The sequence below is a fragment of the Lactobacillus sp. PV037 genome, from assembly GCF_014522345.1.
In the GTDB taxonomy this organism is placed as follows: Bacteria; Bacillota; Bacilli; order Lactobacillales; family Lactobacillaceae; genus Lactobacillus.
The window spans coordinates 1,384,114-1,499,456 of sequence record NZ_CP041987.1 but is presented as its reverse complement, the minus strand read 5'-3'; the positions used below and the strand labels follow the sequence as shown (position 1 = coordinate 1,499,456).

Annotated in this window: 106 protein-coding genes, 3 tRNA genes, 3 pseudogenes and 1 riboswitch (1 of these 113 running past the window's edge); of the genes and pseudogenes, 69 read left to right on the top strand and 43 right to left on the bottom strand. The window is 33.7% G+C overall.

Annotated features, from left to right (window positions below; translation table 11 throughout):
• Positions 1–83 precede the first annotated feature (83 nt).
• Entirely contained in the window at positions 84–557 is a 474-nt protein-coding gene (locus FP435_RS07975; protein ID WP_265483754.1) for a helix-turn-helix domain-containing protein, read from the bottom strand.
• Between the two features lie 170 nt (positions 558–727).
• Here FP435_RS07975 and FP435_RS07970 point away from each other — a divergent pair, with 170 nt between their 5' ends.
• The 4 genes from FP435_RS07970 (at position 728) to FP435_RS07955 (ending at position 3,873) form a co-directional block, all read left to right on the top strand.
• Complete coding sequence (locus FP435_RS07970; protein ID WP_265483753.1) at positions 728–1,402, top strand: response regulator transcription factor; 675 nt, start codon at positions 728–730, stop codon at positions 1,400–1,402.
• The gene (locus FP435_RS07965) at positions 1,392–2,366 is read left to right on the top strand and encodes a sensor histidine kinase (protein ID WP_265483752.1); all 975 of its coding nucleotides are present in this window, start codon (positions 1,392–1,394) and stop codon (positions 2,364–2,366) included. Before FP435_RS07970 ends, FP435_RS07965 begins: the two co-directional genes overlap by 11 nt.
• Positions 2,367–2,413: 47 nt before the next feature.
• Positions 2,414–3,451: a sensor histidine kinase gene (locus FP435_RS07960; protein WP_265483751.1), complete on the top strand. Its 1,038-nt coding sequence runs from the start codon at positions 2,414–2,416 to the stop codon at positions 3,449–3,451.
• Between the two features lie 98 nt (positions 3,452–3,549).
• Positions 3,550–3,873: a DMT family transporter gene (locus FP435_RS07955; RefSeq protein WP_265483750.1), complete on the top strand. Its 324-nt coding sequence runs from the start codon at positions 3,550–3,552 to the stop codon at positions 3,871–3,873.
• A gap of 46 nt (positions 3,874–3,919) precedes the next feature.
• On the opposite strand, the gene FP435_RS07950 is transcribed toward FP435_RS07955, so the two are convergent.
• Positions 3,920–5,254, bottom strand: coding sequence for an APC family permease (locus FP435_RS07950; protein WP_265483749.1), 1,335 nt, complete (start codon positions 5,252–5,254; stop codon positions 3,920–3,922).
• A 311-nt stretch (positions 5,255–5,565) separates the two neighbouring features.
• Between FP435_RS07950 and FP435_RS07945 the strand changes: the two genes are divergently transcribed.
• The 12 genes from FP435_RS07945 to FP435_RS07890 all read left to right on the top strand — a co-directional run bounded on the left by FP435_RS07945 (position 5,566) and on the right by FP435_RS07890 (position 13,982).
• Positions 5,566–5,880 (top strand): YxeA family protein, encoded by a 315-nt coding sequence (locus FP435_RS07945; protein ID WP_265483748.1) that lies wholly within the window; start codon positions 5,566–5,568, stop codon positions 5,878–5,880.
• Positions 5,881–6,002: 122 nt separating this feature from the next.
• Entirely contained in the window at positions 6,003–7,103 is a 1,101-nt protein-coding gene (locus FP435_RS07940) for an ATP-binding protein (protein ID WP_265483747.1), read from the top strand.
• Positions 7,104–7,205: 102 nt separating this feature from the next.
• Complete coding sequence (locus FP435_RS07935) at positions 7,206–7,853, top strand: NAD(P)-dependent oxidoreductase (RefSeq protein WP_265483746.1); 648 nt, start codon at positions 7,206–7,208, stop codon at positions 7,851–7,853.
• 256 nt (positions 7,854–8,109) lie between these two features.
• Positions 8,110–8,313: a hypothetical protein gene (locus FP435_RS07930; protein WP_265483745.1), complete on the top strand. Its 204-nt coding sequence runs from the start codon at positions 8,110–8,112 to the stop codon at positions 8,311–8,313.
• Positions 8,314–8,409: 96 nt separating this feature from the next.
• Positions 8,410–8,482: transfer RNA gene (locus FP435_RS07925), tRNA-Thr, on the top strand.
• A 170-nt stretch (positions 8,483–8,652) separates the two neighbouring features.
• The gene (locus FP435_RS07920; protein ID WP_265483744.1) at positions 8,653–8,895 is read left to right on the top strand and encodes a TetR/AcrR family transcriptional regulator; all 243 of its coding nucleotides are present in this window, start codon (positions 8,653–8,655) and stop codon (positions 8,893–8,895) included.
• A 47-nt stretch (positions 8,896–8,942) separates the two neighbouring features.
• A complete protein-coding gene (locus tag FP435_RS07915) occupies positions 8,943–9,197 on the top strand; it encodes a hypothetical protein (RefSeq protein ID WP_265483743.1) in 255 nt (84 codons plus the stop codon).
• Positions 9,198–9,316: 119 nt separating this feature from the next.
• Positions 9,317–10,762 carry an MMPL family transporter gene (locus FP435_RS07910; protein WP_265483742.1) on the top strand — a complete coding sequence of 482 codons (1,446 nt, stop codon included), beginning with the start codon at positions 9,317–9,319 and terminating at the stop codon, positions 10,760–10,762.
• Between the two features lie 76 nt (positions 10,763–10,838).
• Complete coding sequence (locus FP435_RS07905) at positions 10,839–11,891, top strand: MMPL family transporter (protein WP_265483741.1); 1,053 nt, start codon at positions 10,839–10,841, stop codon at positions 11,889–11,891.
• A 42-nt stretch (positions 11,892–11,933) separates the two neighbouring features.
• Entirely contained in the window at positions 11,934–12,260 is a 327-nt protein-coding gene (locus FP435_RS07900) for a putative quinol monooxygenase (protein WP_265483740.1), read from the top strand.
• Between the two features lie 246 nt (positions 12,261–12,506).
• On the top strand, positions 12,507–13,436 hold the full coding sequence (gene trxB / locus FP435_RS07895) for a thioredoxin-disulfide reductase (RefSeq protein WP_265483739.1): 930 nt from the start codon (positions 12,507–12,509) through the stop codon (positions 13,434–13,436).
• A 285-nt stretch (positions 13,437–13,721) separates the two neighbouring features.
• Positions 13,722–13,982 (top strand): hypothetical protein, encoded by a 261-nt coding sequence (locus FP435_RS07890; protein ID WP_265483738.1) that lies wholly within the window; start codon positions 13,722–13,724, stop codon positions 13,980–13,982.
• A 132-nt stretch (positions 13,983–14,114) separates the two neighbouring features.
• Here the strand turns inward: FP435_RS07890 and FP435_RS07885 are convergent, their stop codons facing one another.
• Positions 14,115–14,978, bottom strand: coding sequence for an SEC10/PgrA surface exclusion domain-containing protein (locus tag FP435_RS07885; protein WP_265483737.1), 864 nt, complete (start codon positions 14,976–14,978; stop codon positions 14,115–14,117).
• 344 nt (positions 14,979–15,322) lie between these two features.
• Between FP435_RS07885 and FP435_RS07880 the strand changes: the two genes are divergently transcribed.
• Positions 15,323–15,859 carry an SLAP domain-containing protein gene (locus FP435_RS07880; RefSeq protein WP_265483736.1) on the top strand — a complete coding sequence of 179 codons (537 nt, stop codon included), beginning with the start codon at positions 15,323–15,325 and terminating at the stop codon, positions 15,857–15,859.
• Positions 15,860–15,897: 38 nt separating this feature from the next.
• On the opposite strand, the gene FP435_RS07875 is transcribed toward FP435_RS07880, so the two are convergent.
• Positions 15,898–16,737, bottom strand: coding sequence for a DegV family protein (locus tag FP435_RS07875; RefSeq protein ID WP_265483735.1), 840 nt, complete (start codon positions 16,735–16,737; stop codon positions 15,898–15,900).
• Between the two features lie 132 nt (positions 16,738–16,869).
• Here FP435_RS07875 and FP435_RS07870 point away from each other — a divergent pair, with 132 nt between their 5' ends.
• Both FP435_RS07870 and FP435_RS07865 read left to right on the top strand, forming a co-directional pair.
• Complete coding sequence (locus FP435_RS07870) at positions 16,870–17,913, top strand: AI-2E family transporter (RefSeq protein WP_265483734.1); 1,044 nt, start codon at positions 16,870–16,872, stop codon at positions 17,911–17,913.
• A gap of 136 nt (positions 17,914–18,049) precedes the next feature.
• Positions 18,050–19,438 (top strand): IS3 family transposase, encoded by a 1,389-nt coding sequence (locus FP435_RS07865; protein ID WP_265482988.1) that lies wholly within the window; start codon positions 18,050–18,052, stop codon positions 19,436–19,438.
• A gap of 31 nt (positions 19,439–19,469) precedes the next feature.
• Here FP435_RS07865 and FP435_RS07860 read toward each other — a convergent pair.
• From FP435_RS07860 to FP435_RS07840, 5 genes are all read right to left on the bottom strand, one after another.
• A protein-coding gene (locus FP435_RS07860; protein ID WP_265483733.1) for an IS3 family transposase occupies positions 19,470–20,848 on the bottom strand; the annotation gives its coding sequence in 2 pieces (ribosomal slippage) (positions 19,470–20,368 and positions 20,368–20,848; 1,380 coding nt in all).
• Between the two features lie 73 nt (positions 20,849–20,921).
• Complete coding sequence (locus FP435_RS07855) at positions 20,922–21,686, bottom strand: ABC transporter ATP-binding protein (RefSeq protein ID WP_265483732.1); 765 nt, start codon at positions 21,684–21,686, stop codon at positions 20,922–20,924.
• Positions 21,683–22,579 (bottom strand): ABC transporter permease, encoded by an 897-nt coding sequence (locus FP435_RS07850; RefSeq protein ID WP_265483731.1) that lies wholly within the window; start codon positions 22,577–22,579, stop codon positions 21,683–21,685. The genes FP435_RS07855 and FP435_RS07850 overlap by 4 nt, the downstream gene beginning before the upstream one ends.
• Positions 22,576–23,574 carry a tryptophan ABC transporter substrate-binding protein gene (gene trpX / locus FP435_RS07845; protein ID WP_265483730.1) on the bottom strand — a complete coding sequence of 333 codons (999 nt, stop codon included), beginning with the start codon at positions 23,572–23,574 and terminating at the stop codon, positions 22,576–22,578. The genes FP435_RS07850 and trpX overlap by 4 nt, the downstream gene beginning before the upstream one ends.
• A gap of 290 nt (positions 23,575–23,864) precedes the next feature.
• Complete coding sequence (locus tag FP435_RS07840; RefSeq protein WP_265484658.1) at positions 23,865–24,380, bottom strand: chloride channel protein; 516 nt, start codon at positions 24,378–24,380, stop codon at positions 23,865–23,867.
• A gap of 135 nt (positions 24,381–24,515) precedes the next feature.
• Between FP435_RS07840 and FP435_RS07835 the strand changes: the two genes are divergently transcribed.
• Entirely contained in the window at positions 24,516–25,118 is a 603-nt protein-coding gene (locus FP435_RS07835) for an IS607 family transposase (protein ID WP_265483729.1), read from the top strand.
• A gap of 30 nt (positions 25,119–25,148) precedes the next feature.
• Positions 25,149–26,477, top strand: a complete 1,329-nt coding sequence (locus FP435_RS07830) for an RNA-guided endonuclease InsQ/TnpB family protein (RefSeq protein ID WP_265483728.1) — start codon at positions 25,149–25,151, stop codon at positions 26,475–26,477.
• Between the two features lie 217 nt (positions 26,478–26,694).
• On the opposite strand, the gene FP435_RS07825 is transcribed toward FP435_RS07830, so the two are convergent.
• A complete protein-coding gene (locus tag FP435_RS07825; RefSeq protein WP_265483727.1) occupies positions 26,695–27,510 on the bottom strand; it encodes a chloride channel protein in 816 nt (271 codons plus the stop codon).
• 739 nt (positions 27,511–28,249) lie between these two features.
• Here FP435_RS07825 and FP435_RS07820 point away from each other — a divergent pair.
• The 8 genes from FP435_RS07820 to FP435_RS07785 all read left to right on the top strand — a co-directional run bounded on the left by FP435_RS07820 (position 28,250) and on the right by FP435_RS07785 (position 35,787).
• Positions 28,250–28,402 carry a CsbD family protein gene (locus FP435_RS07820; protein ID WP_265483726.1) on the top strand — a complete coding sequence of 51 codons (153 nt, stop codon included), beginning with the start codon at positions 28,250–28,252 and terminating at the stop codon, positions 28,400–28,402.
• Between the two features lie 38 nt (positions 28,403–28,440).
• A complete protein-coding gene (locus FP435_RS07815; RefSeq protein WP_265483725.1) occupies positions 28,441–28,692 on the top strand; it encodes a GlsB/YeaQ/YmgE family stress response membrane protein in 252 nt (83 codons plus the stop codon).
• Between the two features lie 115 nt (positions 28,693–28,807).
• Positions 28,808–29,635, top strand: coding sequence for an exodeoxyribonuclease III (locus tag FP435_RS07810; RefSeq protein ID WP_265483724.1), 828 nt, complete (start codon positions 28,808–28,810; stop codon positions 29,633–29,635).
• A gap of 12 nt (positions 29,636–29,647) precedes the next feature.
• Positions 29,648–30,562, top strand: a complete 915-nt coding sequence (locus FP435_RS07805) for an amidohydrolase family protein (protein WP_265483723.1) — start codon at positions 29,648–29,650, stop codon at positions 30,560–30,562.
• A 2-nt stretch (positions 30,563–30,564) separates the two neighbouring features.
• On the top strand, positions 30,565–31,416 hold the full coding sequence (locus FP435_RS07800; RefSeq protein WP_265483722.1) for an alpha/beta hydrolase: 852 nt from the start codon (positions 30,565–30,567) through the stop codon (positions 31,414–31,416).
• A 56-nt stretch (positions 31,417–31,472) separates the two neighbouring features.
• On the top strand, positions 31,473–34,241 hold the full coding sequence (locus FP435_RS07795; protein ID WP_265483721.1) for a DEAD/DEAH box helicase: 2,769 nt from the start codon (positions 31,473–31,475) through the stop codon (positions 34,239–34,241).
• Between the two features lie 105 nt (positions 34,242–34,346).
• Complete coding sequence (locus FP435_RS07790; protein WP_265483720.1) at positions 34,347–34,784, top strand: Rrf2 family transcriptional regulator; 438 nt, start codon at positions 34,347–34,349, stop codon at positions 34,782–34,784.
• Positions 34,774–35,787 (top strand): NADP-dependent oxidoreductase, encoded by a 1,014-nt coding sequence (locus tag FP435_RS07785; protein ID WP_265483719.1) that lies wholly within the window; start codon positions 34,774–34,776, stop codon positions 35,785–35,787. Before FP435_RS07790 ends, FP435_RS07785 begins: the two co-directional genes overlap by 11 nt.
• A gap of 41 nt (positions 35,788–35,828) precedes the next feature.
• Here the strand turns inward: FP435_RS07785 and FP435_RS07780 are convergent, their stop codons facing one another.
• Positions 35,829–36,185: a helix-turn-helix domain-containing protein gene (locus tag FP435_RS07780; RefSeq protein ID WP_265483718.1), complete on the bottom strand. Its 357-nt coding sequence runs from the start codon at positions 36,183–36,185 to the stop codon at positions 35,829–35,831.
• A 156-nt stretch (positions 36,186–36,341) separates the two neighbouring features.
• Here FP435_RS07780 and FP435_RS07775 point away from each other — a divergent pair, with 156 nt between their 5' ends.
• The 3 genes from FP435_RS07775 (at position 36,342) to FP435_RS07765 (ending at position 38,738) form a co-directional block, all read left to right on the top strand.
• Positions 36,342–36,503, top strand: coding sequence for a hypothetical protein (locus FP435_RS07775; RefSeq protein WP_265483717.1), 162 nt, complete (start codon positions 36,342–36,344; stop codon positions 36,501–36,503).
• A 175-nt stretch (positions 36,504–36,678) separates the two neighbouring features.
• Positions 36,679–37,704: a helveticin J family class III bacteriocin gene (locus tag FP435_RS07770; RefSeq protein WP_265483716.1), complete on the top strand. Its 1,026-nt coding sequence runs from the start codon at positions 36,679–36,681 to the stop codon at positions 37,702–37,704.
• Positions 37,705–37,787: 83 nt separating this feature from the next.
• On the top strand, positions 37,788–38,738 hold the full coding sequence (locus FP435_RS07765; protein ID WP_265483715.1) for an SLAP domain-containing protein: 951 nt from the start codon (positions 37,788–37,790) through the stop codon (positions 38,736–38,738).
• A 200-nt stretch (positions 38,739–38,938) separates the two neighbouring features.
• On the opposite strand, the gene FP435_RS07760 is transcribed toward FP435_RS07765, so the two are convergent.
• Complete coding sequence (locus FP435_RS07760) at positions 38,939–39,115, bottom strand: hypothetical protein (protein ID WP_265483714.1); 177 nt, start codon at positions 39,113–39,115, stop codon at positions 38,939–38,941.
• A 503-nt stretch (positions 39,116–39,618) separates the two neighbouring features.
• Between FP435_RS07760 and FP435_RS07755 the strand changes: the two genes are divergently transcribed.
• The 3 genes from FP435_RS07755 (at position 39,619) to FP435_RS07745 (ending at position 41,917) form a co-directional block, all read left to right on the top strand.
• A complete protein-coding gene (locus tag FP435_RS07755) occupies positions 39,619–39,813 on the top strand; it encodes a helveticin J family class III bacteriocin (RefSeq protein ID WP_265483713.1) in 195 nt (64 codons plus the stop codon).
• An 82-nt stretch (positions 39,814–39,895) separates the two neighbouring features.
• Entirely contained in the window at positions 39,896–40,861 is a 966-nt protein-coding gene (locus FP435_RS07750) for an SLAP domain-containing protein (RefSeq protein ID WP_265483712.1), read from the top strand.
• Positions 40,862–40,951: 90 nt separating this feature from the next.
• Positions 40,952–41,917 carry an SLAP domain-containing protein gene (locus FP435_RS07745; RefSeq protein ID WP_265483711.1) on the top strand — a complete coding sequence of 322 codons (966 nt, stop codon included), beginning with the start codon at positions 40,952–40,954 and terminating at the stop codon, positions 41,915–41,917.
• A 29-nt stretch (positions 41,918–41,946) separates the two neighbouring features.
• Here FP435_RS07745 and FP435_RS07740 read toward each other — a convergent pair whose 3' ends face one another.
• Positions 41,947–42,438, bottom strand: coding sequence for an ImmA/IrrE family metallo-endopeptidase (locus FP435_RS07740; protein WP_265483710.1), 492 nt, complete (start codon positions 42,436–42,438; stop codon positions 41,947–41,949).
• Between the two features lie 429 nt (positions 42,439–42,867).
• On the opposite strand from FP435_RS07740, the gene FP435_RS07735 reads away from it, so the two are divergent.
• From FP435_RS07735 to FP435_RS07720, 4 genes are all read left to right on the top strand, one after another.
• On the top strand, positions 42,868–43,182 hold the full coding sequence (locus FP435_RS07735) for a phage holin, LLH family (protein WP_265483709.1): 315 nt from the start codon (positions 42,868–42,870) through the stop codon (positions 43,180–43,182).
• 5 nt (positions 43,183–43,187) lie between these two features.
• A complete protein-coding gene (locus FP435_RS07730) occupies positions 43,188–44,165 on the top strand; it encodes a helveticin J family class III bacteriocin (protein WP_265483708.1) in 978 nt (325 codons plus the stop codon).
• A 247-nt stretch (positions 44,166–44,412) separates the two neighbouring features.
• Entirely contained in the window at positions 44,413–46,077 is a 1,665-nt protein-coding gene (locus tag FP435_RS07725; protein ID WP_265483707.1) for an SLAP domain-containing protein, read from the top strand.
• Positions 46,078–46,197: 120 nt separating this feature from the next.
• Positions 46,198–46,470, top strand: coding sequence for a hypothetical protein (locus FP435_RS07720; RefSeq protein WP_265483706.1), 273 nt, complete (start codon positions 46,198–46,200; stop codon positions 46,468–46,470).
• A 201-nt stretch (positions 46,471–46,671) separates the two neighbouring features.
• On the opposite strand, the gene FP435_RS07715 is transcribed toward FP435_RS07720, so the two are convergent.
• On the bottom strand, positions 46,672–47,796 hold the full coding sequence (locus tag FP435_RS07715) for a low temperature requirement protein A (protein WP_265483705.1): 1,125 nt from the start codon (positions 47,794–47,796) through the stop codon (positions 46,672–46,674).
• 131 nt (positions 47,797–47,927) lie between these two features.
• Here FP435_RS07715 and FP435_RS07710 point away from each other — a divergent pair, with 131 nt between their 5' ends.
• Together FP435_RS07710 and cysK are read left to right on the top strand one after the other, a co-directional pair.
• The gene (locus FP435_RS07710) at positions 47,928–48,755 is read left to right on the top strand and encodes a homoserine O-acetyltransferase/O-succinyltransferase family protein (RefSeq protein ID WP_265483704.1); all 828 of its coding nucleotides are present in this window, start codon (positions 47,928–47,930) and stop codon (positions 48,753–48,755) included.
• Positions 48,727–49,659, top strand: a complete 933-nt coding sequence (gene cysK, locus FP435_RS07705; RefSeq protein WP_265483703.1) for a cysteine synthase A — start codon at positions 48,727–48,729, stop codon at positions 49,657–49,659. The genes FP435_RS07710 and cysK overlap by 29 nt, the downstream gene beginning before the upstream one ends.
• Positions 49,660–49,700: 41 nt before the next feature.
• Here cysK and FP435_RS07700 read toward each other — a convergent pair whose 3' ends face one another.
• On the bottom strand, positions 49,701–50,024 hold the full coding sequence (locus tag FP435_RS07700; protein WP_265483702.1) for a toxin-antitoxin system: 324 nt from the start codon (positions 50,022–50,024) through the stop codon (positions 49,701–49,703).
• 187 nt (positions 50,025–50,211) lie between these two features.
• Here FP435_RS07700 and FP435_RS07695 point away from each other — a divergent pair, with 187 nt between their 5' ends.
• Positions 50,212–51,087: an alpha/beta hydrolase gene (locus FP435_RS07695; protein WP_265483701.1), complete on the top strand. Its 876-nt coding sequence runs from the start codon at positions 50,212–50,214 to the stop codon at positions 51,085–51,087.
• Between the two features lie 93 nt (positions 51,088–51,180).
• On the opposite strand, the gene FP435_RS07690 is transcribed toward FP435_RS07695, so the two are convergent.
• The 3 genes from FP435_RS07690 to FP435_RS07680 all read right to left on the bottom strand — a co-directional run bounded on the left by FP435_RS07690 (position 51,181) and on the right by FP435_RS07680 (position 54,236).
• Positions 51,181–52,317 carry a serine hydrolase domain-containing protein gene (locus FP435_RS07690; protein ID WP_265483700.1) on the bottom strand — a complete coding sequence of 379 codons (1,137 nt, stop codon included), beginning with the start codon at positions 52,315–52,317 and terminating at the stop codon, positions 51,181–51,183.
• 105 nt (positions 52,318–52,422) lie between these two features.
• Positions 52,423–53,556, bottom strand: a complete 1,134-nt coding sequence (locus FP435_RS07685; RefSeq protein ID WP_416202974.1) for a serine hydrolase domain-containing protein — start codon at positions 53,554–53,556, stop codon at positions 52,423–52,425.
• A 104-nt stretch (positions 53,557–53,660) separates the two neighbouring features.
• Positions 53,661–54,236 (bottom strand): GDSL-type esterase/lipase family protein, encoded by a 576-nt coding sequence (locus tag FP435_RS07680; RefSeq protein ID WP_265483699.1) that lies wholly within the window; start codon positions 54,234–54,236, stop codon positions 53,661–53,663.
• A 236-nt stretch (positions 54,237–54,472) separates the two neighbouring features.
• On the opposite strand from FP435_RS07680, the gene FP435_RS07675 reads away from it, so the two are divergent.
• From FP435_RS07675 to FP435_RS07655, 5 genes are all read left to right on the top strand, one after another.
• Positions 54,473–55,906: an amino acid permease gene (locus FP435_RS07675; RefSeq protein ID WP_265483698.1), complete on the top strand. Its 1,434-nt coding sequence runs from the start codon at positions 54,473–54,475 to the stop codon at positions 55,904–55,906.
• Between the two features lie 644 nt (positions 55,907–56,550).
• Entirely contained in the window at positions 56,551–62,940 is a 6,390-nt protein-coding gene (locus tag FP435_RS07670) for a Rib/alpha-like domain-containing protein (protein ID WP_265483697.1), read from the top strand.
• Between the two features lie 193 nt (positions 62,941–63,133).
• The gene (gene brnQ, locus FP435_RS07665) at positions 63,134–64,492 is read left to right on the top strand and encodes a branched-chain amino acid transport system II carrier protein (protein ID WP_265483696.1); all 1,359 of its coding nucleotides are present in this window, start codon (positions 63,134–63,136) and stop codon (positions 64,490–64,492) included.
• A 78-nt stretch (positions 64,493–64,570) separates the two neighbouring features.
• Positions 64,571–65,218: a nitroreductase gene (locus FP435_RS07660; protein WP_265483695.1), complete on the top strand. Its 648-nt coding sequence runs from the start codon at positions 64,571–64,573 to the stop codon at positions 65,216–65,218.
• 313 nt (positions 65,219–65,531) lie between these two features.
• Positions 65,532–66,446, top strand: coding sequence for a proline-specific peptidase family protein (locus FP435_RS07655; protein ID WP_265483694.1), 915 nt, complete (start codon positions 65,532–65,534; stop codon positions 66,444–66,446).
• 419 nt (positions 66,447–66,865) lie between these two features.
• Here FP435_RS07655 and FP435_RS07650 read toward each other — a convergent pair whose 3' ends face one another.
• The gene (locus FP435_RS07650) at positions 66,866–67,201 is read right to left on the bottom strand and encodes a hypothetical protein (RefSeq protein ID WP_265483693.1); all 336 of its coding nucleotides are present in this window, start codon (positions 67,199–67,201) and stop codon (positions 66,866–66,868) included.
• Positions 67,202–67,375: 174 nt separating this feature from the next.
• Here FP435_RS07650 and FP435_RS07645 point away from each other — a divergent pair, with 174 nt between their 5' ends.
• Entirely contained in the window at positions 67,376–67,987 is a 612-nt protein-coding gene (locus FP435_RS07645) for a PepSY domain-containing protein (protein ID WP_265483692.1), read from the top strand.
• Positions 67,988–68,071: 84 nt separating this feature from the next.
• Here FP435_RS07645 and FP435_RS07640 read toward each other — a convergent pair whose 3' ends face one another.
• The 7 genes from FP435_RS07640 to FP435_RS07610 form a co-directional block, all read right to left on the bottom strand.
• The gene (locus tag FP435_RS07640; protein WP_265483691.1) at positions 68,072–68,929 is read right to left on the bottom strand and encodes a lysophospholipid acyltransferase family protein; all 858 of its coding nucleotides are present in this window, start codon (positions 68,927–68,929) and stop codon (positions 68,072–68,074) included.
• On the bottom strand, positions 68,926–69,879 hold the full coding sequence (locus tag FP435_RS07635) for a glycosyltransferase family 8 protein (RefSeq protein WP_265483690.1): 954 nt from the start codon (positions 69,877–69,879) through the stop codon (positions 68,926–68,928). Before FP435_RS07635 ends, FP435_RS07640 begins: the two co-directional genes overlap by 4 nt.
• An 81-nt stretch (positions 69,880–69,960) precedes the next feature.
• The gene (locus tag FP435_RS07630; RefSeq protein WP_265483689.1) at positions 69,961–70,797 is read right to left on the bottom strand and encodes a glycosyltransferase; all 837 of its coding nucleotides are present in this window, start codon (positions 70,795–70,797) and stop codon (positions 69,961–69,963) included.
• Between the two features lie 13 nt (positions 70,798–70,810).
• The gene (locus FP435_RS07625; protein ID WP_265483688.1) at positions 70,811–71,557 is read right to left on the bottom strand and encodes a 1-acyl-sn-glycerol-3-phosphate acyltransferase; all 747 of its coding nucleotides are present in this window, start codon (positions 71,555–71,557) and stop codon (positions 70,811–70,813) included.
• 114 nt (positions 71,558–71,671) lie between these two features.
• A complete protein-coding gene (locus FP435_RS07620; RefSeq protein ID WP_265483687.1) occupies positions 71,672–73,012 on the bottom strand; it encodes an FAD-dependent oxidoreductase in 1,341 nt (446 codons plus the stop codon).
• Positions 73,013–73,131: 119 nt separating this feature from the next.
• Positions 73,132–73,204: transfer RNA gene (locus FP435_RS07615), tRNA-Lys, on the bottom strand.
• Positions 73,205–73,311: 107 nt separating this feature from the next.
• Positions 73,312–73,384: transfer RNA gene (locus FP435_RS07610), tRNA-Lys, on the bottom strand.
• A gap of 132 nt (positions 73,385–73,516) precedes the next feature.
• Here FP435_RS07610 and yycF point away from each other — a divergent pair.
• The 7 genes from yycF to rlmH all read left to right on the top strand — a co-directional run bounded on the left by yycF (position 73,517) and on the right by rlmH (position 80,866).
• The gene (yycF, locus tag FP435_RS07605; RefSeq protein WP_265483686.1) at positions 73,517–74,224 is read left to right on the top strand and encodes a response regulator YycF; all 708 of its coding nucleotides are present in this window, start codon (positions 73,517–73,519) and stop codon (positions 74,222–74,224) included.
• Between the two features lie 45 nt (positions 74,225–74,269).
• The gene (gene walK / locus FP435_RS07600) at positions 74,270–76,120 is read left to right on the top strand and encodes a cell wall metabolism sensor histidine kinase WalK (protein ID WP_265483685.1); all 1,851 of its coding nucleotides are present in this window, start codon (positions 74,270–74,272) and stop codon (positions 76,118–76,120) included.
• Positions 76,110–77,405: a YycH family regulatory protein gene (locus FP435_RS07595; protein ID WP_265483684.1), complete on the top strand. Its 1,296-nt coding sequence runs from the start codon at positions 76,110–76,112 to the stop codon at positions 77,403–77,405. Before walK ends, FP435_RS07595 begins: the two co-directional genes overlap by 11 nt.
• Before the next feature lie 6 nt (positions 77,406–77,411).
• Positions 77,412–78,236, top strand: a complete 825-nt coding sequence (locus tag FP435_RS07590) for a two-component system regulatory protein YycI (RefSeq protein WP_265483683.1) — start codon at positions 77,412–77,414, stop codon at positions 78,234–78,236.
• Positions 78,237–78,238: 2 nt separating this feature from the next.
• Positions 78,239–79,036 carry an MBL fold metallo-hydrolase gene (locus FP435_RS07585; protein WP_265483682.1) on the top strand — a complete coding sequence of 266 codons (798 nt, stop codon included), beginning with the start codon at positions 78,239–78,241 and terminating at the stop codon, positions 79,034–79,036.
• Positions 79,037–79,118: 82 nt separating this feature from the next.
• The gene (locus tag FP435_RS07580; RefSeq protein ID WP_265483681.1) at positions 79,119–80,315 is read left to right on the top strand and encodes a S1C family serine protease; all 1,197 of its coding nucleotides are present in this window, start codon (positions 79,119–79,121) and stop codon (positions 80,313–80,315) included.
• A 71-nt stretch (positions 80,316–80,386) separates the two neighbouring features.
• Positions 80,387–80,866 (top strand): 23S rRNA (pseudouridine(1915)-N(3))-methyltransferase RlmH, encoded by a 480-nt coding sequence (gene rlmH / locus FP435_RS07575; protein ID WP_265483680.1) that lies wholly within the window; start codon positions 80,387–80,389, stop codon positions 80,864–80,866.
• Here rlmH and FP435_RS07570 read toward each other — a convergent pair.
• The 5 genes and pseudogenes from FP435_RS07570 to FP435_RS07555 all read right to left on the bottom strand — a co-directional run bounded on the left by FP435_RS07570 (position 80,857) and on the right by FP435_RS07555 (position 83,383).
• On the bottom strand, positions 80,857–81,522 hold the full coding sequence (locus FP435_RS07570; protein ID WP_265483679.1) for an energy-coupling factor transporter transmembrane component T family protein: 666 nt from the start codon (positions 81,520–81,522) through the stop codon (positions 80,857–80,859). The two genes, rlmH and FP435_RS07570, sit on opposite strands and share 10 nt — an antisense overlap.
• Positions 81,512–82,420 (bottom strand): ATPase, T2SS/T4P/T4SS family, encoded by a 909-nt coding sequence (locus tag FP435_RS07565; RefSeq protein WP_265483678.1) that lies wholly within the window; start codon positions 82,418–82,420, stop codon positions 81,512–81,514. The genes FP435_RS07570 and FP435_RS07565 overlap by 11 nt, the downstream gene beginning before the upstream one ends.
• Positions 82,421–82,444: 24 nt before the next feature.
• Positions 82,445–82,528: pseudogene (locus tag FP435_RS08450) on the bottom strand (hypothetical protein); the annotation flags it as partial.
• Complete coding sequence (locus FP435_RS07560) at positions 82,516–82,830, bottom strand: ATP-binding cassette domain-containing protein (protein ID WP_265483677.1); 315 nt, start codon at positions 82,828–82,830, stop codon at positions 82,516–82,518. The gene FP435_RS07560 and the pseudogene FP435_RS08450, both read right to left, overlap by 13 nt.
• Positions 82,820–83,383 (bottom strand): ECF transporter S component, encoded by a 564-nt coding sequence (locus FP435_RS07555; protein ID WP_265483676.1) that lies wholly within the window; start codon positions 83,381–83,383, stop codon positions 82,820–82,822. Before FP435_RS07555 ends, FP435_RS07560 begins: the two co-directional genes overlap by 11 nt.
• 386 nt (positions 83,384–83,769) lie before the next feature.
• Here FP435_RS07555 and FP435_RS07550 point away from each other — a divergent pair, with 386 nt between their 5' ends.
• From FP435_RS07550 to FP435_RS07535, 4 genes are all read left to right on the top strand, one after another.
• Positions 83,770–93,501: a Rib/alpha-like domain-containing protein gene (locus FP435_RS07550; RefSeq protein ID WP_265483675.1), complete on the top strand. Its 9,732-nt coding sequence runs from the start codon at positions 83,770–83,772 to the stop codon at positions 93,499–93,501.
• A 119-nt stretch (positions 93,502–93,620) separates the two neighbouring features.
• Positions 93,621–94,508: a helix-turn-helix domain-containing protein gene (locus FP435_RS07545; protein WP_265483674.1), complete on the top strand. Its 888-nt coding sequence runs from the start codon at positions 93,621–93,623 to the stop codon at positions 94,506–94,508.
• A 237-nt stretch (positions 94,509–94,745) separates the two neighbouring features.
• Positions 94,746–96,893: a pectate lyase-like adhesive domain-containing protein gene (locus FP435_RS07540; RefSeq protein ID WP_265483673.1), complete on the top strand. Its 2,148-nt coding sequence runs from the start codon at positions 94,746–94,748 to the stop codon at positions 96,891–96,893.
• A gap of 265 nt (positions 96,894–97,158) precedes the next feature.
• Positions 97,159–97,419, top strand: a complete 261-nt coding sequence (locus FP435_RS07535; RefSeq protein WP_265483672.1) for a hypothetical protein — start codon at positions 97,159–97,161, stop codon at positions 97,417–97,419.
• A gap of 108 nt (positions 97,420–97,527) precedes the next feature.
• On the opposite strand, the gene htpX is transcribed toward FP435_RS07535, so the two are convergent.
• The 3 genes from htpX to FP435_RS07520 all read right to left on the bottom strand — a co-directional run bounded on the left by htpX (position 97,528) and on the right by FP435_RS07520 (position 100,204).
• Positions 97,528–98,412: a zinc metalloprotease HtpX gene (gene htpX, locus FP435_RS07530; RefSeq protein ID WP_265483671.1), complete on the bottom strand. Its 885-nt coding sequence runs from the start codon at positions 98,410–98,412 to the stop codon at positions 97,528–97,530.
• Complete coding sequence (locus FP435_RS07525) at positions 98,412–98,969, bottom strand: LemA family protein (RefSeq protein ID WP_265483670.1); 558 nt, start codon at positions 98,967–98,969, stop codon at positions 98,412–98,414. The genes htpX and FP435_RS07525 overlap by 1 nt, the downstream gene beginning before the upstream one ends.
• A 128-nt stretch (positions 98,970–99,097) precedes the next feature.
• Entirely contained in the window at positions 99,098–100,204 is a 1,107-nt protein-coding gene (locus FP435_RS07520) for an SLC13 family permease (protein WP_265483669.1), read from the bottom strand.
• A 185-nt stretch (positions 100,205–100,389) separates the two neighbouring features.
• On the opposite strand from FP435_RS07520, the gene FP435_RS07515 reads away from it, so the two are divergent.
• The 4 genes from FP435_RS07515 to FP435_RS07500 all read left to right on the top strand — a co-directional run bounded on the left by FP435_RS07515 (position 100,390) and on the right by FP435_RS07500 (position 102,705).
• Positions 100,390–100,800, top strand: coding sequence for an iron-sulfur cluster biosynthesis family protein (locus tag FP435_RS07515; protein ID WP_265483668.1), 411 nt, complete (start codon positions 100,390–100,392; stop codon positions 100,798–100,800).
• Between the two features lie 86 nt (positions 100,801–100,886).
• Entirely contained in the window at positions 100,887–101,021 is a 135-nt protein-coding gene (locus tag FP435_RS07510) for a hypothetical protein (RefSeq protein WP_265483667.1), read from the top strand.
• Positions 101,022–101,137: 116 nt separating this feature from the next.
• Positions 101,138–101,788, top strand: a complete 651-nt coding sequence (locus FP435_RS07505; RefSeq protein ID WP_265483666.1) for a YfbR-like 5'-deoxynucleotidase — start codon at positions 101,138–101,140, stop codon at positions 101,786–101,788.
• Entirely contained in the window at positions 101,785–102,705 is a 921-nt protein-coding gene (locus FP435_RS07500) for an HNH endonuclease (protein WP_265483665.1), read from the top strand. Before FP435_RS07505 ends, FP435_RS07500 begins: the two co-directional genes overlap by 4 nt.
• Positions 102,706–102,781: 76 nt before the next feature.
• On the opposite strand, the gene FP435_RS07495 is transcribed toward FP435_RS07500, so the two are convergent.
• The 4 genes from FP435_RS07495 to FP435_RS07480 form a co-directional block, all read right to left on the bottom strand.
• Positions 102,782–103,039: a hypothetical protein gene (locus FP435_RS07495; protein ID WP_265483664.1), complete on the bottom strand. Its 258-nt coding sequence runs from the start codon at positions 103,037–103,039 to the stop codon at positions 102,782–102,784.
• Positions 103,040–103,174: 135 nt separating this feature from the next.
• Positions 103,175–103,930: an amino acid ABC transporter ATP-binding protein gene (locus FP435_RS07490; protein WP_265483663.1), complete on the bottom strand. Its 756-nt coding sequence runs from the start codon at positions 103,928–103,930 to the stop codon at positions 103,175–103,177.
• The gene (locus FP435_RS07485; protein ID WP_265483662.1) at positions 103,920–105,524 is read right to left on the bottom strand and encodes an ABC transporter permease subunit; all 1,605 of its coding nucleotides are present in this window, start codon (positions 105,522–105,524) and stop codon (positions 103,920–103,922) included. The genes FP435_RS07490 and FP435_RS07485 overlap by 11 nt, the downstream gene beginning before the upstream one ends.
• A 97-nt stretch (positions 105,525–105,621) precedes the next feature.
• Positions 105,622–105,798, bottom strand: a riboswitch (Lysine riboswitch).
• A 36-nt stretch (positions 105,799–105,834) separates the two neighbouring features.
• On the bottom strand, positions 105,835–106,467 hold the full coding sequence (locus tag FP435_RS07480; RefSeq protein ID WP_265483661.1) for a DNA-3-methyladenine glycosylase: 633 nt from the start codon (positions 106,465–106,467) through the stop codon (positions 105,835–105,837).
• Between the two features lie 53 nt (positions 106,468–106,520).
• Here FP435_RS07480 and FP435_RS07475 point away from each other — a divergent pair, with 53 nt between their 5' ends.
• Positions 106,521–106,895: a DUF488 domain-containing protein gene (locus FP435_RS07475; RefSeq protein WP_265483660.1), complete on the top strand. Its 375-nt coding sequence runs from the start codon at positions 106,521–106,523 to the stop codon at positions 106,893–106,895.
• On the opposite strand, the gene FP435_RS07470 is transcribed toward FP435_RS07475, so the two are convergent.
• A complete protein-coding gene (locus FP435_RS07470; protein WP_265483659.1) occupies positions 106,879–107,658 on the bottom strand; it encodes a TerC family protein in 780 nt (259 codons plus the stop codon). The two genes, FP435_RS07475 and FP435_RS07470, sit on opposite strands and share 17 nt — an antisense overlap.
• A 164-nt stretch (positions 107,659–107,822) precedes the next feature.
• Between FP435_RS07470 and FP435_RS07465 the strand changes: the two genes are divergently transcribed.
• Entirely contained in the window at positions 107,823–108,299 is a 477-nt protein-coding gene (locus FP435_RS07465) for a hypothetical protein (RefSeq protein ID WP_265483658.1), read from the top strand.
• Positions 108,300–108,329: 30 nt separating this feature from the next.
• Here FP435_RS07465 and cls read toward each other — a convergent pair.
• A pseudogene (gene cls / locus FP435_RS07460) lies at positions 108,330–109,788 on the bottom strand (cardiolipin synthase).
• A gap of 3 nt (positions 109,789–109,791) precedes the next feature.
• On the bottom strand, positions 109,792–110,745 hold the full coding sequence (locus tag FP435_RS07455; protein WP_265483657.1) for an alpha/beta hydrolase: 954 nt from the start codon (positions 110,743–110,745) through the stop codon (positions 109,792–109,794).
• A gap of 101 nt (positions 110,746–110,846) precedes the next feature.
• Here FP435_RS07455 and FP435_RS07450 point away from each other — a divergent pair.
• A pseudogene (locus tag FP435_RS07450) lies at positions 110,847–111,505 on the top strand (ribonuclease H family protein).
• Positions 111,506–111,523: 18 nt separating this feature from the next.
• On the opposite strand, the gene FP435_RS07445 reads toward FP435_RS07450, so the two are convergent.
• On the bottom strand, positions 111,524–112,495 hold the full coding sequence (locus FP435_RS07445) for a DUF1002 domain-containing protein (protein ID WP_265483656.1): 972 nt from the start codon (positions 112,493–112,495) through the stop codon (positions 111,524–111,526).
• Between the two features lie 123 nt (positions 112,496–112,618).
• Here FP435_RS07445 and FP435_RS07440 point away from each other — a divergent pair, with 123 nt between their 5' ends.
• Entirely contained in the window at positions 112,619–113,455 is an 837-nt protein-coding gene (locus FP435_RS07440) for a glycosyltransferase family 2 protein (protein WP_265483655.1), read from the top strand.
• Here FP435_RS07440 and FP435_RS07435 read toward each other — a convergent pair.
• Positions 113,452–113,670 (bottom strand): hypothetical protein, encoded by a 219-nt coding sequence (locus tag FP435_RS07435; protein WP_265483654.1) that lies wholly within the window; start codon positions 113,668–113,670, stop codon positions 113,452–113,454. The two genes, FP435_RS07440 and FP435_RS07435, sit on opposite strands and share 4 nt — an antisense overlap.
• A 97-nt stretch (positions 113,671–113,767) precedes the next feature.
• Here FP435_RS07435 and FP435_RS07430 point away from each other — a divergent pair, with 97 nt between their 5' ends.
• The gene (locus FP435_RS07430) at positions 113,768–114,424 is read left to right on the top strand and encodes an alpha/beta fold hydrolase (protein WP_265483653.1); all 657 of its coding nucleotides are present in this window, start codon (positions 113,768–113,770) and stop codon (positions 114,422–114,424) included.
• Between the two features lie 82 nt (positions 114,425–114,506).
• A protein-coding gene (locus FP435_RS07425) for a ribose-phosphate diphosphokinase (RefSeq protein ID WP_265483652.1) crosses the window boundary here: on the top strand, positions 114,507–115,343 show its 5' portion. Its footprint extends 153 nt past the window's final position; the window shows 837 of its 990 coding nt (coding positions 1–837); the start codon lies at positions 114,507–114,509; its stop codon lies off the right edge, out of view.

Below are 115,343 nucleotides of genomic sequence, written 5' to 3'. Positions count from 1 at the left end.
ACTCAGTCAAATGACTGAGTTTTTTTGTATAAAAAAAGAAAAAGTAATCAAAACTACTTTTTCTTTTTCTTTTTAGCCTCTGTTCATGAAACTAAATTCTTTAAATAATTATTTTCTTGAATTAGAGCATTAATTTGTTTTCTTAACTGTTCCAGTTCAGTTCTTTCGCTAGAAGAAAGTGATTGGACAGGAGTTTGTTCAAGAGCAGGACGACCACGCTTTTTAGTGGAATTTAATAGTTCTCCCTTATTTAGAAGTCGTTGCCATTGATAAATAATTGATGGACTTGAGATACCAAATTTGAGAGCAGTTGCTTCATAAGTAGCTTCATTATCTTTCTTCCATTGAAGTACTTTTAATTTGAAGTTTTTATTGTAGCCCTTGTGGTTACGCTTTTCTTTTAGAGCACTTGCGCCATGGGCTTTATATTGTTTAACCCAAAATAGTAATTGAGCGTTAGTTCTAATATTGAGTTCATCAATTATTTTTTTACTACTTTCTCCATTTAAGTATGATTTAACGGCGCTAAGCTTTTGCTCATAACTAACTTTACTCAAGTTAAAAATACTTTCTAAATATTTGTACTTTCTTTTCTCTATCTCTTTTATTAACTTTGAATTGAAATTGATATTATAACTTCGTTTCTTGTATGGAAGTTACTCGATATTTATAATATAAGGGACAAAGGTAAAATAAACGTAAACTTAGAAAAAATAAAAAATAAATTATGAAGATATTAATAGCAGAAGACGATAAAAATATTCAAACACTGTTGAAAGCTTATTTAGAAAATGATTATCAAATTGTACAAGCTATTGATGGTCAAGAAGCTATAAATTACTTGGAAAAGTATCCAGTTAATCTTTTAATTACAGATATCATGATGCCGAAGGTAGATGGTTTTGAATTAGTAAAGAAAGTTCGTCAGGCAGGATATGATTTCCCAATTATGATGTTAACCGCTAAAGATTCAATTCAAGATAAAACAATTGGTTTTGAAAATGGTGTAGATGACTACATGACTAAGCCGATTAATTATCAAGAATTAAAGTTGCGTTTAGTGGCTTTAATTCGAAGAGCTAATATTCAACATCCCCAGCAATTAGAAATTAAAGATATAGTGATAAATAAACAAACGTATAAGTTAGTACGTGGAAAAGAAGAAGTGGAATTTTCTAAAAAGGAATTTAAATTGCTTTATAAGTTGCTTTCCTCGCCAGACCAAATTTTTACTAAGGAACAATTGTTAGACGCAGTTTGGGGAAGGGATTCATTCAGTACAGAAGATACTGTTAAAACTCACATTAGTAAATTAAGAAAATTATGCGCTTCATATGAAGATGCATTTAAAATAGTTACTGTTAGAGGATTAGGTTATAAGGGGGAAATCATTGAAAAATAAAAGTACTTCTTTCTCTTTTTTAATAGTTGTTTACTCTGCATTTCTTGCACTGGTAGTAGCACCATTATTTGGCGGTGCAGTGGGAGTATCGGTGTATACGGGTAAAAGTCCCCATATTATTGGCTGGTTAATGATTACTCTATTGTTTGTGCTAAGCTTTATTGTGAATTATCTTGTATTAACATATTTATTTACTTACGTTAATAAACTGACACAAGCAATTAAACAAGTAGCTAATGGTGATTTTAGAATAAGATTAGAAAGAAATAGATTTAATCCATTAGACTCAACTTTTTCTGACTTTAATCAGATGGTTTCTGAATTAGATAGCACAAAAGTTATGAAGGAAGATTTTATTAGTAAGTTTTCTCATGAATTTAAAACTCCAATTACTTCAATTCATGGTTTTGCAGATTTACTTTTAAATCAAGAATTATCAAAACAAAAGCAAAAAGAATACTTGAAAATAATTGCAGAAGAATCGAATCGTTTAAGTCAACTTTCAACACAAATAATGAAACTAACGAATTTAGAAAATAAAAAAATAGTAACAAATAAGAAAAAAATAGAAGTTGACGAAGAGTTGCGAAAAGTCCTCATTTCTTTATTTGCGACTATTGAAAAAAAGAAACTTAAGTATAAGGTAAATTTAGAAAAAGTAACTTATTTTACAGATCCAGAATTGTTAAAGGGTGTCTGGGTTAATTTGTTAAATAATGCAATTAAATTTGCTCCTGAAAAAGGAACTATCTTTGTAAGTTGCTATAAAAGAGATAAGCAAGTTGAAGTAATTATTGGTAATAACGGGGAAAAGATTAATGATAAAGAAAAAGAAAAGATATTTGAAAAGTTTTATCAAGGTGATCACCCTAAGCAATCTCTTGGTTTAGGATTAGGTTTAACAGTAGTCAAGCAACTCCTAGAGATTCTAGGGGGGGGAGATAGGTGTCATGTCAACATATGATGGTATAGAAGGAACATTTTTTAAGGTTAGGTTAGGATAATGATAAAGTGAAAAATAAGAAAAAATTGTATTCAAGATCAGCAATAGGATACTCAGTAATAATTGCTTTTATAGCAGTAATCATCATTGATCTACTACTATTTTTCTGGGTACTTCATGCGCCCTATGGCTTGATGCCTCCTGGTACAGCACCATTTGTAGTCGGAGCGGTGGCAACCCTTCTTTTGCTTATAGTTATTTTTATTGCAGTTTATTTAGTGCTAAATCCCCTTATTAAGGCTTTAAATAAGTTAATTAAGAGTATGCAAGAAGTAGCTGACGGTAATCTTTCAACTCGTTTAGAAACTAATTCTACTAATTTATTAAACAAGGCTTTTGAAAACTTTAATAAAATGGTAGCTGACTTAAATGGGCTAGAATTATTAAAAGAAGATTTTATTAGTAAATTTTCTCATGAATTTAAAACACCAATTGCATCAATTAATGGCTTTGCTCAATTATTAACAGATCCAAATATTCCAGTTAACAAAAAAGAAGAATATAGTAAAATTATTGCTGAAGAATCAGAGAGGTTAAGTAAATTATCTGGGCAAATAATGTTGCTTACTAACTTGGAAAATAAAACAATTATTAGTGAAAAAGAAAATGTAGAAATTGATGAGGAGCTAAGAAAGGCAGTTATTTCGCTGTTACCAAGTTTAGAAGCTAAAGAACTATCTTATGAATTAGATGTACAAAAAGCTACTTTTTATTCGAACGCAGAATTATTAAGAGAGATATGGATTAATTTGTTAAACAATTCTATTAAATTTACGCCTAAAGGAGGAACGATTTTTATAAGTTGTAAAGAAAAAAGAGGAGGAAAAGTTAGTGTAATAATCGGTAATAATGGACCGATAATAGCTGAAAAAGAAAAAAATAAGATTTTTCAAAAGTTCTATCAAGGTAATTATGATCAGAAAAATCAAGGCTTAGGACTAGGTTTAAGTATTGTTAAGCAAATTTTAGACTTAGTAGGTGGCAAAATTACCGTTAAAACTAGTTATAAAAATACTTCAGGAACTTTCTTTGAAGTAATTTTGTAGTAACCACGCGAGAACTTTAAAAAATATAAGTCTATTTTTTAAAGATAAAATTGCTAAAATATCCTTATAATATTTCACAATTAAGAGAGGATTTTAAAATGGGATATTTGGAATTAGCAATTGCGATTGTAGCAGAAGTAATTGGAACAAACTTCATGAAAGCATCAGTCGGATTTACTAAATTATGGCCTTCAGTTATTACTGTTATATCGTATTTGATATGTTTCTATGCCTTAAGTCTTTCTTTGAAAACTTTAAACCTAAGCGTAGCTTATGCGACATGGGGTGGAGTTGGAATAATTTTAACTACAATTATTGGGATTATGTTTTGGCATCAAAACATTTCTTTAGCTCAGGTAATAGGAATTACCCTGATAGTAATTGGTGTAGTAATTACTAATCTATTTTCCACTGGACATTAAAAGCTTTAGCTTGAAAGTAAGCTAAAGCTTTTTTCATCTATTCATTTTAATTAATTGTATTTTTTGAATAGTATCTTTTTACTAAATATAAAATAGGGAGGCCAATAATAACCATTCCTAGGAATAAACCAACGCCAGCTGGATCGTTGATAATTTCACTTACTATGATATAAAGACCACCAAGAATGGCAATAATTGGAACAAGAGGATAAAGAGGTGTACTAAAAGGTCGATGATTGTGTTTCTTTCTTAAAATGAAAATCCCAAAAAATGCTAATACGTAAAAGCAGTAGATAGTAAAGACACATAAATCTGAAAGATGATCTGGATCGAAAAAAATCATCATTAAAGTAGCTAGTCCGACAATCAAAGCAGTAGCTGTTAAGGGAGATTTACCTTTTGGAGTTAAGAAGGAAAGAAATTTTGAAAAAGGGATGTCTTTTCTTTCAGCCATGGCATAAACAATTCTAGGGAAGGTGATAATTTTTCCATTTAAAGTTCCCATCATTGAAACGATAATTCCTGCAGTTAGAAGTTTACCTCCAATTTCACCAAAAGCTTTGGTAGCAAGATAAGCAGTCGTATTTTCACCAAGTCTGTGGATCATATCAACAGGAATAAATCGCAAAATCCCCGCAGTAATTAATGTATAAACAATTAATACAGCGGTAATTCCCAAAATAATGGCTTTAGGTAAAACCTTTTGAGGATTTTTCATTTCACCACCCAATGTGGCAATTAAAATCCAACCATCATAACCAAAGAGGGTTGCTAGGACTGCTACCCCAAAGCCACCGCCGGTATGGTTGATTTGACTAAGTGTTTGCCCAAAGGCGTCTTGTTTACCCCAAAAGATACCAAAAATAATGATTGCTGCAATTGGAATCATTTTCCCGATTGTCGTAATCACAGAAAAAGCAGATCCAACTTTGTTATCAAAAAAGTTAAGAATTCCGATAAAAATAATAGTAATGAGAGCTAAAGGAATACGCCAAGCACTTGAGAGACCAAAGAAGTTAGCCATTAAAATACTCATAAATCCAGCAACTGAAGCAATGATCGCAGGACCGTAAACAATTACTTGCATCCAACCTGCTAAAAAGCCAGCAATACGACCGTAGAGACGCTCAATATAAACGTAAAGTCCCCCAGTGTAAGGCATTTGAGCTCCGATTTCTGCAATAGTGAGTCCGCCAGTTAAAGTAATAATTCCTCCCAAGACCCAGGCGAAGATTGTCATTGTAGAAGTTTTAGCACTATCTAAAACAGATGCTTGTTTAAAAAAGATTCCTGATCCAATAATTGTTCCAATCACAATTGATAAGGCTGACCAAAAGCCAATTGAACGCTTAAGCTTATCAGCAGGTGGTTGATTATTCATTTCGATTCCCCCTAAAAACAAAAGAAAAAGCCCAATTCACTACTTCACTTAAAGTGATGAGAGTGAGTTGGACTTAAAAAGTTATTATTTTCAGCACACCAAATCACTCAATCCCATTAGAGGAGATTGAGGAGGAAGATGAATTTACATGATTTATTGTGTAATTCATAAGTGTACCTCTTTAATTTAAAAATCTTATAAGAAAAGAATAGCATGGATGAAATTAGATTGCAATTAACAAGTTGATCTTGCTAAAAACCCCCCACTTATTTAAAATAAAAATACTACATAAAGGAGATTAATAGGAAAGAATGAAAATACAAGAATTAATTCTTAGTATAGTTGGAGCAGTAGCAGTTATAGTAGGGGTAAAATCCCATGCAGCTACATATATTGACCGCATTAATCCATTTGTGGTACAAACAGTTAGCTATGCAAAAGTAGAAAAAGGAACGCAACGGTATCATAACGTAGAAATTATTGATCCAAATACTAAAAAGACACGAGCTTATAAGCTCAATAATGTTGGTGGTTATGACCCAGATGAACAATACATTAAGATTAATCATAAAGGCCAATATGTAAAAGAAATTCGTTACATTTCTAAAAAAGAATTTGAAAAATAATAATTATAAAGTCTCACTTTTGTCTAAGTGAGACTTTTAATTTTTAAAATGGTAAGATATAAAGAGATATAAAAAGATATAAAAGAAAAACAAAGATATAAATAGATATAAAGGAGATACTAGTGCATAATCCATTTAATCCTAGTTTTGGGAAAATTCCCCCAGTTTTATTGGGAAGAAAGGAAATTCAAGAAGACTATCTGGAAGAGTTAGATAATCCGAATACACCGTATCAAACAGCAATTGTTTATGGAATGAGGGGTGTAGGAAAAACAACTTTTTTAACGGAAGTAAGTCAAAAATTATCTAAAAAAGAAGATTGGTTAGTAGTAGATTTAGCAATGGGTAATAACTTGTTAGAGAACTTAATTGATGATTTGTATCGAAAATCTACTAATAAAATAAAAAAGATTTTGGATACATTAAAAGGAATTAGTTTTTCAGCTGTAGGATTACAAATTTCTGCTTCTTTAGGTAAGCCGACAGTTTCCACTTATCAAGGTATCTTGCAAAGCATACTTATGACTTTAACTAATCAGGGAATACACGTATTGATTACAATTGATGAAGTGAAAGCTACAAAAGAATTACGGTCTTTTGTCGCATTTTATCAGTTATTAATTAGGAAAAATCTTTTTGTAAATTTGTTAATGACAGGCTTACCAGAAAATGTTTCTGAATTACAAAACGAAGATGTACTAACCTTTTTATTAAGAAGTCCCAGAATAGGACTTTCAGCACTAAGTCTTTTTGAAATTAATTTGGCTTATAAAAAAGTTTTTTCACAATCTAGAATTGAGTTAAGTGATGAAGTGGCAGAGATGATGACTAAAATGACTAAAGGATATTCATATGCATTTCAATTGCTTGGTTATTTGGCATGGAAAAAAGGAAAAAAAATAGGGGAAGTGACGGCTGACGTGCTGAGTGATCTTCTTCCAACTTACATAGCTGAATTAGAAAAAAATTCTTATACAAAGATTTATCAGGAATTCTCGGAAAAAGATCAAGAATTTTTGCAAGCAATGGCAATGATGGATGAAAATGTTATTTCAGTAACAGAAATTAGAAATAAGCTAGGAAAAAGTAGCGGTTATATTTCCATGTATCGTAGACGTTTGTTAGATGCGCAAGTAATTGAAACGAGAGGATACGGGAAAATTACCTTTACCTTGCCGTACTTTAAAGAATTTGTAAATGAGATGGAAAAATTTAAATGGTAATAGGAATAAAACTACTTACAATTCATAAGCAAAAAATTATCTTTTTTTATCATTGATGCGTTAAAGTAGTAATGTAAGATTTTACGCAAAGAAGGTAATAAAATGATTAAAGTCGGAATTATTGGTGCTTCTGGAATGGCAGGAAGTGCAATTTATAAATTAGCAAGCAAACAAGAAAAACTCGAAGTAACTGGAATTGTTCGTAATAAGGACAAAGCAGTAAAGGTATTAGGAGCAGAAGCCAATTTATTAATTGGGGATGTATTATCAATGGATGCTGCGCTTTTACAGGATTTTGACGTATTAGTAGATGCATTTGGAACTGCCCCAGCTGATGCAGGGGAGCAAGTTACGCTTGCTAAGAAGCTGGTAGATTTAGCCAAGGATCACGATGAACGAGTAATTTTCATCTTAGGTGCAGGAAGTTTGCAAACAGGCGACGATCACCACTTGCTAGTAGAAGACATTGAAAAGATGCCGGGAAGTCAAGAATGGGTAAATACACCAAAGCAACAATTAAAGGAATTAGAATACTTACGTGGTGTAAAAGATGTAGATTGGGTAGGAATTTCACCATCAATGGAATTTGAAGCTGGTGCTGAAACCAAGTTTAAGCTTGGACATGATGAATTATTATTTAACGATGCCAAAGAGTCCAAGGTAACTTCTGGAACGATGGCACGAGTAGTAGTAAATGAAATTTTAGATCCTAAGCATCATCAAGAAAGAATTACTGTAGTAAATGAATAATGGAAAAAGAAGATGAGAGGCTTCTTTTTTAGTAGGAAAAGCAAAATAATTGAGAGAGAGCAAAAGAAAGTTAAAATTAAGTCAGAAAATCAATGGAAATATACAGGTTGGAGATACCAACATTAGGTAAGAAGTTATGAAAAAGTTTTGGCAGAGATATACAATAGATGCAGCAAAGCAAGTAGAGAGTAAGTATTATAAGCCGTTAGTAATCTCTTTGATTATTTCTTTTATTTTGTTTATGATTTTCACTTGTATGCCTGGAAAAATAGCGAACATGCTTGCGTGGGGATTTGATGGCTGGGTGATCTTTATGTTTGAATATACGATGACTTCATGGTTATGCAGTAAAAGGGTCGTCTTTTGGTTAAGTGCAATAATCTCATTTATCTTAATGATTATTATTGGATTACTTTCGATTGTGTGGATGGTTATTGCAGGAGGATACATAATGAATTAAGTTTTAGAAGAGAGACAGATAAGTTTCTCTTTTTTCTTTTAATTTATTCTTGGCAAATAAAAAATATTTTGATATACTATTATTTGTTGAAAAAATGCTGACTTAGCTCAGTTGGCAGAGCACGTCACTAGTAATGATGAGGTCGAAGGTTCGAATCCTTTAGTCAGCATTAAATAGAATATAAACTAGGATTAACCTTTATTTGTCGATAGTTTACTAAGATAAATAAAGGTTAATTTTTTGCATATATTAAAACTACAGACAATTATTGCTTAGACTTTTTGTCATAGTTTTGTCTAATTTGATGATAAGTCATCAGTTGAAAAGAAAAGAGAAAGCATGGTATTAACTAATCGTCAAAAAAGAACGCAATTAGATTTAATTAGGACAATGGAAAGTTTATTAAATCGAAAAAAATTTGAGGATATTACAATCAATGATATCTGTTCAAATGCCTTAATAACACGAGGAACGTTTTATCGCTATTTTAAAGATAAATATGAATTAACTCAAGCAGTACTAGAATATATTGGTGAAAGAGATCTAAAAGATAATACAGAAGAAACATTTTTTAAAATCTAGAAGTATTTACACAAAAAAATAGTCGCCTGATTAAAAACATCAATCCCTTGAACCAGAATCGACTAAATTTTTATAATGAATTTTTTAAAATTATTGAACAAGTAATTATAAGTTATGCAAATCAAGAAGAAAAAAGTAAGAAAGCTTTCTTAAAACCTGCCTTGAATAATACTACTAATCAAGAAAAGTTAATTAAATTTATTTCGGGAGGAATAGCGTCTTTATTAATCACTACATCAATAGCTGATGAAAAAGAAAATCTTGAATTTATAATGGATTTGATGAAAAAATTATCCAAATAATACATTTTAAGACAAATGTATTATTTTTATACAAAGACATATTTTGTAGCTGTAATTGACAATTTTTCTATATTAAAATTAAAATCAATATTTTAAGAAAGGAAAGTTGAAAATTATAGATGAATAGAATATTCAGTAAATGGGCAAAAAATATCTTTAAACATTCCAAGTTATATATTGCTATTATTGGAGCCTTAACAGTTATCTTTGGGATTGGATTAAGTAGAATTCAAATGAAAATGGGAAATGATGTTTTTGTTAGCCCTAAGTCAGCTATTTACAAAAATACTCAGACCTATCAGAAAAACTTTGGTGGGGATGCTGCCTATGTAATGTTAAGCGGCAAGCAAAAGAGAATTATTTCTCATAATACTATGCAAAAGGTAGCTACTTTTAGTAAAAATGCTAGTAAAATCAAAAATGTGAAATCCACTACTAGTGTTGTTAGCTTACTAAATGACTTAATTCAGAAATCTGATTTTTCTACTATGATGTCACAAAGTGATTCAGCTAGTAATGAAAAGCTTCAAAAAGACTTATTTGCAAATTTAAGTGATAAGCAGAAAAATGAGTTACAAAAAAATTTACAATCATCTTTGTCGAAAGCGCAACTTGCTAAAGTTCAAGCTTATACTCAGAGTCTTTTAACAACTCCACAGCAAGCTAAAATAGGTGAGCTTGTTCAAGCAGGAACTAATCAAAATCAGGCGTTGCAAGAAACTTTAACTGCTAAGCAAAATCAACAATTGCAAGCATATACGTTATCCTTATTAACTTCAAAACAAAGAAATATTATTGTGGCTAAAGTAGTTAAAATGCTACCTAGCGTGGAAAAAATGTCTACACCATTATTACGAGACATTATGCTAGATAATAATGGGAAAGTGCGTAAGGAGTTTGACCAATTATTACCTAAAAATGGTAAAAACCTTTTAATAATGGTTAACACCACTGATAAAACCAGTGATATGTCGACTAATGTACAACTTAGACAAGATCTTAAAAAGGCTCTCAAAAACACTCACTTTAATTCGGCTTATGAAGTAAATCTTGCTGGTCAACCAATCATTATGGGTGAAATTAAAACCAGTGTAATGTCAACAATGGTTAAAATGGTTATAATTGCTGTTATCTTGATGATTGCGGTTCTTACTATTTTATTTGCAGTCCGCCGTCGATTATTTTCTCTTTTCTTTGTGTTAATTGGAATGATTTGGACGTTTGGAATCATGGGATGGCTTAATATTCCAATTACTTTAGCCACTATGGCTACACTCCCAATTATTATTGGTTTAGGAACTGATTTTGGTGTGCAGTTCCATAATCGTTATGAAGAAGAATTTCGAAAAGAACAAATCTCTGACCAAGCATCACAAACAGCTGCTAAAAATATTGGGCCTGCGGTTGGTACAGCTGTAATTATGATGGCTTTAAGCTTTTTGACGATGTTGTTATCTAAAGCACCAATGATGCAGCAATTTGGGATTACTTTAGCTATTGGGGTAGTGTGTTTACTTAGTAGAATTTATTCTTATCTTTGCTGTCTTACCTCTTTTAGATACTAAGACAAAAGTTAAAAAGGTTAAAACTGAAAGACCTAATAAAATTGGTCAATTACTAGGTCGTTATGCCAATTTTATTATGAATCATGCTGGAGTTACATTAATTATTGGAGTCATCATTGCAATTTTCGGATTTGCAGTTGAGGGAAAGATAACTACAGAAACCAATATGACTAAGTTGATTCCTGAAAATCTTCCCTCTTTAGTTCAAACGAAAAAGCTTCAAAAGAAAGTCGGATCAACTACATACCTAACTTATTTAGCTAAAGCTGATAATATTAAGGATAAAAACACTCTTAAGGAAATTCAAAGTATTGGAAATAAAGTAAAGAAAGACAATAAAGATGTTGAAAGTGTTCAAAGTATTTCAACAGCTTATACACAATTTGGAGGAAAATATACTACTTCTCAGGAAAACATTAATAGAATCATTAATAATTTACCTGCTTCAATGAAGGATACTTTTATTAGTCCAAACAATCATTATGCAGCAATTCAGTTTAAGATTAAAAATAATCTTTCTTCTGATGAGCAGTCGAAATTAATGAATCGAATTAATAAAGAAATTAATGGCCAGCATAAATATGTTAATATCTCAGCAGCTGGAGCTACTATGATGCAATTAGTTGGAATTAAGAATATGACTTCGAATCATTATCTAATTATCGGAGCAGGTTTAGCAATTATCTTTATAGTTTTACTTGTGGTATATAGAAACTGGAAAGTTGCACTATATCCACTTGTTCCAATCATTATCGTTCTTGGGGCTTCACCTTTAACTTTATGGGCAAGAGGAGGACAATATAATCCAGTAACTGTAACGTTAAGTTCATTAATTTTAGGTGTTGGAATTGAATTCACAATTTTGATTTTAGAGCGCTACCAAGAGGAAATTAAAACGCATGATACCAAGGAAGCTATCATAACAGCAATTTCTTCAGTTGGAGCAGCAATTACGGTGTCTGGATTAACAGTAATCGTTGGATTTTCAGCAATAATTTTTGCAGATTTTCCTGCCTTAAGTGCCTTTGGGGCAAGCACAGTAACAGATACAGCCTATTCTTTAATTGCAGCTCTTACTTTCATGCCAGCAATTATCTATCTTTTTGGTAAATCTAAAAGTAAGCAGTGATACAATAAACTAATAAGTTTTATAGAGAAGAGGTACAGTAATTTGAGTTTAACCATCAATCTTTACTATACTGGAAAAAATGGTAGTGCACGTAAGTTTGTAAAGGAAATGGAAGAAAGCGGGTTGGCTGATAAGATTAGACATGAACCAGGTAACGAACGCTATGAATATTTCTACCCAGCAGATGATTTAGATACAGTACTTTTAATTGATAGTTGGATTAACCAAGAAGCTATTGATAAACACCATAAAAGTCCCATGATGGCTGAATTAGCAAAATTACGTGAAAAGTACGATCTTCACATGAAAGTTGAAAGATTTATTCCAGCTCCAAAAATTAAAAGTGATGAAAAATTTATCAGAAAGTAGCTAAAGCGAAAAGAAATAAAATAAGACAAGTCCCGTAAATGACTTGTCTTATTTTTTACCAAATATTACCGTATATGTACTTTGTGTACGCTTTCAGTATATTATGATATAAGAAAATTATAAAGTAAAACGACTTACAAGATTTCAGTTTTTTACATTGACTTATTAAAAGTAAGTAGTATTATATAAATATAATTAAAAGCAGAAGATGTATTAAATACAGTGTAATTTAATAGGAGAAGACAAATGAAAAAATATGATGTAGCAGTTATTGGAGCAGGTCCTGGTGGAATGACTGCAGCATTATATGCTGCTAGGGCCAACTTAAAGGTTGCAATGATTGATCGAGGAGTTTATGGCGGTCAAATGAATAATACAGCTGAGGTTGAAAATTACCCTGGTTTTCCTTCAATTATGGGCCCCGAATTGGGAGAAAAAATGTACCAAAGTACTGTAAAGCAAAATGTAGAATTTGTTTATGGTGATGTAAAGGGACTTAAACTTGATGGGCAGAAGCGCATTGTTCAGATGGATCCAGAAGATATTGAAGCCACTGTGGTAATCATTGCAACAGGTTCTAATAACCGAAAATTAGAAATTCCTGGAGAACAAGAATATAGTGGCCGTGGGGTTTCTTACTGCGCAGTATGTGATGGAGCTTTCTTCAAAGATGAAGATGTAGTTGTAGTTGGCGGTGGAGACTCAGCAGTTTCTGAAGGTCTTTACTTAGCTAATGTAACTGATGATGTAAATCTAATTCATAGACGTGATCAGTTAAGAGCAGAAAAGATTCTCCAAGATCGTGCTTTTAAAAATGATAAAATGCACTTTACTTGGGATAGTGAAGTTAAAGAAATCATTGGTGATGGTGAAAAAATGACTGGTGTCAAAGTCCATAATAACCAAACCAATGAAGATACAGTGGTAAAGGCATCTGGAGCATTTATTTATATTGGAAATGTACCAAATACTGAACCATTTAAAGACTTGGACATCACTGATAAAGATGGCTGGATCATTACTAATGATCGAATGGAAACTTCTATTCCTGGTATTTATGCAATTGGAGATGTACGTCAAAAAGAACTCCGTCAAATCATTACTGCTGTTGGTGATGGTGGAGTTGCAGGACAAAATGCATTTGAATATATTGAAACCCTAAAAGTAGCCGAATAATAATTTCTGATAATATTTCTAATATCTCCCTTATTGGAAATAACATGCTTACTAAAAGAACTTAACGATAAAGTTAAGTTCTTTTTTGTTATAAAAAGGTTATTAATATAACAATGCTATCGTTATATTAATTCGGATAAATGTTGATATATCAATACTTTGAGCAAAATAAAGAAAATTATAAATTTTTATATAACAGGTGTTGTAATATGTAATTTAAAGTGCTATTATAATAAGTGAAGTGAGAGAGATAAGTAAATTTAAAAGATTGGAAAGAAGATTATTATGAAATTACGTAAAACAGTTATTAGCTTAGTAAGTTTATTATCAGTTGGAACTATGTTTGCATCAAACGTAGCAAGTGCTCAAGCTGCAACAGTAGAAGAAAGTTACCCAGCATTAGCAAAGGCAGAAGATGCTCCAACTAACCCAGCAGCAAGCCAAGCTCCAAAGGGTAAACATGTGACAAAGAAGAGTAAAAAGACTACTAAGAAGCACGCTAAAAAGCATGCTAAGAAGACTGTAAAACGTAACGTACGTAAGTAAGAAATAATAATATCTGTTGGTATTCGTAAAGAGTACTATGATTCTTAATTTTCAATTTTAAATATAAAAAAGAGGATTTGTTTTAAAACAAATCCTCTTTTTACACTAAGAGTTATTTTGAAAGAAGTTTAATTAAAGGTTAGCGTGAATATTGAATTTCTTAGTATTCTTGATGTAACGCTTTGCAACACCCATGAAGTGAACGCTAATCTTAGAGTGATCATTTGGTAAATCTGAGAAACTCATGCCAAAGTACTTAGTTGGAGCATCGTAACCCTTAAGAGAACGACAACCTAATAAGTCACCTGCGTGTTCCCATTCAGTGTAGTAAGCAGTGTTATCAGCTTGAGATTCAGTACCATAGTAACCACCGAATAACATTTGTTTAATATTGAAGTAAACTTGACGCTTTAAAGCATACATAGAACGAGTAGAACCAGAGAATTCAGAAGTAATAGGAAGACCAGATTCATCTTCGTAAACTTGACCAGCGTTCTTTAAGCCAGAAGCAACAGCAGCACGAGTAATACCTGCAACGTAGTGATCAGAATCCCAAACGCTACGGCCATTGTCATGGTATTGCTTAGCAACTTTATCAGCAAAATCCATAGCAGATTTGTTTAAAACCCAAGGCTTTTTGTTAAGTTGACTACGAGCTGAGTTAATCAAGCGAAGAGCAAAACGGTTGATTTCAAGCTTTTGGCTGGAAGATAACTTAGTTACATCAACCATAACATTTTTGTCAGCATCGTCACCAACAAATTGGTTTTCTTTAACCCCTTTAACAGAAGCGTTAATTAAAGCTTTTTTGTTTTTAGCAGAAATCTTATTATTATCAACTTGAGCAATACGTTTAGCAGTGTAACCACTAGGTAAAGTAATGGAAGTTGATTCAGCTTTTACAGAAGTTGAATTAATTGAAGTAGCAACAACGAATCCAATAACAAATAAAATAATAGTAAATACATTTTTTAATAACAACTTAGTGTTTTTCATAATATTTTTACTCCTTTTGGGGTCATATAAATATAATTTTTTCTTTAATTCAATCTACAAATGCTATTATATCAACATTAAATGACATTGCAATTTTAATAACATATTTACGGACATAAAATAACCAGTATTTACCATATTATATTAAATAAAATAAGCGCTTACATATTATTATAATGGGATAAATAACGCATTATTATTTAAATAACATATTATAAGGATAATTTTTTAAAAATAATTTTTGAAGATATTTTTGAACAAGTGTTATTAAATAGAAACTTTACAAACAAAGAAATAAATAGTAACCTACTAATATCTCTTTGAACTAAAAATGGAGGAATTTGATGTTTTCTAAAAATGCCGTTAAAGCAAAACTTTTGGCAATTATATTGGCTTTAGTGATAGCTCTAGGAATGAGTTGGCTCGCAAGTCAACGTGTAAATGCAAGTATTAAAGAAACGGCAATGCATGGAAAGATTATTGTAAAGTACTCAGGTAAGGGAAAAGTACATTTACTTAACGAGGATGGAAAGTATATTAAGAAGTATGCTAAAAAAGATTCCAAATGGAAGGTTTATGCTAAAGCAACCATTCGAAAACAATTGATGTATCGTATTGGCAAGAATACTTGGATTCCCGCAAAATATACTAAAAAAGCCTCCACTAAAACTGCAGCTAGTGCTCCAGTTCAATGGAAGGCAAAAAGTAGTGAAAAAGGTTTTTTAGTAAATACAAGTTCTGTAGGAAAAATAATTGGTAATAAAACAACTAAGAAATTTTATTTACCGGGTAAAAAAAATCATAAAATTCTATCTTTAAATATGGTATTTTTTTCTTCTAAAAAAGAAGCTGAGGAGGCAGGTTATAAGTTAGCAAATTAAAAAGGTCTACCTTCAAATAAGGTAAACCTTTTTAATTGTTATTTGCTTTCGTAACCAATCATTAAACCACCATTTTCGACATAGTAGCTACATAAACCACCGCATTTTCCAATGGTGATTTTTGCATCAGGGAATTTACTTAAAAGTAAATTCTCAATTGCTTCAGCACCGGCTAAATTATCAACATGGTCGATAGCAACTTTTCCGCCATTGTAACCATATTCAATCATTTTCTTTACAATTTGACTGTAGGTTTTTTTAGCCCCCCGTGCTTTGCCAATGGATTCAAATTTTCCCTGAACACTAGCGCGCCCGATAACATTTAATTTAAGCATCCCCATTACCTTAGCAGCAGCGCCAGATACACGCCCACTATTTACAAGATTAGTTAAATCTTGTAAGGCAAAAATTAAATTAAGATGTTCTTGGTAATCTTCAATTTTTTTGACTATTTCTTTAAAAGAGAGTCCTTCTTTAATAAGCTCACCAGTTTTTTCGGCAAGTAATTTGACTTGTGGGCCGGCTGAGTGACTATCAAAAACAAGAATTTTAGCTTTAGGGTGAGTAGTATGATATTCTGTTGCGGCTTGCTTAGCAGCATTGTAGCTTCCCGATAGTGCCCCTGAAATGGTAAAGACAAAGATTTCATCACTATCGCCAAAAGCAGTTAGCCAATCATGGATATTAGGACAGGAAGTGGTAGTTTTAACACTATTTTCACTTAGAGCTTCTTTAAGTAAAGTTGGATCAATGTGACCATCATCGCGCCAAGACTTATTTCCCACTTGAATAGTCAAAGGTACGTTTTCATGAGGAGTACCTGAACATTCAGAAGTTAAAAGATTAGCACTGGAGTCTGTAAGAATTTTAGCTGTCATGATTATCCTCACTATATTTAATCAAATTATTATACTTTTATTAATATAAGCTTAGGCAAAAAAGTGAATTGTGTCAATTAAAACGAATGTTATACTTTGTAGTAGAAAACACAAAGTAGAATGGGTAGAAAAATGAATAATCCTTGGAGTAAACTAAAACAAAATGATCTATTAAGACGTTTTTTTGTACTTTTAATAATTGGAATAATTTTATATGAAGCACGAGCGATGATTGATACAATTTTGCTGACATTCATCTTTACATATATTGTGATTCATATAATCAAAAAAGTTCAAAGTATAATTCCTCGCTTCCCGACGAAACTAATTGTGGGGATCATCTATCTTTTATTATTTGGATTGCTGTATTTTGTAGTCACTATTTATATTCCTTTGTTGGCTAAACAAATTACTAAAATTGTACGCTCAATGATTAGTTTTTATCAAAGTCATCAAATGACAGGCATATTAAAAGATATTGAAAAATATATCAACCGAGAAGAAATAGTAAGTTCAGCTCGTCATGGGATGAATTTTATTATTCATACAATTACAAATGTGGGTACTTTAACAGTTGCGTTATTGATGTCAGTATTTTTGAGTTTCTTTTATACTTTTGAATTGAAAAAAATGCATCAATTTTCACATTTATTTGTAACAGAAGGAAGTTTTAAGTGGTTTTTTGAAGATTTAAAATTTTTAGGACAAAAATTTGCTGATACTTTTGGAGTAGTACTAGAAGCACAATTTTTTATTGCTATCTGTAATACGATTCTGACAATGATTGGACTAATTATATTGAAAATGCCGCAGATTGTGGCTTTAGGATTGATGATCTTTGTTTTAAGTTTAATCCCAGTTGCAGGAGTTATAATTTCACTGATTCCCTTAAGTCTAGTCGCATATTCAGTAGGTGGTATAAAAGATGTAGTTTATATCTTAATTTTAATTTTGATCATTCATGCTATTGAAGCCTACTTTCTTAATCCAAAATTTATGGCTAGCAAAACCCAATTACCAATTTTTTATACTTTTTTGATTCTTTTAGTGGCTGAAAAATTCTGGGGAACTTGGGGGTTAATTGTAGGTGTACCACTTTTTACTTTCTTTATTGAATTAATTGGGATTAATCCTAGAAAAGATAAAAAGAAGAAACGAAAAACAAAAATTTTCTAGTAAAAAAGATATCTGGAAACTGAAGTGCCATAAGAAAGTTAGACACTTTATAAAATTTTAAATACTTGATAATACACGATTTCTGTATTTTGATATGAACCCCGAAATTCGGACAAGAATTTCGAGGTTTTTTATTATGACTAAACTGTCTAAACAAGATAAAATTGATATTTATAATAATTGGAAATATTACGGTAAATCTTCTCTTCAATTAGGAAAAGAATATGGAATTACCTCTGATAGTCTTAGATACTTATTTAAATTAATCGATAAATATGGATTAGAAATCCTAGATAAGCCCTATACTTTTTATTCAATAGAATTTAAAGAAAAGGCAATTAGAAGGGTTCTTTCAGGAGACGAAACTATGTCCCAAATATCATTAGATCTTGGTTTACGTAGTAGGGCCATGCTTTACAATTGGGTTCGCAAATACAAAGAAAATGGGTATAATGTCATTAATCATAAGAAAGGTAGAAGATCTAATGCAGAACAAAGACAAACAGATTCAAGAACTTCAAAAGCAAATCAAGGACCTCAAACAAAAGAATTTAGAGCTTACTGTCGAGAACGAATTTATAAAAAAATTAGATGCCTTAGTGGCACAAAGAATCAGAAACCAAAAGCACAAGAAATAGTTTCTGCAGTCACACAGCTAAGGCAAGAACTTCATGTGACTGTGAGTTTTGTGCTTAAAGTGATCAATTCTAAACCTGACCTTCCTCACCTATCTAGGAGTAATTATTACTATGTTCAAGGACATGATGATAAAGATAGGAAAAACCAAAATATCATGGAAAGGATCAAAGAAGTATATGAAGAGCACAAACATCGCTACGGTTATAGAAGAATTACTGCACAACTTCAACGTGAAGGACTTAAAATCAATCATAAGAAAGTAAAACGTCTAATGACTAAAATGCACTTATATGGCATTGCCATTAGACGTAAGCATAAATATTCAAGCTATCGTGGAACTGTAGGTAAGATCAAAAGTAACTTGATTAAACGTAATTTCAAGTCTGTAATTCCAAATAAAAAGTGGTATTCAGATGTGACGGAATTTCATTTGAATGGTGAAAAGCTTTATCTATCCCCAATTATGGACGGTTGCACACAAGAGATTGTCTCTTATACTCTAAGTCGTCATCCTGTTTTAAAACAAGTAATGGATATGTTAAAGCTGGCCTATAAAAAGTATCCGGCCCTTAATGGTTTAGTATTTCATACTGATCAAGGCTGGCAATATCAACATCCTCTCTTTCAATCATGGCTTAAAAATCATGGCATAACCCAAAGTATGTCACGTAAAGGTAATTCTTTAGATGATGGCATGATGGAGGGTTTCTTTGGCATACTTAAAAGAGAAATGTTTTATGGATTCGAAAATAATTTTAGTAATTTAGATGAGTTAGAAGAAGCCATCAAAGAATATATTGAATATTACAATACTAAACGAATTAAAACTGTACTAAAAAATCGCACACCGATTGAATATCGGAATGCGATTATGAATCAAAGCTAATTAATAATATGTCCTAATTTTAGGGTTCATATCATTTTACAGGAGTCGTGTATTTTAATTTATTGGAACGACGAATATTATTAAACCAAGTGACATACTTACTTAACACTTGCTTCATCTCTTCAAGAGAGCCAATCTTAAGTCGATTTAGGCATTCTCTTTTCATTAGGTTGAATATAGTTTCACCTGGCGCATTATCATGACAATTTCCTTTTCTAGACATGCTTTGTGTAATATTCATTTCTTTAAGACGGGCTTGATAACCAGCATTTTGATATTGAAAACCTTGATCAGAATGTAAAATTGGTCGTGCATCTTTTGGTAAATTTACTTCAAGTTCATCAAGCATCCTATAAATAGTCTTCATCTCAGGAGAGTAACTAACTGCACAAGCCAGTATTTCCAGAGATGCTTCATCAACTATTGGTGAAATATAGACTTTTTTGCCATTAGTTAATTTGTATTCTGTTACATCGGTATGCAAGACCTTATAAGGGATAGTCTCATCAAAGATCTGATTAAGAATATTAGGAGCCTTTTTGCCAACGCTACCTTTATAAGAACTGTACTTAGCTGTATTCTTATGATAAATCATGGTTTTAATACCCATATCACGCATAATTTTACGAACAGTTTCCTTAGCAAGATTGATACCAGTATCTTTTAAAGCGCCCCAAATACGCCGATAACCGTATGTTTCATTACTTTCATCATAATAAATATGATTAATTTCTTTCTTAACTTTAGCGTATTTATCGCACTTATTAATTCGATTTTTTAAGTTATCATAATATGTTTTTCGATTAAGCTTAAGCAGACTAAATAAGGTATTCAGCTTTACAGTTGGCACTTTAGCCCGAATATCCTTGATAATTAGCGTTTTTTCTTTGTTGGATAGCGAGGATATCGGGCAGCCACTTTTTTTAAGACAAGATTCTCCAGTTTTAATTTTTCGATTTCCGCTTCTTGTTTAATAATCTTCTCTTCATATTTTTGCTTCTCACTAAGTTTTATCTTTTGAGCTTGTTTCTTTTTAGGTTTCTTAGGCATGTTGGATGGATGTCCTTTCTGCTTAGGAAGTAAACCAGCCATACCTTCTTTTTTAAACTTATTAACCCAAGTGTAAACCTGAGAAGAATTTATATTGAACTTGGCAGCTACTGGAGTTATTCCTAAATTAGGATTATTTAAATAATAGCGTACCACATTTAACTTAAACTCAGGAGAATAGTTCATCTTCTTATGTTTAATTTTAAGAGATTCAAGGCCATTTTCATCAGCCTGATGAATCCATTTATATACCATAGAGTAAGGAATATTGTACTTTCTACTTAATCCCTTTATTGAATCTTGATGATTAAAGAATTCAGAAACAATCTTAATTTTGAACCCATTAGAATATTTAGTCATAAAAAATACCTCACAATCGTTAGATCTATGTCTAACAATTATGAGGCACTTCAAACAACGCCCAGATATCTTTTTAGTTAGCAAAATATTTTAAAATCTTTTCTTCAGTTAAATTATTTCTTTCTTGTCCTGTAACATCTAAAACAACTTGTCCATCCTTTAAAATTATGGTGCGATTGCCATACAATAAAGCATCTTTAAGTTGATGAGTGATCATAATACAAGTTAAATTATCTGTTTTAACTACTTTATCTGTCAATTCTAGTAGTCCGCGACTTGTATTAGGATCTAAAGCAGCAGTATGCTCGTCTAATAGTAATACATCTGGCCGAGTGATAGTAGCCATTAAAAAACTAAGTGTTTGACGTTGCCCACCAGATAAATTACCTGCAAAGGTATTTAACCGCTCCTGTAATCCATTAGGAAGTTGGGCGGTTTTTTCTTTGAAGAAGTCCAGCTGTTGGTCAAGTTTTCTTAATTTTAAGGTGCGGCGTTGACCACGCTTAGTAGCTAGTAATAAGTTTTCAGCTACTGTCATTCTAGGTGCGGTTCCCATTTTAGGATCTTGAAAAACTTGGGCAATATATTTTGTTCTTTTGACATCGTTTAAGCGAGTAATATTTTTTCCTTTAAGAAAAACTTCACCACTAGCTGGCATCAAGGAGCCATTGATAACATTTAATAAAGTAGATTTTCCCGCCCCATTAGTTCCGAGTAAGGTAACAAAGTCTCCTTGATGAAGAGTAAGATTTAAATTCTTTAGGATCTTTTTTTCATCACTGCTGCCCGCATTAACAACGGTGTTAATATTTTTAAGTTTTAAAATCTCTTGGTTCATGGCTTTTCTACTCCTTTCTTAATTGATTTACGTAAATGAAATTTATTTTCAAAAAGTGGCAACATTAAGCAAATTGCTAAAATGATTGCTGAGAGTAATTTAAAGTCATTAGTACTAAATCCGAGTTGTAAAACAATTAATAAAACAAAGCGATAAAGAATGCTACCGACGACAACAGCAATTAAACGTGCTGTTAACGAAAGATTGCGATAAAAAACTTCTCCGATGATAATTGCAGCTAGTCCAATAACAATTGTCCCGATTCCTTGGTTAACATCAGCGTAACCACTATTTTGGGCGATGAGGCCACCACTTAGCCCAATTAAACCATTTGAAATCATGAGGCCTAAAATCTTCATGTTATCAGTATTAATTCCTAGAGAACGAGCCATTTTTTCATTGTCACCAGTTGCAATAAAACTTTGACCTAATTCTGTATTAAGAAACAAAGCAACCAAAATTACAATTACTACTGCAGCGATTAAACCAACTGTTACACTGGCAAAACCATCTGGCAAATTAGCTAAAAACTTTCCACTAAAAAGTGTGGCATGGTTTAAAAGTCCAACATTAGCTTTACCTAAAATGTGGAGGTTAACTGAGTAAATTCCTGTCATAGTTAAAATTCCGGCTAGTAAAACTGGAATTTTCCCTTTGGTATAAAGTAAACCAGTGACTGCTCCAGTGATTAAACCAGCAATAAAAGAAAGCAGGGTAGCAACCCAAGGATTAACGCCGTGGACTAAAGAACTCACACAAACAGCTGCACCAAAAGGAAAAGTTCCTTCAACAGTCATATCAGCAATATCTAAAATTCGAAAACTTAAGTAAAGACCTAAAGCTAAAATTGCCCAAATTAATCCTTGACCAATGGTTGAGGTAATTAAACTCATTTAATAATACTTCCTTTCTTTTGTGCTTGTTTAATAATTGCGGTTGGAATTTGAAGATGCAACTCATTTGCAGCTTTTTCGTTGATGATTGTGGAATAGTTGTGGATAACTTTAACTGGAATTTCACTAGGATTTTTTCCTTTTAAAACTTCAGCAGCAATTTTTCCAGTAGCTTTTCCCATATCAAATTGGCTAACATAAGTTGCAGCAACCCCACCACTTTTTACCATTGCATCAACGGCCGGGAAAACGGGTAGGTGAGCTTGATTAGTGATTTTAATTAAGCTCGAAAATCCTGAAGCTACTGTATTATCAGTTGGGACATAAACTGCTTGAACTTGGCCAGCCATGGTTTGAGCTACTTGCTGGATATCATTGGTTGAAGTAATAGTATAGGGATGCACACGTAACTTGCGTTGCTGGGCAAGTCTTTTGAATTCTTTAAATTCTGAGGTAGAAGAATCATCACTTGAAGTATAAAGAACGCCAATGTCTTTTAATTTAGGAAGAAAAGCTTGAATTAAATCGAGTTGTTGCTTAATTGGTTGCATATCTTTAACTCCAGTAACTTTTCCACCGGGGTGTTCTAGACTATGGACAAGTCCACTACCAATTGGATCACTGATTGCTCCCATAATAACTGGTGTTTTTCCTGGCTCATTAGCTAGTGCTTGAGCAGCTGGAGTAGCAATACCAATAGTAACTTTAGCGTTTTTTTGAATAAAACGGTCACTCATTGATTTTAAGTTGCTTTGATCTCCTTGGGCATTTTCAAAATCAATAGTAATGTTTTTGTGGTTAACGTACCCATCTTCTTTAAGTCCAGCAATAATTCCACGATGGATTTCATCTAAAGAGGGATGGCTAACAGTTTGTAAAATTCCCACTATTGGTTTACTAGCAGAATTATTAGTAGCATTATCGTTGGATTCAACAAAAAATGCTGTTATTAAAAATATAAATAAAAGTATGATAGTTGTGACTAATTTTTTCATATAAATAGCTCCAAGTAAAAAAGCATCCCCTGCTAATAAAACAGGAGATGCAGTAAAAGCAAAACCCGCAGCAGGGTAAAAAGATACTCTGTGCGGGTTTAAATTATAAAAGAAAATTACCAGCACAGATACGAAACCTACTTGGGTCGTATCTGTTTACCAGAAACAACCCTAATGCTGGAATTGCCAACGAAGATTTGTTTGAGCTTGCATAGTAATTTTCCTTTCTAAGAAATTGATTTAATATTTGATTTTATTATATCAATTATTTTTTTTAATTCAAATATATTTTAGACTTTAAAGCCCATCTGTTTTCTCAAACTAGCATACAGTGGACGACCACCTAAGGTTGAAAGAACTACTGAAGCAATAAAGACAGCCATAATCATGGGTAACACTTGCTCTACGGTTCCTACGATTTCTGTCAAAAGCATGATTGCAGTGAAAGGAGCATGGAGACAGGCACCTAAGTAGGCAGCCATTGATACAATAATAATGTTAGTATAATTTGCACTGGGAATTAAGTGGAGGTGGATTAAAATAGTAGAAAAAATTAATCCTAAAAGCGAGCCTAAAACTAAATTAGGCATAAAAATCCCACCTGGTAAGGAACTGGCATAACAAATCATTGAAAAAACAAAACGTAAAATGAAGAAAATAATTGGAATTAATAACCAGGTCAGATCACCTAAACGTTCTTGCTTAACAATAATGGGATTGTGGTAGAGAATATCGATTAAAGAATGAGATCCACCTAAGGTCCGCGGAAAAATTAATCCGATGGGGATAACTAAAAGAAAAGGAATAATACTATGATATAGTTAGAAAATATTATGTAGATTATATCAAATACTAGTTATTGAATTAATAACTAGTATTTTTTAAATTGAAAAATAATATTTTGATATATTATGATATAATAAAATGAGAAAGGAGGATTTATGAAGGCAAGAGAAGTTCTTACTACATTAAATATTAGTCGCTCAACATTAATGCGTTATCGAAGACGTGGATATATCCGTGCTAAGGAACTACCTAACGGTCATTTTGACTTTAATGCAGATGACGTTTTTGCATTAAAGCTTAAGGGCAAGAAGCGTATTTCACTAGCTTATGCACGTGTTTCTACTTATAAACAAAAAAATGACTTAAAACATCAAGCTGAGGAATTAAGAGAATTTGCTGAAGCTAAGGGAATTGAATTAACTCAAGTCTATCAAGATATTGCTTCAGGTATTTCCTTTAAGAACCGTGATGATTTTTTTAAACTTTTAGACTTAGTTTTACAAGGGAAAGTTAAACAAGTAGTTATTACTCATAAAGATCGCTTATCACGTGTTGGCTTTGATCTATTTAAGTATTTATTTGACCGCTATAATACAGAAATTGTAGTAATTTCAGATGAAGAAAATCCTAAAACAGACCAACAAGAACTTTTTGAAGAGATTATCAGTTTGCTTCACTGTTTTTCAATGAGAATGTATTCTCATCGTAGATCTGAAAGAAAAAAACTTGAAAAGCGTTTAAAGGATTTGAAAGATTAAGCTTGTACTTTTAGAAAGGAGGTGAAAATTTTGACAAGAAAAAAGGTTGTTTCAAGAAGTTCTACTCAGTATGAATATCTAGCTAGCACTTATTATGTTAAAGGCAATCATTTACTTGATCAGGCAAGCCAGAGCGCTCATAAACTCTATAATGCAGCGCTTTATCAGTTAAGACAAAGTTTGTTTAAGCGTAAAGGCTGGTTATCTTATCAAGACTTAAATAGAATTTTTAAGCAAAAGTATGAGCAACGTGAAAGCATGCTCTACCACGCTTTTCCTTATGTTCAATCTGCTCAACAGACTTTAAAAGAAACTACTCATATTTGGAAAGCTTGGGCTGCTGCTTTAAAAGCTTATCAGGTAAACCCGAGTAAATTTAGTGGTAGACCTAGAATACCTAGATATCTTAAAGGTAGCGTACGTCATGCATTTTATGTAACTAATCAAAACGCTAAGATTAAGGACGGATATTTAGTGATTCCAAAACTTGATTTTAAATTAAAATTGCAAGCAAATATCGAAAAAATTCAAAGAGTAATTTTTAAACCAGTCTTTGGTGGATATAAAGTAATAGTTCCTTATAAGACTAATAAGAAAATCGCCTACTTACCTGACAATCATAATTATATTGGTATTGATCCAGGTATTGACAATGCTTTTGCTTGTGTATCAAATAATGGTCAAAAACCATTATTAATCAATGGTAAAGCTTTAAAATCAATCAATCAGTATTACAATAAAGAACGTTCAAGACTAAAAAGTTTGCAAGCTAAATATCATCAATTAGAAACTATTATAAATACTAAACAAGGACAAAAGCCAGTTTATCAAGAAACTAAGGCTATGAAACATTTAACCAATTGGCGTAATCGCAAGATAGAACAATTTGCACACAAAGCATCTAAGCGTATCGTTGAATATGCGCTAAGCTGTGATGCAAATACAATTGTGATTGGTAAGAATAAAAATTGGAAAAGAAGTGCTGATATGGGGAAAAGAAATAACCAAAATTTCATTGGTATTCCTCATGATAAAATGATCCAGTTGATCAAATATAAGGCTAATTTAGTAGGAATAACTGTGATAGCTACTAATGAAGCTTATACCAGTCAAACAAGCTTTTTAGATCAAGAAAAACCTTGTTGGAATAATGGTAATAATAGCCGTAAAAAGCAAGGAATCCATCCAGCTAATAGACGCATTCATCGAGGACTTTTCAAAAGTAATGATGGAAAGTTAATAAATGCGGACGTTAATGGAGCTTTTCAAATAATCAAAAAAGTATTCCCTAAAGCAGAATTTGCCAAAGGGATAGCGGGCTTAGTGTTAAGTCCAGTTAAATGGAATCCTGTTATTTAAACAGGCACTTAACAAAGAAAATAATTGACTTAATGAGTAGTCGAATCGTTGATTTTCAAGTAAAGTTGTCTATTAGTTTTGCTTAAAGGAAAAATTAAGTAGAGCGTTATAAAGTAGTTTTGAAATGATATGAGAGATAAAAATTAAGTATTCTTATATACAAAGGCCTTAAAATGTATTCAAATAATACAATTTGATATAATGTACATAATATTTTCTAACATTGACGTGGAATGATTTTTAATTTGCTAAAAATCCATTTAGCATTGAGCAAACTCCACTGGTATGAATAAGCCAGAAGACCAGCTCCAATCCCTACTAATACTAATGACCAATAAGAAGAAACAGGTAATTTATGGGCGATGGGTAAATATAGTACTGGGCGATTTCCAAAGAAAATTAAAGTAACTAAATCAGCAGAGGCAGCTGCAGCTAGTGCAGTCAGTACTTCTTTGGGTTTAAATGAAGAAGAAATTTCTTCAACTAAGAAGAAAACACCTGCAAAAGGGGCACTAACAGCTGCACTTAAACCAGCCGCAATTCCAGCATATTGCAGAATTTTAGTATCTTGCGGATTAGTGTAAAAGAAATCATTTGCATAACCAGTCGCAATCATTGCTCCCATTTCAATACAAGGACCTTCACGACCCAAGAATAATCCAGGCGCAAGTGCTAAAAGAGTCCCAATAAATTTGCGCCAAAGAATTGTAAACCAAGGCATGGAATTTTCATCTAAGAGCATGGCTTGAAGTTGAGAAATTCCTGAACCAGCCAAATTATTAATTTGTGGCTTAATAATTTGTCCCACTACAAAACAGAGCAAGATGGTAAAGATAATAAATGGAAGTATCCAAACTGGGTGGGAAGATAAATAGGGATACAAAACATACAATAATTTGATACTGTGATCTAATAGAATTCTAAAAATGCTGACAACAAGTCCAATACTCAAACCTATGAAAATACCTTGGCCTAATATTCTTAATATAGTAGAGGTAAAAGGCTTAGCGAGAATTTTTTTCGCAGGTAACACAAAATTCCTCTTTTCTAATGAAAATACTTAGAATATTATATAGCGACACCTGTTTCATATGAAACTATTTTTTAAAATAATACTTATTATTTTATTTTTTCAAGTAAGGGTGGTATTGTAAAGATGAAGGCAGAAAGATAAACCTTTTTCCTTCCTATTACAAGCTAGTAATAGTTCATATTTAGATAGAATCCAACTATCTTATTCATATTATTTTCCCCCAAAAAATTACTTTCCTAGTTATACTTAATTAACTATGAAAAAAGGTACTATCAAATCAGATTGATAGTGCCTTTTCATTTGGAATTATAAAATTAATTTTCCCAGTAAGAAGATTACGAGAATAATAAGTAGGGGAACTAAAATATAAGCTGCTATAGAAAAAATTATAATCGCAGCAATTATAAAAAAGACAATTTTAATGATACCAATCCCTAGCTTAAGCAAGAGCCAGATGATCAAAATTGCTAGTAAAAATGATAAAAGAGAAATCATGAATAACTCCTTCTAAATAATAAGCTTAAGTTTATTATACAAAAATAGATAGGAAAAAGTTTTAGAAAAAGAAAATTTAGGGCTTTTTAAATATATATCCATAAAAGTATCTCATATATTTTTAATAGATTAAGGAATTCGTAAGAAGCTATAATTAAATGCATATAAATTACTTAATTGACCAGAATTAGGTAATATTAAGATACAGACAAACAGAAAAAGAAATATGAGAGGAAAATAATTTATGAATAAAGATTCGGGCTTAAAAGACAAATTAAAAGGAAAAGCAAAAGAAGTTGAAGGAAAGGCACAACAACTTAAAGGAAAAGCAAAAGAAAAAGCAGAGAAGCTTAAAGAAGATTTAGAAAAGAAAAAAGCAGAATTGGAAGAGAAATAATAGATAATTTAAAATTAAAAATTTAAAGGAGGTTCACTATGTTACATTGGATTTGGGTACTAATTGTTGGAGGCCTGATTGGAGTAATTGCAGGAGCAATTACTCACAAAGGTGGCTCAATGAATTGGATTTTGAATATTATTGCTGGTTTAATTGGGTCTTCGGTAGGTGAATGGTTACTTGGTGCATGGGGACCTCAATTAGCAGGAATGGCAATTATTCCTTCGATATTAGGAGCAGTAATTTTGGTAATAGTTGTATCATGGATTTTGAATATGGCAAGAAAGTAGCTGAAAGGCTGCTTTTTAATTTGGAGAAAAAGAATTTCTATTTTTCTATTCTGCGCTAAGAAAAAATAACGAGTATAATATTTTTGAAAGAATTGAAATAAAGTAGGTAAAAATAATGATTTTAATTTCATGGAATATTGATTCTCTAAATGCTGCATTAACCAGTGATTCAGATAGAGCTAAAGAAACACGTAAAGTTTTACAAACTATTACTGCTAATAATCCCGATGTAATTGCAATTCAAGAAACAAAATTACGTTCTACTGGTCCTACAAAAAAACATCAAGAAATTTTAGGACAAATGTTTCCAGAATATAATTATGTCTGGCGCTCATCGGAAGAACCAGCTAGAAAAGGTTATGCTGGAACAATGTTTTTATATAAAAATACTTATGCACCGCAAGCCTCTTATCCAGTAATTGATGCCCCAGATACAATGGATTATGAAGGAAGAATTTTAACTTTAGAATTTGAAAAGTTTTTTGTGACCCAAGTATATACTCCTAATTCTGGTAATGAATTAAAACGCTTAGAAGATCGACAAATTTGGGATCAGCAATATACTGAGTATTTAAAAAAACTTGATGCTCAAAAGCCGGTTATTGCAAGTGGTGACTACAATGTGGCCCATGAAGAGATTGATTTGAAGCATCCCGCAAACAATCATCATAATGCTGGCTTTACTGATAAAGAACGCTCAGGCTTTCATAAATTATTAGAAGCTGGCTTTACTGATACCTTTAGAAAAGTTAATGGAAAAGTGGAAGGACAGTATACTTGGTGGGCACAAAGAGTTCGTACTAGTAAACAAAATAATTCAGGGTGGCGGATTGATTATTACCTCGTTTCCAACCGAATTGCTGCTAATATTAAACGCTCAGAAATGATTGACAGTGGTGAAAGAAAAGATCACTGTCCAATTTTATTAGAAATTGAAATATAAGGGAGTAATAAAATGAAAAAAATTGATAGTTTTGCCCATATTTTACCTAAAAATTATTATCAAGAGATGCTAAAAATTGATAAAACAATTCCTCAGAAGTTCCCTTTTATTAATATTCCAGCACTAGTCGATTTAGATGAAAGAATCAAAACATGGCCAGCTAAAGATATAAAACAGGTACTTTCTTTTGCAAATATTAATGCTGAAGATTTTGCAGAATCTAATGAAGCAGCACAGTTAGCTCAAGCAGGTAATCGAGAACTGGCAAAGATTATTGAAAAATTTCCGGATTATTTTGAAAGTGGAGTAGGAATGTTGGCCTTAAATAATGTAAAGGCTAGTTGTGACATTTTAGAAGAGATTGCACATTCCTCTTCTTTGGTGGGAGCTCAAATTTTCACTCGTCATTTAGGTAAAAGTATTGCTGCACCTGAATATGAGCCAATTTTTGCAACTGCTGCTAAATTAAATGTGCCACTTTGGCTACATCCAGTATTTGACGTGCGTAAACCAGATAATAATTTAGTATTTTCTTGGGAATATGAATTATCGCAAGCAATGCTGCAATTAGTACAGGCAAATATTTTTGAAAAATATCCCACAATAAAAATTATTATCCATCATGCTGGAGCAATGGTACCATTTTTTGCTGGAAGAATTAATCATATTTTGCCTCAAGAGCAGGCAGCAGATTTTAAAAAGTTCTATGTTGATACTGCTATTTTGGGTAATGCGCCAGCTCTTAAATTAGCATTAGATTACTATGGAAGTGATCATGTACTGTTTGGGACTGATGCCCCATTTGGGGTAAAACCAGCAGGTGCAACTAAGATTATTGTAGATGCACTTGAAGAGTTAAACTTACCAGTTACCAAGATGGAGGATATTTTTTATAAAAATTATCAAAAGCTGGTTAGTGGTGAATAGTAATGAAGAAAAAAATATTTTTGCTTAGTTTACTAACTACTATATTAGCTATTTTAACAACTGGTTGTGGAAATCAAAATTTATCAGCTAAAACTACCAAAGTTACTGCAACACCAACATTATTTTTTCATGGTGGAGGTAGCTCTTATCATGCTGAAGAGCAGATGGTTCAAGCTGCAGAAAAAGCGGGAGTTACTCATTCAGTAATTCGAGCAAATGTTGATAAAAAGGGCAAAGTCTCTTTAATTGGTACTTGGTCAAAAAATGCAAAAAATCCGATTGTCGAAGTAAATTATGAAAATAACCGCAATATGAATTTTAAAGTGTACGGACAATATGCTACAAATGTGGTAAAGACATTACAAAAGACATATGGTATTAAAAAGATGAATATGGTTGGACATTCTGCAGGAAATATTTCAATTATCTACTATATGTTACAAAATGGTCAAAATAAAAAAATGCCGCAGCTACAAAAACAAGTAGATATTGCAGGACATTTTGCAGGACTTGATTTTGCTCGGGCTCCTAAGAGTATTCGTCAACCAGCTAACTTGAAGCTAAATAGTGCAGGTAAACCAAATAAGATGAATGCATCGTATAAAGAAATGACAAAAGTTAGAAAAATTTATCCTAAAAACCAGGTTGCCGTTTTGAATATTATTGGTGATATTGGTGGAAAAACAGATGGAACTGTACCTAATGTATCTTCTTTATCATTAAAGTATTTAGTAGCAACTAGAGCAAAATCATATAAAGTTGTTAAGTTTACAGGAAAAAACGCCCAACATTCAAAATTACATGAAAATAAACAAGTCGATAAAGTATTGATAAAATTTTTATGGAATAAATAAAGTGAAATCTCAACTACAGAAAAAGTAGTTGAGGTTTTTTAGAAAGAGACAAGGCTATGGGACAAAAAGATGAATTACTATTAAATACTAACAAGCAAAACATTTGGACTCGTATCAAAGAAGAGCTAAAAGCGGCTAGTTCATTTACTTGGGTAGTAGCATTTATTAGTGAAAATATGCTGACACCACTTAAGGTAATCTTGGAAGATTTAGCCGAAAATAACGTAACAGGCACACTGATTACTGGTAGTTATTTAAATTTCAATAGTCCTAAAGTATTTGAAGAATTACAAAAAATTCCCAATTTAACTGTAAAAATTGCTCAAGAAGATGGTTTTCACGCAAAAGGCTACTTATTTGATCATCCGAATCGACAAACCATAATTATTGGCAGTGCCAACTTTACGCGCAGCGCCTTACTAAAAAATTATGAATGGTCACTAAAAGTAGATTCGTTAGAAAACGAAGTGCTAACCCAGCAACTAAAACAGGAAATACTAAATCTATCGCAAACTTCTATTCCCCTAACAACTAAATGGCTTAAAGAGTATGCACGTAATTGGCAACCGATAAAACAAGTAGCTTTGTCTAAACATACTGAAAAAATTACTCCTAATGCTATGCAACAAGCAGCCTTAGAAAAATTAACTGAGTTAATGAAACAAAAGAAAAATAAAGCTTTGATTGTTTCAGCTACAGGAACAGGGAAAACATATCTAGGAGCTTTTGCAGTCAAAAAATTTCAACCACAAAAATTTTTATACCTTGTTCATCGCCAACAAATTGCAGAAAAATCTCTAACTAGTTTTGAAAAAGTGCTGGATGAAACTAAAGAAAAATTTGGGATTTTTAGCGGAACTAGTCATGATTTAAGTAAAAAATATACTTTTGCGACTGTGCAAAGTATGAGCCAAGATGAAATCTTAGCAAAAATTCCTCCTGAAACGTATGACTATATTTTAATTGATGAAGCGCATCGGACGGCGGCGCCGAGCTACCAAAAAATTATGCGGCATTTTAAACCGAAATTTTGGTTAGGGATGACAGCAACTCCTGAACGAATGGATGAACAAAATATTTTTGAAATATTTGATTATAATTTAGCTTTTGAAATTAGATTAGCAGATGCTTTAAAGCAAGGAATGTTAACTCCATTTCATTATGTGGGAGTACAGGATTATGAGGCTAATGATGAAGTAATTACTGAAACTAGTAATTTGCGTAAGTTAACTTCAGAGGCGCGAGTAAATTATCTATTAAAGGAAATTCAATACTATGGCTATTCAGGAGAAAAAGCAAGAGGTCTAGTTTTTTGTAGTAAGCTTGACGAAGCAGCAGAGTTAGCAAAACTTTTTACACAAAATGGTCACCCAGCATTCGCTTTAACAAATGCTGATAGCAACAAAAGACGTCAAGAGGTTGTTAACCAACTAAAATCAGGAGCGATAGAATATATTTTTACGGTGGATTTGTTTAATGAAGGAATCGATATTCCAGAATTAAATCAAATTATTATGCTCCGCAACACGCAGTCGAGCATCGTTTTTTTGCAACAGCTTGGAAGAGGATTACGTAAATACCCCAAAAAAGATTTTGTAACGGTAATTGACTTTATTGGAAATTATAAAAATAATTATCTAATTCCGATGACATTTAATGAAAAAGCGCAGTTGGATAAAGATCGATTGCGTAATAAGGTGCGTTTTCCAGAAACAATTGATGTCTCGACGATTAACTTTACGCAAATAGCAAGTCAAAAAATTTTAAACTCTTTAGCAAAAATTAAACTAGATTCAATTGCAAATTTACGCCAGCAATATTTAGAAGTTAAAAATCGCCTTGGGCGGGTGCCATATTTGCAGGATCTCTATCAAGTGCAACCATCCCTGCCAATGTTATATGCAAATAATAAATTGTTAAACCACTACGGAGACTTTTTACAAAAAATGGGTGAAGAAGTACTACTAACTGATTGGCAGAATCAGGTATTAACTTTTCTAACTAAAGAATTACTAAATGGAAAAAGAATTCATGAGTTATTGTTGTTAAAAATGCTATTGAAAAATAAGATGGTCGAGTTGGCGGAATTCAAAGCTGAACTTAAAAAAGCCCCAGCTTACTACAATGAAGAAATTTTATCGTCGATAATACACATCTTGTCGCTTAATTTTTTTGATGTCAAACAAGGCAAAACTACTAAAAAACAACAGTATGGCAATCAAAGCTTGATAGAGTTTAGTAAAAATAACTTCTCTTTAAACAAGGAATTAAATGCCAGTTTAAAAAATCCAGAATTTAAAAAATTATTTCAGGATGTAGTAGAAACAGGACTACTATTGAGTAAGGATTATCACCAAACTCAACAATTTACTTTATATCAAAAATATTCACGCAAAGATGTTTGTCGCTTGCTAAATTGGCCAAAAGATGTTTCTGCACCAATGTATGGCTATCGTGTAGATGAAAAAGAGACCCCAATTTTTGTTACTTATCAAAAACAAGATGAGACTAAGAGAAATGCTGTTTATAAAAATAATTTAAGTGATGGCAAAAGATTGCGTTGGTATACTCGCAGTCCGCGGCATTTAAATTCACCAGAGGTTGATAAATTGCTGAATACGCCTAATATGAAAATTCATGTTTTTATTAAAGAAAGTGATGCTTGGGGAAAGCAATTTAGTTATTTGGGACAAGCCACAATAGATAGAGAAACGATCAAAGAAGAAGTAATTGGGCCAAAGAAAAAATCAGTGGTAGGAATGGACTTACTATTAGCGACTCCTTTAACCGAAAGCAAAAAAGAAGAAGTATTGGGAGAAAATTAATAATTTAAAAACACTAACTAAAAATTAGTGTTTTTTATTGCAAAAAAGGTAAAATTATTGAATAATGTATCTATAATTGATACATTTAAATTGGAAAGAAATAATATGAATGATATTAAATTCTCAGTAGCTATTCACATTTTAGTGATGGTAGCTACAAGCTCTAAACCATTAAATTCAGAAGATTTAGCTAAAAGTATTGGGACTAATGCAAGTTATGTTAGAAAAGTTTTAGCCTTATTAAAAAAGGGAGAACTTGTTGAAAGTCACCGGGGGAAGTCTGGAATTAATTTAATAAAGAATCCAGCTGAAATATCACTTTTGGAAATTTATGAAACAGTGGAGCAAAAGAAACCAACATTCTTTGAAATTCACCAAAATTCTAATCCTGAGTGTATAGTTGGAAAAAATATTAAAGAAGTAGTTTTCCCAATTGAAAGTAATTTGGAAAAACAAATTGCCCAAAGTTTAGCTGCAGAAAACTTAGTTGATGTAATAAATCGTTTAAAAGTAATAGTAAAGGATGAAAAAAATGGAAACTAAAGCCGCAAAATTATTTAAAGTTAGTAAAACCAACCCAATTATCAAAATAGTTGAAACACAAGTAAAACCAGTTCAAGCAGATGAAGTCTTAGTGAAAGTACTTAATGCTGGTGTAAATCCAGTTGATAATTTGATTGCTCATGATATTAGTATGAAGATCGCCATGCCTTACAAGTTACCCCAAACTTTGGGTAATGAGTTCGTGGGTGAAATAGAGCAAGTTGGTAGTCAAGTAACAGATTTTAAAGTTGGTGATCGAATTTTTGCTCGTAATCCTTTGGATGATATTGGGGCCTTTACGCAAAAATTAGTTATTAAGCAAAACGCTATTGCAAAAGTTCCAGAATATTTAACCAATTCTGAAGCTGCTGCCGTTCCATTAACCGCGTTGACTGCAATGCAAGCATTAGAATTAATGGATGTTAAACCGGGTCAAAGTTTATTTATTGCTGGTGGAACAGGAAGTTTTGGCGCAATGGCAATTCCACTTGCAGTAGCAAAAGGCTTAAAAGTAATTGTTAATGGTAGTAGCGCTAAAAAAGCAGAAGTTGAAAAGCTTGGTGTAAGTCAATTTATTGATTATAAAAAAGAAAATTATTGGGATGTATTATCCAATGTTGATTTTGTAATTGATGCCTTAGGTGGAGATAATATTGAAAAAGAAATGAGTATTATGAAACCAGGTGGAGTATTAGTTTCGCTCATTGGAACACCGAATAAGGCTTTTGCTAAGTCAATGGGGATTGGGAAAATTAAGACTTTCTTGTTAGGAGCTGCTGGAGCAAAAATGGATCGCTTGGCTAAAAAATATGGTGTTAGTTATCGCTTTATTTTAGTGCGTGCCAATGGTAAGCAACTACAAGAAGCAGCAGAAATTCTTGCGCAAAAGCAGATTCGTCCGGCTTTGGGTGATCATTATCCTTTAGATCAAGCTCAACAAGCTATGCAAAGAGTAGCGCAGGGCCACAATAAGGGAAAAGTAATTTTAGATATTAATGAGTAAATTTAGTAAATAGAAAAAAGTCTGGAAAATTCCAGACTTTTTTAGTTTAATTTTTTCTTTTTCAATTCGGGATGCTCTTCTAAGTAGACTTTAGCGAAGGTTTGCATAGTATTTTTGAAATCATCGGGAATTATTCCACCATATGGCATACCAAAATCTGCCCAAGTTAGGTCTTTGTTAGAGTTCATTCCACTAGGACGTGGATCATCAGTAGCACCTGTTAAGTAATCAAGGGAAGTATTTAATATTTTGGCAACTGCCGCTAAGGCATGAGAACCAGGCTTTTTGGTTTTCCAGTTGTAGATAGAGTTGGTTCCAAATCCTGCGCGAGTGTTTAATTCTCTAAGAGTAATATTTCTTAATTTTGCTAATTCTTTTGTGCGTTCAAATTCAATCATATCAATCTTTCTAAAAAATAACTAAAAAAACTAAAATAATTGTTGACAATTTAGTCTAAAGATATAATAATAGATGATGTCAACGGGATAAATAAAAGTTCTCTTTAATAAAGTACGCAATAAATGTCTAAAAATTACAGTGAGCTTAGATAATTTATGCTTATTTATTATACTTTTATTGTAGTTTTTTTACTTAATAAAGTCAATGCTTTAGTTTATTGCGTTGAAGAAATGATGCATCAAAATTTAGAAAAAGAAGGTAATAAAACTGTAATGAAAATTAAGGATTACATTGAGTTGGTTTCAGCAATTCTATGAATTTAAGTTTAGTAGAGTGGGAACTTTAAGTGGGTGACACTTTAAACATAAGAAGTTGTAGATAAGATTTCTCTTCAATTGCAAAGGATAGGAATGAGATTACAAGTGAAGAGATTAAAGAAATTTTCTTAAAGTAGAAAAAGTAGTTAATTTAAAGAAAGAATGAGGTAATTAAATGAGAACAATTACTAATGCAACAGCAACAAAATTATATGATTTGAATGGGGTTAATCAAGTTGTAGTGCAAAAAGGTAATGTCGGCAGTAAGTACATTTATGCTTTGCAACTTTTGCATAATCAAATTGATACTGTAGTATATCGAGCAAGACCTGGTCAGAATTTCGTAAAATTGTCAGGTAGTAATCCAAGTGCAACAGATGTAGCAAGAGTTGGTTGTCTATACTTAAAAGGAATAACAAATTCTAATGGAAAACAAGCCGCAGGAGGTCATACCCAAACTTGGGAATATGCGGGAACTTCAAACGAAAATAATAACGGTGGCTGGTTTATTGGAACAAAGCCTAAAGTAACTGATGGTATTAAATGGGATACGCAGATTGCACGTGTGCCTTTTCATGCAGCGTATTATACACGTAATACTGAGTTGCCAAGAATTTCAAATTTGAACGCTGCAGGTAGAAATTGGGATATTAATTATTCTGGTGATAACTTAGTACGTGCAGAAGCAGCAGTAGCTCCAGGAATGTCAGGCAAGGAATACCAATGGCTATTAATAGCAACAGTAGATAAAGCTGGTACAGGATACTTTTCATTATATGATTTAGCTGAAATGAATGCGGCTATAAATACAGCGGGAACGTCAGATGTAAATCTTGCTAAAGATGCAATTGGTGGAAGAGCAAAAAAAGCCTTTAAAATTCCAGGATTTGTAGACAAGGTAGGATCAATTCAGGGGTATGATATTGATAAGAATCTAAATATTTATGTGTCAAGTCAGTATGCTCCTAAGGGTAGTGCGACTGCTAGAAGTATTGTTAAAATTCCATGGGGGTCAATCGATAGTGATTCTTGGACTAAGATAGATCTTCGGGATAATAATAGCCTTGATATTAACGGCTTTTACACTGAGTTTGAAGGAATTCAAGTAATTAGTGAAAATAGCCTATATTTAACTGTTGCGTATCATGATGCCAATAGTGGTACTACTAAAAAGAATAGAATCTATCGAGTAAATTGGTAGAACTAAAAGGGATTAAGTGATTAAAAATATCACCTAACCCTTTTTTTGCTATAATGCTAGTAGTAGAAAAAGGAGATAGAAAAATGAAAAGTAAAAAAATAACTTTGGTATTTTTAATAGGCTTATTTTTCTTATTAGTAAGTCCTAAAAAAGTTAATGCTGCCAGCAATACTCTAAAGCTAAATCATAATTCTTATATATACAATAGTAAGGGGAAGCGAGTAGGAAAAACGGTAATAAAGAAAAATAAAAAGATTAATCCAGTAAAAAAAGTTGAAAAAGTAAATAAAGAAAAAAGATACTTTATTTTTATAAATAAAATAGGTGTTGGAGTCTTTGATAAACAATCTTTATATTGGTTACCATATAAAAAAATCAAAAATAATTATTACTACCAAATTGGTGAAAATAAGTATATTAAGTGTGCTAATGTTGAAACGATTGGTAAGTCCTATGTTTATACTAGCGAAGCAAGGATAAAAATAAAATTGTCTAATTATGCCTATAATGATAAAGATAAAAAGACTAATTATAAGGTAAAAGAAAATAAAACGTATATAGTTGATAGAAAAAGGATATTCTCTCATGATATTCTAAGTTCATATCGTATTAAAGGAACAAATTATTGGATTAATCAAGGATTTGTTGAAGATAATCCACGTCAGTTATTACTAAGCGCTGATATATCAAAGACTCCTTACGCAAAATTTTCTGTTTCTAAAACAACTCCAATATATGATATACAAGGAAAACCTGAACAAGGATTAATGGTATCCCCCGGTCCTAGTCCGGTGTATACAACAAAAAAACAACTATATATTTGGAATCCAATTGATAATCAGGGAGAACTATATTATCAAGTTTTGAATGAAGAAATTTATGTTAAGAAGAGTAATGGAGACACTGATTACCTCTTAATTAAAGAAGGATATATTAAAGCATCAAGTGGAAAAATAGTAGCTGGTAGTGAATTATCACCGTCCAACACACCGGAACAAGCTAAAGCAGCTTATGAAGCATCCCTAGCAAAATAGAAAGAGTCTGGGAAAAACTCTTAAATAAAAGAAAGTGCTGATAATCTTCGTTTTTTAAACGTTGATATATCAGCACTTTTGTTTTATCTATTTATATAATTTAGGCTAAAAGATTAGTTTTTTACCAGACACTTTTTGTTCAAAATTAACATAAGGTAGAATCGAGATTATACCTTGAAAAAAGTTTTCAAGTCAATGATTTAGCTCTGTTTTCTTTGTCTAATATAATTTTCGATTTTTGCAATATCTTCTGCTGTTGCATCTTTTAGAATGAAATTTTTGGTAACTGATCTTCTATTTAGATATTGCTTTCTACTTTTATTATTATTATCCCACTTTTTATTTGCTTTAATTCTAGCTTCACTTAAACTATTCAATTTATTTTATCCACCTCACTACAAACAATATTAGTGCAATTAACGCTATAACTAATGCTACTGTATTAATATTATTAGTAACTCTATTATATTTTTTTTCTTCATCCATTTTTATAGACCTTCTTAGATAATTTATAGTATAATAAAACACACAAGGAAGTTAAGCCTTGTGTGTTGGATTTAGTGGATTAATCCAACTAGTGAAGCAATAAACATAATTACCGCTGTTATCAAATTGATAATGGCGGTTTTTCTGTTATAACGAGCTTCTCTTGAAACTCGTTTGTACTGCTTTTTCACTTGGCATCACCACCTTGTAAGAATTATGAGTAAAATCTCATTACTTCTTACAATGCATATAATACACTAATATGAGTACAAATACAACAAAAATTATTTGAAATCTATTTTTACTTAGTAGATTTTGTGATTTTAAACATTTATGTGTCAAGTCAGTATGCTCCTAAAGGTAGTGCGACTGCTAGAAGTATTGTTAAAATTCCATGGGGTCAATCGATAGTAATTCTTGGACTAAGATAAATCTTCATGATACTAATAGCCTTGATATTAATGGCTTTTATACTGAACTTGAAGGAATTCAAGTAATTAGTGAAAATAGCCTATATTTAACTATTGCATATCATGATGTAAAGAGTGGCACCACTAAAAAGAATAGAATCTATCGAGTAAATTGGTAGAACTAAAAAGGATTAAGTGATTAAAAATATCACCTAACCCTTTTTTTGCTACAATACTAGTGGTATAAAAAGGAGATACAAAATGAAAAGTAAAAAAATAACTTTGATATTTTTAATAGGCTTATTTTTCTTATTAGTAAGTCCTAAAAAAGTTAATGCTGCCAGCAATACTCTAAAGTTAAATCATAATAGTTATGTATATAATAACAAGGGCAAGCGAGTTGGAAAGACAGTAATAAAAAGAAATAAAAAGGTTAATCCAGTAAAAAAAGTTGAAAAAGTAAATAAAGAAAAAAGATACTTTATTTTTAGAAGTGAAGTAGGAAAAGAGCCTGTGAGAAATATTCCCTCATTGTATTGGCTACCATATAAAAAAATAAAAAATAATTATTATTATGAGATTGGAAAAAATAAATATATCAAATGTGCTAATGTGGAGCGTATTGGGTCGTCATACTTATTTGTAAGCGAAGTAAAGATAAAAATAGATTTAAGTTATGCTGCTGGATCTCCCTATGCTATTACTTCTAATGGAGCAACAACAAATTATAAGTTAATAAATGGAAAAGACTATATTGTTGATTATTTTAGACATTTACCTTACGGAAATTTAGTCTCATACCATATTAAGGGAACAAAATATTGGATTTATAGTACATCTACTGCAGCTAATCCAGGACAATTTCGCCAATCTTTATTAAATGAAAAGTTAGTAAGATATCCTTTTTGCTTTATTAAAACTATAATAGATGAAGTTCCTGTATATAATCGAAGCGGTCAAATAACAAATAATAAACCGCTTGATAAAAACTGGTCCTATAAATCTAAAAAAATATTATATATTTGGAATAACAAAGAAAATAAAGCAGAATTATACTATCAATTGTTAAATCAGAATGTTTATTCTAATTTTACTGATACTGGGAGCTATATTTTAAAGGAGGGGTATGTGAAAGCAAGTGATGTACTAGTTAATGGTAATAAATTAATCCCTTCCAACACACCGGAACAAGCTAAAGCAGCTTATGAAGCATCCCTAGCAAAGTAGAAAAGATGTAGTCGTTCGACTACATCTTTTTAAGTATACTAATAGTAAGGAATTCAGAAATCATAGTATGGGAGAAAAAGGAGATACAAAATGAAAAGTAAAAAAATAACTTTGGTATTTTTAATAGGCTTATTTTTCTTATTAGTAAGTCCTAAAAAAGTTAATGCTGCCAGCAATACTCTAAAGTTAAATCATAATAGTTATGTATATAATAACAAGGGCAAGCGAATTGGAAAGACAGTAATAAAAAGAAATAAAAAGGTTAAATCGGTTAAAAAATTAGAAAAGATAAGTAAGGAAAAAAGATATTTTATTTTTTTAAATAAAATAGGTAGTGGAGTCTTTGATAAACAATCTTTATATTGGTTACCATATAAAAAAATCAAAAATAATTATTACTACCAAATTGGTGAAAATAAGTATATTAAGTGTGCTAATGTTAAAACTATTGGTGAGTCTTATGTTTACACTAGTGAAACAAGAATAAAAATAAAAAAAGGGTGGTCTATTTATACCGATGATAGCAAAGGCAAAGAAATTAACTATAAAGTAAAAGAGAACGAAGAATATACAGTCGATAGAGAAAAGGTTTTGCCTCATCAAATTTTAAGTTCATATCGTATTAAAGGAACAAATTACTGGATAAATGTAGCTTATATTGAAAGTAAGCCACGACAATGGTTATTACCTTTTAGCATAAGCAAATCTCCCTATGCCTTCATTACAATTTCAAAAGATAATACTTTGATATATGATGCATCTAGAAATCCACAACTAAATATTATTTTACCAAGTGATCCGCTGGTAGATTATAGGACACAAAAGAAGGTATATATTTGGAATTCAGTAAGTAATAAGGCAGAATTATATTATCAATTATTGAATACAAAAGTTGAAGGAAGAGATAATATAAATAAGGATAACAGTAAAAATGTTTTTGTTAAAGAAGGATATATTAAGGTCTCGAATGTAAAAATAGAAGCTGGTAGTGAATTATCACCGTCCAACACACCAGAACAAGCCAAAGCAGCTTATGAAGCATCCCTAGCAAAATAGAAAAGATGTAGTCGTTCGACTACATCTTTTTAGTATATTGAGTTAAAATGCTTAACTTCTGTTAATAAATAATAGTATTTATTTGGAATATTAAAGCATTGAGCAAATTGATAGATAGAAGAATAATGGTAATTTCTTTCAGAAGCATAAGAATCAATAAGATTGATTGCAAAAAGATTTGCTTGGCGTTCTTCTTGTGAAATTCCATTGTGTAAATAGATGAAATTATCAGGATTGCCCTCTAAAATATGCCCAATTTCATGTGCAACCATAAACGGAATCTCTAATGGTTTGTAATATTCCAAATTGATAAAAATACAAGGAAACCCATATATTGTATTTGGAAAAGAAAATGAAGGTACCTGAGAAGTATCGGATACGGAATTAGAAATATGTCCAAGTGTATTTTTAATTTCTTGATTAGTGAAGTTAACTACCCTAATGTGATGTTTTGTACAAAAATTATATAAATACTCTAACATTTCATCATAATTTTGTTTATTTGTCCAACTTAAATTCAACTTAATCACTCTTTTCATAGAAATAATCTTGCGTTAAGATCGTATGTTCTATTGTATTGAGTATAGTATATCAGTCTTTAGAATTACTTTCAAATTATTATTTAGTTTTAAGAGAAATAATTATTTGAAAATTTAGGTACTCAAATTCAATTAAGTTGAGTGTTCTAAAAAAATAACTAAAAAAACTAAAATAATTATTGACAATTTAGTCTAAAGGTATAATAATAGATAATGTCAATGGGATAAATGAAATCTCTCTTTAATAAACTACGCAATAAATATCTAAGAATTAGAGTGAACTTAGACAATTTATGCTTATTTTCTATACTTTTGCTGTAGTTTTTTTACTTAATAAAGTAAATGATTTAGTTTATTACATTGAATAAATGATGCATCAAAATTTAAAAAAAGAAGGTGATAAAAACTGTAATGAGAATTAATGATTACATTGACTTAGTTTCAGTAATTCTATGGATTTTAAGTTTATTTGGAGTTGCAATCTTAAGTCGGTTGCACTTTAAACATAAAAAGTTAGAGAAAATTCGTTTGGTAACTACTAACCTCTTAACTAGCTATTTATATCTATATGATACAAACGTGCTAAATAATCAGCAACAGTTAAATGAAGCTGCTAAAGAAGTAGCTGATTACCTGCAAAATAAAGGGATTAAGATCACAGACGAAGAGGTAAAGAAGATTTTTCTGGAAATAGAAGAATCAGTAACAGATTTAAAGAAAGATTGAGGTAAATGACAAAAATGAGAGAAGCTACTAACGTTTCAATTAGTCATACTGCTGATTTAAATACAAATTATATGGCGGTAGCACAAAAAGGAAATGTAGGTTCAAAGTATATTTATGCAGAACAATTAAGAAATAACCAAACAGAAAACCATATCTTGCGTGGTTACGCTGGTAATGTTACTACTCCGGTATTAACTTTATATGGAAGTGCTGGTGGACATAGCCAAACTTGGGAATATTCTGGCAGAAGTGGTAAGTGGTTTGTGGGTACTAAACCTAGAACAGATACTAAAACTCTTTGGGATAAGCAAATTGCTCGTGTAGATATTAGATATAATGGGGGTTCGCATTATTCAAACACTGACTTTCCACGTTTAGCATATTTAGATCGTGCAGGAGCAGATAGAGATCATTGTGGAAGTCCAGAGGATATGGAACGTTCAGAAGCCGCTGTTTCACCATCATATACTAAATTCTTAATTGCTACTGTTGAAACAGATGGAACAGGTCACTTTATTATTTATGATATGGATACCATTAACAATTTGTTAGATGATGCGGAATCAAGTAATGATTATGTGGATTTACGTAATGTTTCATATTTAGAAAGTTTTACTGTCAGGAATTTCACAGGTGATGGGGCAATTATTAACTCTGTTCAAGGATATGATTTAGATGATGCAGGAAATATTTATGTTTCAAGTCAGTTGGCACCAGATTTTGATAAAAATACGGGTAAATATACAGCACACCATAAGCAAATTGTTAAAATTCCTGTAAATAATCGACAAGATGTTTCTCAATGGGAAACAGTTAACTTAAGCTCAGATGGACGTTTAGATATTACGGGACAACATACTGAATTGGAAGGTATTCAAATCCTCAATGAAAACCACTGCTACTTAACAGTTGCTTATCATGCAAATGTTAGTGGCAAAAACAAAACTGTTTCTAATAAGATTTTTGAAATCTCTTGGAATTAAGTGAAAAGTGTCTGGAAAACATTAATTTTGTATAATTTTTGAATAGACGAGTAAATAAAAATGCTGGCATATCAACGTTTGATAATATGAACGAAGATTGTCAGCATTTTTTAGTTTTAAAATTTTCTTTAGACGTTTTCTATGTTAAGCCTCTAGTTTTATTCCAGCCACTTTTGTATTGACAAAAGTTTTTTAAGGCTGATAATTAAGTTAAAACTTAGTGGATTTAGGAATGGAGAAATCAATTATGAAAATAAATAAATTAGTGCTTTTTTCGGGAGTAGCCCTTTTAAGTGCAGGAATATTAAGTGCAAAAAGTGTACAAGCAGATACTACTAATAACCTAGTTACAAAGACAGTAATGCATACCTCTCTTATTTATGATAAAAATGGAAAGAGTACAGGTAAACTTTACAAGGCATATCAACATGTTAAAGTAACCAGTCCAGTTGAGATTAATGGTGCAAAGTACTATAAAATTGGTGACAATCAATATATCAAAGTTTCTAATGTTGATGGAGTTAGTCGAAAAATAACTCATAATGCTTATATTTATGCTACAAGTACTAAACGTGCTAATAAAGTATTACTAAAAAAAGGACAAATAATTAGCACTTATGGTGGATCTTTTAAATTTAAGAATGGTAAGAGCTACTACAGAATTGGTGGACCAACTAAGTTATATGTAAAGGCTTATAACTTGAGTGGAATTGTTGCTCAAAAAGACTCTACTTCTTCAAATGAAGAAAAAAGTAATGCTAATAAAAATACCATTACTACAAATTCTCAAACTTCAACAGGAACTATAATTACTAAAAGCGCCTTAATTTATAACGAGAATGGCAAACCTTTTATGGGAGAAATTAGTGATAGTTCTTCAATAAGTGGAGCCGAAGGGAATAAATTCTTTCGATCTGGAACAAAACTGAGTTTCGAGGGTACAAAAAATATTTCTGGCCAAATTTACTATAATGTTGGTAATGGAATGTACATTAAAAAATCTGAAATTCGAGAAATTGTTGGTCAGGTTTTATTGAAACTAAAAAAAGGTAGTAAAATCTATGATAAAGCTGGAAGTGTAGTTTCAACAAAATTACCAGAAGGAAATGTAATCAATTACACAGGTAAAGTAAATAATATTGATAAAGCTACAAAATATTACTTTATTAATAACGAAGGACAACCACAAGAAATTCCATATGTTTCTATTAAAGGAATTGATTATTATAATCTTGGAAAGTCTCAATATGTCAAAGTATCAGATGTTAATACAGTTAATGGTAATCAGATTTTGACGGATTATCTTACTGTAACTACTACTAAACAAGCTCCTTTGTATAATATGAAGGGTGAAAAAACTAAAGACACTATAGCAAAGAATAAGAAGATTCAAGTAGAAGACGAAGTAACCAATCCACAAAATTTGGAAGACATTGATGATACAGGTTGGACTTATTACTTCTATAAATTAAAAGGAGAAGATAAATTAATTAATGTTGGGGATGTGGATAGGGATAAGCAAAATCCACCATTTCCAGTAATGTATTTTGATGAAAATTCACCAATAGATTTATCAGTAAGTTTTCCAAAAGATACAATTGTTTATAATGAACAAGGAGAAGTGAAGTATAAAGGTTGGGTTCTTCCTCATACTAATGGTGGATCATATCATGTTGTTAAATTAATGTACATTTATATTCCAAGTGAACAAAAAGCAGAACTTTTCTATGAAATGGCATCACATCACTTACGATTAGAAAATCCTGCTGACCATACCGTTATGGCAGGTGAAGATACAGGTACTGTCTATGTAAAAGCAAGTGATACAAACTACTCTGCTGGAATTGCTATCAAGCCATCCAACACACCAGAACAAGCCAAAGCAGCTTATGGAGTAAGTTTAAATAAATAGAATGTAATATGTATGATTTGAATGTTAGCAGAAGTGCGCCCTTATAAGGCTGGTAGAGTTTATAAAATTCGTAGTTGGCGTTATGCTGGCTGGCGTTATCAATAAAAGGAAGGTTTTGACATGCGTCATGCAATACTCGATGATAATGCATATAAAGTAGTAAAGTATGGTTTGATTATTGCTACACTGATTATTTTAGTTTTGCCGTGGATTAATAAAAAGCAGCTAAACTACTGGTTAATTGGGACTTATTTACTTATATTTGGAGATTGGCTAGCTACTTTCTTTCAACATCACTCTGTTAATGTAGTACTAGCATTAGTTCTAGGCTATCTTATTGATATAATTGTATGTGTTGGGCTGCTTTTTTATACTATGATTATTAATGTTTAAGTTGGTTCTAATCACACCAGAACAAGCCAAAGCAGCTTGTGAAGCATCCCTAGCAAAGTAGAAAAGTATCTGGGAAAAATATAAAATAAAAATGCTGAATTATCTTCGTTTATAAAACGTCGATACGTCAGCATTTTTATTTCCACCTTTATTCGGAAATTAGACAAAAGTTGTTTTCCCTAGTACTTTTAAGTATCCAGGTTAAACTGAAATTTTTTCCCGTGGACTAAGAGAAACATGGATTAATTGCAAAGCATTGATTAAAACTACAACAAAACCTGTAATGGCAATCACAGTAAAATGAGGTACGATAAGGCAGAGAGCAAACCCAAGTAAGGTAGAAACAGAAAAAACTCCAATAGTAAATTTTGAAAGTTTAAATTCTTTCTTATTATATGTAGTTGAAAGAGCCAAACCAAAGTAAAAGAGTAAAATTCCACCAAATAAGCAACTTACTGCAAACCAAGATAAAGCTTCTTCTTCGTGAATAAACTTCAAGCTGACTGTAATCAGACTAATTCCAAAAATAATAAAGTAATGTAAATAAATTAGCAAGGTACTGGTGGCATCTGGTTGGTCTTCTTGAATAATCCAATCAAATTGCAGTACATAAGTTAAAAAGAGCAATGCTACCATAATAAAAAGCAAAACAGAGAAGACAGATAAAGTTTGTGGACGGAAATAATCTGCAATGCCAATTATTGTTTCACCAAAAATTACAATTACTAAAAGATTTAACCGCTCTAAAAAATGAGGGAAAATAATTGGATGTTTAATGGTAGTTTTATTCATTAAAAGAGGCATCAGCCAGCTTAGACCTAGACCAACAATTGCGATAATAAATCCCCAAATATTGTCTAAAATACCCCCAATAATTAAACAGATTGCTCTAAAAATAAGAAATCCAAAGTAGGTTTTAGTGATTTTTTTATCAATTTCACTTTTGACTTGAAAAAATGTGATGAGATAATGCAAAGCTAAGGTACTAGATAAACAACCAGCTGAAATAAATAAAACTCGCATTTCAGTTAAATTGTTAGTGTCAAAAGAATTAGACATAAATAAAACAATCATCATATCGACAAAATAAAAGGCAATGTCTAGCCACGAAGAATGCCCGTAGCGATTGGTAAAGGTTGTTTGTACCATCCAAGAACTAATGAAAATAAGCATAATAATTACAAATAATCCAAATGAAATTGGATTCACTAAGCCATGATCTAAATGGTGCATAATTTCTGTTGTTTTGGAAATCATGTAAACAAAAACTAAATCATAAAAAAGAGCTATTTTTGATACTTTTTTCTCTGGTAAATGATTTAACATAGTAAATAAACCAACTTTCTATAAGGTTACTTCTCAATTCTAACATTATTCATACTTTAAAAGTTTTCAAATACAAGCACTAATTATTTGTAAGTGGTATAATTGAATAAATTGGAAAGGAGGGCAAGTAAATGAAACCAATTAAAATAGGAATCTTGAATTTAATGCATGATAAAGAAGATACGCAGAAACGTTTTGAAAAAATATTCAAAAATTCAAAAAATGATATAAAAGTAGAATTCTTTTATCCCAAGACAAAATATCAAGATAAAGAAGTTCCAGAAAATGTTAAAGCCATTTCACAACCACTAGACTTAACAAAAGTTGCTGATTTTGATGGATTTATTATTACAGGGGCTCCAATTGAGCATTTTGATTTTAAAGATGTGACCTACATTGAAGAAATTCGATGTTTACTTTCTGAATTGGATCGAAACCACGTGCAACAATTATATTTATGTTGGGGTGCGATGGCAGCTTTAAATTATTTTTATGGAATTAAAAAAGTACCCCTATCTCAGAAAATTTTTGGTATTTATCCTAATGAAATTTTGAAAGCCCATCCTTTACTAGCTGGGTTAAGTAAAGACTTTTTAGCGCCTCATGCACGATATGCAGATATGGATATTGAACAAATCGCCCAAGATCCACGATTGGAAATTAACAGTCTATCTAAGAATAGAAACTTACTTTTAGTGACTTCGCCTCCATATCCAGAAAGAACATTTTTGTTTGCTCACTTAGAGTATGGAAGAAATGCTCTTAGAAAAGAGTATCAACGAGAAATAAATGCTCATCCAGAAAGAAATTATCAAAAGCCTGAAAATTATTTTTCACGTGAAACACCAAATTTACCAGAATTTAAATGGAAAAATACCCAGGAGCATTTTTTTAAAAATTGGATTAATGAATTAATTAAGGAGAAAAATTATGGCAGAAATTTACAACTCAGTTACTGAATTAGTAGGAAACACTCCCTTATTGAAATTGAATAATATTACTGATGACAACATGGCTGACATTTATGTGAAGCTAGAGTCAAAAAATCCTGCAGGATCAGTGAAAGATAGAATTGCCTTGGCAATGATTGAAAAGGCTGAACGTGAAGGCAAAATCAAGCCAGGTGACACTATTGTAGAACCAACCTCTGGTAATACTGGAATTGGATTAGCCAGCATGGGAGCTGCTAAGGGCTACAAGGTAATTATTGTAATGCCTGAAAGTATGAGTGTTGAAAGAAGAAAATTGATGAAGGGTTATGGAGCAGAATTAATTTTAACTCCTGCTGCTGAAGGGATGAAAGGTTCAATTGCTAAGGCAGAAGAATTAGTTAAAAATCATGGTTACTTTATGCCAATGCAATTTGATAATCCAGAAAATCCTAATATTCATGAATTGACCACTGGTCCGGAAATTATTGGCGCATTTCAAGGATTGGGAAAAAAGATTGATGCCTTTGTAGCAGGTGTTGGTACTGGAGGAACTTTATCAGGAATTGGACGTGCCTTAAAGCAAGCTGATCCTGAAACTAAAGTCTATGCTTTAGAGCCAGCTGAATCACCACTTTTAAAGGATGGTAAGACTGGAAAACATGGTATTCAAGGAATTTCTGCTGGTTTTATTCCAAAGAATTTAGATCAGGAAGTTTATGATGATGTGGTAGAAATTTCCACTGATCAAGCAATGAAAACAGCTCGTCAAGTTGGTCGCAAAGAGGGATTTTTGCCAGGAATTTCAGCCGGTGCTAATATTGCGGGTGCAATTGAGCTAGCTAAAAAATTAGGCGCAGGTCATACTGTAGTCACTGTTGCTCCAGATGGTGGAGATCGTTATTTATCAACAGCCTTATTTAACGAAGAATAAATGAAGATAGAAAAAATCATAATTTCTCATTGAAAGAGGAATTATGATTTTTTTGTTGCTTTAACGCCTAAGTTTACTTGGAGACCAAATTCTTTCATGGCCTGCTCTTTAGAAAGGGGGGAAGTTTTTCTTGCTTCACTTTCTAATTCTTCTAAACCAAGAGGTATATTATTTTTCATTAAGCGAAATTGTTTAATGAGTTCATTCCCCTCGTAGCCTTGACTAATTAAGTCTTTTAATATTTCTTCATCAAAATCAAAAAAGTCATCAGCTTCTACAAATTCATAAAAAATACCCTTTTTAGTTAGTTTAGGTCTAAGTTTTGTCCCAGATGATATATTGAATGCTTTGGGAATAGCAACCATTAATGAATTCCCTTGTTTGCGTACTTGTAAAATTTCCCTTAGTATTCACCTCATAATTATTATAATTTTTGCTTTTTATAATTATAAGTAATTACTTTTTAATAAAATAATTTTATTGCTTTTTTAACCTCTACTTAAAAAAATAGTGGTATTATCTGAAAAAAGGCTAACATTGAGGAAGAGAATAGTGAAAAAAATATCTTTAATCTTAGTATTGTTTCTGGTTTTAGGATTAGCAGCTTGCAGTAAAGCTAAACCACAAGCTGCTAAAAATCCTGAAACTCAAGTAGCAAAAGTACATTTTTCTAAAAAATATCAAGTAAAATCAACGCCCACACTTATTTTTCATGGTGCAATGAGCAATTATCATGCAGAAGAAAGTTTAGTAAAAAAAGCTCAACGCTTAGGTTTTACGAATAATGTAATTCGGGCCAATGTTGATCCAGATGGTAAGGTGACTTTTGTTGGCACCTTGAAGCAAAATGCAATTAATCCAATTGTGGAGGTTAATTATGAAAATAATATTCAATTCAATCTCCCTAAGGCAGGGATGTATGCGGTAAATGTTGTAAAGGCACTTAAACAACAATATAGTATTAAAAAAGTAAATATGGTCGCTCACTCTTTAGGAAATATGTCAGTCATGTATTATTTACTTGCCAGTCAACGAGAAAAATTACCTACTTTGAACAAACAAGTAGCAATTGCAGGACTATTTGATGGTGTTAACCTTCCGGGAGCAACAGAAGATATGGCTGAACCCAAGAATTTAAGGTTGAATGAAGCCGGTAAGCCAAACAAAATGAATTCAACTTACAAACAACTTTTGCAGTTACGTAAATTATATAGCCAAACCCAACTTCCTGTATTAAATATTGTTGGCAATAAAGCAGATAATTCAGATGGGTTAGTTTCAAATGTATCTTCTGAATCATTAAAATATTTAGTTGGTAGTGATCCAAATTATCAATTACAAAAATATTATGGCCCTAACGCAGATCATGGACGTCTAACTTATAATTCGCAAGTAACAACAAGGATTACCAATTTTTTGTGGGATTAAATTAAATAAGTAAAAAGAAATAGCCAATATATCAAGGTTTTAGAAAACCAAGAATATTGGCTATTTGTGATTTAAGAATTTTAGATTCTGTTATTACTTGTTAACGAAAGTATTAGCTTTAATGTGATTCAAAATTTCATAACCAGCAGCTTTACTATTATCTTTACCATTGTAAGTTTGGTTTAAGAACATAATAATTCCGTTTTGGTTATCATAAGTTAATTGAACCCAACTATTAAAGTGAACCCCGTAGATACTACCAAAGGCAGTCTTTAAATTACCATTGTTGTAGAGATAGAGACCACCAGAATAATCGCGATCTTTACTCATTGATGCAAGGTGAGTTAAGTAATGGAAATCACTACTACTTAAAATTTGTCCATTCATCATCCCTTGTAAGATGCGGTAGTATTCGAGAGGTGTCGTAAATAAATTCCCAGCTCCTACAATTTGAGAGGCAACGGTACTCTTAATGTAGTCGGCATCTTGATAGTTTTTATTTTGCCAGATGTAAGAAATAGCATCTGTCTTCCAACTAGGAATATCTTCATAAAGGTAGGTATTAGTTAAGCCTAAACGATTTATAATTCTGGAATTGAAATTACTTTGATATGATTGGTTAGTTTCTTTACGAATAATTCCTGCCAAAAGCATGTAGTTGGCATTGTTATAGTAGTAACCACCTGGTTCATTTTCAGGAGTAGTATTAATCTTGTCGATTATCCAATCAATAGCACCTTGTTCTGAATAATTAATGCCACGATTATATTCAGTTCCTGTGGCCACAATTCCAGAAGTGTGGGTTAAAAGCTGTCCTACACTAATCTTGTCAGCATTCTTTAAGTTAGGGTACCAACGAGAAATCTTAGTGTATTGAGAAAAACTTTGACTAGTATTATTTTTTTCGTTGATTAACTGAACGATCATTGCCCCAGTGATGACCTTTTGTAAGGAAGCGGTAGGGTAAACAATATTTGAGCGTCCATTACCATAACGCTTGCCGTACCAAGCATAACCATAATTAATAGGTTGGGCAATTCCATCTTTAACTACTAAGACACTACCACGAACCTTATACTTAGCCATAGTGGATCTTACAAAAGTTCTCATTTCTGATTGATCATAGCTTGCTGCTTGAACTGGTTGGCTTGTTTTGCTGTTAAATAAAGTAGCTGCAGGACTAAGACCGAGGGCAAGGGCTGCAGATAAAGCCATAAACTTCTTTTTCACTGTTAATATCCCTTCAATATTTACTTATTTACTTCTAAATTAAACTCAATTAACATTGTATGCTTAATTTTAGCGAAATAGTTAATCGTAACAGAAATTTAAAGATTATTTTTTACTAAAGTAATTTTTCTTAATATGATTCAAGACCTGATAACCAACAGCTTTTTCGGTATTTTTATTATTATTAGTCTGATTTAAAAACATGACAATTCCATTTTTATTGTCATTGCTTAGTTGGACCCAAGTTCCAAAGTGAGTATTTTTAATATCACCATAGGCTAATTTAAGCTTGTCGTTTTGCTTAATGTAGAGTCCGCCGGAGTAGGAACCTTTGCGACTACTTAAGTGAGTCATATTATAGAATTGGGTCTGGGTAAGAATCTGCCCATTGGTTAAACCAACTTGAATCTTGTAATATTCGCTTGGAGTTGTATAGAGGTTACCAGCTCCTACAATTTGGGAAGCAACAGTGTTTTTCATTGTAATACCATTTTGGTAATTATGTTTATTCCAATTATAAGAGACTGCTTTAATTTTGCTGGTAGGTACTTGTGAAGCAACAAAAGTTCTACTTAAGCCAAGCTTATTACTGATTCGTTCATTGAGGTTAGTTGCATAAGACTTGCCTGTTATTTTAGAAATAAGGCCAGCTAGAAGAATGTAGTTAGCATTATTATAGAGAAATTCTTTGTTAGGTTCTTTTAAAGAAGCTGCATTAGCTTGGTTAATTACCCAGTTAACTGCATCTTCTTCAGAATAATTGACTCCACGGTTAGTTTCAGTGTTAGCTACATCAATTCCGGAAGTATGAGTTAGGAGGTTGCCAACAGTGATTTTAGTGGAATTTTTAAGTTGAGGATACCAACGTGAAACAGGTGTGTTTTGGTCAAATTGTTGGCTGGTATTCTTTTTTTCTTCCATTAATTGCATAACCATGGCAGCAGTAATGACTTTTTGAAGGGAGGCAGAAGGATAAACAAGTTGAGCGTTATTATTGTTTATCCGATGGCCCCAGTAACCATAACCATAGGTAATATTTTGTGTTTTACCATTTTTAACAACCAAAATATCTCCACGAACGTGATATTTTTGCATCACATTTCTAACATAGGTACGCATTGAGGTTTTGCTAGCAGCGTGAACAGTTTGAGCATTAGTAAAACTGGCAGCTAGTGGAGTAGTAGCTAATCCAATTGAAGCAGCCAGAGTAATTATCTTTTTATATAAAATTTTGAACATATCCTTCCACTTATAAGATATAAGTTTTCACTATACAAAACCTATTATACTAGTCCCTGTGCTGAAAAGGATATGTTTTCCTTTACAAAAAAATAGTTTTTCTGTTACAAAGTTTTTTCAATCGCAGTAGCTAAAAGGTCGCTGAGTAATAAATAGCCAGCTTCTCCAAAGTGCAAACCATCATTTTTTAAGCCGTGGCATAACTCTGGTAAGTTGCCATGTTCAAGCATTGCTTTAAATAAATCAATATGAGTTAACTGATATTGGTCACACACTTCTATTATTACTTGACTATATTTTTCAACTAATGTATTTGAACGAACTTCTTGCTTGGTTTCATCAACAGCAGGTGGTGAGACAAAAATGACTCGCTTAGGAGAGTAACGCCAGATAATACTGGAGACTAAAAACTGGAGATTAGCCTTAAATTGCTCAAGGGGAACTTGTTTATGAGTTGCTAAATCATTGGTGCCAATTAAAATGACTAAATAATCGCATTTTTCTGGTTGTAGAATTCGTTTATTAGCACTCACGCAAAGTCCCCCACTATTTAGACCAGGGTAAGCGGTATTAATTAGCTTAGCCTGGGGAAACTTTTGAGATAAAAAATGGTTGATTGCAGGTTCGTCAAATTCTTCATGGCGCGCCAAGATACTGTCGCCAGTTAAAAGTATTTTCAAGATGTTATTCCTTTCAGATTTTGCTAGGTCTTAATTTTTGGTCACTATCATCATAGAAGCTAACAAGTAATAAAGCAAATTGGAAAAGACCAATTTTAACTAATAATCAAAAATATCTTCTTAATTATTGCTATAAAGGCAATTATTTTTTTAAAAAAATTAGACCAATTTGTAAAATAGCTCTTAAAGTAGTGTATAATTAGACAACGTTAAGATAATTTTAGGAGGAAATCATCGTGAACGACAGTAGCGAGACACAGATTAAGTTAGAAGAAGATCAGAAATATAATCGGCTGACAGGACTGAAACTCTTTGCCATGACATCTTCCATGGTTATTTCAGTTAATGAACTAGCACCCTTTGGTAAAACAGGTCCAACAGCTTTGTTCTATATTCTGTTAGCAGGAATTTTATGGTTTATCCCCATTACTCAGATGGCAGGAGAAATGGCCTCTGTTAAAGGTTGGGAAAAGGGAGGAATTTTTACCTGGGTAAAGGGAACCTTAGGAGAAAAAACCGGTTGGGTTACCCTCTTTTACCAATGGATTCACATTACAATTGGAATGAATATGATGATGTATGTCATTATTGGGGCAATGTCAATTACTTTAAATGTTCCAGCCTTTAATACTACCCCATGGATTCGTTTTGTATTAATGATGATTATCTTATGGAGTATTACTTTAGTAGAATATGTAGGTGTTAAAAAAATTGGCCGGATTGCAGAATGGTTATTTGGAGTAGGAATTGCCCTGCCAGTTGTTTTATTAATCATTGCTTTCATTATTTACTTAATTCAAGGAAGACCAATTTATTTCCACCTTTCTTTAAGTAATATGATCCCTCATGATCTTTCAGGAGCAACTTTAGTAGCATTTGTTCCATTTATATTAGCTTTTTGTGGGGGCGAAGCGAGTGCACCACACGTGCAACATTTACGTCATCCAAAAGTTTACTCAAAGGTAATGTGGGGCTTAGCTTTAACAGCAATGTGTTTTGACTTACTAGGTAGTTTAGCAATTGGAATGGCTGTACCTAAAGATCAAATTACAAATAGTACAGGCTTTGTTTATGCATTTGGTAAGATTATTGATTCAATTGGCTTACCAGGGGACTTAATTCAAAAGATTATTGGTGTGCTTCTAGCATTAGGAATTGTTGGAGAACTTGGTAATTGGTTGTCTGGACCTAGTCAAGGGATGTTTGTGGCAGCTAATGAAGGTTATATGCCTAAGTATTTTGCGCAATCTACTAAGAGGGATGTCCCAATGCGCTTAATTATCCTACAATCATTAATTGTCACAGTTTCAGCAGTAATTTTAACTTTTTCAAGTGGAAGTAATAGTGATTTTGCCTTTAATGTTTCAATGGCCTCAACTACTGCACAATATTTGATTGTTTATATTTTAATGTTGATTGCTTACATGAACTTAAAGATTAAACATGATGATTTACCTCGTAGCTATTATATGAGTAAGAATCGTATTTGGAGCATTGTTGTTTCAATTGTAGCTTTGATTATTACCATTATTGCTTTCTTTGTTAGTTTTATTCCAGCAGATGGGACACCAGCTAACTTAAGAATGCTCTATATTGGAATAATGGTTGGAATTTGTATTGTGGTAACAATTTTACCGTTAGTAATTTATCATTATCGTGATAAATATTAGTTAGAAAAGATAACAGAAGAAAGAAAAGAGTGATTAGAAAGTAATTCTAATCACTATTTTTATGTATAAGTATCGGTAATACATAGAAAATAAGTAAAAAACAGCAAAAAAATAATGCCTAAACAAAAAAATCTCAAATTCGTATAGAAAATAAGTGTTTTTTAATATAGAGTGTTATTTTAAAAATAAAATGAGAATAAAGGATCTATATTGAAAAGAAAATAGCAGTTAAAATAAGTAATTAGCGGTCTTATTATACTAAGACATATATATTTATATAGTGGAAATTAAATTACTTAAAAATTAAAATTAAAATGTCATTTAATAAAATAGTGTTTTTTATTATATATTTTTATTTTATATAGGTATAAAATAACAACAAATCGGTAAAATCAGAATAAAAATACAAAAAATCAAAAAATAAAATAATTTATATAAAACGCTGTAAATCGTTGATACCAAAGAATAATAAGGGTAAAAATAACTTAAAAAATAAAAAACATTTTGAACAAAATATTTTAAATAACAATCGAAATACTTGAAAAAAATAAAAAAAGGTTTAAAGTAAGAACCGTAATGAAATTGATATAACTTTTAAGTCTCTTGGATGTAAGAGAAAGATGAAGAAAGGAAGTTTATTTTAGATGTTATCTAAAAAGAATTATAAAGAACGCTTACGCAAGATGGAAGCAAAGAAAGAACGTTTCTCTATTCGTAAGTTTTCTGTAGGTGCTGCTTCAGTATTAATCGGTTTCTTCTTAACAGGAATCGGTAGTCAACAAGCTCACGCAGCAACTACTGATAATGCTCCAGCAACTGAAAAAGTTGCAGCTAATGCTAATAAGGATGAAAATGTTGCTAGTTCAGCAGCAGTTAAGTCAGAAGCTCCAGCTTCAAGCGCAGCAAGTTCAGCAACAACTGAAAAAGCAAGTTCAGCTGCTTCAAGCGCAAGCTCATCAGTAGCAAGTGCAGCTGTTAAGAGTGAAGCAACTTCATCATCAGCAGTTAAGTCAGAAGCTCCAGCCTCAAGTGCTGCAGTAAAATCTGATGCTAAAGTAGCAACTTCAAACGCAAGTTCATCAGCAGCTGAAAGTGAAGAACTTAAGTCATTAGCTGCTAAGGGTGCTGTAATTGGTAAGAACGCCCAAGGTACTTACGCAATGTTAGATACTACTCAACCTGCTGATCCAGATGCTCCAGTTTACAAGAACTCACAAGATGTTCAAGACTGGGCTGGCTTCATCAGCGCATTGAGCGACGCAAATGTTGATCACATCAACATTACTAAAGATATTACTGTTACTGGTCAGGTAAACGGTACTGCTATTCACAGAAGTGCGTTAGGTTTAGAACAAAAAGTATTATATGCTGGTTCTCAAGATCTCGATGGTAAAGATATTGCTCGTAAAGTTACTATTAGTGGTAATAACAACACCATTGACTTTACTAATCAAAACTTAAACCTTGTTGATAAAAACCAAGGTGATAACCACGCAGCTTGGGATATGACTTTTGAAGATGTAACTATTAAGGCTGATGAATTAAAGGCAGCTAAGTCTCAAACTGATTACTCTTCATATTCACCAATTTCACTTACCCGTGTTAGTGCAGACAAACAAGCTCTTGATACCATTACTTTCAAGAACGTAACTGCAGAAGTTAACGGTCGTCCAGTAATTACTGGTATGACTACTAACTCAGCAGCTGCTGCAAACACTGGTTACGAAAAATACACTTTAGTATTAAAGGGTAACAACAACTTAACTAGTAAAGCCTACACTGGTGGTGCAACCCCAGGTGATGATGGTGATGCTATTTCAGCAGGTTACATTGGAGTTGAAGATGGTACTACTACTGTTAATATGCCACAAACTAGCAGCTACAACTTACAATACGGTGGTGCTGCAGTTCGTGCTAACGGTGACTATGTAAAAGACAAAGCTACTGGTCAATTTACTAAGTCTCCATTAGACGTTAAAGAAGGCGCAACTTTAAACATCAAAGGTGGTAAGGATGTTAAGGGTATCGTTGCTTTAGGTACTGGTGCTCAATTAGTTGGTGGTAGTGTTAACATCGACGGTAACGTTAACATGGACTTAGCTGACGGTCACTCAATCGCTGTTTACTCAGGTAACTTAATTACTGGTAAGACTGGTAACTTAGACATCACTACTAAGATGAGTGCTTACGAAGGCGGTCTTGGACATTTAGCAATGGCTAACTTTAATGGTACCCAATTTGGTGTTCTTTCAATCGGTACTGGTATTCCAGGTGCTGCAGCCATAATTACTAGTGATAACCGTATTGAAGACAACGGTTCAATTAAGATTGTACGTAACACCACTGATAAGGGTGCTAACCCAATGATTACTATGGGTACTGGTGCTTCATCTGGTAACACTACTTTAAGAATTGATGTTAACGAAGGTGCTACCTTAGACTTACAAGATCACGAACAACAAACTGCTCTTGGTATGATCTTTATGCCAGGTTGGGTCGGTGGACCAGCTGGTGAAAACTTAGCAGGTTACGTAAACTTCAACAACCCTGAATACGTAAACTTACAACGTTTGAACCCAACTCTTCCAGAAATTGGTGGTTCATTCATCTTCAACCAACGTCAAAAACAACAAGATACTATTACTAACACTCCAGTTGCTCAATGGAACAGAGCTAACTTAAGTGACAACCCTGACTACACTTGGATGATTACCAACTCACAATCACGTGGTCGTGTATCAATGAGTGCTGACGGATTTGCTCCAATCGGCTTTAACCCACAAGCACTTGCTCCAATTCAAAAGGCTGCTTCATCATACTTAACTTCAAACGGTTCAGTTGTGATGGGTGCAACTCAAGGTGCTGGTCAATACAACGGTTCACAAAAGGCTAACGAAAACACTAACCAAGGTACTATTACTGCTGGTGCTAACAGCCAATACTTAAACAGCTTCTTAAACAACTTTAGCTGGTGGACTCCACAACGTATCGCAATGGGTAGCAAGCTTCTTGAAAAGGATTCTCCAGTTAAGTCATCAGACAAAGACTTATACGATCCAGAAGTTCAAACTATCGATGGTACTACCCAACAAAGCTTGAAGAACTTAGATCCTAATAAGGGTATCAAAGATCTTTTAGAAGCTAAGGTAACTACTGACGAAAACGGTAAGCAAGTAATGGGTTCAACTCCAGTGGCTAACTGGCAAGACCTTGTTTCAAGCGTAACTTGGTACGACTCAGCTAAAGATGCTGCAGAATGGGACAAGGAAATGGTTGATGCTGAAGGTAAGCCAGAAGCACAACCTCAAAACCCAACTGGTCAATTAAAGACAACTGATAAATCAGCTTGGGCAAAAGTTACCTACAAAGATGGTTCTGTTGACTTTGTTAATATTCCATTAAATATTACTGCTCCTTACGGAAATGTTTACCAACCAAGTTACAAGGATACTACTGTAACTATTGGTAAGAGTGTTCAAGTTCCTGTAACTATTACTAAGGATGGCAAGACTGTAGATGCTGCTCCAGAAGGAACTAAGTATGCTATTGATCAAACTTACTTAAACGATATTCCAGCTGGAATTAAGGTTGAAGTAAACAATACTACTGGTAAACTTTCTGTTGAAACTACTCCTGATGCAAAACCTATTAACTTAGAAATTCCAGTTGTTGTAAGTTATCCAGATGGTTCTGCAGATACTACTACTGCTAAGGTAAACGTTGTTCCATCTGATGCTAACGAATACCAACCATCATACAAGCCTGTAAATGTAAAACAAGGTGAAAGCGTTGAAACTGGTGTCCCAACTTACACTGACGCAGATGGTAAGACTGCTAAGGCTCCAAAAGGAACTACTTACAAGATTCCAGAAGGAACTAAATTACCAGAAGGCGTAACTGCTAAGGTAGATCCAAACACTGGTAACGTAACTGTAACTACTAGTTCAAACACTCCAGCAGGTCCTGTATTTGTACCAGTAACAGTAACTTACCCAGATGGTTCAAGCGAAACTGTTGATGCACCAATCGCTGTAGGTCCTAACACCTTCATCGGTACTGATTACACTGTAACTGTTACCCAATCATTAAAGAACCTTCACGAAACTACTGCTAACAGCATGTATCCAGATCCAATGTCAACTGTTGATAGCATTATTTGGTGGAACAACAACGATGTACGTAATGGTAAAGATGTAGCTGGTCACAAGATTACTAACTACAGCGATGTTAAAGCTGAATGGATTATTCCAATCAATACTAACGTAGACAAGGCTTCTATGGAAGCTCCACTTCCAGGTGTTACTGAATTAAGTGCTGATGCATCTAAGAATCCATCAATTAAACTTACATTTGGTCAAAACAGTGAATTAATCAAAGAAACTGGTACTAACTTATTTGCAACTCCTGAACACTCATTAACTTTATCAGGTGGTTGGTATGGTCCAGCTATCGAAATGCAAGGTGCTGCTCCAGTTGCTGATGCCGCTTCTAAGAAGGCTGAAGTAGCTCCAGCTAAAGCAGGTGACAAGTTAACTGATGCTGAATTAGCATTAATTAATACTACTAACTTAGACAAGTTAACTGCTAACAAGCCTGTATCATACACTTGGGCAAACGACCTTAAGGCTGGCGATACTAAGGGTACTGTACGTATCACTTTCCAAGACAAGGATAAGAATGGTCAACCAACTTACTTAGACGTTGAATTACCAGCAGGTTCACTTAACGTTGTAAATCCTAAGACTGATGCTGACAAGTACACTCCACAAGGCCAAGATGTTCATACTAAGGTTGGTGGACACCCAGAAGCATCACAAGGTATTGCAAACATTCCATCACTTCCAACAGGTACTAAGTACACTTGGAAAGATGGCGAACCAGATACCAAGACTCCAGGAACTAAGCCAGCAACTGTTGTTGTAACTTACCCAGATGGTTCTAAGGATGAAGTTCCAGTTAAGGTTATCGTTGATCAACCAGGTAAGACTTACTCAGAAAACGCAACTGGTACTCCAATTGTTACTCCTAAGGGTGTAATGCCAAACCCATCACAAGGTATTGGTAACAAGGGTGATTTAGATCCTGATACTAAGTACACGTGGACTAACGGTGAACCAGATGTTAACAAGATTGGTAAGACTACTGTTTCAATCACTGTAACTTACCCAGATGGCAAGACTCAAGTTGTTGATACTCCATTAATCGTTACTGGTACTGAAAAACCAGGTGACCCAGGTATCACTAACCCAGATGATCCTGCTTACTCAGACTTGTTCAAGACTGTAACTAGAACTATCGTAACTGAAACCACAAATTCAGATGGTTCTAAGACTGAAGCTACAAGTGTACAAAAGGTAGTATTCGGTAGATCTAAGACTGTTGATAACCAAGGTAACACTACTTACAGTGGTTACACTATTTACGACACTACTACTAACAAGTTAACTAATGATAAGACTGGTACCTTTACTAAGGTTGTTGTACCTCAACACGATGGTTACGTATCACAAGTTAACGGTGTTGAATCTAAAGAAGTTCCAGAAGTAACTGGTGTTACTGCTGAAACTCCAAACTCAACTGTAACTATTACTTACGTTAAGGCTGGTTCAGATGCTGCTAAGTACACTCCAGAAGGACAACCTGTAAACACTAAACAAGGTGTAGTTCCTCCTGCAGAAGATGGTATTAAGAACAAGACTGATTTACCAACAGGTACTAAGTACAGCTGGAAGAAGACTCCAGATGTAACTACTTCAGGTAGCCACCCAGCAGTAGTTGTTGTAACTTACCCAGATGGTTCACAAGATGAAGTTCCTGTAACTGTTAACGTTCCAGCTCCAGAAGGTCAAAACATCAACACTCCACAAGGTGTAGTTCCAAACCCAGAACAAGGTATTAAGAACCCACAAGATATGCCAGAAGGTACTAAGTACACTTGGAAGGATACTCCAGATGTAAATACTATTGGTGAACATCCAGCAGTAGTTGTAGTAACTTACCCAGATGGTAAGACTGAAGAAGTACCAGTAACTGTAACTGTAACTACTCCATCAACTCCAGTTGTAACTCCAACTGATGCTGATCAATACACTCCACAAGGACAAGATGTACCTACTGTAATTGGTACTGTTCCAAATGCAGCAGATGGTATCAAGAACAAGACTGAATTACCAGGTGGTACTACTTACACTTGGAAGGACACTCCAGATGTAAACACTCCAGGTTCACACGATGCAACTATCATCGTAACTTACCCAGATGGTTCACAAGATGAAGTTCCAGTTAAGGTTGTTGTAACTGCTCCAGAAGGACAAGATATTCACACTCCACAAGGTGTGGTACCAAATCCAGAAGACGGTATTAAGAATAGAACTGATTTACCATCAGGTACTAAGTACACTTGGAAAGATACTCCAGATGTATCAACTCCAGGTAACCACCCAGCAGTAGTTATCGTAACTCTTCCAAATGGTAAGACTGTTGAAGTACCAGTAACTGTAACTGTAGATAACCCAACTCCAGAAGGACAAGACATCCACACTCCACAAGGTGTACTTCCAAACCCTTCAGAAGGTATCAAGAACAAGGATGATATGCCATCAGGTACTAAGTACGAATGGGAAAAGAAACCAGATGTTAAGACACCTGGTAAGCACGAAGGTACTATCCGTGTAATCTTCCCTAACGGTGAAACTGTTGATGTTCCTGTAACTGTTGTAGTTGCTCCTAAGTCTGACCGCGATGACATTGCTGGTGTTCACGGCCAAGGTAACGAAAACGGCGATAACAACGGCAACAGCAATGGTAGTGAAGTTGTAGCAGGTGTTAAGGGTACTCACGAAGGTATCTCAACTGGTAACAACGGTAACGGTAACACTAATGGTAACAACTCAGGTAAGTCATACATGGACTCACGTTCTAAGACTTTACCACAAACCGGTGCTAATGACGGTGCAGCAGCAATGCTTGGACTTATGATTGCTAGTGTAGGTGCAATTCTTGGCTTAGCTGTTGAAAAGAAACGTAGAAATTAATATTCCTTTCTTAAAAATTTCATCTAACAAACTTACTCTTTCTAATTAATTTCTATGGAAGATATTAGCGTAGATAACATAAAAAAACGGTTCGCTTAGGCGAACCGTTTTTTTGTATTATTTTTAACTGAAGGCTACCCGATAAGGGATTTTTTTGTTAAAATTAAAAAAATAATAAAATTAGGAGGAAATTATGAAAGATAAAGAAAAATTGTCTACTAAACAATATTTAGTAGTAGCATCAATGATTTTTGCACTATTTTTTGGTGCAGGAAATTTAATTTTCCCCCTTCATTTAGGACAACTTGCGGGTGCTGCTTGGTTACAAGCTGCAGTAGGTTTTCTTCTAACTGGGGTTGCGTTGCCACTACTTTCGTTGTTAGCAATTGCAATTACTCGTAGTAATGGGGTTTATGATTTAAGTAAACCAGTGGGAGGATTTTTTGCTTTAGCATTTATGACCCTTATTCAATTGACAATTGGACCTCTGTATGCCACACCACGTTTAGCAACTGTGTCTTACACTGTCGGTGTTAAAGCACTCTTACCTAAGCAATTTCAAGGAATTGGATTAATTATCTTTGTAGTATTATTTTTTGCGGTTGTTTATGGTATTGCTTTTAAGCAAAGTGACATCTTGTCTAGTTTAGGTAAGGTATTAAATCCTATCTTTTTAGTGGCTCTCTTTTTAGTATTTGTAGTAGCATTTGCTAAGCCACTTGGTAACCCAGCTGCAGCACCTGTAACACCTGAATACGCTCATGGTGCGTTTATTAATGGATTTTTGCAGGGGTATAATACTTTAGATGCATTAGCTGGTTTAGTGTTTGGGGTTGCAATTGTAACAGCTATTAAAACGATGGGTGTGAAAAAGGAAGCCAAGATTGCAGCAATTACGGTGAAGTCAGGGACAATTGGAATGCTAGCAATTGGAGTTATCTATGTTGCTTTAGTCTTAATGGGCGCAATGTCTTTAGGACATTTTAAAGTATCTGCTGACGGTGGTCAGGCGTTCTCACAAATTGTTACCTATTATGCTGGGGTCTTTGGTCAAGCCTTCTTAGCCTTTTTGATAGTTTTAACTTGTTTAACAACCGCAGTTGGGTTAGTAGCTTCATTTGCAGAAGATTTCCAATCTCACTTTGGTGGATTATCTTACCGTGGTTGGTTAACTGTTACTTGCGGATTTTCAGCCTTATTTGCTTGTTTTGGATTAGATGAATTAATCAAGTGGTCAGTACCTGTTTTAATGTTTCTTTATCCCTTAGCAATCGTAGTTATTGTTTTATCAATGATTTCACCATTAATTAAGAAAGATCATGTGGTTTACAAGATTACCATTATTTTAACTTTAATTCCAAGTGTACTAGATTTCATTTATTCTCTTCCAGAACCGCTTAAGAGTAGTAACTTCGTTAAAAGTGTAGATGCCTTCCGCTTGCACTATTTCCCATTAGCTAATTTGGGAATTACTTGGATGGTACCAGCAATAATTGGAATTATTTTAGGAATTTTGGTTCACATTTATCGACGCAAAACTTCCCAAATTTAGTGATTGTCTTTCTTTGAATTTTTTTAGTTTCAGGGCTTATAATGAAACTGAGAAGATAAAAGAAAGAAGGGATAATCGATGTCATTTAAAGAATTGATGGAGAAGCGTCATGCAGTACGTGAATTTTCTGATAAGAAGGTTCGCAAAGAAGACATTGAAGATATCTTAACAGAAGCTAGTTTTGCTCCTTCCTGGGAGAATGCTCAACCTTGGCATGTACATGTTGCGATAGGTGAAGCTTTAGAAGCAATTAAGAAGGAACACTTGGAATTAGCAGATAAAGGAACGATTAGTTGGACAGATATTAAGCCAATTACGCCAGATGATATGGATCGCTATTCAAGTGATAATGTTGGTAAATTTACTGAGGAATTGAGTGATTTTACCAAGGCAGACTATAGCTTTTTTGAAGACCGTCAAAGACATTTATATAATGCGCAAGCTTTAATTTACATCACAGTAGATGAAAAGGCTGTTCCTTATATGTTTTATGACTTAGGAGCATTTGGTCAAAGCATTTTGCTAGCAGCTGCTGAAAAGGGAATTGATTCAATTCCAGCTTATGAAATTGTCCGTTTCCCTGATTCAATTAGAAAGCATATTGATATTCCAGAGCATGAGAAGATTTTCATGGGAATTGCATTAGGATATGCTGATGACGAACGTATAAATGAATTTAAGCCAAGTCGACGTAAGTTAGAAGACTTTGCTAAATTTAGTGAATAAGAGAAAGCATTACCTCAATCATATGTCCTAATTTTAGGGTTCATATCAGGAAGGGTAATGCTTTTTTATTGGCTGTTAGTGTTTATCGTGGCGATCCATCTAGCGCTCAACTAGTCCCACAATAAATGGTGCGATAACCCATGATAATAATTGAATAAAAGAGTATAATAAAATTACAATGATATTATGTTCGTCTATCATCAGACGTGAAGGCATTACCTCAATTTAGTGGAAGGGTAATGCTTTTTGCTTTTAGAAAATGAAGTGCTAATACGTTACAATAGTAATAAGAAGAATCGTAAAGGAGATTTTTATGCAAACAGGTTCAAAAATTATTACCTTAGACAATGGTTATCATTTATGGACAAATACTCAAGGTCAAGGGGATATTCATCTTTTGGCACTTCATGGTGGTCCTGGTGGTAATCATGAATATTGGGAAGATGCAGCTGCTCAATTAAAGAAACAAGGTCTTGATGTGCAAGTAACGATGTATGACCAATTAGGTTCCTTGTATTCTGATCAACCAGATTATTCTGATCCCGAAATTGCCAAAAAGTATTTAACTTACGAATACTTTTTAGATGAAGTAGATGAAGTTCGAGAAAAGCTTGGCCTTGATAACTTTTATTTAATTGGTCAAAGCTGGGGTGGACTTTTAGTTCAAGAATATGCTGTTAAGTATGGTCAACACTTAAAAGGAGCAATTGTTTCCTCAATGGTTGATGAAATTGATGAATATGTTGAAGCAGTTAACCGCCGACGTCAGGAAGTCCTTCCTCAAACTGAAATTGATTTCATGCATGAATGTGAAGAAAAAGGTGACTATGATAATCAACGTTACCAAGATGATGTCCAAATCTTGAATATTAACTTTGTTGATCGTAAGCAACCTTCTAAGCTCTATCACTTAAAAGATCTTGGTGGAACTGCTGTTTATAATGCCTTTCAAGGTGATAATGAATTTGTTATTACTGGTAAGTTGAAGGACTGGCACTTTAGAGACCAGTTGAAGAATATTAAGGTGCCAACTTTGCTTACTTTTGGTGAAAATGAAACAATGCCAATTTCAACTGCTAAGACTATGCAAAAAGAAATTCCAAATTCACGTTTAGTCACTACACCAGATGGAGGTCACCACCACATGGTTGATAACCCAGATGTTTATTACAAGCACCTAGCTGACTTTATCCGCAGTGTGGAAGATGGAAGTTTTAAAGGCGAATAAGTCAAAAGCAACTTGAAGCTAACCCCTAAAATTGGACGTTAGTTTTAAATATATTTCTAAGGCAAGATTCCAATATTCCATTGGGGTCTTGTCTTTTAATGTATGGCGAATTCCCTCAAAGTTGTAATATCTTAAATATTTTTCATAGTTTCTTATAAATTCAGGAGTAAAGTTAATTTCGGCCATTTTTAATTATCTAATTTTTTAAACAATTCATCAGTAGAGTGGACTGTTTGATAATCTCCTCTTGCATACTCTGCTAATGATTTTTCAATACTATTTTCTAACTCAGGACTCATTTTTACCATCTCCTTATATATAAAAGCATAAAATGTTTTAATTTGTGACCTTTTTGTGATAAAAAATACCTCATAATTGTTAGATTTATGTCTAACAATTATGAGGCACTTCATTTTTGTTTATTCTTCGTTTTCATGTTTTCTAATTTCAAAGATAACTGCAATAATTGTTAAAATGATACCGATGATTGCAAAACAAATTGAGATGGGATGATCAGTACCAGCGCCAAAAGGTGATTTAAAGTAACTATCGAACCAGATAGCTGAAATTACACCTTCAAAGATTGCCCAGGCATATTGTCCAGTCCGCATGAAGTAGTAGTAAACTGCATAAATGGCAATTAGTAAAATAAGGTTAACTGGGAAGTACCAAACAGATAGTGGAGAAATAAAAATACTAATAATTAATAAGATGGTAAATACTATCCAAAAAGTGTTCATTGTTTGTCTATTCATATGTGAAGTCCTCCATTAAAATTCTCTACCTTTATCATTGTAACTTTATTTATTAATTTTTGAAAAAATAAGGGCTTAGATTGGTTAAAATGAATTGTTTATTATATAATAATTATATATATAAATGTAAGCGGTATATTTAATGGATGATGTTATATAATTAAGGAGAAACCTATGGCAAAAAAATGGACAAAATTAGTTGGTAGCATTACTTTAGCTGGTGCGCTTTTGTTAACAGCAACAGCTTGTTCCGATAATTCAAGCTCAGATACTAAGAGTTCTCAATCGTCTCCTAGCTCAAGTGCAAGTAATAAGAGCAGCGCTAAAAAGACAGCTAGCACTGCTGTAAAAACTGCCCAAATTAAGCTTAGTCAAACTGATGCAATCAATAAGTTCCATGAAAAATATAAGGGAAAAGAAGTTAAAGAAATTTCTCTAGAAAAAGAAAATGGAAGCTATGTTTATAATATTGATGGTTTTGATAAAACCCATGAATATGAAGTAAAAGTTAATGCAACTAGTGGAAAAATCCTTTCAAACAAGACAGAAAAAGCTGATTTGGATGAAATGAATGAAAAAGCTTTAGATGTTGACAACTTAATTAGTCGCAATGAAGCAACTAAGATTGCAGAAAAGAAAGTAAGTGGCACAGCAGATAAGTGGGACTTGAAGCAAAGTGGTAAAAATACCATTTGGGAAATTGAAGTAGTAGATGGTACTACTAAACATGAAGTGCAAATTAATGCTAAAACTAAAGAAGTACTAAAAGTAGAGAAGGAAAATTAATTATTCCTAGCTAAAATTATTGGTTAACCAAAAAGAGCGTTTTGAGGAACGCTCTTTTTTTGTAGGCAAAAATTTGATTGAAATTTATTTTTTGCGATAACCTGCAATATCAGTATAAGAAAAGTTATAGTCTAATTTTTTTCCATAAGCTTTTTCATAGGCAGCTATTTTTTGCTCATAATCTTTTTGACACATTAATTTGGCGTTTTGCTCAACACTGAGTTTAGGATTAGGATAAATCGTTGGTAAAACATGTAGAATAGTTTGAGTTTTGAAAAAGTTGGGATCACTTTTTTCAATGCTTTTGGTATCTCTAATTTCAGTAAAACAAGAAATAATTGGTACGTTAAGTTTAGCGGCGTAATAGTAGGTACCTTTTTGCATTGGACGAGGTTTGCGATAATTGAACCACATTTCTTGCTCAGGATAAATTAAAATCCAATTATTTTTACTTAATACGTCATTTAAATGCTTAGGAAAGTCTCGCCCTAAATAACGAATGCTGCGACTTAGTGGGATTGTAGGTAAATGTTTCATGAGAAAACCAATCCAGCTAGGTAAAAGCAAATTGGTGTCTTCAATAACAAAGTACAAATTTTTATGATTTTTGCTGGCAAGGCGGGCAATTGGCAAGCTATCTAGTTGGTTAAAGTGATTTGAAGTGACAAAAGCCCGAGGAATTTTGCGTAAATCTTGAGGATTATCAATTTTATCATTTTTGCCTAGCAATTGAGCTGCTTGTTTAAAAAATTGCTTGGTAAAAAAGCTGGTCACTTTATCAGTATTTTTTTTCTTTGTTTTCCAAAAATCGTTCACTAACTTTAAGCTGTCAGCGTTACTAATTTTTGGATCACCAATTTCTGCTTTTGCGTGAAAATCGTTGTTTAAGACATTTTTTTTGATATTTTCAATAACTTTTTCGCGGTTACCGCCAATAATCATAGTTTAATTTTTTCTCCTTGTTGTTTCACTTTTGCCCAAGTATTGGTCTGTTCAATTTCTTTGACACGTTGGGCCATTTTTTCTAAGTCATCACGTTGCTTTTGACGGTCAGCATCAGTAAAATTGGCTAATTCTTGTTTTAATGTTTCATAAAAAGGAGTTTCTTTTGCGACATCCCAGAAGTAGTTACCATATTGTACATCTTCAAAATGCCATGGCTTAAAGAAAAGATTATAGTGGACAATTTTGGGATCCTTGATAGGAGGGATACTTTCGTTAGGCATAGTATCCCATTTGCCATCTAAGTGATAAATATAATCTTCACAAATTTCATTCATATAAGCTTGATCAGGATCAAGATTATCAAATTGATATTTGCCTAAGAGATACAAGAATCTGTCGATAAATTTTTTCTCTCTAAAAGCTTTTAAGTTGAACAAAATCACACCGTTATTGATATATTTTTCAGGTGGGAAGATTCCTTGACATTGTTTAATATATTCTTGGAGTAGTGGCATGTAACGGATTGAGAGATCAGGAGCAGAGCCAAACATGTTATTGCCAAGGTCAGTATCATATAATTCAGCAATATCTGTATTGACAATTGTGTCTGCATCTAAATAGATACTTTTATCATATTGTGGGAATAATTCAGGAATAAATAAACGATAAAAAATCGCCATTGTGAAAAATTGTCCCCTTAAGTAGTTTTCTTTGGTATTAGTGATTGGCTTTAACAATTCATCGTCAATATGAAAGATATTGATATGAACATTATCTGTGGCAAGATTCTTGAGTGCTTGCTTGTGCTGCTCACTAATTTCTTGGACTAAAACATAGATAGTGTAATCACGGTTAGGGTTTGCGTGGTTAATAAGTGACTGAATTGAGACTCCAGCGTAAGGAGTATAGTTATCAGTAATAGTATAAAAAACTGGAATAGTAGTCATTAACATTCATCCTTTAATATTAATTATAGTTGGGTCAAGAGTACCAGACTAAGGAAGATTAAGCAAGTAGGCTTAGGATTCTTACTTAGTCTGTCCTTTAAGTTTGGGTTTTAAAGCTAGATACTTATTCAAAATATCATCATATTCATAAATATTTAAATCTTTGTGGACTTTTTCAACTTGCCAAGGCTTGATAGTAACGGTGTGAAAGTAGGGGAAAAAACGAAAACTAGTAGTAAAGTGTTGAATTACAGTATCATTTTGCAGTCGATGTTGTTCATTATATTTTCGAGGTGCAATTCTTTTTTCAGTAGCAAGTTTATTAATAGCTGCTTGATCAGGTAGTAACATTTCCCGTTTTTTAATTAAGTGACGTACTTTTTCAAAGAGATGAGTTTTCTTAATTTCAGCCATATTTAAAAGTAAAACACCAGAGTTAACGTAGTCAAAGGCTTTGAATTCATCATGGTAAAACCAGCGACCGTAGTAATCAAGTACGCCAACGAATTCTACATTAGTTAAGTCTTGATTATAGAATTCTGTAATGTCTTTTCGGACAATAATGTCATCATCTAAGTAAAGGATGCGATCAGGTAAATTAGGAATTTCATCTGCATAGAGACGGATTAAGGCATAAGGAGTAAAGCGAGTATTTTGGTTAGCAAGTGGAGGATTTTTTTGGTAAAGATCTGTAATATCAATTAATTCAATGCTACTTTTATCATTTACTTCTTTAAGTTGTTGGTTAATTACCTTAATTGCTTGCATACTAAAAGGACTAAAAGTTTTAGTATCATTTTTAGCTGTCATTGTTAAAACATATAAATGGAGTGGTTTTTGGTAATTTTTTAAAAGAGACAAAGTGGCAATTAAAACTCCGTCTTCGGCATGAGAATCACCGCAAAATAAAATATTCACTTGAAATCACTTTCTAATTTACTTTTTGATAATGATAGTATTGATAGTTACTTGATTTGGCACGCTTTTGCATGACTTGATAAATTTCATCATGTAATTTAGCTTGTTGAACCTTTTTAGGTAATGAGGTATCTGGGAGAAAAGGCCCATCGATATAGACAATAATTTGAGGCTTTTTGCCATGTTTAGGCGCTTGATAAGTTGTTGTCATGACAAAACTTGGTGCCTTGAGAGAAACAGGAAAATTCATACTTGTTTCAGGAAAAGGACGAATCTGGGTATAGTACGGCCAAACATGGGCTTCTGGATAAATGACAATATGATTGCCAGTTTTGATGAGCTTTTTGATAGCATTGATTAATTTAATTGATTGCTTTAGATCATTGCCAACAGGCAAAGCCCCATAAGGAAGGATATGTTTGCCTAAGATGGGAATTCCCCAGTTTGCTTGGTCAGCAATGGCATAGTATTGTTTTTTGCCAAAAAGCAAAATTGGCATAAAGGCATCATTCATTGGTTGAGTATGATTTGCAAAAACAAAATACCCTTGATTTTGATAAGGAACTAGTTTTTGACGGCCAACAATTTTAACTCTTAAATATCCATAGGTTAAAAGAGCTGCAAAATCTTTGGCGAGAGTCCTGACTAATCCATTAGGAAATTTTTGATTAATGATTTGATAATTATCGCTTAGTTTAAAATTTTGTTTTTTACTTTTAACTAGATCATCAGCTAGAGTATGATAATAAAATTTTTTCATATCCTTAATTATAAAGGATTTCTAAAGATAAACATAGTATTGTTGCCGAAATGCTCAAAGATAACAAAAAAGAAGCAAAGACATTCTTTGCTTCTAAAAATAAACTGAGTTTGATTATTTTTTAGCTTTGGCAACTGCTTGTTGACCTAAAAGATTAATAAAGTTAAATGGCCGGTCAAAGTTAGGTTGGAATAACATGTCAACCATTGCCATAAAGTTAATTGTATTATGGTTTTGAATCATTACAGAAACGGCATTGGCATACATCGAAATATCATAAGTACTCATGAATTGAGCCCCTAAAATTTGGTTGTTACTCTTATCCCATACTACGGTACCTAACACCTTTTTGTTATTAGGCATAAATTCTGGACGATAGTTATCTTCAAAGGTAACGCTATCAGCATCAAAGCCAGCCTTAAGAGCGGCTTGGAGAGTCATTCCTGTTGAAGACATTGAATTATCAAAAAGTTGTAAGCCAGAGGTTGATTGAGTTCCCATGTAAACTTCTTGATTGCCGAAAATATTAGTTCCTACTAAAATACCTTGACGGACGGCATTGGTTGCCAAAGGAACGTAAGCTTCGTGGTTAGTAGGGTTAAAGTGAACCGCTACCGCATCACCGGCGCCATAAACATCAGGATTAGAAGTTTGCATATAGCCATTAGTTTTAATTGAACCATCTGGATTAAATTCAAGTTGGTCTTTGAATAAGACAGTGTTAGGACGGAAACCAATACAAAGAATGGCCATGTCAGCGTGATAAGAATTATTATTAGTTTTTACCGTAATACCTGTTGCGTCATCTTCAAAGCCAGCAACCATTTCGTTAAATGCTAGTTTAACATTATGCTCTTCAAAATCACGACTTACGATATCGGTGTAACGCTTATCATAGTATTTGCTTAACATGCGATCTTGGCCATCAATCAAGGTAACATTCTTACCTTGAGTGCTGTAAGCTTCTACTAATTCGACACCAATGTAACCACCACCAATTACAATAATGTTTTTAGCATTTTGAGCTTGTTTAAAGAGCTTTTTAGCATGATTATAATTTTTGCATAGGTAAACATTTTTGCTATTGATTCCAGGTAAATTAGGAATAATTGGCCAAGAACCAGTAGTAACTACTAATTTATCATATGAATCAGTATGTGTTTGGTTAGTGGTTAAATCAGTGACAGTTAAAGTTTTATTCTTTAAATCAACACTGGTTACTTCGTGTTTTAATTTAACACTTGCACCAAGCTTAGTTAATACTTCAGGACTGGAATAAAACATGTCATCAATGTTTTTGGTAATACCACCTAAATAAGTAGCAATTCCACAAGATAGGAAAGAAACATTATCATTTTTTTCGTAAATAGTTACTTCAGTGTCAGGATGATTGGTTAGAATTTGTGTTGCACTGATGGTTCCAGCATGAGTACAACCAATAATAGCAACTTTCATAAAAAGCCTCCTTAAGGAAAATCTGATTTACTTTTATTCTAACAACAAAGACTGAAGAAAAAAATTAAAAAAGTGTAAAATAAAAGCACTACATTCTGTAGTGCTAAAATATGAAGTAGTGGGTGGTCAGGGGATCGAACCCTGGACCCACGGATTAAGAGTCCGTTGCTCTGCCAGCTGAGCTAACCACCCATTGGATAACCAACAAATATTATTATGCCATAAGAAAATAAAAAAGCAAGAAGTTTTTGAGTAAAAATAAAATAAAAGCGTTACCTCAGGTAACGCTTTATCAAAGATGGGTGGTCAGGGGATCGAACCCTGGACCCACGGATTAAGAGTCCGTTGCTCTGCCAGCTGAGCTAACCACCCATTGGATAACCAACAAATATTATTATGCCATAAGAAAATAAAAAAGCAAGAAGTTTTTAAAATTTTTTTGCAAATTTCAAAAAAGTCGATAAACCAGTATAATAAAAGTAGAAGAAATAGGAGGAAAATCTAATGCCGAAAAAAATTTTAGTGGTAGATGATGAAAAACCAATTTCGGATATCATCAAATTTAACCTTACTAAAGAAGGCTTTGAAGTAGAAACCGCTTATGATGGTGAAGAAGCATTAGAGCGTGTTGAAGAGTATAATCCTGATTTAATGATTTTAGACTTGATGCTTCCTAAAAAAGATGGACTAGAAGTAGCAAGAGAAGTTAGAAAAACACATGATATGCCAATTATCATGGTAACTGCAAAAGATACAGAAATTGATAAAGTCCTTGGATTGGAAATGGGTGCAGATGATTATGTAACTAAGCCTTTTTCTAATCGTGAATTAGTAGCACGTGTAAAGGCCAATTTACGGCGACGTGATCTTAGTCAAAAAGCAACTGAAGATGACGAAAATAAAAATATCACAATTGGTAATTTAGTAATTATGCCTGAGGCCTATATTGCTGAAAAAAATGGAGAAAAGATTGAATTGACTCATCGAGAATTTGAATTACTTCATTATTTAGCTCAATATATGGATCAAGTAATGACACGTGAACACTTACTACAAACAGTTTGGGGCTATGATTATTTTGGAGATGTAAGAACAGTTGATGTAACTGTACGACGTCTAAGAGAAAAGATAGAAGACAATCCTTCTTCACCAACCATTTTGGTAACTAGGCGTGGAGTAGGGTATTATGTAAAAAATCCAGCTGATGATTAAGGAAGGTAAGGTCACTAAATTTAGTGGCCTTCTTTTGTGGGGAAAATGAAAAAATTAAAACAAATTGCTAATTCAATAAATTTTAAAATTGCAATGATTTTTATGTTACTGCTGTTAGCCACAATTGAAATAATTGGTGCTTATTTTACTAGGCAGCTAGAGCAAAGTTCTATTCAAAACTTTGAAACTTCTATTCAAGTACCAAGTATCATTAGTAATCAAATTGCAAACCAGTTGAGTCGAGCAAACACTCAAAGTGCTAACAAGCAACTGAGTAAAATTGTTACAAATTACAATAATGATGCAATTAATCAAATGATAATTGTGGATAATAAACAAGTAATTAGAGCAGTTTCTAATGTTAATGATCAAGCACGTGTTGGTCAAAGAGATACTAGTAACGAGATTAAAGATGCGATTACCAATGGAAAACAAATTTCACAAGTTGAAAATGAAAATGGTAATAATATGATTCAAATTACGCCTCTAACTGCAACTAATGGTACTAATACTAATGTGGGGGCAATTTATGTTCGGGCTAGTATGCAAAGCGTGTTCAATAATATCCGCAATGTATCTTTGACTTTTTTAACTGCTTCTTTGGTGGCGGCGTTATTAGGAGCAATCGTTTCATTAGTAATTTCACGAGCCATTACACGGCCAATTGAAGAAATTCGTCAGCGGGCGATGCGAATTGCAGATGGTGATTATTCAGGGAAAGTAAAAGTTTATGCAAATGATGAGCTAGGACAACTTGCTAAAGCATTTAATACATTGTCAGTTAGAATTGAGAAAACGCAAGAAGCAACTGATAGCGAACGTCGGCGCTTAGACAGCGTCTTGTCTCATATGACTGATGGCGTAATTGCAACTGATCGTCATGGAAATATTACTATTATTAACGAAACGGCTTTGAATTTTTTGGAAAAACCTGAATCTGAGGTTATTGGAAAATCAATTATTAAGGTCTTAGGTTTAAAAGATATCACAATGCAGGATTTAATGAGTAACCAGCAAGAGCTACTGGTAACAATTAATCCTAACAGTCCTGATGAATTAATCTTGCATGCCAACTTTTCTTTAATTAAAAGAGTAACTGGCTTTGTTTCAGGGATGGTGTGTGTTTTACATGATGTAACAGAACAACAAAAAAATGAACGTGAGCAGCAACAATTTGTTTCAAATGTCTCACACGAATTAAGAACGCCCCTAACTAGTCTCCAAGCCTATGTAGAAGCTTTGAATGATGGAGCTTGGAAAGATCCAAAGATTGCCCCACATTTCTTAAAGGTTATTCAAGATGAAACCCAGCGAATGATTAGAATGATTAATGATTTGCTGGTTTTATCACGTATGGATCGTGGAGTAGCTAAGATGGATCTTGAATGGGTCAATATTAATGACTTTGTAAGCCATATTTTGAATCGGTTTGATATGATGATCAAAACTGATGAAAAAAATGATCATCATAAAAAATACACAATTAAGCGCGAGTTGAATAATCAAGATCTGTGGGTTGAAATTGATACAGATAAATTAATGCAAGTAATTGATAATATTATGAATAATGCAATTAAATATTCACCTGATGGTGGAGTAATTACAGTGCGCTTACTAAAAGCTAAAGATCATATTATTTTAAGTATCTCTGATCAAGGATTAGGAATTCCACGCAAAGCCTTAAATAAAATTTTTGATCGTTTCTACCGGGTTGATAAGGCTCGTTCAAGAAAGCAAGGAGGAACGGGCTTAGGATTGGCAATTTCTAAAGAAATTGTTGAAGCTCACAATGGTAGAATCTGGGCTGATAGTGCTGAAGGTCACGGCTCAACTTTCTACATTTCACTACCATTTGAATCAATGGCAGAGGAAGGAGACAATTGGGATGAAATCTAAAAATAAAATTAGTGATCATGCGTTAACAATTGCATTAGTTGTTATGATTCTAACTTCACTTGGCTTATCTGGCTATATTTGGAGTTCAGATTCTAGATTTACAAAAATTGAGCAAACTTCTAATCAATCTCCTAATAAACAGGTGGGACAAAAATCTCTGCGAGAAATTTATATGCCAACAAAGATTATGTACTATAAAGGTAGTCAACTTTATCAAGTATATGCAGGGCGGGGAAATTTACCTTTGCAATTTTCTAATATGACTCAAAGTCTAAAAAGTGTAATCCCAGAAAAAATTGGAAAATCAAAATCTGAATATGATGACTTACTAAAAAATCAAAATTATGTTCAATTAACTTACCCAGATCAAATTACAATTTCTTTATTTTTAACAGGATTAAAGAAGATAAACAATGGCCAATTTAATCGGTTTTTTGTTCCAGTTAATGGTCAAAAATATATTTATTTAGGTAATGACGCAGATTATTGCTTATATAAAATTCCAGTTAATAAAGTAAAATTTGATAATTTTTATCAAAAGATTCGTGAAACGAAAACTCAGTTGCCAGTTAGTCTCTACCGTCTGGATAACATGTATTTAACCTTTTTTGAAAAGTCAACTTCTTTACCAATTTATAGTTATTTGACTGATCACCAGGCTGACTCTTATTTTGTATATCGCTTATTAGGAACAGGCTCAATTAATCAAAGAAATTCTACTAATTCAATTACTTATTCAAATGGAGTTTATGAACGTTTAATTGCTTCTAAGAAAAATAATGACTACGAATATGTAAACTATGGTGAAACAAAGAGCCCGAAATCGGTGACAGATAAATTGACTTCTAGTTTATATTACGTAAGAAAAATTGGCTTGAGTGAACCAGATTTACACTTTTTTGATGCTGATAATAATGTTTTGATTTATCAAAATTATGTTGAAGAATACCCAGTCTTTTTAACTGGTAAATATAATTCTCGCGCTAAAATTAATTTTGCGACGAATGGTTTAAAAATAAACTTTAATAGTTTAGACTTACAAATTCCAATTCCAAATGATGGCAGTAAGAAAAAATTACAGCCAACAGCAGAAGCATTAAATCAATTAGAAGCAGCTGGCTATGATAAAAGTAAAATTTCTCGTATTATAGTCGGTTATACCAGTAAAGTAGATAATGATAAATCTGCCCGGTTGGTAACTTTGACACCAGCATACTACGTTAAGATCAACGGTAAATGGCAGTCAATGAATGAATGGATCACTCAAGCTCAAGGAAAGGAGTAAGAAAGAATGGATTTTAAGCGAATAAAATGGATTTTCTTGATTGTTTTTATTGGAATAAATATCTTTCTTGGAGTCGAAATTATTCAAGCACCGAAATTACTTTCTAATACTCCTAAGTATAATTTAAAAAATTCAACTACTTTGGCTAAAGAACTGCAAAATAATAATATTAAAGTTCCAGCTACTAATAATCAACAGTCAGGTGGCTATTATTTGGCAGCTTCTAGTGATAGTAAATGGATAACTCAAGCTAAAAAGCAACTAGATGGTGAAGCTTTGATACTTGCCCCAAATACTAACGAAAAAAGTTTGACAGCAAAGTTGGCTGAACCAATTGAGGTCAGTAAAAATAAAAAAGAAGCTTTAAAAGAAATAGAAAAATTTAAAGACAATTCTCAGTATGTTTATAATGGGAAAGATTATGTGTATGTAGCTGATTTATCCAGTAAACAAGATTATGTTTTTTTACAAAAAACGCCTTATGGAGTTCTTTATGCAAACCGAGCAAGACTTCATATTAACTTAAAAGATAATCAAATTGTTTCCTATTATCAACGCTACACTAATAAAGTATTTCCAGTTAGAGAAAGACAAACAACGATTAGTTCTCAAGCAGCGATTCGTTCTTTGTATACATACAGTGAGTTGCCAAATAATTCCAAAGTATTGTGGATTAAATTTGCTTATACGAAGTTAGTCCAAGTACGTGGAAGTGTGATTTTTTTACCAAGTTGGGTAGCGGCGATTGAAAATAACGACAATAAATCAGTTACTTACAAAAAAGTAAACGCCTTTACAGGGGCAATGATTAATGATCAAAAGGGAATGTAGAATTGAAAGTTTCTGTTTTAGCTAGTGGATCAACTGGCAATGTAAGTTTAATTCAAACTAAGCAGCATAATATTTTGATGGATGCAGGTCTTTCTGGAAAAAAGACAAAACTACTTTTAGAAAAAGTAGGAGTGGACATTAAAACAATTGACATGGTATTTCTGAGCCACGATCATCATGATCATTCGGGAGGACTAGGAGTGTTAATGCGCCGTTATCCTCAAATCAATGCTTATGCTAATTCTGGGACATGGCAGTACTTAAATGAAACTGGTAAGATTGGGAAATTGCCCGTAAATCAAATTAATGCTTTTGAACCAGGAAAGACCAAAACTTTTGGGGATCTAGAAGTCACTAGCTTTGCTACAAGTCATGATGCAGCTCAACCTCAATATTATGTTTTTAAAAGTGATGGTAAAAGATTTGCCTGCTTGACTGATACTGGTTATGTTTCTAGTAAAGTAAAGAGTGAGATTGCTGCAGCAGATGGTTACCTGATTGAATTTAATTATGATGATGAATTATTACGTAATGGTCCATATTCATGGGATTTAAAGCATCGAATTTTGTCAGATGTAGGTCATTTATCTAACCAGCAAGCTGGTGAGGCACTTTTAGATGTGGTGAAGCCTAATACAGAACACATTTTTTTAGCACACCGCAGTCAGGAGAATAATACAAAGTTTAAGGCTCATGATGCAGCTGAAAAGATCTTAGTTCAAGGGGATGCAAATTTACCTGCTGATGTCGAGATTATTGATACAGCTGTAGAAACTCCAACTAACTTAATTGAAATTTAAAAAAATCGGAGAAGAAATTCACTATTTTTTCAAATTTAGTTCTTAAGCTATATAATTAAGAAAAACGAGGAAGAAGATATTTATGACTGAAAAGAAGACAAATAATTTAGTAAAAACAGGAATTATCGGTGTAGTAGCAGGACTTTTAGGTGGTGGAGTTGCTTATGCTGGGTTATCACAAGTTAATAATGATAGTGCTAGTCAATCTGGTACTCCAATTGTAAAAACTGTTAAAAATACTAGTAAAAATTCAGGTGAAATGACAGCGGCTTACAATACAGTTAAAAATACTGTTGTTTCAGTGGTGAATTTAAAGCGTCAAAGTTCTACTAGTAGTTCAGATCCTTTTGGAATTTTTGGTGATTCTTCAAGTTCTTCTAAATCAAGTTCTAAATCAGATCTTGAAACTTACAGTGAAGGCTCAGGAGTTATCTACATGAAATCTAATGGTAAAGGTTATATTGTAACTAATAATCATGTGGTTTCAGGTAGTGATGCTTTACAAGTAATTTTAAGCAATGGTAAAAAAGTAACTGCCAAAAAAGTTGGAGCTGATGCTGAAACTGACTTAGCTGTTTTAACAATTGATGGCAAATATGTAACTCAAACTGCTCAGTTTGGTAATTCAAAAAATCTTGAACCTGGTCAACCTGTAATAGCAGTTGGTTCTCCTTTAGGTAGTCAATATGCAAGTAGTGTAACTCAAGGAATTATTTCTGCAAAAAGTAGAACAATTGATGTAACTAATTCAAATGGTCAAGTTACTAACCAGGCGACAGTAATTCAAACAGATGCTGCGATTAATCCTGGTAACTCAGGTGGTCCTCTTGTTAATGAATCAGGCCAAGTAATTGGGATTAACTCAATGAAGCTTTCTTCATCAGGCGATGGTACTTCGGTTGAAGGAATGGGTTTTGCAATTCCTAGTGATGAAGTAGTAACGATTATTAATGAATTAGTTAAAAATGGTAAGATTACCCGTCCGCAATTAGGAATTAGAGTTGCCTCAATCAGTGAGTTAACTGATTATGCTAAGAAACAACTGGGTGTATCTTCCAATGTAAAAAGTGGTGTTTTAGTAGCTTCAGTGACCAAGAATGGCACTGCTGCTAAAGCAGGGATTAAAGCTGGAGATGTAATTACTAAGGTTGATAATAAAAATATTAGTGATGTAGCAAGTCTTCACACTGTGCTTTATGCCCATAAAGTTGGCGATCATGTTACAGTACAAGTTATTCGTGATGGTAAAAGTAAAGACATTAATGTAACCTTAAATTAGACAGTTAAAAAGCTACAAAGTTTTGCTTTGTAGCTTTTTGTATAAATTTTTAAAGAAGGAAAGAAGTAAAATTGAATATTAAAATTGTTTGCGTTGGTAAGCTCAAGGAAAAGTACTTTAAAGATGGAATTGCTGAATACTTGAAGCGGATGGATCGTTATGCCAAGATGCAAATTGTACAAGTGCCGGATGAAAGAGCTCCCGAAAAGTTAAGCCCCGCTGAAATGGAAAAAGTAAAAGAAATTGAAGGAAAGCGAATTTTAAGTAAGATTAAGGATAAAGAATATGTTTTTGTAACAGCGATTAAAGGTAAAGAAAGAACTAGTGAAGAATTTGCTAAAGAAATTTCTGATTTAGCTACCTATGGTCATTCTGATATTACTTTTGTCATTGGAGGAAGTTTAGGCACTAGTAAGGCTGTTAATAAACGAGCAGATCAATTAATTAGCTTTGGTAAGTTCACGATGCCTCATCAATTGATGCGGTTGGTACTTAGTGAGCAAATTTATCGTGCTTTCATGATAAATAACGGTAGTCCGTATCATAAGTAAAATTTTGTACAAAAAATAAAAAATATTTGGATAAAAAGCAAAAAGAAAATAAAAATAAGCCAGTCTTTCCAAGTGAGAGGGATGGTTTTTATTTTGCTACGTTTTGAATAACGACCAAAGCCGTGAGCTAACATTCCTTCACTTAATTCTTCACTATGAGCTAAGGCAGGTAGAATAGCTTTAAAATATAAACTTGGTGACCACCAAGAAAGATTTTGCCCCCGCATTAATGTGGCAACTTTAATTTTTTTGAGTTCTACTTGCATTTGTGGAATAAAGTTGAAAGCAGCTAGCCAGCCATAAACAAGTTTAGTAGGGAGATGAAAGTTTTGCTCTAATGAACGAGCGAGCGTAAGAGGAGGAGTGGTGTTAATTAGGATAACTCCTAAAAAGATTAAGACATACATTCTTGTAAAGAGTGTCCAAGCTGCTATTAAGTTTGGCTCATCACTAAACCAATAAAGGGAGCTAAAGATTGCAAAGGCAGCTGGAAAGGCAAAGACAATAATGAGAGCAAGTTTTTTGAGAGAATATTTGCTTATAAAAAGATAAAGTAAAGAACCTGCCAAAAAAGTTAGGTTAATAACCAAATTGGGGATAAAAGATATTTCAAGAGAAATTATTAAAAATAAGAAGAATTTTAAACTAGGATTCAAGGTTAAGACTACTTTCAAAAACTAAATTTTGATCTTTTAAGTGTAAGTGATAGTTGATAATTTCACTTAAAGGACCAACTTGATGACTAATAATTACAATATTTTTAGAGCGAGCACTTTTTTTGAGCCACTTACAAACAAGTTGTTGACTATCGTAATCAAGTCCAGTCAAAGGCTCATCTAGCAAAAGAACACGATGATTTTCTAACAACATTAAAAGAATTTGGAGCTTCTTTTTTTGACCGCCTGATAAAGTATAAATGGATTGATCTAAATCAGGAAGGTTGAGTTCTTTAATCATTTGGTCAATTTCTTTTTGCGAAAAAAACTTTGTTTTTCGTCTAGCTGTAGCAATTTCTGCGGCAGCAGTAAGCTTTAAAAATTGAGGAGTGCTATCAGTAAATACTTCACCAACTGTGGTGAGGTATTTTTTTTGCCGTAATTTACGGACTTCTTTTTCTTGGTAAAGTAAGTGGCCTTGGTAAGGCATCATTTTAATGAGTGAATTAAAAAATGCTGATTTACCACTACCATTTTCACCTGTGAGAAGGGTGATCCCCTGAGGGATGTAGTTAGTAACGTTGTTTAAGAGAGTTTTTTGAGGTAGGGATAAAGAATAATTATTTAAGGTAAAAATTTTATTTTTAGGGACGGGGAGGGAGAGCGTTTTTTTAGAAGGGTTAGCCACAGGTGGAGTGAAAGGAGTAAAGTGAACACTCTTGTTTGTGATAGTTAATTGGTGAGTAACGAGACTTTCGTAACCTTGAGTTTGATGATCAATGGCAACAATTGTCATTCCTCTTTTTTTGAATTCGAGTAATTGCTTTAAAAGCAGCTTGCGGCTTGAAGGATCACAATTACTAAATGCTTCATCAAGTAAGAGTAGTTCAGGTTCCATAATGGTTGCAATTGCAAAACTGACACGTTGCTTTTCCCCAGAAGATAGGGTCTGTAAAGGTTGGTTAAGTAGGGAAGTAAGATGTAAGGCTGTAGCTACTTGGGTAATCTTTTTTTAGCAAGGGTAGAACTGATAGTGAGATTTTCTAAGCTAAAAATTAATTCTTCTAAAGCAGTTGGCATGACGAAATGACTAGTTGGATCTTGAAAAATCATAGTCCAATTTTTAGGCCGTACAATTGCCTTTCCAGCCGGTAATAAATGAGCAATTAACTTTAAGAGAGTGGATTTACCACTGCCATTACTACCAGTAAGTAAGGTAAAAGAACCAGTAGGTAAGGAAAAATTAACGTCTTTGAAGATGTCTTTTTGATGATAAGCAAAATTGAGATTTTTAACTTTAATAGTCATGAATAATATCAGCTTTCTGAACTAATTTGAGGATTTGGCTAACTAAGACAGCACTAAATAAAAATAGTGAAAACCAGCGCACAATAAAGTAAATGATTAGCCTGGAAAAAGGGAAGAGGTTATAGCCATTTTTGAAATAGTCATAGGCAAAACTAAAAATTGTAGTTGTGGTAGCTGTTAAAGTAAGCGTAAAAAAATTGTAGTATCTATAGCCAGTTAAGAAAAATCCAGCTTCACTGCCAGTTGCTTGAACAAAACCAGAAATAATATTCGCCATTCCCCATTGTGCCATAAAAAAAGTTTCCATTAAGCTACTTAAAAATTCTCCTAAAAAGCTACTACCAGGTTTTCTAATTAAAAATCCGGTTAAAGGCCCTGCCATACACCAAAGACCGAGCACAATATCGTTAGCTAAAGGCCCAAAACCGACAGGAGTTAGGGCTAAAGTAAGGAGATTATAAAGGAGATCACTTGAGGTGTAAATAAAACCCCAGATAATTCCTAAAAGACAAATGAAAATGATGTTATTAATAGTATAAGATTTAAATTTCATAGTTATAACTCACAAAATAAGGGTAAATTCTAAAAAATTATGTTATTAATTATTTATATAATAAAAATAAAATAAAAAATATTAAATAACATTAAATTACTGGTATATCAACAAAAATCTAGGTTTTTTAAATTGATAAAAAAGGGATCAAAAATAGTTGATAGTTTAATAAAAAGTGTTATTATATTTACGAAGATGAAATTTTGTAATTTAATATATTGACTTTTAATCAACAAAAATTATTTTTTTCCTTAATTTACATTTTTATTAATCACAACTTTAAAATAACAAAATATTTCGAATTATAAGTTAATTATTAAAGCCAATTATTTAATTACAATTTGATCTAAATTTGTTGGATTTGTTATAAGAAAGGACGAGAGTGAATGTTGTCGAAGAATAATTTTCAAGAACGACTTCGCAAAATGGAGAGAAAAGAAGAAAGGTTCTCCATTAGAAAGTTAACTATTGGTGCTGTATCTGTACTTATTGGAGTAAGCTTTTTTGCAATGCATCCCCAAGATGTCGCAAAAGCTGATACAGTAACTCCAAATTCTTCTTTAGTTGAAGATGCAAAGATTTCAGTAACGCAACCAACGCAAAAGACTGAAGAAACAGTTAAAGTAGCTGAAAGTCAAAGTGAAGCACCCGAAACTACAAAGACTACTGACCAAAAAGCTACTAGCCTTTCTGATGCAACTGCTACTCAAAGTAGCGCAGCAGAGGTCAAAAATGATAGCAAAGCAAGTTCAGCTAGTGAAAATAGTGTAGCTTCTTCTGCTGCAGTTGAAAAGCAAACTGAAAGTAAAAATAGTACTGCCACTACAGTAACTAGTGCAGCTACTAAAGAAAATATTACCACTAATAAAGTGCAACAGTCTTCTGAAAATGTAGCTCCAGCTTCAGCATCAGTTGCGAATACACAAAGTGTTGCAGCTACTAGTGCCCCAACACAAAGTGATACAAATGGAGTAAATTCTAAGAATTCTAATACTGAAGTAGCAACAACTTCTGCTCTTGAAAATGGTATCAAAAATAGTGATAATTTTACTACTTTAAATCTTGAAAAGGGAGAAAATCTTTTAACTTCTGTTAATACTTTAAAGGACACTCCTGTCGTAACTAATGATGAATCTAAAAAGAAGGCTCTTTTAGCATCTGCCTTAAACACTTCTTTGGTACAAGATACTGCTCACACTGCTAATGTAGGAAATTTTGCGGATCTTTCAAAGGCTATCGTAAATAAAGATATTACTACTATTAATCTTACTAATGATATTGACTTAACCAATATGACTGAAGCAGAAAGTCAAGTTGATGGTGGATTAGTATCTGGTGGTACTGGTCGGAATGGTGATAACTGGTTACAACCTTATGAATTAGCTGCTAATAAGACATCAGACAGTCCATTCCAAGGAATTGCTCGTGATGTAACTATTAATGGTAATGATCATACCGTTAATATGGGCAAGTGGTTTATTTCACTATGGAATCAAAATCAAGATAATAATAATGGTTGGCACTTAACTTTCAATGATATGAAAGTTGAAAATAATTCAACTAGTACCCGTTATACACCAATTTATTTCGGTAACATGAACGGAACCAATCTTAATAAAGTTAGCCTTACCTTCAATAATTTCCAAGCGGATTTAAATACACCATTGACTAATGATGAAGAACCTGTAGATGTTATTTTTAAAGGTAAAGATGTAATTAACGTTTCACCTTTAAAAGATAATCTAACTGGGTCAATTCAATCAGGTGCAGATCGAAATATCATTTTTGCCAAAAATGTTTTAATCGATGATAACGCAGATGTAAGTATTACCGCTTCAATGCTTTCTAGTGGTAGTATTATAAGCTTTGATGGTGTTCAAGATGAAGAACACAATGTAATTAAGCTGGATAATACCAATGATGCTAATGCCGGAAGTGTAGCAGTTGGTAAAAATGCAAAATTAACTATTGATACTAACGGTATTGATGGTAAAGGGAGCACTACTAGCTTACGTGGTATCGCATCACGTAATACAAACGGTACAATGACCTTAAATGAAGGTGCTACTGTTAATATGACCTTAGGTACAGGTCACTCATCAGCAGTTCTATTAAGTAATTTAATTTTAGATAAAAATTCAACACTTAATATTGATACTATGCAAGACAACAGTGGCTATAGCCAACGTAGTTCGGGTGACTTAGGTGCTAATGGCTGGTTATATGCTCCAATTGGATTAGGGGTTATCAGTTTTGCTCAAACTGATAAGGCTTCATTAAAGGTTGCTAAAGGTGCTACCTTAAAGATGACTCGTGGCAACGTTAAAACTTCTACACCAATGATTGCCTTAGGTGGATCAAAAGTAGGAAATGGTAACTACGACGTTGACTTTGAAGACGGGTCAACAGTTGACATTCAAGATGCTTCTCAAAATAGAGCTTTAACTGGTCTTATTCCAACTTCTGCGAGTCAAGCTTATAACCCATTAATTTTAGTTTATAAGTCAAATGATGTAATGAAGATTGGACAAATGAAATACCTTAATCTTCAAAGAACTAATCCTAATGGCAATTCAGCTGGAAACATGATTAATGCCAGTGCTGGTGTAACATTAAATGCTGGTAATTACGGTGGTGTTGATGTCAAACAATGGGATAAGGGTAATACTGGTGATAATCCAAACTCAACTTGGCAAGTAGAAAACTTTGGTTCTGGTTCGAACGGTAAAATGAATACTGTTGGTATGGCACCAGTTGAAGATGACAAACAAAGTGACTTTAAGAGTAATTTTAATCTACAAGGCACTGAACAACGCGTTGTAATGACTTCAATGGATCTTGAAGCTTACAACTACGATGCACGTTACCAAGATTCAACTGCTAAAGTTGGTGAAACTATCAATATTGATACACCTACTTTCTACCAAGTTGGTGAAGATGGCACTCTTAGTCCAGCTAATCCAAATCCTGCTCTAATTGATAACACTACTTCAAGTCATCCATATCAATTAGGTTGGGCAAAAACTGGTAACGTAACTATTCCTCAAGGTGCAACTATTGATAGTGCAACTGGTAAGATTACTTTTGCTGCTAACCAAGGACAAGTTGGTACTGTAGTGAACATTCCTGTAACTGTAACTTATAAGGATGATTCTATTGATGAAGTTATTGCTCCAGTTTATGTAGAAGGTGATAACTACACTCCACTTTGGCAAAAAGATGCTAATGGTAATACAACTGGTGTAGTAAGTCTTCACTATAATGGAGATAATTTACCAGAAACTACTGATCAATCAGCTCAAGTAGCAAACATCGCTAATAATTACTCTTTAACTTATTACAATATTCCAACTGAAGATGATATAGAAGTTGCTCCAGTAGATCTTACCAACTACGGTACAGTGACTTGGGCAAAGACTCCTTCTACAGTAGTAGATACTCCAAGTGATGAAACAACTGTTTCAGTTCCTGTAGCTATTAACTTTGATTCAAACTCAACAGCAGTTAAGAATGGATATGTAGCAGCTGGTACTCAAAACACTGATTTAAACTTAGATTTAACTGGTGCAGAATCTAAGAAGAATGATCCTGGCTTTTCAAAGAAGAGTATTGAAGATGGTTTAACTCAAACTCAATTTAAGCGTTTAGTTGATACCAGTGCTTTAGACAATGCAGGTATTAATTACACTTTAAGCTGGGCAGATACACCAACTACTAATGCTCAAAATAGTGGTACAGTTCGTGTAACTTATCCATCTGTGATGCAAGCTGATGGTACTACTTCAGCTTACTTAGATGTTCCAGTTCAATACAAGGTAAATGATCCATCTCAAACTGCAGATGATATTGATGTAACTTATCCAACTACTACAGTTGAAAGCGATAAGCCAGCAACTATTGCTCCGGCTATTACTGATAATGATGGTAAAACAACTGAAGTACCAGCAGGTACAAAGTTTGAAATTGACGGAACTAATCCAGCTGGTGCAACTATTGATCCAACTACTGGTGTTGTAACTATTCCAGCTACTAATACTACTGAAGTAACTACTGTTCCTATTAAAGTAACTTACCCAGATGGTTCCACAACTGATACCACTGTTAAGAGTGTATCTGTTGCAACTAATGATGATGTGAAGAATCCAACTTCTCCATATGACATTATTAAAGACCCAAGCAATTTACCAGCAGGTACAAAGGTAACTTGGGCAGATGATAATACTCCTACTGCAGGTGACAATGTTCCAGCTAAAGTTATTGTAAGCGTCCCAGGGTCTACTCCAATTGAAGTAACTGGTACTGTACATTACGATGATAGTGTGATTTACACTCCTCAAGTTAAGAACCCAGTTCAAGCTACTCCAGAATCATTGCCAGATGCAAGTGATCAAATTTTGAATATGAAAGATTTACCATCCGGTACTACTGCAGCATGGCAAGATGGACAACAAGTTCCAGTTACTCCTAACCAAACTATCCCAGGTACAATTGTAGTAACTTACCCAGATGGTTCTACTGATACTGTTAAAACAACTATTACCACTTCTGGTATAACTGATGCAGATGAATATACTCCCGAACCTGTTGCTGATTTAACTACTGAAATTGGTAAGCTTCCAGAGCCAGCAAAGGCAATTAGCAATGCTAGCGAGATGCCAACAGGAACTACTTACACTTGGAGTAAAGAACCAGATGTAAATAAGGTAGGCGATACTACTGGTGAAGTAACAGTAACTTATCCAGATGGAACTACTGATACTGTAACAGTACCTATAGCTGTAAAGGGTGCTGACAAGACAGATTTACAAAAAGCTGTTGATGAAGCTCCAACTGTAGAAAAGACTCCAGCCTATGAAAATGGTAGTGATGAGGCTAAGAAAGCTTACGATGATGCAGTTTCTGCAGGGAAAGAAGTCTTAAATAACCCAGATGCAACACAAGCACAAGTAGATGATGCAACGAAGGCAATTAATGATGCTAAAGCTGGTTTAGATGGTAAAGTTACTGTAAAACCTTACTACCCAGCAACTTCAAGTTCCGCTTCAGTAGCATCAAGCGCAGCAGATGTAGCTAAGGATAATGCAGACAAAGCTAGTTCAGCAGCAAGCAGTGCCGCAAGTGCAGCTAGTGATGCATCAAGTGCTGCAGAAAAGAACTCAGCAGCTAAGAGTGATGCAGAAAAGGCAAGCTCAGCAGCAAGCGTAGCAAGTTCTGCAGCTTCAAAAGCATCAAGTGCGGCTTCAGTAGCAAGCAGTGCTGCAAGTGATGCAGAAGTACAAAAGAGTATTGCAAGTGAACAAGATTCAATTGCAAGTTCAGCAGCCTCAGCAGGAGAGAGCTCAGTAGCAAGTGATGCAGAATCAAAGGCATCAAGCGCAGCTAAGAAAGCTAGTGAAGATGCAGATATTGCTAAGAATGCCGCAAGTGATTCTTCAACTGCAGCATCAACAGCAAGCTCAGCAGCTAGCGATGCATCAAGCGCAGCTAGCGATGCTAAATCAAAGGCAAGCGAAACACCAAGCTCAGCAACTACCACTCCTTACTACCCAGCTGCATCAAGTTCAGCTTCAGTAGCAAGTAGTGCAGCAAGTGAAGCAAAGAGCAATTCAGATAAAGCCCGTGAAGCAAACAGCAAGGCACAAAGTGCAGCCAGCGATGCATCAAGTGCTGCAGAAAAGAACTCAGCAGCTAAGAGTGATGCAGAAAAGGCAAGTTCAGCAGCAAGCGTAGCAAGTTCTGCAGCTTCAAAAGCATCAAGTGCCGCTTCAGTAGCAAGTAGTGCTGCAAGTGATGCAGAAGTACAAAAGAGTATTGCAAGTGAACAAGATTCAATTGCAAGTTCAGCAGCCTCAGCAGGAGATAGCTCAGCAGCAAGTGATGCAGAATCAAAGGCATCAAGCGCAGCTAAGAAAGCTAGTGAAGATGCAGATATTGCTAAGAGTGCCGCAAGTGATTCTTCAACTGCAGCATCAACAGCAAGCTCAGCAGCTAGTGAAGCTTCAAGCGCAGCCAGCGATGCTAAATCAAAGGCTAATGAAACACCAAGCTCAGCAACTACCACTCCTTACTACCCAGCTGCATCAAGTTCAGCTTCAGTAGCATCAAGCGCAGCAGATGTAGCTAAGGATAATGCAGACAAAGCCAGTTCAGCAGCAAGCAGTGCCGCAAGTGCTGCCAGCGAAGCATCAAGTGCAGCAGAAAAGAACTCAGCAGCTAAGAGTGATGCAGAAAAGGCAAGTTCAGCAGCAAGCGTAGCAAGTTCTGCAGCTTCAAAAGCATCAAGTGCCGCTTCAGTAGCAAGCAGTGCTGCAAGTGATGCAGAAGTACAAAAGAGTATTGCAAGTGAACAAGATTCAATTGCAAGTTCAGCAGCCTCAGCAGGAGATAGCTCAGTAGCAAGTGATGCAGAATCAAAGGCATCAAGTGCAGCTAAGAAAGCTAGTGAAGATGCAGATATTGCTAAGAGTGCCGCAAGTGATTCTTCAACTGCAGCATCAACAGCAAGCTCAGCAGCTAGTGAAGCTTCAAGCGCAGCCAGCGATGCTAAATCAAAGGCAAGCGAAACACCAAGCTCAGCTTCAAGTGATTACGCAAGCCAAGCTTCAAGTGCTGCAAGTGAAGCAGGAAGTCATGCAAGTGATGCTTCAAACTCATCAAGTGCTGCCTCAAGTTCCGCTAGCGAAGCAAAGAGCAATGCAGATAAGGATCCAAACAATTCAACTGCTAGCTCAGCTGCTTCAACTGCATCAAGTGCATCAAGTGTTGCAAGTTCAGCTGTATCAACAGCAAGTTCAGCAGCTAGCGATGCATCAAGTGCAGCTTCAGTAGCCTCAAGTGCACAAAGTGCAGCCTCAAGTTATGCAAGTGAAGGTAACTCAAGTGCAGCAAGTGATGCAGAATCAATGGCATCAAGCGCAGCAAGCACAGCTAAGAGTGACGATTCAGTGGCAAGCTCAGCTGCATCAACAGCAAGTTCAGCAGCAAGTGTGGCATCAAGCGCAGCCTCAGTAGCCTCAAGTTCAGCTAGTGAAGGTTCATCTTCAGCTACTCCAAGCTCAGCTTCAAGTGACTACGCAAGCCAAGCATCAAGTGCTGCAAGTGAAGCAGGAAGTCACGCAAGTGATGCTTCAAACGCATCAAGTGCTGCCTCAAGTTCAGCTAGTGAAGCAAAGAGCAATGCAGATAAGGATCCAAACAATTCAACTGCCAGCTCAGCTGCTTCAACTGCATCAAGCGCATCAAGTGTTGCAAGTTCAGCCGCATCAACAGCAAGTTCAGCAGCTAGCGATGCATCAAGTGCAGCTTCAGTAGCCTCAAGTGCACAAAGTGCAGCATCAAGTTATGCCAGTGAAGGTAATTCAAGTGCCGCAAGTGATGCCGAATCAGTAGCTTCAAGTGCTGCAAGCACAGCTAAGAGTGACGATTCAGTAGCCAGCTCAGCTGCATCAACAGCAAGTTCAGCAGCTAGTGAAGCTTCAAGCGCAGCTTCAGTAGCCTCAAGTTCAGCTAGTGAAGGTTCATCTTCAGCTACTCCAAGCTCAGCTTCAAGTGATTACGCAAGCCAAGCATCAAGTGCTGCAAGTGAAGCAGGAAGTCACGCAAGTGATGCTTCAAACTCATCAAGTGCTGCCTCAAGTTCCGCTAGCGAAGCAAAGAGCAATGCAGATAAGGATCCAAACAATTCAACTGCCAGCTCAGCTGCTTCAATTGCATCAAGCGCAGCAAGTGTTGCAAGTTCAGCCGCATCAACAGCAAGTTCAGCAGCTAGCGATGCATCAAGTGCAGCTTCAGTAGCATCAAGTGCACAAAGTGCAGCCTCAAGTTATGCAAGTGAAGGTAATTCAAGTGCCGCAAGTGATGCCGAATCAATGGCTTCAAGTGCAGCAAGCACAGCTAAGAGTGACGATTCAGTAGCCAGCTCAGCCGCATCAACAGCAAGTTCTGCAGCAAGTGTAGCTTCAAGCGCAGCTTCAGTAGCATCAAGTTCAGCTAGTGAAGGTTCATCTTCAGCTACTCCAAGCTCAGCTTCAAGTGATTACGCAAGCCAAGCATCAAGTGCTGCAAGTGAAGCAGGAAGCCACGCAAGTGATGCTTCAAACGCATCAAGTGCTGCCTCAAGTTCCGCTAGCGAAGCAAAGAGCAATGCAGATAAGGATCCAAACAATTCAACTGCTAGCTCAGCTGCTTCAACTGCATCAAGTGCAGCAAGTGTTGCAAGTTCAGCTGCATCAACAGCAAGTTCAGCAGCTAGCGATGCATCAAGTGCAGCTTCAGTAGCCTCAAGTGCACAAAGTGCAGCCTCAAGTTATGCAAGTGAAGGTAACTCAAGTGCTGCAAGTGATGCCGAATCAATAGCTTCAAGTGCTGCAAGCACAGCTAAGAGTGACGATTCAGTAGCCAGCTCAGCTGCATCAATAGCAAGTTCAGCAGCAAGTGTGGCATCAAGCGCAGCCTCAGTAGCCTCAAGTTCAGCTAGTGAAGGTTCATCTTCAGCTACTCCAAGCTCAGCTTCAAGTGACTACGCAAGCCAAGCATCAAGTGCCGCAAGTGAAGCAGGAAGCCACGCAAGTGATGCTTCAAACTCATCAAGTGCTGCCTCAAGTTCCGCTAGCGAAGCAAAGAGCAATGCAGATAAGGATCCAAACAATTCAACTGCTAGCTCAGCTGCTTCAACTGCATCAAGCGCAGCAAGTGTTGCAAGTTCAGCTGCATCAACAGCAAGTTCAGCAGCTAGCGATGCATCAAGTGCAGCTTCAGTAGCCTCAAGTGCACAAAGTGCAGCCTCAAGTTATGCAAGTGAAGGTAACTCAAGTGCTGCAAGTGATGCCGAATCAATAGCTTCAAGTGCTGCAAGCACAGCTAAGAGTGACGATTCAGTAGCCAGCTCAGCCGCATCAACAGCAAGTTCTGCAGCAAGTGTGGCATCAAGCGCAGCTTCAGTAGCCTCAAGTTCAGCTAGTGAAGGTTCATCTTCAGCTACTCCAAGCTCAGCTTCAAGTGATTACGCAAGCCAAGCATCAAGTGCTGCAAGTGAAGCAGGAAGCCACGCAAGTGATGCTTCAAACGCATCAAGTGCTGCCTCAAGTTCAGCTAGTGAAGCAAAGAGCAATGCAGATAAGGATCCAAACAATTCAACTGCCAGCTCAGCTGCTTCAACTGCATCAAGCGCATCAAGTGTTGCAAGTTCAGCCGCATCAACAGCAAGTTCAGCAGCTAGCGATGCATCAAGTGCAGCTTCAGTAGCCTCAAGTGCACAAAGTGCTGCCTCAAGTTATGCAAGTGAAGGTAATTCAAGTGCTGCAAGTGATGCCGAATCAGTAGCTTCAAGTGCAGCAAGCACAGCTAAGAGTGACGATTCAGTAGCAAGCTCAGCTGCATCAACAGCAAGTTCAGCAGCTAGTGTAGCTTCAAGCGCAGCTTCAGTAGCCTCAAGTTCAGCTAGTGAAGGTTCATCTTCAGCTACTCCAAGCTCAGCTTCAAGTGACTACGCAAGCCAAGCATCAAGTGCTGCAAGTCAAGCAAGTTCAGCAGGCTCAGCCGCAAAATCACAAGCTTCAACTGCTGACACGACTCCATCTACTAAGACAGTTCATACAGAAACTGGATCTCTTCCAAAGGCAAGTGATACTGTAAGTAATTTACCAGAAGGAAGCACAGTTAAATGGGTTAAGAAGCCAGATGTATCAACTTCTGGCACCCATACTGGTGTGGTTGAAATTACTTACCCAGATGGTCATACTGAAAAGAAGACTGTTGAAGTAATTGTACGTCCACATGCCACTAATTCAACTAATAGTAAGAGAAACAGTCGTGCAGCATCTCGGAATAGATATGGTAACAGCAACGCACAACGTATCCAATGGCTTAGAAACCATGGCTATGAAGTAGTTGTAGGACCACATGGAGAAATTATTTCCTATGCTAAGGTAACTAATAATGAAGAAAATGCTACTAAGGATACTAATGGTAAGGATTCTGTAGCTCCTGTTAAGGGTCAACGTTTACCACAAACCGGAACAAGTCAATTAGATAACTTAGCTGCAATCTTAGGATTAAGTTTAGCAAGTCTAGGATTTATTTTCGGACTAGCAGCCGATAAAAAGCGCAAAAAGAACTAAGCAACTTAGTTAAAAAGTGATACCGAAAGGTATCACTTTTTTGTTAATCATAAAATTAGATATTTTGAGTTAACAATTTGTAAAATAATAATAAATAAAACAAATTAAAGGAATTAGACATGAAATCAAAATCGACAATAAATATGTTGAAAAAAATCTGGGATACGAGTCCTAAGGATATTAATGGAGAGGTTCCAATTCCATCAGCTTCTCAAGATACCTCATTTTATAATATATTTTTAGAAAAAAATTCTTCTTTCCCAGCCAATTATTCTACTCAGCAAGCTACTCTATTAATGGTTGTGGGAGGAGAAGCGAAAATAGAGGTAGATGGGAAAATACTAAAGATGAAGGCCGGCACGTTGCTGACTTTAAAGCGAAAAATTAAATATCGGATTTTAAAGTTAGAAACTACCTGCTATTTAGTAAAAATTAAATTTCATATTAGTTTTAAGTGGATAAAATTCATTCATGATTTACATTTAAGGAGTACAAGAGAACAAAAGTTGGCTGAGATATATTCAAAGCGGATGTTAGATAAGGGCTATTTTTATTTTTTAAATTCGGCTAAGTCTCTTCCAAGTAAACTCTGTGTACAGTTGCTGCATGAATACTGGGAGTCTAATTTATTTACTTGGAATGTAGGTGTATATTTTACTCAACTAATTTTAGTAAGTTCTTTAGAGCGAGTAAGAGCAGATAATACTGAATTGCCAGTTTTGAACAAAGAAAATCTAATCGATTACATCGATGAAAATTACGCCAATATCAATCTTACAGTTGCTGCTAGACATTTTGGCTTTAGTAGTAGTTATTTCTCTAGACAAGTAAAGAAGATAATGGGAACAACCTTTATTCGCTTAGTAGAGAAGCGACGGATTGAAGAAGCAAAAAGACTAAGAATAACAAAAAAGTATACAATTAATGAAATAATGCAAGAAGTAGGCTATGCTAGTAAGTCATTTTTTTACAAAAAGCTAAAGGAAGAAATAGATAACATAAATTAAAGTTTAATTTTTAAGAGTACTCTTTTTATCCTTCTTACGGTAAAAATAGTACTCTTTTTTGCTTTCATAAAAATAAGTAAGCTTGTTATATCAACTGATAACAACAATATTTTAAGTAGGAGTACTTATTTTTAAGAAGGTCAAATAATTGGTTAAATTCTTTAAATTACCGTACAATTACCAATGATAAGGCTTTCAAAGTATTTAAATATAGTAATTGTAGAAATTAGGAAAAATATGCTATCAAATAAAATTGTAAATTTTAATCAATATAAAAATCAACATAGCACTAATCACATACTTAAAGTAGCTGACTTTGATCAATTTACTCAAGCTTTGGTAAATCCTAATATAAGCAAAATCATTTTTGTAGATAATGTAAGTTCAGCAACAGGTCAAACTGCTTTAAATGAAAATTTATTTACTGGTGAATTAAGTGCTAATACATTAAATATTTTTAGTAACCAATATCATAATATTGCCAGAACTCTTGTCATTGATTTAAACAATTATGAGTTAAATTTAGACCATAACTATATTAGTTTTGCAGATCGTAATTATGGTGATAAGGCTTGGAATATTACTTTGAAAAATGGTGAATTAACTGCAAACAGTGAAATGAATAGCTCACCATTTTATTTCAATAATGTGAGTGAAAGTAATCAAGCTAAGACAAAATTTATTTTTGAAGATACAGTAATAAACCTGGATGGTCCTGAAATTTTTCACGGCGAGTTTGTAGATGTATATTTTGCAGGTGAATCATCATTTGATGTTTCCTTAGCAAAAAGTGGCACTAAAGGTTTTCAATCTAAGTATTCAAATGGGTTAGCTGTAGGAAATTTTTTTGTTAAACCAAATGCAGAGATTATGATGAGGGTAAATACTCCAAATTATATTGGTGAAAACTTTTCCGATACTCATCTTGAAAAGAATAATAATATGATCTGGCTTCAGGGAAGTAATAAAAAATATGGAAAAACAATTATTGGAGCTGGAGCAAAAGTTAGCTTAGAATCTACCACAGCTGATATGCGAGGAATAGTAAGTTCTAATTCACATGCTCTTGTTACGTTGCAAAAGGGAGCAAAACTTTCTTTAAAGCTTGCTACAGGACATTCTATGGCAATTGCAACTGGAGATTTATTACTTGAAGAAGAAGCTAGTTTAAAAGTTATCACTAGCCAAGATAATAATGAACAGAATTTGGTTAATAACATTTTAAATATTGATGATTATCACTATGCACCAATTTCACTGGGATTGCATGCAGAAATGACTAATCGCATTCACTCGCTAAAATTAGCAGAAAAAGCTAGCTTAAAAGTTATTCGTCGTCAAGTTAACTCAATTACGCCACTAATTTCATTTGGTTTAGGAAAAAGCAATGAGCAGCAAGATTATGTACTTGAGCTAGGTAAAGATAGTAGCTTAGAACTAAGAGATGAAGCAGCTGTTAAGAATTATTTAGTAATGGACCAACAAAAGAGTTGCAGTGGCTTAATTACTATGTATGGTACAGAATCTAGAAACAGAGTCATTTTTAATGAACCTCGATACGTAAGTTTACAAAGAGAAGGTACTTTTGGTGGAAATTTATTAAAGCTAGAAGGAAGTAAAAATAGTATCAAATTAAATGGAAATAGGATTGATGGGATGCCAGCTTCTCATTATCAAATTACCCAGACAATGAGTAATGGGGTTCAAGATAACTGGGAAGTTGCAGATTTAATTACTGTAGACAAGTTAAGTAGTAAAGTTTTAGTAAGTCCTACTAAGGCAGGAAAGGGTAGTTTTAGTTATAATGACAAGAAGATCAATACCCAGGCGCCTTATAAAACTGGTGGAAACTATTTAGCTGAAACGAAAACTTTAAGTGACATCTTAGAACACTTTAATTGGCAAACACCAAATCGTTTAACTTTTGCTAATTACGCTTTAGAAAATAGTAAGTATGTACCCCAGTTTGAAACAATGGTAGCTGTTTATAACGCTGCTGTACCTAATATTTCACAAACAATGGCAGCAATTACTTTTGTAGATAAGAAAAAACAAAATGTTACTGCACCAATCTTGAATGAAAAACTTGGAGATGGATTTGTATTAGGACAAGGCGCTCCTAAAAATGCTATTATCAATGCCCAAACAGGGGCTATCACTATTACTCCGACAGCAGCTGAGGTAGGGAAGACAGTTTTAGTACCAGTGATTGTAAGATTTAGAGATTACTCTCAATTAAGAATAATGGTGCCAATTACTGTAATAGGTGTAGGAGAAGATAGGAAAAAGCAATTAGGAAAAGTAAGTGAACAAAGTGAAAAAATTATAACTTTTCCAACTTATATTATTAGGATAGAAGAAAAAGACGACGAAAAAGTTGCTTAAATAAGAGAAGATATTTAATTAAAACAAAGTACAAAAAGAACTTAACGATAAAGTTAAGTTCTTTTTTGTTATAAAAAGGTTATTAATATAACAATGCTATCGTTATATTAATTCGGATAAATGTTGATATATCAATACTTTGAGCAAAATAAAGAAAATTATAAATTTTTATATAACAGGTGTTGTAATATGTAATTTAAAGTGCTATTATAATAAGTGAAGTGAGAGAGATAAGTAAATTTAAAAGATTGGAAAGAAGATTATTATGAAATTACGTAAAACAGTTATTAGCTTAGTAAGTTTATTATCAGTTGGAACTATGTTTGCATCAAACGTAGCAAGTGCTCAAGCTGCAACAGTAGATGAAAGCTACCCAGCATTAGCAAAGGCAGAAGATGCTCCAACTAACCCAGCAGCAAGCCAAGCTCCAAAGGGTAAACATGTAACAAAGAAGAGTAAAAAGACTACTAAGAAGCACGCTAAAAAGCATGCTAAGAAGACTGTAAAACGTAACGTACGTAAGTAAGAAATTAACTAAAAAGTAGTAAACCAAGATGGAGAGCTGCAGAACTTAATTTCCAATTTTAGAGAATATAAAAAAGCCACTACGAAAGTAGCGGCTTTTTTGTTGAATTTACATATTTTCTAAACGTTTAATGCGGTCTTCAGTAGGAGGGTGAGTATCAAATAAATGTCCATGTTTATGAAAAGGATTTTCGATATACATCCCTGCACTTGAAGAGTCAGCTTTAGTCATCGGCTGGGAATTAGATATTTTTTTTAAAGCTGAAATTAAGCCATGAGGATTTCTAGTCAATTTGACTGAACTAGCATCAGCAAGGTATTCACGATTGCGAGATAAGGCCATTTGAGCTAGTGTAGCAGCTAGTGGCCCTAAAATTAGAGTAAAGACAATTGCAATAATCTTAAAAGCAATTTCAAAAGGACTAGTATCTTTATCATCACTTTTTGAAGAGCCACCCCACCAGATAAAACGACTGGCAAAACTTGAGATAAAAGAAATGACAGCAGCTAAAGCGACACCGATTGTTGATACTAAAATATCGTAATTTTTTACATGTGATAATTCATGACCAAGTGCACCCTCTAATTCTTCCCGGTTAAGTTGCTGGCGGATCCCTGTTGTCACCGCAACAGCGCTATGTTTAGGATCACGTCCAGTCGCAAAAGCATTGGGAGAAGGATCATCAATAATGTAAACTCTAGGCATTGGTACCTGGGCAGCTAAGGCCATATCTTCAACAATATGCCATAATTCTGGATCATCCTGCTCGTGAATTTCGGTTGCATGATTCAATGACATAACTAGATTAGCAGGGTTACTTAAAGTAATCAAAAGATAGATTGCACTTCCGATTAAGGCCCAAATAATGCCAACATAGGGCTTTCCACTAATTAAGTATCCCAATCCTGCACCAACTAAAACTAGGATTAGGACAAAGATAATTAATAAAAAAGCTGTTTTGCGTCGATTACGCGCAATTTGTTGGTAGAGCATTAAAATTTAACCTTTGGCACAGCCTTTTCTTCAGTTGGTGTTTGAAGATATTCAATCTTTTTGAAGCCGTGCATTTTAGCAACAATATTTGAAGGAAAAGTAAGTAGCTTTTCATCATATAGTGCAGCTGTAGAGTTAAAGAGTTGACGTGAATAAGCGATTTTGTTTTCTGTATTAGTCAATTCTTCTTGTAAAGCAAGGAAGTTTTGGTTAGCTTTTAAATCTGGATAGTTTTCAGCTAAGGCAAATATACTTTTAAGTCCAGTAGTTAATTCATTAGAAACTTCCATTTTTTCAGTATGATTACTATTTGGAATTTGGGTTAATTGATTACGTAATTGGACAACTTTTTCAAAAGTTTCACTTTCGTGTTTTGCATATCCTTTAACAGTTTCAATTAAATTAGGAATCAAGTCGTTACGGCGTTTTAATTGCACATCAATTTGACTCCAAGCTTCTTGTGCATGAACGCGAGCTTTTTGTAAACCATTGTAAATTCCAATGTAAATGGCAACAAGTAAAATAAGAATTATGATAATAATCCAAAGTAATGACATGAATAAATTCCTTTCTCGATATAAAATTGTATAATAATTTTATCAGATTTTTTTGTTTTCGTATAGAAAAAAGCTAACTTTTAATACATTCTTGATAAAGAAAAAGAATTAGCTTGTTAAGCTAATTCTTATAGGACATAGTCTAAAATCAACCATCCCAAAATTGTTAAAATTATTAACCCAATAAATTCTAAAAAGGTAAATACCCAAAAGAATTTACGTTTGGAGACAGATGCATTTTCAATAAATGTTTTGAAAACTAACATATTTGCCATTGATCCAACAATAGACCCAAAACCACCAATATTTGAACCTAAAAATAGGGCTTCGGCATAATTGGTAAATTTACCAACTAAGATAGTTGATGGAACATTTGAGATAAATTGACTTGAAATTATTGAAGTCAAAAATACTGAATGTTCTGAGAACATGGTTTTAGAAATTAAAGCTACAACTAATGGAATTTGTTGGATATCACTAATAAAAAGAAAGAAACATGTGAATGTTAAAAGCAAAGCGTAGTCAATATGGAGCATAATTTTAGGATTAATAATCAAGGCCAGCATGATTGCGACTAAGGCAGGTGCGTATGGTGGCACTAAATTAAAGACCCCAAAGAAAAAGAAGAATGTAACTACAATTGTTAAAACTGTTGGTCGAATACTAATTTTAATATCTTTTAATTCAACTTCAGGAATAGGATCAGGTTTAATAAAAAACAAAAAAACCACTAATAATAACAAGCTAGCAATTAATAAAGGAATCGACCAAGAGAAAAACTTAACTGGTGAAACGTTATAACGGCTGACCACAAAAATATTATGAGGATTTCCCCAGGGAGTAAATGCTGCTCCAATATTAGCTCCCATTCCAATCAAGGTGACTGGTAATATTTCAGCGAGGTGATATTTTTTAGCAATTGTTAAGTATAAAGGAATTAATGTCAAAACAGTAATATCATTTGTTAAAAACATCCCTGAAACAACAGATAAAAACGTAAAAATCGAAGCAAGCCAACGGGTATTTTTAGCGTAACTAGTAAGTTTGTATGCCAAAACATCTAACACATGCAAATAAGCAAAAATTTGAATGATAGTTAGCATTGCTAGGATGGAAAAAAGTGTGTGGAAATTAATATCTTCCACGCGAGGTCTCCCAAAAAAGAGACTGATGATCGTTATGACGACTGTAATTTGTAAAATCCGGTCTTTAGCGATATTTTTGAAGACGGTCATTGAAAGTCCCCTCTTAAATTTAATCAACAATTACTATTTTGAACTGTTTTTGAGCAATTGGCAACGCTTTTTTTAAGATTAGGACAAATTGAAATAATTTTGGGCAATAAAATAGCTTTAAACTGTGCAATAGGATATACTAAAAATAGTAAAGGGCACTTATTTTTTGTTAGGAGGTTATTCCAATGTTAGATCCAAAAAATGTAACTTTAAAAATTAAACCAGAAGCTGAAAAAATTATCGCTAACAAAGTTAAACCTGGACAAGTTGTGATTTTAGCGTTAAATGATGGTTCAAATGGTTATTCAAAATTAGGTGGAACTTGTACAATTGGAGCAAACTTCCAATTGGTTATCTTAGATAAAAAAGATCCAGAATTTTCAATTCCAGTAAAGAATAATCTTGATTTAGAGATGTATACTTCTCCTGCAGAACTTAGCTTTTTAGATGCTGGTTTGATTTTAAATGCACGCAATAGTGTATTAGCCTTATCTGATAATGAGGGAATTGTAGATGGTGCTGTAACGATTGAAGAATTTACTGGGAAAAAGCTATCTAAAGAAGAAATGGAAAAATTAGGTGGCAAAATTTGCTAATTTACGATTAGCCTTGAAATTACTTGCTTTTTCGTGATATGATAATAAAAGATTTTCGAAAATTAATTTGAGAGGAAGATAAAGACATGTCACACAACATTCATACTGGTATTAATCCACACCGTAGACCAAAGAACAAGTCTAATTCAAAGGCTCGTGTTGATCACGCTGCAGAAGTTGTAGCTTTCTTAAACAAAGCTAAAGAAGACAAAAACAAGTAATTAAATATTACACTGGAAGAAATGCATTTGCATTTCTTCTTTTTTTCAAAAGGCTTGCGAAAACTTTGAAGATTTGCTAATCTAATAAAAATTTAGATTTTGAGAGGAGATATATTATGGGATTACATGCTTATATTCAAGGTTTTGATAGTTTAGAATCAATTGATCGTGCGCCAGGATACTTTAAGTACCAACATCATTCAGTGGCTGATCACAGCTTTAGGACAGCCCAACTTGCTCAGATGATGGGTGATATTGAAGAAGTCGTTGGGAAAAAGAAAGTTAACTGGAAGGCTCTTTATGAAAAGAGTTTAAATCACGACTATACTGAACGCTTCATTGGTGATATTAAAACACCAGTTAAATATGCAACCCCTCAATTACGTAAAATGATTGGGGATGTTGAAGAAAAAATGACGGCTGAGTTTATCAAAGATGAAATTCCCGTAGAATTTCAGGAAATTTACAAAAAACGTCTTAGTGAAGCAAAAGATGATACTTTAGAAGGTAAAATTTTATCAATTTGTGATAAATTAGACCTACTTTATGAAGCTTACGGTGAGATTGAATTGGGGAATCCTAACCCAGTTTATATGCAGATGTTCAAAGAAAGCTTGGAAACAATTAAGAAATTTGATGATTTAGCTTGTGTACAATACTTTATTAAAAAGATCTTGCCAGATTTATTTAAGGGGGACTTTGCTGGTAAAGACAAGATGCAAAGAATTGCCTTTGATATTTTGCTGACGGAAGAAGGATCAAATTGAAATTCGAATGTAGTGCTTGCGGCTTGCGCCTCAATAGTTTTCACTTCAAAAAAGAGAGACTACTTAATCCACAATTAACAAGTATTTGTGATATTTGTCTAATGCGCAATTTAGACCCAGAAGATTATGAAAATCCTGTGATACAAGAAATTGCCCAAAATATGCTCTATGGTTTTTTAGGAAAAAAGAGCGAAAAAGTTAATTTAGAAAAAATGCACTATTTGGTAAAAAGTAAATTACGAAAAAACTTTGAAAGTTTAATTCAAGATTTTGATGCTAATGAAGTTGCTCAAAAGCAGATTAGTCGCCAAGATTTCAATTTAAAAATAATTGCTAGCGAAGATGGAGAAGTTGAGAGACCAATTTTAAATGGAGATTTGGGGGCAAATTTACAAAAGATTGGTCTAGAAGCAGATTTTTCTCTAAATGAAATAGATTATATAGATCGCGAACGAATTCGTCATAAGTATAAGTATCGCTGTCAATATTGTGGACGTCGTGGTACAAGTGTAGATCATAAAGATCCAGTTTCACTCTCAGGGAATAATAATTTAGATAACTTAATTTTGGCATGTGAAGAATGTAATAAAATTAAATCTAATATGTCTTATAAACTATTCGAAGAATTAAACCAGGAAGTAACTGTCTTAAATAAAAAATTAGTTGCTTATGAAAATCTTTTAGCAAATCTAAAAGAAAAGTTTGAAAGCAATAAGCGCTATATTGCTGGGCAAGTCCATCTAAAAGGTATCATTAACGATCCAGAATTAAATGCCTTACGTAAACAAAATAAAAAGCTCCAGGATGCAATTGATGGGCTAAGTAGTGATTATGCTAGCTTGCGAAAAGTACGCAAATTACACTTTGAAAATGGCTGGAAGTTGCAACAATTACAAGAAGAGCAAGAAATTATCTAATGATAATGAAAAAAAGAGGACCAACTCGGTCCTCTTTTTTAGTAGAAGAGTTAATTAACTCAATAATAAATATGAATTAGTCGTTCTTGCGGTATCCAAAGTAAAATTGAATAATTGCAACTACAATGTTAATCCAGTTCATCCAAATGAATACTGTAGCAAGTGCGCCTGGTTGGTGACTTACACCATAGAATACCCAAAATCCAATAATGATGGCAGCGACGTTGATCCATGCAAAAGTCTTTTGAATGGTTTGGTTATTAAGTACAAACCACATCCAAATTACATTAACAACAAACCAAATTGCTAAAATCCAAAATACGAATGAAAACATAATAACACATTCTTTCCAAATTTAAAATCTTTAAAAAAACTTAAATCTTCTACACACTCTTATTGTGAAACTTTGGCATAAAAAATGCAATTATTTGAACTTAAGAAAAATAAAAAATGATGCCGAAGCATCATTTTAAAATTCATTTTTTCTAAAGTTACGTAAGAATTTTTGTGTTTTTTCTTCTTGAGGATTTTGAAAGATTTCTTCTGGAGTTCCTTGTTCAGTGATATAACCATCGCTCATAAAAATTACGTGGTCAGAAACATCTCTTGCAAATCCCATTTCATGAGTAACGATAACCATTGTTAACCCAGATTCAGCCAACTTAGTCATCGTATTTAAAACCTCTCCTACCATTTCAGGATCAAGGGCACTGGTAGGTTCATCAAATAGTAACACTTCTGGATCCATAGAAATTGCTCTAGCAATAGCTACACGTTGTTGTTGACCACCTGATAATTGTTGCGGTTTGGCAGTTAAGAAAGGATCCATTCCAACTTTTTTCAAATTTTTGATGGCAACTTCTTTAGCTTCTTCTTTTGAACGACCTAAAATTAATTGTTGACCAATCATGCAGTTTTGTAAGACATTTTTATTATTGAAGAGATTAAACTGTTGAAAAACCATCCCCACTTTAGAGCGGTATTTATTACGGTCATAAGAGTGTTCTAAAATGTTATCACCATGGAAAAGGATTTCTCCACCAGTTGGTTCTTCAAGCAAATTGATACATCTAAGTAAAGTTGATTTACCACCACCAGATGGACCAATGATTGTAATTGCTTCTCCTTGATTGATATCAAAAGAAATATCACGTAAAACTGTGTGATCACCGTAGCTTTTTTGTAAATTTTTTACACGTAAAATATGTTCTTCTTTATTGCTCATGTTCTAAACCAGCCTCCTTTGGATCTTTAAGTTGTAATTGGTTAGCCATCAAATTGTAATTCTTTGGACCTTCTAATTTTCTTTCAATAAAGTTAAAGATACGAGTAATTGAGAAAGTTAAGATTAAGTAAATTACTGAAATAATGAAGTAAGTTTGGAAGAACTCGAAGGTTTGACTTGCGACTGTAGTTCCGACAAAGAATAATTCAGAAACAGAAATAATACTTAAAACAGAAGTATCTTTAATATTTACAATAAATTCGTTAGTAATTGATGGTAAACAATTTTTAATAGCTTGAGGTAAAATAATATGCCACATTTGTTGATTATGGCTCATTCCCAAAGCACTAGCTGCTTCAAATTGACCTTTAGGAGTAGCATTAATCCCACCACGGATAACTTCAGCTAAGTAAGCTCCGGTATTAATAGAAACAATAATTAAGGCAGCTAAGGTACGGTTAATATTTAAATGCCAGAGTTGGGCAATTCCATAGTAAATTACAGCTGCTTGAACCATCATTGGAGTTCCTCTGAAGATTTCAATATAAGCAGCTAAAATCCAATCGATAATCTGTAAACCAAACTTCTTGCCTTTTGAACGAGGAGTAGGAATAGTACGAACAACACCAACTAATAAACCAATGAAGAAACCGACAATGGTACCAACTAAGGCTAAAAGTAAGGTCATACCAACCCCACTCAAAATCATGGAACCATAGCGACGCATAATTGAAACAAACCAGTTTTCCTTCTTGGAGTTTGCTTGAGGTTGTTCTTTGACAGCAGTAGCCATTAATTGGTCACGCTTTTTTTGAGAAATGCCTGCTAATACTTGATTTACTTCATTTAAAAGCTTGGTGTTACCTTTTTTAACACCAATACTTGTAATTGAGTCATTCTTATCAATGTTAAAGCCAGACATTTTATTTAAATTAACCGCAACAATATTTGGATTAACTGTTTTGTAAGATTGATATTCAATATCTTCAGCTACATATCCATCAATAGTACCAGATTGGAGACTTTGACGCATAGCAGAGAAACTACGCATAGCAGGTTCACGTTTTGCACCTTTTAATTGCTTAATTAAGTCATAGTGCAAGGTACCCTGTTGGGCAGTAATCTTTGCATTTTTAAAATCTTTTAAACTAGTGGCTTTGGCATATTTACTGTCTTTGTTAGTAATAACCACAAAAGTACTTTTACGGTAAGGCTCAGAGAAGTTAATCGCTTTTCTTCTAGCAGCTGTAGGGGTCATTCCAGCAATAATTAAGTCAATCTTGCCAGATGTTAAAGCAGGTAACAATCCATCCCATTCAGTTTTTTCAACAACTACTTTACGATGGAGTTTTTTACCAATAATTTTAGCAATTTGAACATCGTAACCATTAGCGTATTGCTTAGAGCCGTCAATTGGAACAGCTCCATTTTCATCGGTAGTTTGTGTCCAGTTGTATGGTGGGTAATTTGCTTCCATTCCGATTTTTAGAACCGGATTAGCAGCTTGTACTTTTTGATGACTAGTATTTAAACCAATCACCAAAGTTAAAACTAAAGCTAGAAAGGCTGATAGCCATTTTAATTTTGACTTCACTTTGAAAATCCTCCAAAAATTAAGCCAACACAATAAAAGCATAATAAAACCTCGCTGTTACAAAACAACGAGGTGAAAAATCATCAGTATTTAAACCAAATCAGATAGCGCTCCCTGAAGCTAAGCCAGGACAGTCTACAAGATATTCTCTTGTAGCCCAACTAATTATTAACACGACTCAATAACTAATTTCGGCAAATATCCTAAAAGAAATCTTCTTTGCTAGTCGTGAGCTCTTAAATCTTTCGTGATATTTGCAACCTCTATTGTATTGGAGATTATTTAACTGTGCCAAATAATAACGGATTTTTTAACTTTTGTCAAATCCATGGGAAGTTTTGATTTCTTTTTTCTTAATATCTGAGATAAAAGGATTACCTGCAACGATATAACGTAACTTTTTATTAGCCCATTCAGGATCAGATTGATTAATACCAACTCGGGGTAAAGCGAGGATTTTTTCAATGGGACTCTTAGAGGTTAGATCAATAGTAAAAGGAGATTCTTCTAAGGAAGCAAGATCCCACTTACGGCTATGGATGCCAAAAGCCTGCATTAATTTTCCTGGGCCATTAGTGACTAAGGCACCATTTTTGCCATTACGATTTTTAATCATTGTTGTAAGTCCAGCAGTTGGTTCAATTGCTCGTACTAAAACTCCTTGGGGATTATCCTTTTCTTGGGTAGCTACATCAAAGAAAAAATATTGGCGTTGGGAATAAATATATAGATGTCCTCCTGGACAATATAAGCCTTCATTTGCTTGACTGCGTCTGCCATTATATGAATGGGCAGCGCGATCTTTGGGCCCTAGGTAGGCTTCAGTTTCAACTATTGTGCCAGCTAAAGTTTCTTGGCCATTATCAAAAGAAAGAGTACGACCTAGTAGGTCTTGAGCAATTTCTTCGGTTGGACGATTGGTAAAAAACTCACTATAATTCAAAGTAAACAGTCCTTTCAATACTGAGATGATTAGATTAATTAATGGAAAGAAAAATGAGTGAAATTAAAGTAGTTAGAATTTATGATAAAAATCAGCCAAGCGGTTATCGAATTTTGGTAGATCGACTTTGGCCTCGAGGAATGAGCAAAGTGCGGGCAAAATTAGATTTATGGGATAAGGAAATTGCCCCTAGCAGTGAATTGCGTAAGTGGTTCAATCATCAAGATGAACGTTGGGAAGAGTTTTATAAAAAGTATAAATTAGAGTTAAAGAAAAATCCCCACTTTCAGGAATTTACTGAACTTGTAACTGAAAAATTAGCAGCTGGGGATGTTCTTTTCTTATATGGTGCAAAAAATCTTAAGCATAATCAAGCAATTGCTTTGAAAAAAATAATACTAGAAAATAAGGTTAATGATGACGATTAGCTGGACGCAAGTAGTGAAAAATAATTGTTCCACCCACTGTTGAAAAAACGATTAGCGCAAAGATGCTATCTGGGACTTTAAAATTAAGTGGGGGAAGGGAAACCAAAAGCTTAAGGGCAATAATTGTAATTAAAAGATAGGCCATGGTTTGGAGTTCAGGAATAATTTTCATTAATTTAATAATGATTTCTGCGACACCACGCATGCATAAGATTCCAATCATTCCTCCAATTAAAACAACCACAGGATTATTAGACATTGCTAAAGCCGCTAAAACAGAATCAATTGAAAAAACAATATCCATTGATTCAATTGAAATCACAGTTCGCCAGAAAAGTGATAAGTGATGTTTATGTTTGCCACTTGCAAGTAATTTCTCTTTTTCCTTTTTTTCAAGAGCTGCTTCTTTTTGGGCGGTTTCTTTAGGATGTTTAAGTTCATAAAAATATTTATAAACTAAATATAGAAGGTAAAGGCCTCCAAGTAATTTAATTTCCCAAAAGTGGATTAAATATGTTCCCACACCAATAACGATAAAGCGGAAAAGATAAGCACCCCAAAGGCCATAAATAAGGGACTTTCTTTGCTGCTCTTCATTAGGAAGTGCTTGAGTTTGAGCAGCAAGGACAACCGCATTATCTACTGAAAGAAGACATTCCATTAAAATTAAAGTTAAAATCATTAGCCAGTCGCGTCCACTGGTTAGGACATGAGCCCAGTTATTTCCATCAAAAAAAGGCTGATAGAGATGTAAAATTTGCATTTTGGTGTCCTTTCTTTAATTAGTACAGAAATAATTTTAGAGCAAGTTGTCCCTTGACTCAATCTGAAATTAAAGAATTTTCTTAAAAGTAGAAGATCTTTCTAAAGAAAAAAGCTGTAAATTGTTGTAAGATTATTGATAAAGAAAATGTCTAAGGAGTTTCTATGAACGAATTTTATATACTTTGTGATCTTGCTGTAATTGTTTATACGATCTATAGCTGGTACTGGCAAGCGATGATTGAAACCAGGGCAAAATATCGTTATTCAGGTATTGTCTGGGTAATAATTATTTTAATTATTGGTTATAGCTTTAATTATTTTGCTCAACCAACTTTGATTACTAATGTATTTATAGCAGCGATTATTACAATGAGTGTAATTGATGGCTTTTCGGGTTTTGCCAAAAAAAGATTAGTAACAGCTGGCTATTTTAAACGTACTTTAAAGTATAGTGAGATTGCTCAAATTACTTTAATTAGTGTACCAACAATTGGGAAACCAAGTGTAATGGCAATTTTTCAAACTAAAACGCGCCAAGCATATTCCCTTCGCTTTAATAAGGGAGTTGAAGAAATTATTGGTATTTTGCGTCATTATGTAGAACCAGGAACTAGAATTGAAGTAAGGCAAATAATGTAAAAACATCCCTCTTGAAAAAGGGATGTTTTTTCATAGGATTGGACTTAATAAACGAGAAAATGCTTGTTTAAAGCGTAACCAACGAGACCAGCTTGCAGTAATGGCAGGAGTAAGCTGAGTGCAAATTTGACTGTCTTTAATAAAGATTTCTTTTAATTTACGAGTAACGCTGCGATTGTAAAAAAATGCATCACATTCAAAGTTGAGAGTGTATGAACGAAAATCTTGGTTCATTGAACCGACTGCACAAAATTTATTATCAACCATAACGGTCTTAGCATGGATAAAACCATTATTGTAAATGTAAATTTTAACTCCCTCATTCATTAAAAATCTTGCATACCACTGAGTAGCGCGGTAAATAAAGGGATGGTCTGGCATGCTGGGAATCATAATCCGAACGTCTACTCCAGAGTGAGCGGCAGTAACCCAGGTCGCAATCATGGGATCGTCTGGAATTAGGTAAGGTGTCTGAATCCAAAGTGTTTTTTTTAGCCATTAACATCATTTTCATCATGCCGTTACGCAAGTAAGGAAGCGAGCGATCGGGCCCATCGCTAATGATTTGAGTAGCTACATCTTTTTCAGAAAATTTATTCTCTTTAATTGGAGGAAAAAGCTTAGGAGAAAATTTGATAAGATTTTTATCATCTTTGACTGATGCATTCCAATCCATTACAAAACGTTCTTGAAGCATCCAAGCAGCAGAACCAACTAAACGCACGTGAGTATCACGCCAAAAGCCAAATTTTTTTGAACGATTAAGATACTGATCTCCTACGTTAAATCCACCTGTCCAGGAAATTTTACCGTCGATAACTACTATTTTGCGGTGGAGGTGGTAGTTCATACGATATTTGGTAACCATATTTTGAGCAGTAATAAAAGCAACTACTTCACCACCTAAATCAGTTAACGGCTTAAACCAAGTTTTACTAGCGCCTGGTGACCCCCAAGGATCATAAATTACCCGGACTTTAATTCCTTGCCGAGCTTTGTTGATTAAATGATCTAAAAATTCGTTTCCAATGTCATCATTCATAAATGAGTAGTATTCTACATTAATAGTTTCTTGAGCATTTTCTATGTCTTTAAAAAGATTTTCAAATTTTTCATGTCCTTCTGTATAAAATTTAACACGATTATTTTTTGAAAGAGGAGCTTCTTTTTGAAAATTGAAATATTGAATTAAATTTTTTGCTTCGTTAGAAGTATCACTTTTACCTGCTTGAGGAGGATTTTGTGGAAGTAAACGATTGAGCTTTTTAAGTCCAATATGGTTTTGTTTATTAATGGCAAAAAGATTTTCATCGGATAGTTCTCGTCCCATAAAGCCATATAAAATAAACCCAATGATTGGCATACTTAACAAGACGATTAGCCAAGCCCAAGAGGTGGCTACAGAACGCTTGCGGTGAAAAACAACATAAAAAGCTAATACAGTGTTAACAGCCCAAATTAGGCGAATTAGGTCATGGGGTGAAAGCATAGCTTATTCCTTCCTAATGTGAGATTTATCTTTGATTTTAAAAAAATGAGCAATTGTTTCCATCACTAAAGGATCATCATGCATCATGCTATGTTCTCCCATTGGACCACGAATTTCTAATTCTTGATAACTTTTAACACGTGGAGCAAGAATATAGCGAATAGACTTGGCTGAGGTTACGGAAATGAAGCGATCGGTGTTAGTTTTGTCTAACACATTACCGTAAATATTTAAAATAGAAGCGTGAGGATTAAATTGCTTTTTTTGACGCAATAAAGCAAAGTAAGCAGAAGTTTTGAAAGTAGGGCTACTTTTTTCCGTTAGTTGATTAACGTTGGGGATATCTCCAAGATACATTACACCATCAAAGGGACCTGCTATTAAAGCAGCCTTGTCTAAGCGTGGAAAATGTTTACGGTGTGCAGTTTGCATTTCAACTTTAATGATGGAAGGTGCTCCTAAAGAATGGGCAACGGTATCGTATTTATCAAAATTAAATTCTTTTGCTAAAAAAGCCAAGCTAAAGCGTAAGTAGTAGCAAATAGCATATAGCCCAACTACTTTTTGTTTAAATACGAGTTGAATAATTGGGTGTTCATCATTTGTCCACGTTCCTTCTAAAGTAAGGTTACCAAATAAATCAGCTGTAACTTTAAGATAGCCAGGATTATTTTTACGTTCAGTCATATCATCAACTAATTTTTGGGTCGTATACTCTCCACCACGAAAGCCATGAATATAAATAATTGGAATTTGTTTTTTAGGAGATTTAGGCTTTTCATAGTTGAAGTTACGAATAATTTTCCGCTTATGCAGGCGCATTAACCAACGAGTTGGAGTAAAAGTGGCCAAAAGTCCTAACGATACTAAAGTAGCAAAACTTGGATCTTTTTGCTTTTCGGATTTTTTACGACCACGTTCAGCCGTTTGAGTATATTTTCTATGATTAAAAAACAAAATAACCTCCTTTCTACACTTAAGGATAAGGAACCGCTATAATTAATGATACACAATTAATATGTTAACATGATGAAACTAAGAAAGAAAAAGTGTGAAAAATGAAATTTTATGCAGTAAGAAAAGGAAAAAGACCAGGAATTTATACAAGTTGGAATGAAGCAAAGGAGCAAGTTTCCGGATTTTCAGGAGCAGTTTATAAATCATTTACGACTTTGAATGAAGCAGAGGAGTTTATAGATAAGAAAGAAAATCAAAAAGAAACTAATCCTGGTGAGTATTTTGCTACGATTTTTACTGATGGTGGCACACGTAATACAGGTAATGTTCGCGGAGGACATGTTAAAAAGACAGATAAAGCGGCTTGGGCCTATTTAATTGAAGAAAAAGGTGGCAATAGATATGATGGTGCAGGTGGAGTTTATGGGGCCACAAACAATCAAATGGAGCTAACCGCCTTTATAAATTCCTTAGCTGCTCTAGTTGAACTTGGATTTAATAAAGAAAATTTATTATTTTGTCTTGATTCAAAGTATGTTTTGGATAATATTAGTCGAATTCCTGGCTGGAAAAAAGAGGCTGGAGAACAACAACTGGTCCAGTAAAGAACCAAGAATATTGGCAGCGAGTAGAAAATTTACTGACTCTATTTCCCAAGCCTCACTATAAGTGGGTAAAGGGTCACGACAAGTCAGCAGGTAATATTTATGTAGATCATAAGTTAAATAAGGTAATGGATGAAATGCCTAAAAAAGAGTGAGGAATATTCCTCACTCTTTTAGAGTTTAAAAATTGCTGTACTACCAAATACACCTTTGAACCAAGAAGTAATTGAATCAATCAATTGTTGGAACCAGTTGCGAGTATCAGGAGTGTTTAATTTAGAAAAAATATTTTTAGCTCCTGCTTGAATTTGGTTGCTAACTTTATTGGCCTGTTGGCCAAAACTTTTATCTTTTAAAGCGCCACTGTCTTTAATTTGAATTAAAATATTAATAATCTGTTGTTTTTGGTTGTTAGTAATTGTGTCGCCAAGATGATTAATTTTTATTTGATTATTTACAATATCTCGAATTTGACTGTTAGAAATATTTTGACCTTGTTTAGCCATTTCAGATTTTGCACCAGCAACTGCATTATTTAATTGAGCATCACTGTAACCAGATTTTTCATCATTGGCTTGAGTAATTTTACTTAAAGTTTCCATTTCATTTTGAGCAGCATTGATTTGGTCTTGATCAAGTTTATCGCCATTTTTAGCATAGGCAGCATAAACTCCTGCTAATGCACCTGAGCCGTCAATTGGAACTGGTGAAGTAACATAAATATCAGCATCGGTAATTCCAGCTGTTAAAGCTGCATTTTTGTATTGGTTAGCAGTGATAGTTGTGATATTATTGTGCCCATTATAAGAAAGAATGTGGACGTTAATTCCACTTCCACTAGCAGTTTTTTGAATTAGAGCACTAGACCAAACGCCGGAGTGGGAAGTAAAACTAGCGCCAGAAGGATTGAGATATTTGACTAAATCATTTCCAGTGACTGTGATTGTTTTATAAGATGCGCCATTTAATGGTGCAATCAAAGTATCAAGAGTACTCTGACGCTGGGAAGATGTTAAAGAACCTCCTAAAGTAACTACAGGAGTGTCACTGTCGTCGGCTTTAACTAAATGGGGCTTAAGCGTAAAAGTTAAACCAAGTAAGGTAACAAAGAAGATGATTGGAAAAATGCTTAATAATTTTTTCATAGTTTATAAGTTCCTTTTATTACTTTAAAAATATTATTAGACTATATTATAGCGCAAAAAGATAAGGAAATTAGTTAAATATTTGTGAAGATGATATAATTATGTCGAAAAGGAGAGGATATTTTGTTGCGACAGCCGCTTTTAACCGTAATTATGCCGGTTTATAATATGGAAAAATATCTTGGCCGAGCTTTAGATGCATTGGCAAATCAAGACGATTTAAATTTTAAATTATTAATTGTTAATGATGGTTCAAAAGATAACACTGCTGCAGTAGCAGAATCTTATCGAGACAAATTTCCATTTTTTGAAATTATTAATAAAAAAAATGGTGGACTATCTGATGCAAGAAATGTAGGGATGGATCATGTTGATACTCCTTATTTTACCTTCCATGATGGGGATGATTGGGTTGATTCAGGTTATACAAGCTTTTTTATAGATGCTTTTCAAAAAAATCCCCAAGTAGGGATGGTGTCTTGTGGTTTTTGGATCGATTCACCGCGAAAAACTATTAGCAAGGCAATCGGAATCAAAAAAGGTGCAGGATTATTAACCAAAAAACAAGCCTATATGTTAATTACAAATGTTTTTAACTCTCCAGTCAAAGGTTACACTTGGAATAAGGGCTATCGTACAGATATTGTACGAAAGTACAAGATGCGTTTTGTAGAAGATCTAGCTTTTATGGAGGACCAAATTTTTAATGTGAAATATGTTTCTCTTACAAATGGATTTTATTTTAGTTCACATCCTTATTATCATTATTGGCAAAGATCTGATAGCATGGTTCACGACTTAAATCCTAAAAAAATTCCTGATAATTTTAGAGCAAACTATCGTGTCTGGCACGTAATAATTAAGAGTTTAATGCATGAAAAGAAGGTTCAAGCACAAGAATTAAAGAAAAAAGAAGCTAAAAAAGCTTCTTCCTTTCAAAAAGTAAATATTAAGGATTAGATTTTTTCTTTGATGTGATAAGCAGTGCCAGTTGATTTAGCTGCATCTGCGTAATAAACAGCGTAAGATCCACTTTGGTCATTTTGAGCAATTACAAGTTGTCGACTAGTTGGTTTTTCTGCTTTAAAGATTTGTGCACTACGTCTTAATTGAGTAAAGTCATGAGAAGCAGAAATTGCATCTCCAGGGTTAAAAAATACGGATTCGTTTGTCATTATTCACATCTCCTTTGTTATTTTGATAACTATATTTTACCAAAAATAGTTAGTTAAAGGCTAGTAATTTGCACTTATAGGGGAGAAATTTATAGTAATGAGAGTCAGCATCAATAATGTTGAATTATATTATCAAACTTTAGGTGATGGTCATCCTTTAATTTTACTTCATGGGCATCATCAAGATGGAAGTGTATTTGATAAGTTGCTTTCGCCATTATCACTTTATTACACACTTTATGTGCCGGATATGAGAGGCCATGGTTTATCCACTGGTAAGCCTAGTGAACATTATCAAAACGAGGTAAAGGATATCGTTGCCTTCATTAAAAAATTAAATCTTAGCAAGCCTTACATTTTGGGATATGGGGCAGGTGGAGTTGATGCCCTTTGGATTGCCAGAAAATATCCTGATCTGGTTGAAAAGGTAATTGTTGTCGGCAGTTACGTTAATGGTAATGGGGTAAGTGCAGGACATATTTTATCTAATGGGTTTAAACGCTTCTTTCAAGGTGATCAGGATAGTAAAGTAGCTTTGAAAGAAACAAAAATTCCAGTAGACCAGTTGAAAAAAATAAATACTCCTGTGTTAAGTATTGTAGGAGAAAAAGATTGGGTAAAAGTTGAGCACGTTCGTTGGTATAGTGGCCTTATTCCAAATTGTCGCTTGATTGTTATGCCAAGACAAACTCATGAAAGTTACGTGGTCCATAGTTTAAAATTATTAGATGTAATCAAAGACTTTTTTAGCTAAATTAATTAAAGTTACCTTTTTAGGGAACATTTTGGTTATAATTATTAGAGAATAGGTATTTTCTTAAAGAAGGGCTTAAAAAATGAATAAAGAAGAACTGCATCAAATGTTACACCCAATGAAATTAATTGGACTTGGTGGAAATCAAGTTTTAGCTGAAAGAATTGCTGGGGCTTTGGATACTCCTTTACTTGAAACCGCTGTGCATCACTTTAGTGATGGTGAAATTCAAGTAAATATTACAGAAAGTGTCCGTGGTTGTGATGTTTACGTCATTCAATCAATTCAAGATCCTGTAAACGAAAACTTTATGGAATTAATGATCGTCTTAGATGCTTTGCAACGCGCTTCAGCACACTCAATCAATGTAGTTATTCCTTATATGGCTTATTCACGTTCTGATACTAAGAATCGTTCACGTGAGCCAATTACTGCAAAGTTACTTGCTAACTTATTACAATTACATAAGATTGATGATTTAATTGTAGTAGATTTACATGCTTCACAAATTCAAGGATTCTACAATATTCCGGTTGACCATTTACACGCAATGCCAATTTTAGCACAATACTTTTTAGATAATGGAATTGCAAGTAAAGATGAAGAAGATGTTGTAGTTGTCTCACCTGATCACTCAGGCGCAAAACTAGCAAGAACTTTCGGATCATACTTTAATGCACCAATTGCTATTGTAGATCAACGTGGTGCACGTTATGATACTGAAGTTCATGATATGATTGGTGATGTTAAGGATAAAACGGTAATTATCGTTGATGATTTAATTGATACAGGTGCGAGAGTATCTTCATCAACTAAGTCAGTTTTAGCTGCAGGTGCAAAGAAAGTTTATGTAGCTGCAACTCATGCTTTATTGTCTAAGGATGCTATTGAGCGATTAAATAAATTACCAATTGAGCAA

Bases quoted from the DNA above. Each gene is read 5' to 3' on its own strand.
- FP435_RS07815 (WP_265483725.1), top strand. From the start codon at position 28,441: ATGTTACATTGGATTTGGGTACTAATTGTTGGAGGCCTGATTGGAGTA.
- FP435_RS07865 (WP_265482988.1), top strand. From the start codon at position 18,050: ATGACTAAACTGTCTAAACAAGATAAAATTGATATTTATAATAATTGG.
- FP435_RS07620 (WP_265483687.1), bottom strand. From the start codon at position 73,012: ATGAAAGTTGCTATTATTGGTTGTACTCATGCTGGAACCATCAGTGCA.
- FP435_RS07785 (WP_265483719.1), top strand. From the start codon at position 34,774: ATGGAAACTAAAGCCGCAAAATTATTTAAAGTTAGTAAAACCAACCCA.
- FP435_RS07725 (WP_265483707.1), top strand. From the start codon at position 44,413: ATGAAAATAAATAAATTAGTGCTTTTTTCGGGAGTAGCCCTTTTAAGT.
- FP435_RS07735 (WP_265483709.1), top strand. From the start codon at position 42,868: ATGAGAATTAATGATTACATTGACTTAGTTTCAGTAATTCTATGGATT.
- FP435_RS07545 (WP_265483674.1), top strand. From the start codon at position 93,621: ATGAAATCAAAATCGACAATAAATATGTTGAAAAAAATCTGGGATACG.
- FP435_RS07885 (WP_265483737.1), bottom strand. From the start codon at position 14,978: ATGAAAAACACTAAGTTGTTATTAAAAAATGTATTTACTATTATTTTA.
- walK (WP_265483685.1), top strand. From the start codon at position 74,270: ATGAAAAAATTAAAACAAATTGCTAATTCAATAAATTTTAAAATTGCA.
- FP435_RS07470 (WP_265483659.1), bottom strand. From the start codon at position 107,658: ATGCAAATTTTACATCTCTATCAGCCTTTTTTTGATGGAAATAACTGG.
- FP435_RS07430 (WP_265483653.1), top strand. From the start codon at position 113,768: ATGAGAGTCAGCATCAATAATGTTGAATTATATTATCAAACTTTAGGT.
- FP435_RS07880 (WP_265483736.1), top strand. From the start codon at position 15,323: ATGTTTTCTAAAAATGCCGTTAAAGCAAAACTTTTGGCAATTATATTG.
- FP435_RS07510 (WP_265483667.1), top strand. From the start codon at position 100,887: ATGTCACACAACATTCATACTGGTATTAATCCACACCGTAGACCAAAG.
- FP435_RS07560 (WP_265483677.1), bottom strand. From the start codon at position 82,830: ATGACTATTAAAGTTAAAAATCTCAATTTTGCTTATCATCAAAAAGAC.
- FP435_RS07875 (WP_265483735.1), bottom strand. From the start codon at position 16,737: ATGACAGCTAAAATTCTTACAGACTCCAGTGCTAATCTTTTAACTTCT.
- FP435_RS07765 (WP_265483715.1), top strand. From the start codon at position 37,788: ATGAAAAGTAAAAAAATAACTTTGGTATTTTTAATAGGCTTATTTTTC.
- FP435_RS07805 (WP_265483723.1), top strand. From the start codon at position 29,648: ATGAAAAAAATTGATAGTTTTGCCCATATTTTACCTAAAAATTATTAT.
- FP435_RS07770 (WP_265483716.1), top strand. From the start codon at position 36,679: ATGAGAACAATTACTAATGCAACAGCAACAAAATTATATGATTTGAAT.
- FP435_RS07950 (WP_265483749.1), bottom strand. From the start codon at position 5,254: ATGAATAATCAACCACCTGCTGATAAGCTTAAGCGTTCAATTGGCTTT.
- FP435_RS07970 (WP_265483753.1), top strand. From the start codon at position 728: ATGAAGATATTAATAGCAGAAGACGATAAAAATATTCAAACACTGTTG.
- FP435_RS07445 (WP_265483656.1), bottom strand. From the start codon at position 112,495: ATGAAAAAATTATTAAGCATTTTTCCAATCATCTTCTTTGTTACCTTA.
- FP435_RS07905 (WP_265483741.1), top strand. From the start codon at position 10,839: ATGAATCATGCTGGAGTTACATTAATTATTGGAGTCATCATTGCAATT.
- FP435_RS07775 (WP_265483717.1), top strand. From the start codon at position 36,342: ATGCTTATTTATTATACTTTTATTGTAGTTTTTTTACTTAATAAAGTC.
- FP435_RS07490 (WP_265483663.1), bottom strand. From the start codon at position 103,930: ATGAGCAATAAAGAAGAACATATTTTACGTGTAAAAAATTTACAAAAA.
- FP435_RS07660 (WP_265483695.1), top strand. From the start codon at position 64,571: ATGTCATTTAAAGAATTGATGGAGAAGCGTCATGCAGTACGTGAATTT.
- FP435_RS07505 (WP_265483666.1), top strand. From the start codon at position 101,138: ATGGGATTACATGCTTATATTCAAGGTTTTGATAGTTTAGAATCAATT.
- FP435_RS07465 (WP_265483658.1), top strand. From the start codon at position 107,823: ATGAACGAATTTTATATACTTTGTGATCTTGCTGTAATTGTTTATACG.
- FP435_RS07850 (WP_265483731.1), bottom strand. From the start codon at position 22,579: ATGAGTTTAATTACCTCAACCATTGGTCAAGGATTAATTTGGGCAATT.
- FP435_RS07730 (WP_265483708.1), top strand. From the start codon at position 43,188: ATGACAAAAATGAGAGAAGCTACTAACGTTTCAATTAGTCATACTGCT.
- FP435_RS07565 (WP_265483678.1), bottom strand. From the start codon at position 82,420: ATGGAACCTGAACTACTCTTACTTGATGAAGCATTTAGTAATTGTGAT.
- FP435_RS07720 (WP_265483706.1), top strand. From the start codon at position 46,198: ATGCGTCATGCAATACTCGATGATAATGCATATAAAGTAGTAAAGTAT.
- FP435_RS07710 (WP_265483704.1), top strand. From the start codon at position 47,928: ATGAAACCAATTAAAATAGGAATCTTGAATTTAATGCATGATAAAGAA.
- FP435_RS07930 (WP_265483745.1), top strand. From the start codon at position 8,110: ATGCCTGGAAAAATAGCGAACATGCTTGCGTGGGGATTTGATGGCTGG.
- FP435_RS07535 (WP_265483672.1), top strand. From the start codon at position 97,159: ATGAAATTACGTAAAACAGTTATTAGCTTAGTAAGTTTATTATCAGTT.
- FP435_RS07670 (WP_265483697.1), top strand. From the start codon at position 56,551: ATGTTATCTAAAAAGAATTATAAAGAACGCTTACGCAAGATGGAAGCA.
- htpX (WP_265483671.1), bottom strand. From the start codon at position 98,412: ATGCTCTACCAACAAATTGCGCGTAATCGACGCAAAACAGCTTTTTTA.
- yycF (WP_265483686.1), top strand. From the start codon at position 73,517: ATGCCGAAAAAAATTTTAGTGGTAGATGATGAAAAACCAATTTCGGAT.
- FP435_RS07935 (WP_265483746.1), top strand. From the start codon at position 7,206: ATGATTAAAGTCGGAATTATTGGTGCTTCTGGAATGGCAGGAAGTGCA.
- FP435_RS07635 (WP_265483690.1), bottom strand. From the start codon at position 69,879: ATGACTACTATTCCAGTTTTTTATACTATTACTGATAACTATACTCCT.
- FP435_RS07650 (WP_265483693.1), bottom strand. From the start codon at position 67,201: ATGAATAGACAAACAATGAACACTTTTTGGATAGTATTTACCATCTTA.
- FP435_RS07495 (WP_265483664.1), bottom strand. From the start codon at position 103,039: ATGTTTTCATTCGTATTTTGGATTTTAGCAATTTGGTTTGTTGTTAAT.
- FP435_RS07655 (WP_265483694.1), top strand. From the start codon at position 65,532: ATGCAAACAGGTTCAAAAATTATTACCTTAGACAATGGTTATCATTTA.
- FP435_RS07920 (WP_265483744.1), top strand. From the start codon at position 8,653: ATGGTATTAACTAATCGTCAAAAAAGAACGCAATTAGATTTAATTAGG.
- FP435_RS07855 (WP_265483732.1), bottom strand. From the start codon at position 21,686: ATGAACCAAGAGATTTTAAAACTTAAAAATATTAACACCGTTGTTAAT.
- FP435_RS07580 (WP_265483681.1), top strand. From the start codon at position 79,119: ATGACTGAAAAGAAGACAAATAATTTAGTAAAAACAGGAATTATCGGT.
- FP435_RS07870 (WP_265483734.1), top strand. From the start codon at position 16,870: ATGAATAATCCTTGGAGTAAACTAAAACAAAATGATCTATTAAGACGT.
- FP435_RS07685 (WP_416202974.1), bottom strand. From the start codon at position 53,556: ATGTTCAAAATTTTATATAAAAAGATAATTACTCTGGCTGCTTCAATT.
- FP435_RS07795 (WP_265483721.1), top strand. From the start codon at position 31,473: ATGGGACAAAAAGATGAATTACTATTAAATACTAACAAGCAAAACATT.
- trpX (WP_265483730.1), bottom strand. From the start codon at position 23,574: ATGAAAAAATTAGTCACAACTATCATACTTTTATTTATATTTTTAATA.
- FP435_RS07820 (WP_265483726.1), top strand. From the start codon at position 28,250: ATGAATAAAGATTCGGGCTTAAAAGACAAATTAAAAGGAAAAGCAAAA.
- FP435_RS07835 (WP_265483729.1), top strand. From the start codon at position 24,516: ATGAAGGCAAGAGAAGTTCTTACTACATTAAATATTAGTCGCTCAACA.
- FP435_RS07550 (WP_265483675.1), top strand. From the start codon at position 83,770: ATGTTGTCGAAGAATAATTTTCAAGAACGACTTCGCAAAATGGAGAGA.
- FP435_RS07520 (WP_265483669.1), bottom strand. From the start codon at position 100,204: ATGACCGTCTTCAAAAATATCGCTAAAGACCGGATTTTACAAATTACA.
- FP435_RS07790 (WP_265483720.1), top strand. From the start codon at position 34,347: ATGAATGATATTAAATTCTCAGTAGCTATTCACATTTTAGTGATGGTA.
- FP435_RS07640 (WP_265483691.1), bottom strand. From the start codon at position 68,929: ATGATTATTGGCGGTAACCGCGAAAAAGTTATTGAAAATATCAAAAAA.
- FP435_RS07700 (WP_265483702.1), bottom strand. From the start codon at position 50,024: ATGGTTGCTATTCCCAAAGCATTCAATATATCATCTGGGACAAAACTT.
- FP435_RS07475 (WP_265483660.1), top strand. From the start codon at position 106,521: ATGAGTGAAATTAAAGTAGTTAGAATTTATGATAAAAATCAGCCAAGC.
- FP435_RS07540 (WP_265483673.1), top strand. From the start codon at position 94,746: ATGCTATCAAATAAAATTGTAAATTTTAATCAATATAAAAATCAACAT.
- FP435_RS07525 (WP_265483670.1), bottom strand. From the start codon at position 98,969: ATGTCATTACTTTGGATTATTATCATAATTCTTATTTTACTTGTTGCC.
- FP435_RS07645 (WP_265483692.1), top strand. From the start codon at position 67,376: ATGGCAAAAAAATGGACAAAATTAGTTGGTAGCATTACTTTAGCTGGT.
- FP435_RS07810 (WP_265483724.1), top strand. From the start codon at position 28,808: ATGATTTTAATTTCATGGAATATTGATTCTCTAAATGCTGCATTAACC.
- FP435_RS07890 (WP_265483738.1), top strand. From the start codon at position 13,722: ATGAAATTACGTAAAACAGTTATTAGCTTAGTAAGTTTATTATCAGTT.
- FP435_RS07590 (WP_265483683.1), top strand. From the start codon at position 77,412: ATGGATTTTAAGCGAATAAAATGGATTTTCTTGATTGTTTTTATTGGA.
- FP435_RS07745 (WP_265483711.1), top strand. From the start codon at position 40,952: ATGAAAAGTAAAAAAATAACTTTGGTATTTTTAATAGGCTTATTTTTC.
- FP435_RS07715 (WP_265483705.1), bottom strand. From the start codon at position 47,796: ATGTTAAATCATTTACCAGAGAAAAAAGTATCAAAAATAGCTCTTTTT.
- FP435_RS07945 (WP_265483748.1), top strand. From the start codon at position 5,566: ATGAAAATACAAGAATTAATTCTTAGTATAGTTGGAGCAGTAGCAGTT.
- FP435_RS07780 (WP_265483718.1), bottom strand. From the start codon at position 36,185: ATGATTGAATTTGAACGCACAAAAGAATTAGCAAAATTAAGAAATATT.
- FP435_RS07595 (WP_265483684.1), top strand. From the start codon at position 76,110: ATGAAATCTAAAAATAAAATTAGTGATCATGCGTTAACAATTGCATTA.
- FP435_RS07515 (WP_265483668.1), top strand. From the start codon at position 100,390: ATGTTAGATCCAAAAAATGTAACTTTAAAAATTAAACCAGAAGCTGAA.
- FP435_RS07755 (WP_265483713.1), top strand. From the start codon at position 39,619: ATGGGGTCAATCGATAGTAATTCTTGGACTAAGATAAATCTTCATGAT.
- FP435_RS07435 (WP_265483654.1), bottom strand. From the start codon at position 113,670: ATGACAAACGAATCCGTATTTTTTAACCCTGGAGATGCAATTTCTGCT.
- FP435_RS07955 (WP_265483750.1), top strand. From the start codon at position 3,550: ATGGGATATTTGGAATTAGCAATTGCGATTGTAGCAGAAGTAATTGGA.
- cysK (WP_265483703.1), top strand. From the start codon at position 48,727: ATGGCAGAAATTTACAACTCAGTTACTGAATTAGTAGGAAACACTCCC.
- trxB (WP_265483739.1), top strand. From the start codon at position 12,507: ATGAAAAAATATGATGTAGCAGTTATTGGAGCAGGTCCTGGTGGAATG.
- FP435_RS07750 (WP_265483712.1), top strand. From the start codon at position 39,896: ATGAAAAGTAAAAAAATAACTTTGATATTTTTAATAGGCTTATTTTTC.
- FP435_RS07555 (WP_265483676.1), bottom strand. From the start codon at position 83,383: ATGAAATTTAAATCTTATACTATTAATAACATCATTTTCATTTGTCTT.
- brnQ (WP_265483696.1), top strand. From the start codon at position 63,134: ATGAAAGATAAAGAAAAATTGTCTACTAAACAATATTTAGTAGTAGCA.
- FP435_RS07625 (WP_265483688.1), bottom strand. From the start codon at position 71,557: ATGAAAAAATTTTATTATCATACTCTAGCTGATGATCTAGTTAAAAGT.
- FP435_RS07800 (WP_265483722.1), top strand. From the start codon at position 30,565: ATGAAGAAAAAAATATTTTTGCTTAGTTTACTAACTACTATATTAGCT.
- FP435_RS07910 (WP_265483742.1), top strand. From the start codon at position 9,317: ATGAATAGAATATTCAGTAAATGGGCAAAAAATATCTTTAAACATTCC.